The organism is Pseudomonas sp. Sample_24 (assembly GCF_004307605.1).
Classification (GTDB): Bacteria; Pseudomonadota; Gammaproteobacteria; order Pseudomonadales; family Pseudomonadaceae; genus Aquipseudomonas.
This window is the reverse complement of the sequence record NZ_RCNW01000159.1, coordinates 1-115343: the sequence shown is the minus strand read 5'-3', so window position 1 is coordinate 115343 and position 115343 is coordinate 1. Positions and strand designations below refer to the sequence as shown.

Here is a 115343-nt window from a genome sequence, read left to right as displayed (position 1 = left end):
AGTCGGCGTCCAGCTCTTCGGCGATCAACATGGTCAGGCCGGTCCAGACCCCCTGACCCATTTCCGAATGGCCGAGCAGTACAGTAACGCTGTTGTCATTGCCGATCCGCAGGAATGCATTGGGCGCGAACACATTGCCCTGATTCTCCGCCGCCCCGGCAAAACGGTGGGTACCGGGGATGACGAACGCCACCACCAGTCCCCCACCCAGCACGGCAGTGCCCTTGAGAAAACCGCGACGTGAAAGCGGATTGAGACTGTCCATAATCACCTCAACCCAATTCGGCAGCGCGTTTGACTGCGGCGCGGATCCGCGGGTAAGTGCCGCAGCGGCAGATATTGCCCGACAGCGCCTGATCAATGTCGCTATCGGTCGGCTTCGGGATCTTCGCCAACAACGCCGCGGCCGACATGATCTGCCCTGACTGGCAGTAACCGCACTGCACCACATCGAGTTCGGCCCAGGCTTGTTGCACCGGGTGCGAACCGTCGAGGGAGAGCCCTTCGATCGTGAGGATTTTTTGCCCGTGAGCCACTGCGGTGGCCGGCGTGATGCAGGAACGCAGCGGCGTGCCGTCGACGTGCACGGTGCAGGCACCGCACTGGGCCATGCCGCAGCCAAACTTGGTCCCGGTCAGGTGAGCAACATCACGCAAGACCCAGAGCAGCGGCATATCCGCGGGGACATCCAGTTCCTGGTCCTTGCCATTGATATTCAGGGTCAGCATTTGCGAAGGTCCTCAGACTCACGGTGTTCTGAAGGGGCGTCGCTGCGGTGATCTGATCCCTGTGCGCCGCCTCGGGTTATCCCTACAGCTAAGCGCAAAATGACTTGATGGCCGGGGTGTATCGACCACCGGTCACCGATGGTGAGTTTTGTGGTGCCTGTAGGCCGCCATCGCTGGCAAGCCAGCTCCCACAGTGATCCCGGTCATACACGGGATTGAGGCGCTAGAGGTCCCTGTGGGAGCGGGCTTGCCCGCGATGGACGTTAACGATGACGCGCACTGTCTGAATGATCGCGTTGGCCGGACGTTTTTCGCGAGCACGCGGTGGGTCAACCGACTCAATTTTCGCAAGCTCTAAACCCTTGGCCCCATCAAAACCCCGGTATAGCGCAACAAAAACACCGCAAACGCCAAACACCACAACAACGCCGAAAGCCCGAGTCCCAACCCGGAAAACGGCACCAGCACTACCCGCGACAAACCCGCCAGCAGAATCAGCACAAACCCCATCACCACAACCCTGGAAGGCTGCAACGCCCGCCCGGTATGCCCCAGACTGACCCGGGCAATCATTGCCAAAATCAACCCACCCGCACCACCGACCGCCAGCGAATGAGTGGCCAGACTCTGTTGCGCCATCAACCCGAGGTGCCACAGCGCCATGGCAAAAACCGCTACCACCAACCAGACGTAAGACAGATACAACGACCACAACAGCGGTACCCGCCACAGGCCTCGATCATGCCAGCGCCACAGACGAAACGAATGCAATAACGCCATCAGCGCAAACACCGCCGCCAGCCACAGCCTGGGCACGTCCTGCAAACCCACCAGGAATGTCAGCGCGACCAGCAAACCACTCACCAACAAGACCCGGGTCGGCCATGGATTGGCTGCCGGTAAAGCCGGCCGATTCAATCCACGCTGAATGAAGAACGGGATGACTCGACCGCCAATCACACTCATCAACGCACCGATCAGCCACAACGCCGCCAGCACTCCACGCCGCTGCAGATCGAGCTCTTCGATCCAGAGGCCCCAAAGTGTCATGGCCTGACACCCGGCCAGCAACGTCACCATCAACAAAACCGGATAATTGTCGCGCTTGCCGGCAGCCACCAGATCACGGCCCAGCACCCAGGCCAACAAGGGCAAAAACGGAAGCTGCGACAACAGCAAAACAGCAGGCGACACCGGCAGGACCCAGGCAAGACGCGCCAGCAGCCACACCAGCATCAGTGCGATCAATGGCCACCCGTTGAGCCCCGGCCGACCTGTCCAGTTCGGTACGGCTGTCAGCAAGAAGCCGGCGATGATCGCCACGGCGAACCCGAACGGCATTTCATGCCGATGCCAGGCAAGCATGCCGCCCACCGGTTGCGCGCCAGGCAATCGACCGTACAACCACAAGGCCCAGATCGCCACCGCCAACGCAGCGAACGCCGCGCCCGCCAGAAAGAATGGACGAAACCCGAGACTGAAAATCGGCGCAGCCGCCAGTTTGCGCATCAAACCATCACCTTCGAGAAAGGCCTGTACAACTGGTGCTGGGACAGCAGGCGCATGACATAGCCGATTTTCAGCAGCGTCGGCCCAACGATGGTCATCGCGTGCAGCGACACCAGCGCCAGGATCGACAGATGGCCTTCATAGAGGTAAGCGCCGTAGATGCCTGCCATTAGCATCGCCAGGCCAGTCACGAGCACGCGACTGGAAAGCTGCAGAACATTCTGAGGATTGCTGAAGAAATGGAACATTTTCCGTACTCCTGTAGCAGTTCAGTTGTACTGGAGAGGTATCAAGTCCCGTGCCAGAAATTCAGCCGTTAATAATCAATCAGTTAACAAATCCGAGTCAAAACGACTCAGCCCAATAATAGTCTTTACGACTCATTGAATAGTCATATTGACTTCAATCCAACAACATCTGCTTGCACACTTGTCGATCTACGGCACCACCCTAGAGGCCGCGGCTGGCTACGCTGAAAGTCCAGCATGCAAAAACCTGCCAAGGAGACCCGCCATGCTCCACGTACAAAAACTCACGCCGTGCCTGTGGTTCGACGGCCAGGCTGAAGAGGCTGCGAAGTTCTATTGCGCGATCTTCGATCACTCAAAAATCACCGCCATCACGCACTACGGCAAGGCCGGACAAGAAATCCATGGTCACCCCGAAGGCTCCGTGCTGACGGTCAGCTTCGAACTCGACGGACAGACGTTCACCGGACTCAACGGTGGCCCTGAGTTCAAGTTCAACGAGGCGATCTCTTTTCAAGTCAACTGCCAGACCCAGGAAGAGGTCGACCATTTCTGGGGACGGCTGTCTGCGGGTGGACCGGTCGAGGCCCAGCAATGCGGTTGGCTCAAAGACAAGTACGGTGTGTCGTGGCAGATCGTGCCCGTGGCGATGATGGAGATGCTCAAAGACCCGGACACGAACAAATCCCAACGGGCCATGGCCGCGATGATGCAGATGAAAAAGCTCGATATCGCCACGCTGAAACGAGCCTTTGACGGTGAGAGCTAATACACTCCGAGGCGAACCTGCCAAGGATTGACCATGAAGCTCTCAAAGCCCAAGGATACCGAGAAGGCCCCGCGCTTCTGGCGTGATGACGCCCTGCCCTTCATCGAAGCACGCGCCATCGCCGACGGGCGCGAGGTCTGCTACACCCGGCATTCCCACGAGCACTTTTCCATCGGTGCGATCACTGCCGGGCGCAGCACCTATGTCCACGAGCACTCGCAGCTCGAGGTCAACGCCGGTACCGTGGTGTTGATGAACCCAGGCGATGTGCATGCCTGCAATCCGATCGATGACGAGCCCTGGTCGTACTTGATGCTGTATGTCGAGACGGCATGGCTAACCGACTTGCAGCATCAGTTGGGGTTCAGCGATGACCTGGCGTTTCGCCGCTTTGCGATCACCCATACCGCTGACGCCGATCTGTTTGCGGGTCTGCTGGGCTTTTATGAGGTGCTGGTCGATCAGCAACAGGACGCGCTGCGCAAGCACAGTGCTGCGGTGGAGTTTTTCAGCGATGTGCAACAGCGACTGAACCCCGTCGAACAGCCATTGCGCGAACCGAATTTCAAACTGGAACGCGCCGCCGAATTCATCCGCGAACATTGCACGCAAATGCTCAAGCTCGAAGATATTTGCGCAGCGGCGCAGCTGTCACCGTCCTACCTGATCCGCGCGTTCAGGCAGCACTATGGCATGACGCCCCATGCTTTCCTGGTCAACCGGCGCATCCAGTTCGCCCGCGATCAGTTGCGTAACGGCAAGCTGATCGCCGAGGTAGCGCTGGAGGCCGGTTTTGCCGATCAGGCGCATTTTCAGCGGGCGTTCAAGCAGCATCTGGCAGCGACGCCAGGTCAGTATCGCGGTTGATCAAGGGAGCAGCAGGTACACCGCACTCACCGCCAGCAGCAACGCCATGCTCCGGTTGAACCAGCGCATGTTTGCCGGATTGTTCAGATAGCCGCGCAAGAATGTCCCGGCATAAGCCCAGCAGCCAACCGACAAATAGCAGATCACCAGATAGATTGCCGCGAATTGCCACACCAACCGCGCCTCGCCATCGGCAACGAACGCGCCCATGCCCGCCACGCAGGCCAGCCAGGCCTTCGGGTTGAGCCATTGCATGACCGCGCCGTAGAGCATCGACGGCGCGCGACCTGAATCATTCGCCTCCAGCTGCCCATCGTCGGCCGCCAGTTTGAAAGCCATGTACAACAGGAATGCCACGCCGGCCCACTGCACCACTTGGGTCATGGCGGGCCAAAGCTGCAGCAACTGGTGCAAGCCCAACCCCATCAACACCAACAGCAATACGAATCCCAGGGTCGCCCCGGCCACGTGCCGTTGGCTGGCCTTGAAACCGAAGCGCGCCCCGGAACTCAAGGCCACGATATTCACCGGCCCCGGGGTGATCGAAGCGGCCAACGCAAATGCCGCCATGGACATGATCAAACTCATCGCACACCTACTTTCAGTCAAATGAACCAGGCGCCACGGTAAAGCGCCCGGTGGTGCGCGTATTGAACAAAACTACCCTCAGATCAACCGTCAGGCGAAGTAGCCCACCACCCTCTTCACTTTGATCAATGCCTGACGCAGGGAATCCATGTCCACCGAACCGAGCGCCAGGCGAATGGCGTGAGGTACATGTGGGGTGATTGCGAAGGGCTCGGCAGGCGACACCGACACTTGTTCGCGCATCAGCGCCATGGCGATCCGGTCGGCCCGGGCGTCTTCGGACAACGGCAGCCAGACGAAATACGAAGACGGATGGCTGACCATGCTCAGGCCCGCCAGCACCTCGCGGGCAATGGCCTGCCGGGCCTGCGCATCCGCACGTTTTTGTGCTTCCAGTTGGTACACCGTGCCGTCATCCAGCCAGGCCGTGGCGATAGCCGTCACCACCCCCGGCGTGTTCCAGGTCGTCGCCATCACGGTGCGTTCAAATCCCGCGATCCAATGGATGGGGGCTGCGATAAAACCGACGCGTAAACCGGTGGCAATGTTCTTCGATAAACCGCAAACGTACGCGGTTCTTTCCGGCGCCATTTCAGCCAACGGTGGTGGCGGGTTCTCGGCGAGAAATGCGTAGGCCGCGTCCTCGATGATTATCAGGTCATGATGACGCACAATCGCTACAAGTCGCTCACGCTGCTCTGCGTCCATCACCCAACCCAGCGGGTTGTGCAAGGTTGGCATCGAGTACACCGCCCGCACCGGACGAGTGCGGCACAGTTTGTCCAGGGCTGACAGATCCGGTCCCTTGTCCGTGACAGGAATGGGCAAAACCTCCAGGTGCAGCGTTTCGGCCAAGGTCTTGAACCCGGGATAGGTCAACGCATCAGCGGCAATCACGTCGCCGGGTTTGAGCAACGTCATCATCACCACGGCCAATCCATGCTGGGCACCACTGACGATCAGTACCTGTTCGGCCGGTACGTTCACTCCGCGCTCACCCAGGTGGCGTGCAACCGAGGCCCGCTCGTGCAAGCGCCCGGCGTGGGGCTGATAACGCAACAACGACTCCAGGTCCCCGGACAATGCCAGTTGACGCAATGCCTGGCGCAACAGGTCGGCCTGGCCCGGCAGCGATGGATAGTTGAAGTTCAGGTCGATCATCCCCGCCGCTACCACGGATTGCGAAATGCCCTGGCCCGGCGGCAGCGATGTCTCCCGGACAAAGGTCCCGCGCCCGGTTTCACCACTGACCAGCCCCATGCCTTCAAGCTCGGCATACACCCGGCTGGCGGTGACCAGCGCCAGGCCATGCTCGGTGGCGAGTTGGCGGTGGGTCGGCAGCCGTGTACCCGGCGGCAAACGCCCCGCGCGAATGTCGGCGGCAAAGCTGTCAACCAGGCTTTTATAGCGGGATTTCGGCATGAGGCGATGTATCCATGACAATTTTTTGATTGTATCGATTGCCAACCCTACCATGACTTTCGTGCAATCAAACAATGAGTGAGAGCGAACATGGAAAGGACTTCGAACCTGCATAACCGCACGCTGGACAGCAATGCCAGCGGCTGGATCAATGGCCTGATCGGCGTGGTGATTTTCAGCGGCTCACTGCCGGCAACGCGGGTGGCGGTGCTGGAATTCGATCCGGTGTTCCTCACCGTGGCCCGCGCCACCCTCGCCGCACTTCTGGCGCTGTGCCTGCTGCTGTTGTTCAAGGAACAACGCCCCGCGCGCCATCAACTGGTGCCGCTGATCATCGTGGCTCTGGGCGTCGTGGTGGGTTTTCCGCTGTTGACCGCGCTGGCACTGCAATACGTGACATCGGCACATTCCATTGTGTTTGTCGGCCTGCTGCCTCTCGCCACCGCGGTGTTCGGCGTGTTGCGCGGTGGCGAACGGCCACGGCCAGTGTTCTGGTTGTTCTCGGTGCTCGGCAGTCTGCTGGTGGTTGGTTTTGCCGCGTCACAAGGCCTGAGCGCTTCACCTCAAGGCGACATCCTGATGTTGTTGGCGATCCTCGCCTGTGGCCTTGGGTATGCCGAAGGCGCCAAGCTGTCCCGCACGCTGGGTGGTTGGCAGGTGATTTCCTGGGCGCTGGTGCTCGCACTGCCGGTCATGGCGGCACTGGCCTGGTGGCGGATGCCGGCGTCGTTCAGCGGCATCAGCACACCGGCCTGGTTCAGCCTGGCTTACGTGTCGCTGTTCAGCATGCTGATTGGCTTCGTTTTCTGGTATCGCGGCCTCGCCCAGGGCGGGATTGCCGCTGTCGGTCAACTGCAATTGCTGCAGCCGTTCTTTGGCCTGGCGCTGGCGGCAACCCTGCTGCATGAACACGTCAGCATCGGCATGCTTGGGGTAACGGTCGCGGTGATCCTGTGTGTCGCCGGGGCCAAGAAATTCGCCCGATGATGTTCGGCCAATTTGCCGGTGACTGTACGGGTCCGAGGTTGCGGCAGCTGTGATAAAAATACCGCTCTCGCAACTGGAACCTGCCCCATGGACCTCGCCACCCTTAGCCTCTTTCTCCCGGCCTGCTTCGCCCTGAACATGGCGCCCGGCCCGAACAACTTGCTGTCGGTCAGCAATTCGACCCGTTATGGCTACCGCACCGCTTGCCTGGCCGGGATCGGGCGCTTGCTGGCATTCGCCGCAATGATTGCCCTCGCCTCGGCGGGCCTGGCGGTGGTGTTGCAAACCTCCGAGCTGTTGTTCTACGGGATCAAGATTCTCGGCGCAGCGTATCTTTTCTATCTCGCCTGGCAGCTGTGGCGAGCAGATCCTGGGGCAGAAAGCCTGGTAACCGGTGCGCCGGTCGGCATGCTGGCACTGGCACGGCAGGAATTCCTGGTGGCGGCGGGCAACCCCAAAGCGATCCTGATCTTCACGGCATTCCTGCCGCAGTTTGTCGATTCGACCCGCGCCATCACGCCGCAATTTGCCGTGCTGGGCGCGTTGTTCCTGATGCTCGAATGGGTTGCTATCGCGGCCTATGCCTACATGGGTCTACACATGCGCCGCTGGTTTGCCAAACCGTCGGGCAAAAGGATGTTCAATCGCTGCTGCGCCGGTCTGTTGTCGGCGGCGGCCTCAGTTTTACTGCTGGCACGCCGCACCTGAGGAACGGGTGTGCGCGCAATTCTCTGTCGATTTTGCGGTGGAGGCTGTCGATGTCGCGCACTATGCTGGGCTCATGAACGTACAAAGCACGCTACTTCCGCCCCATGCCGAGATGGTCCGCGCCATGCTCGAACGCGACACCGCCTACGAGGGGGTGTTCTTTACTGCGGTCAAGACAACCGGGATTTTCTGTCGCCCCAGTTGCACGGCGCGCAAGCCTAAACCGGAAAACGTCGAGTTTTTCGCCCACGCCGATGAATGCTTGTCGGCGGGCTACCGCGCCTGCCTGCGGTGCAAGCCGCTGGACGCTGCCGCCATAGCGCCGGACTGGGTGCAGAACCTGCTCAAGTCGGTGGACGCCGACCCCGAGCAGCGCTGGACCGACGCCCAACTGCTGGCCGAAGGGATCGAGCCGCTGAAGCTGCGTCGCTGGTTCAAACAGCACTTCGGCATGACCTTCCACTCCTGGTTGCGCACCCGGCGCCTGGGCATGGCATTGGGTGGAATCAAACAGGGCGATTCCATCGACAGCGCCGCGTTCGACTCCGGCTACGAATCACTGAGCGGCTTTCGCGATGCCTTTCAAAAGTCGTTTCACATCACCCCGGGACGCGCCGCCAACAGCGAGCCCTTGTTGTTCACGCGTCTGACGACCCCACTGGGGCCAATGATCGCCATGGCCGAACGTCGTGGCCTGGTATTGCTGGAGTTTCTCGACCGTCCGGCGCTGACCCGGGAAGTCGAACAATTGCAGCGCCGTTATGGCTACGCCGTGGCGCCTGGGCACAATGGGCATTTGCAGCAGATCGAACAGGAACTGGCGCAGTACTTCGCCGGCCAACTGACGCAATTCAACGTTGCGCTGCACCTGCCCGGGAGCGAGTTCAGTCGGCAGGTCTGGGCTGAGCTGGCACTCATTCCCTACGGCAAGACCACCACTTACGGCGCCATCGCGGCCAGGCTGGGCAAGCCCGGCGCCAGTCGTGCGGTCGGCCTGGCCAATGGACAAAACCGTCTTTCGATTGTGGTGCCTTGTCATCGGGTAATCGGGGCGGACGGCTCATTGACCGGCTATGGTGGCGGACAACCGCGCAAGGCGTTTTTGCTCAGACTCGAAAGCGCCGCCGACCAGATCACCCGCCAATTGGCATTCTGATCGCAAGCCGTGTTCGTCAGTACGCAAGGATGATTGATGCCCGACCCGTATTTGCCCGCCACGCAATTCCTTGCGTCCATCGACGACGACTGGCAGCGCCATGTCGCCGCCGTCGGCCCGTGCCGGCATCAACCCCACGCCGCCCGTGATCCCTACGAATCGCTGGTGCGGGCGATTGCCTACCAGCAACTGCACGCCAGGGCCGGTGATGCGATTGTCGGGCGATTGTTGGCGTTGTTTCCCGGGCAGGCATTTCCTCGCCCTGAGCAGTTGCTCCTCACAGATTTTGAGCAAATGCGCAGTTGCGGCTTTTCCGCCAGCAAGATCGCGACCATCCAGGGCATCGCCCAAGCGGCACTGGATGGCGTGGTGCCGGATTACACCACGGCGCTGGCCATGGATGATGAAGCGTTGATCGAACGCCTGATCACCCTGCGTGGTGTGGGTCGCTGGACCGTTGAAATGCTGCTGATTTACAGCCTGGATCGACCGGATATTCTGCCGGCTGACGATTTCGGGGTCCGCGAGGGTTATCGCCGACTCAAAGGTCTGGACGTACAGCCGACGCGCAAACAGATGATCGAGATCGGACTGGCGTGGAGCCCTTATCGCACGGTGGCGGCGTGGTATTTGTGGCGGGTGGCGGGCAAATAGAGAAACTGCTCGCGACAGGCGCTACGATTCTGGCACCGGTCTAGGCTCAAGGGATAAACCCATGGCCTGCCGGAGGTCGCCATGCAACTCGAAGGTTCCTGCCATTGCGGTGCGGTGTCGTTCAGCCTGACCAGCGCCCACCCTTACCCTTATCAACGTTGCTACTGTTCGATCTGCCGTAAGACCCAGGGCGGTGGCGGCTATTCGATCAATATCGCCGGTGACGCCAACAGCCTGAAAGTGCGCGGGCGCAAGAACATCGCGATTTACCATGCGCTGCTCAAGGGCGACGGCGAAAAACGGGCGCACCGCAGCACTGCCGAGCGCCATTTTTGTTCGGCTTGCGGCTCGGGATTGTGGCTGTTCAGCCCTGAGTGGCCGGAACTGATTCACCCGTTTGCGTCAGCCATCGACACACCGCTGCCGGTGCCGCCGGTGCATACGCATTTAATGCTCAGTTCAAAAGCGTCCTGGGTCGTGGCAGAGGTCGAACCGGGTGACAAACAGTTTGATGTTTATCCCGAAGAGTCGATTGCCCAATGGCATGAACGGTTGGGGTTGAGTGGCTGAGTGTCAGCGGTGCGATCTTTTGATTATGCGGCTACCGGCACGCCGCTGTGGAACCGGAATTCCACATCCGCCGACTCGATTAGCGCCTGCTCGGCGGCGCGAACCCTGTCGATCACCTGGGCAATGTCCTTGGCATCCCCGTACTGGTAAGCCAGTTTCAGATATCCCTGGAAGTGCCGGGCTTCGCTTTTGAGCAAGCCGAAATAGAACTTGCCCAGTTCTTCGTCCAGATGCGGTACCAATGCCTCGAAACGCTCGCAACTGCGGGCTTCGATGAACGCGCCGACCACCAGCGTATCGACCAGTTTCACCGGTTCGTGACTGCGCACTACTTTGCGCAGGCCCGACGCGTAGCGCCCGGCGGACAGCTGACGCAGTTCGATCTTGCGCTTTTTCATCAAACGCATGACTTGCTCGTGATGCACCAGCTCTTCACGGGCCAGACGCGACATCATATTGATCAGATCGACGTGGGAGTGATATTTGGCAATCAGGCTCAGCGCGGTGCTGGCAGCCTTGAACTCGCAATTCTTGTGGTCGATCAGCAAGGTTTCCTGATCGGCCAGTGCGGCCTGGACCCAGCCGTCAGGGGTGCGACAGCCAAGGAACTCGTGAATTTCGGGAAGGATCATGTGGCCCACGGGATAAAAGGTTCAAAACGAAGGGCGCCGATTATACCGGCCTGTCGGCAGACCACCAGACACCGACCGTTGATATGCATCAAGTCGCTGAATGCCGGGCAGCAACTATAGTTGAGCAACGCCATGCTTATTCATTTTCAGGAGATCCCGATCATGCAAGCCATTCGCAGCATTCTGGTGGTCATCGAGCCCGAACACTCGGAAAGCCTGGCGCTCAAACGAGCCAAGTTGATTGCCGGGGTAACGCAGGCGCATTTGCACTTGTTGGTGTGCGACCCCAAGCATGATCACAGCGGCATGCTGGGGGTGCTCAAGGCCGCATTGTTGGAGGACGGCTACAGCGTCACCACCGAACAGGCCTGGAATCAGAGCCTGCACGAAACCATCGTCGATGTGCAGCAGGCCGAAGGTTGTGGCCTGGTGATCAAGCAGCATTTCCCTGACAGCGCACTGAAAAAGGCGCTGCTGACCCCCGCAGACTGGAAATTGCTGCGCCACTGCCCTACTCCGGTGCTGCTGGTGAAGACTTCAGGTTCGTGGAAGGACAAGGTGATTCTGGCGGCCGTCGACGTCGGCAACACCGACCCCGAACACCGTCACCTGCACAACACCATCATCGATTACGGCTATGACATCGCCAGCCTGGCCAAAGCGCATCTGCACGTCATCAGCGCCCATCCCTCGCCGATGCTGTCGGCGTCCGATCCGACGTTGCAGCTCAGCGAAACCATCGAGGCGCGCTATCGCGAGCAATGCAGGGCGTTCCAGGCGGAGTTCGACATCGACAACGATCACCTGCACATCGCCGAAGGGCCGGCGGATGTGTTGATTCCGTTCATGGTGCACAAGCTGCAGGCGGCCGTGACGGTGATTGGCACGGTGGCGCGTACCGGGTTATCGGGGACGCTGATCGGCAATACCGCGGAAGTGGTGCTGGATGCGGTGGAAAGCGATGTGCTGGTGCTCAAGCCTCAAGAGGTCGAGGATCATCTCGAAGAGATCGCAGCAAAGCATTGAGATGTGTCGCGTCGGTTAGATCGTCTTCGCGGGCAAGCCTCCCGCCTACAAAACCTGTAGGAGCGAGGCTTGCCCGCGAAGCTTTCTCAACCGCCAAACGCGTCCTTGAGGAAACCCGGGGCGATATAGCGCTGATAATGCGCCTCGGACAGCAGGAAAAACTCCCGGTCGATTGCATCGCGCAATTCGGGCAGGTTCCAGTCGCGGAACTCCGGCAGCAACACCATGCCATAGGCTTCCAGGTTGTTGATGACCCGTGCGCCCCGCGCGATCAACTGGTAAGCCCAGCAATATTCCGACTGATGGGGCACAAAGCGGATCTTGCGTTGTTCCAGCTGGGTTCGTAGCAGCGCCGGGTCGAAAATCTCAACCTTGGCAGCCATTACCTGGGACAAAAGCTGCTCCAGACGCAACCACACCGCGCGCTTTTCTTCCTCGTTGTAACCGTTCCAGTGAATCACTTCATGGTGGAACCGCTTGCAGCCACGGCACACCAGGTCACCGTAGACAGTGGAGCAAAGGCCGACGCACGGCGTCTTGATAGTCTGATTGGGCATAGGTAGGTAAAACGCGAAAAAGCAAAACAGGCCGGCATGTTAGCCCTTTGTCCGATATTCATCACCCCTCAAAGTTAAAGGGTCAGGGTCAACGGACCTTTGCCGGGCGTCACCACCAAAGTCCAATAAACCCTGACTTACCTTTAATTTTTTTTTGCCGTAGAATCAGCCTGCCTTTTTAGGCGCCAATGTCCGTTAGAAGCTGTTTTCAAAGCGTCACGAGCACAGTCGTTCCTTCAGAGCGGTGTTGGCGAGGGGTTTTTCCAGCGGGGAAAAGCCCAACGCCAACCCTCATCAGCTCCCGTTCTGCAGGCGTAAAACTTTGAAAGCAGCTTCTGTAAGGAATTGTCGGTAATTCTGGCTAAGTGGCTCACAACGCCATGCAGCGCATGAGTACGGCAATTTCGGGATGAGCGTCCCGGACACCCATTTGGGACCACTGATGAGGGTAATAACTGTGCTTGAAGCCTACCGCAAACATATCGAAGAGCGCGCAGCACTGGGTATCGTTCCCCAGCCGCTTAACGCCGAACAAACTGCAGGCCTGGTCGAGCTGCTGAAAAATCCCCCGGCTGGCGAAGAAGCATTCCTCGTTGACCTGATCACCAATCGCGTTCCGCCTGGCGTGGACGAAGCCGCCTATGTCAAGGCCGGTTTCCTGTCTGCCATCGCCAAGGGCGAAGCCAAATCCCCCCTGATCGACAAGAAGCGCGCTGTAGAACTGCTCGGCACCATGCAGGGCGGCTACAACATCGTGACCCTGGTCAACCTGCTGGACGACGCCGAACTGGCGCCAGTAGCGGCCGAAGAACTCAAGCACACCCTGCTGATGTTCGATGCTTTCCACGACGTCGCGGAAAAAGCCAAGAACGGCAACGTTCACGCCAAAGGCGTACTGCAGTCCTGGGCTGATGGCGAGTGGTTCAAGAACCGCCCGACCCTGGCCGACAAGATCAGCCTGCGCGTGTTCAAGGTCACTGGCGAAACCAACACCGACGACCTCTCCCCTGCTCCCGATGCCTGGTCCCGCCCGGACATCCCGCTGCACGCCCTGGCCATGCTGAAAATGGCTCGCGACGGCATCGTGCCTGACGCACAAGGCGTCACCGGCCCAATGAAGCAGATCGAAGAAATGCGCAATGCCGGCTTCCCTATCGCCTACGTCGGTGACGTGGTCGGTACCGGTTCTTCGCGTAAATCGGCCACCAACTCGGTGCTGTGGTTCTTCGGCGACGACGTTCCGTACGTGCCGAACAAGCGCGCTGGCGGTTTCTGCTTCGGCAGCAAGATCGCTCCGATCTTCTACAACACCATGGAAGATGCCGGCGCACTGCCAATCGAATTCGACGTTTCCAACATGCACATGGGCGACGTGATCGACCTCTACCCGCATGCTGGCAAAGTCTGCAAGCACGGCACCGACGAAGTCCTGACCACCTTCGAAATGAAGACTCCGGTGCTGTTGGACGAAGTTCGCGCCGGCGGCCGTATTCCGCTGATCATCGGCCGTGGCCTGACCGAGAAGGCTCGCGCCGAGCTGGGTCTGCCAGCGTTCGACCTGTTCAAGAAGCCTGAAGCCCCGGCCGAAAGCACCAAGGGTTTCACCCTGGCGCAGAAAATGGTCGGCAAGGCGTGCGGCGTAGCCGGTGTGCGTCCTGGCACCTACTGCGAACCGAAGATGACCACCGTCGGTTCCCAGGACACCACCGGTCCAATGACCCGTGACGAACTGAAAGACCTGGCGTGCCTGGGCTTCTCCGCTGATCTGGTGATGCAGTCGTTCTGCCACACCGCGGCTTATCCAAAGCCGATCGACGTGACCACCCACCACACCCTGCCTGACTTCATCATGACCCGCGGCGGTGTTTCCCTGCGTCCGGGCGACGGCATCATCCACTCGTGGCTGAACCGCATGCTGCTGCCGGACACCGTAGGTACCGGTGGTGACTCCCACACCCGTTTCCCGATGGGCATTTCGTTCCCGGCCGGTTCCGGTCTGGTTGCGTTCGCCGCTGCCACTGGCGTCATGCCGCTGGACATGCCGGAATCGATCCTGGTGCGCTTCAAAGGCAAGATGCAACCGGGCGTCACCCTGCGTGACCTGGTTCACGCCATTCCTTACTTCGCGATCCAGAAAGGTCTGTTGACCGTCGAGAAGAAGGGCAAGAAAAACGCCTTCTCCGGCCGCATCCTGGAAATCGAAGGCCTGGACAACCTGAGCATCGAACAGGCTTTCGAACTGTCCGACGCCTCGGCCGAACGTTCGGCTGCCGGTTGCACCATCAAGCTGTCCAAAGATTCGATCACCGAGTACCTGCAGTCCAACATCACCCTGCTGCGCTGGATGATCGGCGAAGGCTACGGTGACGTGCGTACCCTGGAACGCCGCGCGCAAGCGATGGAAGCCTGGATCGCCAACCCTGAGCTGATGGAAGCCGATGCTGACGCCGAATACGCCGAAATCATCGAAATCGACCTGGCCGACATCAAGGAGCCTGTACTCTGCGCGCCGAACGACCCGGACGACGCCCGTCTGCTCTCCAGCGTTGCTGGCGAGAAGATCGACGAAGTGTTCATCGGTTCGTGCATGACCAACATCGGTCACTTCCGCGCCGCCGGCAAGCTGCTGGATCAGGTCAAGGGTCAGCTGCCAACTCGTCTGTGGCTGTCGCCGCCGACCAAGATGGACGCTCACCAGCTGACCGAAGAAGGCTACTACGGCATCTACGGCAAAGCCGGCGCTCGTATGGAAATGCCAGGCTGCTCGCTGTGCATGGGTAACCAGGCACGTGTAGAGCCGAACTCGACTGTCGTATCGACTTCGACCCGTAACTTCCCGAACCGTCTGGGTGACGGCGCGAACGTCTACCTGGCTTCGGCCGAACTGGCGTCCGTGGCTTCCATCCTGGGTCGCCTGCCGACCGTCGAGGAGTACATGGAATACGCTGGCAAGATCGACAGCATGGCGGCCGATGTCTACCGCTACCTGTCCTTCGACCAGATCGCCGAGTTCCGTGAAGCGGCTGCGAACGCCAACATCCCGGTCGTTCAAGCCTAACGGTGTAACGCAATGAAAAACGCCGCCCATCGTGAGATGAGCGGCGTTTTTTTATGCCTGAAGAAATGTGGGGTTTCACTGTGATCGTTCCCACGCTCCGCGTGGGAATGCAACCCAGGACGCTCCGCGTCCCTTTCGAGAGCTGGAACGCGGAGCGTCCCTTGAGGCTTTCCCACGCAGAGCGTGGGAAGGATCAAAAACTGTTCTTCGCGGGCAAGCCTCGCTCCTACGCAGGATGTGTCAGGCGGTCAGGGAGTAGATCAACGCCGTAATCGCCACCAGGCCCACCGCCGTCACGAAGACGTTGGACGCCTGCCCGCGATAACGCGCCATGGCCGGCACTTTGCGGATCGCGTACATCGGCATCAGGAACAGGATCGCCGCGATGACCGGGCCGCCCAAGGTTTCGATCATGCCGAGAATACTCGGGTTGAGCGTCGCTACGATCCAGCACACCACCAGCATGAACGCCGCGGTCATGCGGTCTAGGGACTTGGCAGACGGCCGCTTGCCACTCTTGACGATCAGGCCCTTGAGGCCTTCGCTGGCGCCGATGTAATGGCCCAGGAACGACTTGGAAATGGCCACGAAAGCAATCAACGGCGCCGCGAAGGCGATGGTCGGGTTGCTGAAGTGGTTGGCCAGGTACGACAGGATCGACAGGTTCTGCGCCTTGGCTTCAGCCAGTTGCGCTGGCGACAGCGTCAGCACGCAACTGAAGACGAAGAACAGCACCATCACCACCATCAACAGATGGGCGCGGGACAGGATCTGCGAACTGCGCTCCTCGGCGTGTTCGCCATAACGGCGCTTCTGGTCAACGGCGAACGCCGAGATGATCGGCGAGTGGTTGAACGAGAACACCATCACCGGAATCGCCAGCCACAAGGTGTGCAACAGCGCGGATGGCGCAGGCACTTGGCTGGCGGTGGCGAGAATACCGCCGTTCCAGTGCGGAACCAGGTACACCGCCAGAAACAGCAGCGCAACGATGAACGGATAGACCATCAGGCTCATGGCCTTGACGATCATCTGCTCGCCGCAGCGCACCACCGCCAGCAGGCCGAGGATCAGCACCAGCGACAATACCGCGCGCGGTGGCGGCGTGATGTGCAATTGATGCTCAAGGAAACTGCCCACGGTGTTGGTCAGCGCCACGCTGTAAATCAGCAGGATCGGGAAGATGGCGAAGAAGTACAACAGCGTGATCAACGCGCCGGCCTTGATACCGAAATGCTCCTCCACCACTTCGGTGATGTCGGCACCTTCGCGACCGGACAGCACGAAGCGGGTCAGGCCACGGTGTGCATAGAACGTCATCGGGAACGCCAGCAGCGCCAGGATCAGCAACGGCCAGAAGCCGCCCAGACCTGCGTTGATCGGCAAAAACAGGGTGCCTGCACCAATCGCTGTGCCAAACAGGCCCAGCATCCACGTGGTGTCTTGGCGATTCCAGCTCGACAGCGTCGCGGGGGTCGTTTCTACATAGCGTTTGTTGACGCTATTGGCCTGATCATTCATCCGGTGGGATCTCCACATTCCGGTCACTTGCCACCCGGCCAGAACGCGTCGGAATACCCGACAGGCAGCGCTCTGACCGAAACAGGGGCGCGATTGTCCGGGATTAGTGAACAGAAGCAAAGACTTAGGTGAGGAACGGTGGTACCAAGTCGAAGAGAGTGGTCGACGCACCCCTGTAGGAGCTGAGCTTGCTCGCGATGGCAATGTAACTACTGACATCAATGTTGAATGTGATTGCGCCATCGCGAGCAAGCTTGGCTCCTACAAGTTGATTCGCAGTATCACCACTGCATTTCACCCCCAGACGACGAACCGACCTTGATAAAGGTCTATCGTCATGTATTTTGAATACACCTGTATCCTTTCAGGAGTCTGCCCATGCCACTGGTTCGCGTCGACATCAAAAAACAGCAGGATCCCACTTACGCCAAACGTATCGGGCAGTTGATCTACGCCGCTTTGCGCAGCGCCATCGACGTGCCGGAAAACGATAACTTCCAGATCCTCAACGAACACGATGAGCAACATTTCATTTTCGACCCGCAGTACCTGGGCATCCAGCGCACCGATAACCTGGTGATCATCCAGATCACCCTGAGTGAAGGGCGAACGCTGGAGAAGAAGAAACTGCTCTATAAAACCATCGTCGATGGCCTCAATGCACAACTGGCGGTGCGCCCGGAAGATGTTTTCATTAATCTGGTGGAAGTGAAGAAAGAGAACTGGTCGTTCGGCAATGGCCTTGCCCAATACGCCCTCTGATTTTCAAACCTGCTAATGGTGAGTGCCTGATGCCCCGAGTTTCCCGCAAGCAAGCCGACCTCAACCGCGAAATCATTGTCGAGGCCGCCACACGGCTGTTTCGCGAGCGCGGCCTGCATGGCATCAGCGTGGTCGATGTAATGGCGGCCGCCGGCCTGACCCATGGTGGGTTCTACGGGCACTTCGAATCCAAGGAAGCACTGGCCAGGGAGGCCAGCGAGCGGGCATTCAAACAAGTAGGAGCGCGCTGGCGGGAACGGGCCGCCTCCGGCGAAGACAAAGCCTCGGCGCGCCGGGCTTTGATTGAACCCTACCTGTCCGTCCAAAGCCGCGATAACCCGGGCGACAGCTGCCCCGTGGTGGCCTTCGCCGCGGACATCTGCCATGAGAGCGCTGAAAGCGGCTTGCGCGAGCCGTTCATGGACGGCCTTAACAGGCTGCTCGACGCCTTCAGCCAGCTGATGGAATCGGCTGATCCCGGCGAAAACCGCAAGCAAGCGCTGGTGCAGTATTCGATGATGGTCGGCGCCCTGACACTCGCCCGCGCTACCCGTGGCGAAGCCCTTTCTGATGAAATCCTCGAAGCGACGTGCAGTTTTCTGACCGCAGCGAAGCCCGATACGCCTCCTGCCGCGTGAAATCCCACGACAATACCCTCGCAGGCTTCCCAAGCTCCTACACTCATCAACGCGGCTGCGCGGACGGGCAGTTTTGGTCATTGCCAAATCGCTCCGCAGCCAGCAATCTCAAGTGACGTTCGAGCCCGATTCTGCGATGCACACAGGAGCCAAGCATGCCTGCAACCATTCTGGTACTGGTTGAAACCATTAATGATTACCTGCCCATCCTCGAACATCAGGGCTTTCACCTGATCCTCGCCCCGACCCCGGCCGAACGCGCCGCCGCCATTGCCCGACACGGCGGCCAGATCGACGCAGTGCTGACCCGCGGCCCACTCGGTCTGTATGCCGACGAAATAGCCGCCCTGCCCTCGCTCAAGATCATCTGTGTGATCGGTGCCGGCTACGAACATGTCGACCTGCAGGCAGCGGCCAACCGTTGCATCACCGTGACCAACGGTGCCGGCGTCAATGCCTCATCAGTGGCTGATCACGCGATGGCCTTGCTGTTGTCGCTGGTGCGCGATGTTCCGCGCTGCGACGCTGCCGTGCGCCGGGGAGAATGGCCAAAGATCATGCGCCCTTCCCTGGCTGGCAAACGCCTGGGCATTCTCGGCCTGGGCGCCGTCGGCATGGCCATCGCCAAACGCGCCAATGCCGGCTTCGACATGAGCGTGTGCTACCACAACCGCCAGCATCGCAGCGACGTGCCCTACACATTCTGCTCGACGCCCAGCGAACTGGCACGGGCCTCGGACTTTCTGATCGTCGCCGCGCCCGGCGGGCTTGGCACCCAGCACCTGGTCAACAGGCAAGTGCTCGATGCACTCGGGCCTAATGGCTTCCTCGTCAACATCGCCCGGGCAAGCGTGATTGTCACCGCGGACCTGATTACCGCACTCGAACAGCGGCGGATCGCCGGTGCCGCGCTGGATGTCTTCGATAACGAACCTCAGGTTCCGGATGCGTTGAAAAATCTCAACAACGTGATCCTCACGCCCCACGTTGCCGGTCTTTCACCCGAGGCGACCCAGGGTACGGTGGAGCTGGTGGGCAAGAACCTGCAGGCGTTTTTCTCCGGGCAACCGGTGCTGACGCCCATCGAGCTACCCCTGCCGACTGCCATCCAGCACGTTCACTAAGGCTCCACTGGCGAAGGCAAATCCTCAACCCCCCGCAGCGTACGACGGGAGTTGCGCCAGGTAAGGCCATGGATAGATCCCCCGTTCGTGGCCGTCGCTGAACACCAGTTGCAAGCCATAGCCCTGAGCGTTCAACCCGAGCACCTGAACACGGGCGTCGACCAGCGGCGGTGTGCCCTGCCAGCGAAACGCACGACATTGCGAACACGGGCATTGGCGGCGCAACAACGCGTAATCCAGCCACTGCTCGCGGCCGTCGGGCCAGCTCAGATGCAGTTGCTGTTTGCTCCGGGAATTGGCAACGGCCAGCGGGCTCATTGCAATTGACTCAGGGCAATGCGCACCGCTTTGCGCACTTCCGGGTCGCCGTCGTCTTGCGCAGCCAGCAAGGGGGCGATTGCACCGCGTTCACTCAGCTCACCCAGCGCCAGTGCAGCCTCCTTGCGCAGATTGCTGATGCGATGGCCCAGGGTTTCGATCAACGCGTCCAGCGCCGGTGCATAGCGCAGTCGTCCGAGGCTGCGGGTGGCACGCAGCCGCACTTGCCAGTAATCGTCAGTCAAGGCCTCGACCAGTGCCGCTCCTGCATCGACGTGCCCGACCTTACCCAGCGTTGTTGCGGCTTCCTCGCGCACTTGCCAGGCCTGATCCTGCAGGGCGATGCGCAAGGCTGGCAACACTTGCGCATCGCAGGCCAGGCCGAGAGCGCCCGTGGCGGCGCGGCGGACTTCGGTGTCCGGGTCGTCGCTGGCCAATTTCGCCAGGGCCGGCAAGGCATCGAGCTGTTTGAGCCAGCCAAGCACGCCGACCGCTTCGCGACGAACGCCGGCGTCTTCATCGTTCAAGGCGACTGAAGCCGCCGCAGCGGCATCGGGAAAGCGCAATTCGCGCAAAGCCCTGAACGCGGCGATGCGCACGCTGATGTCCGCATGCGCGGTCCACGGCAGTATCACCCGGCCCGCCGCCTCGCTCTTGAGCAGGCTGAGGCTTTGCGCGGCGGCAGCCTGTACCGCCGAGGATGGATCGGTCAGGGCCTGGCACAACGCTTCGACCACAGGCTCGTCCTCCCAGGCTTCAAGCAATCGCGCGGCTTCGGCACGAACCTCTGCGGTCGGGTCTTGTGCCAGACGATTGACCAGCCACAGCAAACCGTCCGGTTCTTCGAGATCGGCCAGTTCGATCAAGGCAATTCTGCGCACGCCAGGATCTTCATCCGTCAGGCGCGGTTGCAGGGCGAGAATGTCGTCGTTATCGGTTACGGAAAATAATGAGGTCATAGGGCAAATCGCGGCAGTTTGTTTTGAGGAGGCAATCCGAGGGGGTTCAGGCGCGGTAGCTGCCGACCGTCTTCGTGACGCAGGAGTTCGAGGCAATGACGCTTCAAGCGGGAAAATTCGGGGCTGGTCACCAGCTCGGTGGTCCGTGGCCGTGGAAATTCCAGGCGCAGGTCTTCGATGATGCGACCGGGACGCGTGCTCATGACCAGCAAGCGATCAGCCAGGAACAACGCTTCGTCGATGTCGTGGGTGACAAACACAACCGTGGTGCGGATCCGTGTCCAGATGTCGAGCAGCAGTTCCTGCATGTTCAATCGGGTCAAGGCATCGAGGGCACCGAAGGGTTCGTCCATCAGCAGCAGGCGCGGACGATTGACCAACACCCGGGCGATCTCCACCCGCTGCTGCATACCGCCAGACAGTTGATCCGGCCAACGATCGGCGAAACCTGCAAGGCCGACCAAGGCGAGGATTTCATCGGCCGCCCGCTGCCGCTCGGCTTTGCCGACGCCGCGCATTTTCAGGCCGAAAGCAACGTTGTCTCGCACTGTTCGCCATGGAAACAGGGTGTGCTGCTGGAACACCATGCCGCGCTGGGGTGATGGTCCGCAGACTTTGGCACCATCGACGTTGAGCGTGCCGGTCCGCGGTTGCAGGTGACCTGCCAGCGCGCCGAGCAACGTCGATTTACCGCAACCGGACGGCCCGAGAATGCACACGAACTGACCCGGTTCGATCTGACACTCCAGACCCTGCACGGCTTCGAAGGCCGCCTTGCCCTCGCCGAGGCTGATCGACAAGTCACGTATATCGATCCGCCCTTCAGGATGTTGAAAAACGCTCATGAGGCTTTTCCTCGTGGTCGATGCCAAGGCGTGAACAACCCGCCCAGGCGCTTTATCAGCAGGCTGCTGCCCATGCCGAGCACGCCGATCAGCAACATGCCGACGACGATGTCGGGGTAGTTTTGAATGGTGTAGGACTCCCAGGTGTAATAACCGATGCCGTACTGGCCGGAGATCATTTCTGCGGTCACCAGGCAGAACCATGAAGTGCCCATGCCGATGGCCAGGCCGGTGATGATGCTGGGCGCGGCGCCCGGCAAAATCACCTCCAGCAAAATCGCCCGGCGCCCTGCCCCAAGGCTTTTCGCCGAGGCAATCAGCCGTGGGTCGACACCTTCCACGCCGTGCACGGTGTTGAGCAGGATCGGGAACAAGGCACCGGTGAACGTGATGAACACCATCGACAGTTCAGACGACGGAAACATCAGGATTGCCAGCGGAATCCACGCCACCGCCGGGATTGGCCGCAGCACTTCCAGCGGTGGCAAGAGCAAATCCTCAGCCCATTTCGAGCGGCCGATGGACAGCCCCAGAGCAACGCCGACGATCAACGCTGCGCAGTAACCGGCGAAGACCCGGCTGAGGCTGCTGCTCAAGTGACGAGCGAGCTTGCCGGAATCACCCAGCCCCAGCGCCGCCTCAACAACCGCCCCGGGGGTCGGCACGTTGGCGAAGGTTACCAGGCCGAGATTCCAGTGGTGGCTGGCGGCGAGTTGCCAGAAAAGCAGGCAAAACAACAGCGAGGCGACTCGGGGGAGCCAGCGTAAACAGGGTCCGTACACAATATTCCCTCTCACTTGAAAACCTGTGGGAGCTGGCTTGCCAGCGATTGCAGAGTGTCAGTCGACATCGGTATCGGCTGGTCTGGCCCCATCGCGGGCAAGCCCGCTCCCACAGGGGATTGCGGCGTTTTTGGGTTAGCGAACAGCCACAGCCTGCGCGGTGGCATCGGTGAAATCGAAAACCTTGCCGCCTTGGGCGCTGGCGAACTGCTGGGCCTGGCCTTTGAGCAGGAACGCGCTGAGGCGCCCGTTGGCATCGCTGGCAAACCACGCCTGATCCGCCAGCAACTTGATCCCGCTGTCACTGGCCTGGGCATACACCGCGCGGATGTTTTTGCCTTCCTGCTTGAGGCTGGCCAATGCGCTGAACGCCGCTTGCGCCGAGGCGTACTGGCGCACTTTCGGCTCACCGCGCACCCAGATTTCCGCCACGTGGCTGAAGTCGGTGATGGCTTTGCCGGTGGACGCATCCGTTGCAGTGAGCGGCGCCTGCGCGTAGTTCGCCAGTTGCGCGGTGTAGTCCAGGTTCGAAGCCTTGAACGCGGCGCGGATGTACTGATCGTCAATGAAGGTGTTCAGATCCAGACCGCGATCGGCTTTCTTCAACAATTTGAGCGTATCGATGGCCGTGCCCACCGCCTGGCGGTACTCCGGTTTCCAGCTCAGGTCGCGGGTTTGCACGCCCAGAGGGCCGTGGAACAGGTAGTTGACCTCGGCATCGACGCCAGTGACCTTGGCGATCAGCTCGCTGTATTTCTCGGGCTCCGCGGCGAGCAACTGATTGGCCTCGATGCTCGCCCGCAGATAGGCGACGACAATTTCCGGGTACTTTTTCGCATAGTTCTGGTCGACCAGTGCGCCATGGAACGTTGGCGCTCCAGCCTGGGAACCGTCGTAGATCTTGCGCGCGAAACCGCGGCTCGGGAACAGTTCGGCGAACGGTACGAAGTCGGCATGGGCGTCGATCTTGCCCGCCTGCAACGCAGAGCCGGCGACTTCCGGCGGCTGGGCGATGATGTTTACGTCCTTGAGCGGGTCCCAGCCCTGGGCGGCCACGGCGCGCAGCAACATGCCATGGGCGGTGGAGGCGAACGGCACCGAAATGGTCTTGCCCTTGAGCTCCGCCAACGACTGCACGCCTGATGCACTCGGCACCACGATGCCGTTGCCACTGCCTTTGGTGCTGCCCGACAACACGCTGATGAACAGGCTGTGCTTGCCCGCTGCTTCAAATGCCACGCCATTGAATGAGCCCGGGAAATCGGCCATCGCGCCGAAGTCGAGTTTGCCGGCGACCATCTCATTGGTCAGTGGCGCGCCGCTGGTGAAATTCTTCCACTGCACCTCGTATTTGGCATTCTTGTATGGGCCGTCGTGGGGCAAGTATTTGTCCAGCAGGCCGAGTTCGCGGATCAACAGACCACCGGCGGCGCAGTTGATGGTGGTGTCCTGAGTGCCAATGGCAATGCGGATGGTTTCGGCCGAGGCCGACAAGGTGAATGACGCCAGTACCAGACCGGCCAACGCTGCACGCAACATCATGAGTGTTTCCCCTCGAATCATTTATTGGATGTTCGTCTCCGCCACGATCTGGGCGTGGTGGGAAACGAGGGGTGTTGTGGATCAGGCGTCCGGTGGTTGCCGGATGGCTTTGGGTTGTCTGTGGCGGACGCATCGCTGGCAAGCCAGCTCCCACAAAGTTCTCTATTGCCAGCGAAATCTGTGTCCTACTGCAAAGCCCTGTGGAGCGGGCTTGTCGGGTCGACGCATCGCAGCGATGGCGTTCTTTCAGTCAGCGCAATAAGTAAGGGATTTCAACTTTCACCGCCCCGGTCGGGCAGTCCTTTTCACAGGGCATGCAGTACCAGCATTCATCGAACGCCATGTAGGCCTTTTGGGTGGCCGGGTTGATTGCCAGAAGGTCCATCGGGCAAACGTCAACGCACACGGTGCAACCTTTGTGGGCGATGCAAAGCTCTTCATCGACCGTGACCGGCGCGTTGGAGCGGAAGAAAATTTCCTGGGGTTGATAGGCCATTTTTCGAACTCTCTCATAGGGACGGCGTCACGCCGCATCGGCACCGACCCGCAACCGGTCGTAGGCCTGCATTTCTTCGGCACCCAGCGGGATGATGTAAGGCTCGACGGCTTTCTTGAAACTGGTCATCCGACCGTCATCGCCCTTTTTCAAGTGGCAATGGCAAAACCAGTCGCTGTCGTTGCGCTGCGGGTGATCGACCCGATAGTGGTAAAGCCCCCAGCGACTTTCGGCACGAAACAGCGAAGCCCTTGCAGCCATTTCCGCGCAGTCGCGGATCATGCTGACTTCCATGGCGCGCATCAGTTCGTGGGCGTTGTGGGCCTTGATCTGGTCGAGGTCGCGCTGGATATCGCTGAAGCGTTGCAAGCCGATCTGCATCTTCTTGGTCACTTTCGGCGGCTGCAGGTAATCGTTGACGAAGCGCCGCAGCTTGTACTCGACCTGAGCCGGTGGCAGTCCATGCTCACGATCCAACGGCGCGTAGACCCGTTGTTTTTCGCTTTCGATCTGCCGGGCATCCAGCACAGAGAACTCGCGATCAGCGACGAAATCCGCCGCGTTGTTGCCGGCAAACCAGCCGTAGGTGAACGCGCCGAGCATGTAATTGTGCGGCACGGCGGCCATGTCACCGGCCGAGTACAAGCCCTTGACCGACGTCTCGGCCTTTTCGTTGACCCACACCCCGGACGCCGAATGCCCACTGCAGAAGCCGATCTCGGAAATGTGCATTTCGACCATCTGCGTGCGGTAGTCGGTGCCGCGATTGGCGTGGAACTGTCCACGACTCGGGCGCTCGTTGCTGTGCAGGATCTCTTCGATGTTCTGGATGGTTTCCTCGGCCAGGTGATCGAGTTTGAGGAACACCGGCCCATTGCCGCTTTCGAGCTCCTGGTGGAACTCCCACATCATCTGCCCGCTCCAGTAGTCGCACTCGATAAAGCGTTCGCCCTTGTTGTTGGCGGTGTAGCCCCCCAGCGGACCGGTGACGTAGGCGCAGGCCGGGCCGTTGTAATCCTTGATCAGCGGGTTGATCTGGAAGCACTCCAGGTTCGCCAGTTCAGCCCCGGCGTGGTAGGCCATCGAGTAGCCGTCGCCGGCATTGGTCGGGTTTTCGTAGGTGCCCATCAGGTAGCCCGAGGACGGCAATCCCAGGCGCCCGGCGGCACCGCAGGCGAGGATCACCGCCTTGGCCTTGATCACATGAAAATCAGCGGTGCGGCAATCAAACCCCATCACGCCGTTGACCGCGCCCTCTTCGTCCTTGAGCAACCGGGTGCACACCAGGCGATTGGTGATGCTCACCCGCGCCCGTTTCAACTGGCGATACAGGACCTTTTTGATGTCATGACCTTCCGGCATCGGCAACACGTAGGCGCCCATGTGATGGACTTTTTTCACCGCATAGTCGCCGGTTTCGTCTTTCTCGAACTTCACCCCCCAGCGGTCCAGTTGCTCGATGGTTTCGAAGCTGTGGGTGGCGTAGGCGTACACCGCCGCCTGGTTGACGATGCCATCGTTGGCAATGGTGATTTCCTTGGTGTACTGCTCCGCTGTCGAGTGGCCGGGAATGATCGCGTTGTTCAGACCATCCATGCCCATGCTGATCGCGCCGCTACGCTTGACGTTGGCCTTGTCGACCAACAATACCCGCAGATCACGGTTGCGTTCCTTGGCCTTGATCGCCGCCATTGGGCCGGCGGTGCCGCCGCCGATGACGACGATGTCGTATTCCTGTTCGAGGGTCTTGCGACTCATGCCTGCTCCCCTTTTTGCCGGTCGATCCGCAGGCGGTACTGGAACGCATCGCCACGGTAATAAAGGTGTTCAAAGTCCACGGGGCGCCCCTGGGCATCGTGGGTCAGGCGCTCGATGCGCATGATCGGCGAGCCAGGTTCGACGTTCAGCGCCTGGGTCAAGTCGCTGTCGGCCAGCACCGCATCGATCGCCAGGTCGGCGTGCCCGAGGGCCACGCCGCAGTCGTTTTCGAGGATCAGGAAAATGTCGCGGGTCACCAGATCCGCCTTCTCCAGGCGCTCACCGATGGCTTTGGGCAAGTAGGTGATTTCCAGCGAAATCGGCTCACGGTTGATCAGCCGAACGCGCTTGATCTGCGCCACGGTCTCGCCTTCGGCGACCTGCAATCGCTCAGCCACCAATTTATCGGCGGCGATGAACTTGAAGCTGCGCAGGCGGTTGATCACCTCGTAGCCGCGACCGGTCATGGACTCGGCCAGGCCTTGCAGAGTGCTGACGTTCTGGAAGGTTTTCGGCTTGGCAACGAAGGTGCCCTTGCCGTGGATCTTGAAGATCAACCCTTCCTTCTGCAGATCACCGAGGGCCTGGCGCACGGTAATTCGGCTGACTTTGAACAGCGTGCCGAGTTCGCTTTCCGACGGCATCTGGCTGTCTTGCGGGTATTCACCGTCAAGAATGCGGGCGCGCAGTACGTCACGCAGTTGGGTGTGCAGCGGAATACTGCTGTTGGAAAGAGGGCTGAGAGATAGAACGTTATCGGTCATCAAGATCACTTGTTATAACGAGTTATGACATGATCTTAGAGAGTCGCCGTTCCTCTTGAGAAATACTGTTTACGCATAAGGTTAGAAGTGCACTGGCGCAGGGCATTGTGGCGCCCTGTCCCAGCGCACCACGTCGATCATGCCCTGCGAGGATCAGCCGATGTGCAGGGCACGCAAGTCCAGTCGGCCGTCTTGCATTGGCGGGCACCAGTAGTAGCCCCCGGTGATCGGTCGGCTGATGCGGTACAGACCATCAGTAATGCCGTCTTCCAGGCCGCTCATGCGACGCAATTGAACTTCGAAAGCGTCGAGGGAAAAACCGAAGGCAAGGAACATCAGGCCAGCACGTTCATCTTCAATCCATGGCATCGAGCGACGGACCACGAACGCTTCGGGGGCGAAGCTTTCCTGAGCGGTGCGTTTGACGTGGGCAGAGATCGGCGCGTCATCGAGCTCTTCGTTATCGCTCAAGCGGCGACCCATGATGTCGTCCGTTTCATGGGACGCCATTGCGTGAAAACGCTTGAGGTCATGCTGCCATTGCTGGATCGCGGCGAAACTGCCGCCCACCGTCCCTTCAGGGCCGTCGTTTACCAATGCGGCAGCCGCAGCGGCCTCGTCGCGAGGGTTTTCCGTGCCGTCTTCGTAGCCGGTCAGGTCATGGCCGTCACGGTGACGAAAGCCTTCAGTCACCTGCACCAGACGCAGAGCTGGTGCCAGCGCGGCTTCAAAGGCGTTGCTGCGATTGAGCAATTCGCCACGGTCAGTACCGTGCAGCCAGCACCACAGCGCCTGCTGCGTCGACGGGTTGTCGACACCGACACCGGTCAACGCAGGAAACGCTCGCAGGCCCTGGATGTGGCCATTCAGCGCCTTGACCAGCGACTCACCAAAACCCACCACTGCCGATTTGCCATCCACCAGTTGCAGCAGCTTATCCAGCGCCGCCGGCAATTGTGCGGCGGATTCCAGGGCGAAGAACATATGACGGGCGAGAGGTGGAACGGGGGTGGCGAGAATGCCCGGCTGGTAATGACTCATATGAACTCCTTGATAAAGATCGCGAAGTTTAACCGCAGCACCGGCCGTTGTGTGCTCCGAGGTCAAAAGTTGCATTTCTAGATCCGGCCAAAGCGGTCTACGCTTGAGGCACAAGAACCCGATCCCAGCCCCTCTATTCTGCCCATCAGCGCTCGATTGTCTTAAAAAACCAGCTCATTAAGGCGTATAACCTTTGCAGCGATTTCCGAACGGCAAGCCATCAGCATTGGCTGACATCTCACACGGGGTAGCGACATGAGCACAGCAGATCTCCTCGGCAACCTGTTTCCCGAGGCCGGCAGCATCCCGGAAAAATACCGTCTCGACGGTCCGACCGAGCAGCGCGAATACCTGGTCGACGGTGTCCTGAAAACCTGGCCCGGTGCCCTCGCCCAGGTCCGCAGCCCGGTGTACCTGAGCGCGGCCAATGGCGACGAACAAGTGATCCTCGGCAGCACGCCACTGTTGGACGCCGACACCGCTTTGACCGCTCTGGACGCCGCCGTCCGTGCCTATGATCGCGGCCAGGGCCTGTGGCCGACGATGCGGGTGGCCGAACGCATCCAGCACGTTGAAGGCTTTCTTGCGCGGATGCGGGAGCAACGCGACGCCGTGGTCAAATTGCTGATGTGGGAAATCGGCAAGAATCTCAAGGACTCGGAAAAAGAGTTCGACCGCACCTGCGACTACATCGTCGACACGATCAACGCACTCAAGGAACTCGACCGCCGCTCCAGCCGCTTCGAGCTGGAACAGGACACCCTCGGCCAGATCCGCCGCGTCCCGCTGGGCGTGGCATTGTGCATGGGGCCTTACAACTATCCGTTGAACGAAACCTTCACCACGTTGATTCCGGCGCTGATCATGGGTAATACCGTGGTGTTCAAACCGGCGAAACTCGGCGTGCTATTGATTCGCCCGTTGCTCGAAGCCTTTCGCGACAGCTTCCCCGCCGGGGTGATCAACGTGATCTATGGCAGCGGTCGGGAAACCGTCAGTGCGCTGATGGCCAGCGGCAAGATAGATATCTTCGCCTTCATCGGTACCAACAAAGCCGCCAGCGACCTGAAAAAACTCCATCCAAAACCCCACCGCTTGCGTGCGGCACTGGGGCTGGATGCAAAGAACCCCGGCATCGTCCTGCCGGAAGTGGACCTGGACAACGCGGTCAACGAAGCAGTTACCGGCTCCCTGTCGTTCAACGGCCAGCGCTGCACCGCGTTGAAAATCCTGTTTGTCCACGAGGATGTGGTCGATGCTTTTATCGAGAAATTCAACGCCAAACTCGCCACCCTCAAACCCGGCATGCCTTGGGAAAGCGGTGTAGCCCTGACGCCTTTACCGGAGTCAGGCAAGGTCGACTATCTGCATTCGCTGGTGGCCGACGCCGTCAACAAAGGCGCTAAGGTGGTCAACCCCAATGGTGGCGCAGCCCGGGCGTCTTTTTTCTACCCCGCCGTGCTGTACCCGGTGACACCGCAGATGCGCGTTTACCAGGAAGAACAGTTCGGCCCGGTCGTACCCATCGTGCCCTATCGACATCTGGATACCGTGATCGATTACGTCCTGGAATCGGACTTTGGCCAACAGTTGAGTATCTTCGGCACCAACCCGGTGGCCGTTGGCCGTTTGGTAGACACCTTTGCCAACCAGGTCGGGCGCATCAACCTCAATGCCCAGTGCCAGCGCGGCCCGGACACTTACCCGTTCAACGGGCGCAAGAACTCCGCCGAAGGCACCTTGTCGGTACATGACGCTTTGCGGGTGTTTTCGATCCGCACACTGGTGGCCACCAAATTCCAGGAGACCAACAAAGACCTGATCAGCGAGATCATCAGTGGTCGCAGTTCGAGCTTTTTGACCACCGACTACATCTTCTAAGTAGGCTGAGTCTTACTGCCAGCGCTGATGCAACACCAAGGCAACATCGGCATAAAGCCGCTGCGCCTTGACGCAGTGCACCAGCGACTGGCGAAGACCGCACCGCGCTGGACATCTGAGCTCTCGTTACGGCGTAACGGCCCGACGAATTTTCAGGCTCCAACCCTGCTGCATACCCGCAGCCGCCAGCAGAATCGCGGCAACCCCGACCCATTGCAGCAACTCCAGGCGATGACCGAAGGCAAACCAGTCGACGAAGATCGCCGCGATCGGATAGATGAATGACAACGCGCCAGTCAATGCGGTCGGCAGTTTCTGAATAGCGCCGTACAACAGCACGTACATCACACCCGTGTGCACAATACCCAACGTCACCAGGCTGGACCACGCGCTCGTTGTCTGCGGCATGGCCGAAAAGTGCGCAAACGGCGCAAGTAGCAGTACACCGGTACTCACTTGAATCAGGGCAATCAGATGCGGTGGCGTGCCCGTCAGGCGTTTGATGATCAATGCGGCAATCGCGTAAAGAAATGCCGCACCCAGTGCCAGCGCAATGCCCAGCAGGTATTCGTTGCCACTCTCGCCCTGCCCTCCATGGGCGCTGACAATCGCCAACATCCCGAGGAACGACACGCCCAGCCATGCAAGCTTTTGCAAGGTGATCTTCTCGTTGAGAAAAATCGCGGCAAGCCCCACCAACATGAACGGCTGAACGTTATAGACCGCTGTGCCGATGGCAATCGAAGCACGGGAATAGGAGGCAAACAACAACACCCAGTTGCCGACAATCGCCACACCACTGAGCACGGCCAACAGGAAAGTGGTACGAGTCAAAATGCCGGGGCGCAGGAAGCCGAATGCCGCGCAAATCAGCAGCAAGGTCCCGGCACCAAACAGGCAGCGCCAGAACACCACATCCAGTACCGGTTGCCCTGAAACCAGCACAAACCAGCCAATGGTGCCGGAGATGAGCATGGCAGCGGTCATTTCAAATGAGCCGCGACGTATTGAGTTGTCCATCATTAGACTCCTGTGTTGATGGGCAAATTATGCCGATCAGCCGAAGCGCTTCTCCAGCGCAAAAAGAAGGCTAAAATCCAAATCTGCCTTTAATGCGAAGGCGATCTTGTAAAACTGCCTAATAGAGGTTTCGCCATGACCGATGACATCGACCAGGTGCTGATCACGGCTTTGATGGAAGACTCACGACGTTCGCTCAAGGCGTTGGCGCAAATCAGCGGGCTGTCCTCGCCCAGCGTTGCCGAGCGCCTGCGTCGTCTGGAAGAACGAGGTGTGCTCAAGGGCTACACCGTGGAAATCGACCCGAAATGCTTCGGCTATCAACTCCAGGCCATCGTGCGCATTCGCCCGCTGCCGGGCCAGTTGCATGAAGTGGAACGGCAGATCATGGCCATCCCCGAGTTCACCGAATGCGATAAAGTCACCGGTGACGACTGCTTCATCGCCCGCCTGCACGTCCGTTCGATGGAGCAATTGGATACCCTGCTCGACCGACTCAATACCCACGCAGAAACCAACACCGCCATCGTCAAGAAAACCCCGGTAAAACGCCGTTTGCCGCCGATGGCGTAGGTCATTTCACCCAATCGCAGACAATAAAAAACCCGCCGAAGCGGGTTTTTCGTTAGTGCCGACTTTTAGTCATCGCGGCTCATGATGCCGAACAGCTGCAACAAGCTGACGAACAGGTTGTAGATCGATACATACAGGCTGATGGTCGCCATGATGTAGTTGCGCTCGCCGCCATGGATGATGGCGCTGGTCTGGAACAAAATGCAGACCGAGGAGAACAGCACAAAACCTGCGCTGATCGCCAGTTGCAGGCCGCTGATCTGGAAGAAGAAGCTCGCCAGCGTCGCACCCAGCAGCACGAAGAAGCCTGCAGTGATGAAACCGCCGAGGAAGCTCATGTCCTTGCGAGTGATCAGTACGTAGGCCGACAAGCCGCCGAACACCAGTGCCGTCATCGCGAAGGCCGAGCTGACGACTTCAGCACCGCCCTGCATGCCAAGGTAACGGTTGAGGATCGGGCCGAGCAGGAAACCCATGAAACCGGTCAAGGCAAATGCCGACACCAGGCCCCACGCGGAATCACGAAGTTTGTTGGTAAGGAAGAAAAGACCGTAGAAGCCGATCAGCACCACGAAGATGTTCGGGTAGCCAACACGCATCTGCTGGGCAACGAAAGCCATTACACCGCTGAAAGCGAGGGTCAGGGCGAGCAAGCCGTATGTGTTGCGCAGGACGCGGCTAACCTCTAGCTGCTCAGCCTGCACGCTGTTATTAACTGCGTAATCCTGTTCGCGCATGGCGACACTCCTGTTGGTTTGAAACGTTCAGTCGCAAAGATCATAACAGACGCCCTGTAACAAGCTATGCAGAGAGTTTGACAGTGTGTTTCATTCAGGTATTATGGCGCCCGCAACGCAAACGGAGGTGTGGCCGAGTGGTTTAAGGCAACGGTCTTGAAAACCGTCGACTGTAACAGGTCCATGAGTTCGAATCCCATCGCCTCCGCCATATTTGTAGTGACAAAGCCCTGATTATTCAGGGCTTTGTCGTTTCTGGGGTTTGGCAAAATCCATCGGCCCATACTTCAGCCCATCGACCAGTCCTTAAATTTCATCGCCCATCCAAACTTTTCGCATCACCAGGCGTCCTTTTCTTATAACTTCCCATCGGCTGGCTTCAGCCAAGGACTGGCAATGACATTTTTCATTTTTCTTCTGGCCTGCGCAGCAGCAGCAAGCACCGGCGTCATGTTCAAGCCGGGTGCATGGTACGAAGCGCTGAACAAACCTGGCTTCACCCCGCCCAACTGGGCGTTCCCGCTGGCCTGGACAACTATTTACCTGTTGCTGGCCTGGGCCGGTTACCGCTTGAGCCTGATCCCGGGCAGCCAGACAGTCCTGGCGTTGTGGGCGGCACAGATTGCATTGAACACACTGTGGACGCCGGTTTTCTTTGGCGCGCATCAGGTGTTGGCGGCGATGGTGATTCTGCTGGTGCTATGGTTGGTAGTGGCGGCGATGGTGGTGTTGGCGCTGCAGCTCGATGTAATTACGGGGTTGATCCTGTTTCCGTATCTGGCATGGCTGTGCGTCGCGGCCGCGTTGAATTTTTCGATTTTGATCAAGAATCGCTGATGCCCCATCAAACCGCCTCGACGAGGAGGCTCAATCTGGGTAGATAAAAAAAGGCGCTCCGAAGAGCGCCTTGTTCTTGGCTATCAATTGAGTTGTTTCATATCCGCGTTACCCGAACCATCTATGTTGATGCGCTTAGGCTTGGCCTCTTCCGGCACAACTCGCAACAGATCAATACTCAATAGCCCATTAGACAACGATGCACTTTTGACCTCTATGTGATCCGCCAAACGGAAGGACAGTCGAAATGCACGCTGCGCGATTCCCTGATGAAGGTAAATCGCTTCCTTATCGCTTTCTCGCTTGCCGCCAGCGATGGTCAAAACCTCCTTCTCGACTTGTATCTCAAAATCCTCCTCCGTCAGACCCGCCGCCGCTATGACGATTCGATAATGATCGTCACCATGCTTTTCGACGTTGTGTGGAGGATAGGTAGTCGATGCCGCCTCGCTGCGAAGCGCGGATTCAAAAAGGTCGTTGAAACGATCAAAGCCTACCGACTGACGAAACAGTGGGGCCAACGAAAAAGTAGTAGCCATAGCTAAATCTCCTGAGTTTTCTCCAAGTGATTTATGACGCGGCCCGGTTTCGGCACCGCGTAAAAAATATATAGCGATGCCGGAAATACGATTCAAGAGGTTCAAAAATAATTTTTTGTTCTCAAGAAACAATGCAAAAAAATGCGATCTTCTAACTGTTGCGCTTTGCTGAAAACGCATTTCACTGGACTACTTCGTACGCCTTGAATGCAAGTCAGCAAAGCAATCCCGCCGTAGAAACTGGCCACAGAGCATGAGGTACACGTAAAGCCTTTTTCATGAGAACCCATGTGCTACGACGGTTCACCGCTGTCGCGTCGAAGGCGGCTGGCGTTCACCCTCTCGTCACGCGCCTTTGCTGGTTGCGGCAGGCGCGGCGCTGTTGCTGGGTGGCGCCCTGTTTGCAATCAACCGACCCCATCGCCAACCTTTCAAAAAAATACGCTAGTCACCCTCCAGAGAGTGCAAAAAGGCCCTCGATGGAGGTAATGCGTTGGCATCCTGTGACGAGGGAGCTTGTCGGATCGCCGCACCGTCCCGCGGGGCTGCGCAGCACTTCCTTTTAGGGCCGCTTCGCGCCCCAGCGGGACGGTGCGGCGATCCGACAAGCTCCCTCGCCACGGGTGTTTGTCCTTGAGAAAACAGCATTGCGCTCAAACACAACTCGATTACAACGTATATGAAATACCGACCTGTACCGTTCTTGGGGCTCCCGGATAGGCGTAAACGTTGCCGAACGCCCCTTCCTCATAGTCTTCATCCGTCAGGTTCTTCACATCCAGGTTGAGCCTGACCTTTTCATTGATTTTGTAATAGCTGAGCAGGTCGACGACGGTATAGCTGCCCATCGTGAAAGCCGTGTTGGCTGTCTGCCCTGCGCGCTCATCGACGTACTTCAGACCAGTGCCCAGCCCCAGGCCCTTGAGTGCGCCATCCTGAAACTCGTAGACGTTGAGCAGGCTGAAGCTATTCTGCGGAATGTTCATCAGTCGGGTGCCGGACTTGATGACGTTGTCCTTGGTCACCTCGGCATCGACATAGGCATAACCGCCAATCATCCGCCATTGCGGAGTCAGGTTACCGGCCACGTTGAGGTCGAACCCACGGCTGCGCACCTCGCCTGCCGCCACGCTGAACGTCGAGTCCAGCGGATCGGTGGTGAGCACATTGCGCTTTTCAATCTGGTAGATCGCCGCCTCGACGCTCAATTGGCTGTCCAGCGCATCCCACTTGATCCCAAGTTCATAGGACTTGCCCTTTTCCGGATCAAACCCTCCGCCCTGGCGACTGGCTCCGGTGTTGGGCTTGAACGAACGCGCCGTGTTGGCGTACAGCGCCACGGTCTCGGTCAGATCATAGGTGAAACCCAGGCGCGGGGTGACTGCATTGTCGCTGGCCTCCCAGCTCCTGCCGCCCGGGACAAACGTTTGGTAGTCATGCTCGAAGCGCTCGAAACGCGCGCCGGCCAACAGTTTCAATCGCTCGGTCAAGGCCACCTGATCCTGAACGAAAGCGGCGTAGGTCTTGAGGTTTTCCTTGTCATCCGTCGGTGTTCGGGTCAGGGCTGGGCGAGGCTGACCATACACCGGATCGAAGATGTCGATCGGGTAGGCACTCACCGCCCCGCTGGAGCGCTGAATGATCGACGTGTAGTCGTAGTCCTCGTACTCGACCCCGGTCAGCAAGGTGTGATCGAAACCGCCGGCGGTGAAGTGGCCGGTGAGGTTGAGTTGGCTGTCCTTGTCGGTCCACTCCAGCTTGCGGTAATTGAAGTTGCGGCCCAGTGTGCGACCGTCTGCGGCGACGCCGTTGGCCTCGACGGCATTCCCCTGCAACGTGCCATCAAGCCATTGGAACCCGCCTCCCAACGTCCAGTTGTCACTCAACAGATGCTCGAACCGCAGTTGCGCCATGTTGTTGTCGTTGTGCAATTTGCCAACGTCTTTTTCGCCGAAAAAAGTGTCGCGAGACGCGGTGCCGACCTGGTTGGGATATCGCGTCAGGCCACGATCAAGCGGATGATTGTTGCGCATGAAATCGCCTTCGAAGATCACCTTGGTCTCATCGGTGACCTGCCAGCTCAGCACCGGCGTCACGCCGTAGCGCTCGGTTTCAACATGATCACGAAAGGTATCACCGCCCTCACCCACCACATTCAGGCGATAGGCCAGGCGGCCTTCTTCATCCAGCGGGCCGGAGGCATCCAGCGTGCCACGCTGCATTCCCTGGTCATCGAGTTGGCTACCCAGCGTGACCATGGGCACGGCCAGAGGTTGCTTGGAAATGACGTTGAAAGTGCCACCGGGATCGCCTCGACCATAGAGCATGGTCGCCGGCCCTCGCAGCACTTCGAGCCGCTCGATGGTGTTGGCATCGGGCATGTTCGGGTAACCACGGTTGATGGGAAATCCGTTGCGATAGAACTCGCCGGTGGTGAATCCACGCACCGTGAACGTGGTCAGGCCCTGGCCGCCGAAATTGTTGGCTCGCCCCACTCCGCCGGCGTAGTCGAGCGCGTCCTGCAAACGAGTGGCACTGATGTCCTCTACCACATCCTTGGACACCACGGTGATCGACTGCGGTGTCTCGTGGATCGACGTGTCGGTGCGCGTGGCACTGGCCGAGCGCGTCGCACGGTATCCATCCACCGGCCCCAACGCCGTTTCAAAGTCAGCGCTGCCAACGATGTCGGTCGCTTGCAACTCCAGACCGGGCTGATGGGTAGTCGCTTGTTCCGCCCAAGAGGAAGCGGAAAACGCCTGTAGCATGCAGATAGAAACCAGGGTACGACGCATTTAAGGAGCCTTGATAAACCAGCCAAATGGGGTGGCATACGTGCCAACAAATTGCGGCGCATGGTATATCAATTTTTTAGCGTTTGATACGTATTCGCATTTATATCTTTGTTTGGTGCTGTCTGACCAGGGTTTTCAGAGCTTGCGGATGACCTGCCGTCACACTACGTACTTGCAAAGTGGGTCGAGGTTTGTGGAACGGAACGGGAAAGCAAAGTGTCATTCCTTATAGACACATTGAGTTCGCCCATCCCGCTGAGATTGAGAGGTCATCTTCATGAACAACATCATCTACATCGTTGGCGCAGTTGTGATCGTCTTGGTGATCCTGTCGTTTGTCGGTCTTGTCTAGCTGCGCTTGGTAGACATTCCATCTCGTGAAGCGCCGGACATTCAGGCTTTGTGTCTTGCGCTTTTTTGCGATTCGATCCGCATCCCAATAATCTCGCAATGGCCGAAAAACAACGCCCCGGCAAATACCGTAATGTTGTTCACTCAGGGACAAACACTGAACTTGTGGCGAGGGAGCTAGCTCCCGCTCCGGCGCGAAGCGGCCCTAAAAGGGGCTGCTGCGCACTCCAGCGGGACGGTGCGGCGATCCGACAAATCCTCGCCACAGTTTGCTAACGGTGTACATGCATGCAGCCAGGTTTTATTTCGATACCACGACACCCGCCGGTTTCCAGCTGCCTTCACCCGCCGGCAGGACTGAAGGCGGTGTTTCTTTAGGCCAATAGAGGCGCATCACCAGATAAATCGGACCGTTGGGCGCTGGCAGCCAGTTGCTTTCGAGCGCCTTGCCGGGCGAGTTTTTCTGGATATAGAGCGTCAGCGACCCATCGGCATTCTTTTTCATGCCGGGCAGCATCGGCGAGTTCAACAGATAACGGTCGATCGGGTTTTTGATCAACAGCTGTGTTTTACCGTCATACATCGTCACCGACCAAAAGGCATTCACTGGCGGCAGTTGCCCCGCCGGGAACGTGAGCTTGTAGTCATGTTTGCTGCCGTCCAGTGGCTCGCCGGTCATGGTTGTGCGCGTAATGGGATAAGTGGCTTCCACTGAATCGTTCCCGTAGATGCCCCCCTTGGCGGCGCCTGCCCGCTTCAACCAGTCGCCGTTATAAAAATGGCGATCGCCAAAGTACGAGCCAATGCCCCAGCCGTTGACATTCTTGAGTCCGCCGGCCAACCACTTGTCGACCTTTTCGTTGCCCTCCTTCATGCCGAGCAGGACTGCGGCCTTGTGCTCGAGCGAAAGCTCCTTGAACTCAAAACTTTTGCCCGGACCGATGCCGATTCGCGCGATTCGAGTCCGGATGCCCTTGTCTTCCGGCGTTACCGGCACGTACTGCAACGCGGTATCAAGATACTCAAAGAAGTTCTCTTTGATCCCTGTCGTGCTGATTGAAGTGAAATTGATGACGGGTGATGCAGGCGGTGCCGGCTGTTTCAAAAATGCCGACAGCGGCTGGACTTTATAGCCCGACTGCACCTTGACCACATTCGGCATGTCCTTGGGGTTGAACAGCTGGGTCCGGTAGCCCGCCAACGTGAAGGGCGTAGTCGAATAGAAGACTTTGTTGATGCCTGGCGGGGTGGTGCCCTTCCAGTCAGGTCCGACAACCATGTAGTTACCCGCACCGTTACCCGTGGTTCGGCTACCGATGTAACCGTAGTTATAAGTATTGCCATCAATCAGTTGAACCGAGTAATAACGCTTCGTCTCCACCGCCGGTACCGTCAGCACCATGGGCTCGGCGCGCAAATCCATCCAGAGGAACGAATAAGGGGTATCACTGTTGGGGGTGACAATAGCCGTGTCCTGGTAAGTGAAGACCCGGGGTTCACTCTTGATCTGGTTGAAAGGAGCCTTGAACTGCGGACTGCTTTTGTCCACGGCGTACTCATACATCACCGCGTGGTTCATCACGATGGGCAGCCCATAGATGAAGGCTTCTTCGGCAATGGCTTTCGTTTCGGCCAGGCTGGGTGCCGCAATGCCCTTGGCTGCATCGGCGGTCTCGGCCTGGGTCACAGGATCATTCTTGCTGGAACAGCCCGCTAAAAAAGCCACCGAAGCGGCAGCGATGGCGATCCATTTCATGCGGGTTGAATATTCCGATTTCATCATTCGTCGCTCCCGACCAACATCAACTTTGCCCTGGATGTCTTGATCAGATACGCAAATGTAGAGACACCCGCCGGTTTACTGCCGCGTTTGAGCGTAGGTCATTTAGCAGCCTCCTGCTATCAGGCGTCGGGCAGTGAACCTGAGCATGGGATTGCCACACACAAAAACGCCGCTCAAAGAGCGGCGTTTTTTGTAGGGAACCAAAGACCAGACTCACCTGTGTTCAGGGAGTCTCTGGCGTTTCAGTTCCAGGGACGGTCACCCTTTTCGTCCTTGATGCGGGTCGGCAAGCCCATTACATCCAGCGCCTTGAGGAACGGCTCAGCCGGCAGCTCTTCGACGTTGGCCATGCGCTGCACGTCCCACTCGCCGCGGGCGACCAACAGGGCTGCAGCGACAGGCGGCACGCCAGCGGTGTAGGAAATGCCTTGGCTGTCGGTTTCTGCGAAGGCTTCCTCGTGGTCGGCGACGTTGTAGATGAACACTTCGCGCGGCTGGCCATCCTTGGTGCCCTTGACCAGGTCACCGATGCAGGTCTTGCCGGTGTAGCCCGGCGCCAGCGAACTCGGGTCAGGCAGCACGGCCTTGACCACTTTCAGCGGCACGACTTCCAGGCCTTCGGCGGTCTTGACCGGTTGCTCGGACAGCAGGCCGAGGTTCCTGAGGACGGTGAACACGTTGATGTAGTGCTCGCCGAAGCTCATCCAGAAACGCACGTTCGGCACGTCGAGGTTCTTCGACAGAGAGTGCACTTCATCGTGACCGGTCAGGTACAGGTTCTGCGACCCTACGACCGGCAGGTCGTCGGTGCGCTTGACTTCGAACATGGTGTTGCTGGTCCACTGGCTGTTCTGCCAGCTCCACACCTGCCCGGTAAATTCGCGGAAATTGATTTCCGGATCGAAATTGGTGGCGAAATATTTGCCATGGGAGCCGGCATTGACGTCGAGGATGTCGATCGAATCAATGCGGTCGAAATACTGTTGTTGCGCCAGCGCTGCATAGGCGTTGACCACACCCGGGTCGAACCCCACGCCGAGAATGGCGGTGATGTTCTTCTCTTGGCATTCTTCGAGGTGGTTCCACTCGTAGTTGCCATACCACGGCGGCGTCTCGCAGATTTTGCCCGGTTCTTCGTGAATGGCGGTGTCGAGGTAAGCCACGCCGGTATCGATGCAGGCACGCAGCACCGACATGTTGAGGAAGGAAGAACCGACGTTGATGACAATCTGTGATCCGGTTTCGCGGATCAGCGTCTTGGTCGCTTCCACATCCATGGCGTTCAGCGCGAAGGCCTGGATTTCGGCGGGCACTTTGAGACTGCCCTTGGCCTTGACGCTTTCGATGATGGCCTGGCATTTGGAGATGTTGCGCGACGCGATAGCAATACGACCGAGTTCATCGTTGTGCTGCGCGCACTTGTGGGCCACCACCTTGGCGACACCTCCTGCACCAATGATAAGAACGTTCTTTTTCAATTGCTTGAGCTCTCCTTCAAATTGTCCGCTTTACGAAAGGCTGGACAGGTAGTCTTCATAACCAAATTCGCGAACCACTTCGACTGTACCGTCGAGTTGTTTCACTACGATGGACGGCATTTTCAGGCCGTTGAACCAGTTTTTCTTGACCATGGTGTAACCCGCGGTATCGATGAACGACAGTCGATCGCCGATGGCCAGCGGACGCTCGAACTGGTACTCGCCAAAGATGTCGCCGGCCAGGCAGGACTTGCCGCACACCATGTAGGTGTGATCACCCTCGCTCGGTGCCAGTTTGGCGTTGAGGCGATAGATCAGCAGGTCGAGCAGGTGAGCTTCGATGGAACTGTCCACCACCGCCAGGTGCTTGCCGTTGTACAGGGTGTCGAGCACGGTCACTTCCAGCGAAGCACTGTTGGTGATCGCCGCTTCGCCCGGCTCCAGGTAGACCTGCACGCCGTACTTTTGCGAAAAGGCCTTGAGCCGCGCGCAGAATGCATCCAGCGCATAGCCTTCGCCGGTGAAATGAATGCCACCACCCAGGCTGACCCAGCTGACCTTGTGCAACAGCGGACCGAAGCGCTCTTCGATAGTGCCGAGCATCTGGTCGAACAGGCCGAAGTCGCCGTTCTCGCAGTTGTTGTGGAACATGAAGCCGGAGATCTGCTCGATCACGCCTTCGATCTTCACCGGGTCCCACTCGCCCAGACGGCTGAACGGACGCGCGGGATCGGCCAGCAGGTAATCGGAGCTGCTCACTTGCGGGTTGACCCGCAGGCCGCGGGTCTTGCCTTGCGAGCGTTCGGCAAAGCGCTGCAGCTGGCTGATCGAGTTGAAGATGATCTTGTCGCAGTTATCGAGCATCTCCTCGATCTCATCATCGGCCCAGGCCACGCTGTAGGCGTGGGTTTCACCGACGAACTTGTCGCGACCGAGCTTGAGCTCGTACAGCGACGAAGACGTGGTGCCGTCCATGTATTGCTGCATCAGGTCGAACACCGACCAGGTGGCAAAACACTTGAGTGCCAGCAAGGCCTTGGCCCCGGAATGCTCGCGCACGTAGGCAATCTTCTGCATGTTGAGCAGAAGCTTTTGTTTATCGATGAGGTAGTACGGTGTCTTGATCATTTCGAGGCCTCCGGCAAGGCCAGCCAAAAAAGGATGCGCATTGTGCCTTCACTGGCCGCATATCGAAAGAGCAGTGAGCAAACGGTCATTCGGTGAACGAGGTTCATGGCGCACTCTCGCCGCTGAAATTGACAGTCCCCTGGTGTTGACCGGCCTGGTCCCTGGCCCGCTGTAACTGTCGTTGGTTTCCGTCAGATGTAGGGGTGACACCCGCTGATATGCCAGTAAATACCGATAACTCCAGCATTTTGCAGGGTCCCGCCCGGCATTTCGCACACCCATAATTGGCTTACAACAATAAAGGGACTCACCCTGAGGTACGTAAGCCATGTACAAGGACCATATCGTCAAGGCCCGCATGACTGACAGCGCGCTATTCATGGGCGCAGTCGCAGCGGTCATCTTCATTATCACGCTGGTCTGCGGCGTCGGTGAAAGCCGGCTGTCCAATTTGATGGGGCCGATCGTCCTCGACTTGCAAGCACCTCTGGCGCGAGACATCGCGGTGGGCGGCACCTTCACCCTCACCGTTGTACTGAATCTGTTCATCCTTGGCCGGTTTCCGTTGCGGGCGCAGATCATTACGGTCTGGTGCGAACTGCTGGTGCTGTTCCTTTTATTCTTCGATACCTTCAATCTTTCCTACAGTTTCATCGCCACCAAAGTGGGTTTCATGATTACCCAAGGGGTATTCACCACGGTCTACGTGTCGGCGATTTCCATTGCCATTGCTTTTGTCCTGGCATTGTTGGGCGCTACAGCCCGCTTGTCTTCCAACGGCTTCGCCATCGCCATCGCGAGTTTCTACACCTCGTTTTTCCGCGGCGTTCCGCTGCTGATCCAGATCTACCTCATTTATCTGGGCATTCCACAGCTTGGTTATGTGGTGGGTGCCGTCCCGGCAGGGATTCTGGCGCTCTCGCTGTGCTATGGCGCCTATATGACGGAGATCTTCCGCGCGGGTATCAGCAGTATCTCGCGGGGACAGTGGGAAGCCTCCCGGGCGATTGGCCTGAACCCGTTTCAAACGATGACCCGGGTGATTCTCCCGCAGTCCATGCGCCTGATCATCCCGCCGACCGGCAACCAGTTCATCTCGATGCTCAAGGACAGTTCGCTGGTCTCGGTGATCGGCGTCTGGGAGCTGATGTTCCTGGCACGAACCCAGGGCCGCGCCGAGTTCCGTCACCTGGAAATGCTCATCACCGCAGCAGTGCTCTACTGGCTGCTTTCGATCGTGCTGGAAACCGTCCAGGCCCGCCTGGAAAAGCACTTCAATCGCGCCCACCGCTGAATCAGGAGCATCAGGATGAATCAGCCGTCAGCTTCAGCCGTCATTGCCCCGTATCCCGCTGTATCGATTCACGAGATGCATAAATGGTATGGCGATTTTCATGTGCTCAAGGGCATCGACCTGCACATTGCCAGCGGCGAGATCGTGGTCGTGTGCGGACCGTCTGGTTCCGGCAAGTCGACATTGATTCGCTGCCTGAACCTGCTCGAAGACTTCCAGAAAGGCCAGGTGTTCATCGACGGCGTCGAGTTGACCCGCAATGCCGCCTGTGTGGCGAACATCCGGCGCCAGGTCGGCATGGTCTTCCAGCAATTCAATCTGTTCCCGCACATGACGGTGCTGGAGAACCTCATGCTCGGACCGCGTCTGGTGAGCAAACTCAGTCAGTCCGAGGCGCGCGAACTGGCTTGCGAATACCTTGATCGGGTGCGGATCGGCAACCAGGCGGACAAATACCCCGGCCAACTCTCGGGCGGTCAGCAGCAACGCGTTGCCATCGCCCGCGCCCTTTGCATGCGACCACGCATCATGTTGTTCGACGAACCCACCTCCGCGCTGGACCCGGAAATGGTCAAGGAAGTGCTGGATGTGATGGGTGAACTGGCCCACGACGGCATCACGATGGTGTGCGTCACCCACGAAATGGGCTTTGCCCGACGGGTTGCCGACCGAGTCATCTTCATGGATCAGGGCTGCATCCTCGAGCAAGCCAAACCCACCGAGTTTTTTGAGAACCCGCAGCACGAACGCACCCGGGAATTTCTCTCACAGATTCTCAGCCACTGAGAAGCATCGTCGTACCGACAAAAACAACAAGAAACGCACTCAAGCTACCTGGAGGCTTACATGATCTCGATTACACGCTTGTTCACCGCCGCCGCTGTCACTACCGCCGTTACGCTCAGCGCAGGCGCCGCCTGGGCAGGCTCGACCCTCGATCGCATCCATGAAACCAAGGTGATCAAAGTGGCCACCGCGGCAAACTGGCCACCGCAGTCGTTCCTGGGACCGGACAATAAACTGCAAGGTTTCGATATCGATGTCGCCACTGAAATCGGTCGACGGCTGGGAAGCAAGATCGATTTCGTGACCCCCGAATACGGGATCATCACCGCAGGACGCTGGTCGAATCGCTGGGACTTGTCGGTCGGTTCGATGACGCCCACCACCGAGCGTTCCCGAGTCCTCGACTTCCCCGCAATCTATTACTACACGCCCTATGTATTCGCAGTGCACAAGGATGCGGCCGGAACGAAAGCGGCGGATTTGAACGATAAGGTTATCGGCGTCGAAGCCGGCACGACTTCGGAGGACTACATCAATCATCGGCTCAAGATCGACGCCGCCGATGTGCCGGCCTTCACCTACGATGTCACCGCTGGCGAGGTGAAAACCTATGGCGACAGCATGGGCCCACTCGATGACCTGCGCATGGGCAACGGGGTCAGAATCAACGCCACCCTGTCCGCGCTTCCTACCGTTGTCGCTGCCGTCAAAAATGGCTATCCCATCGTCAGAGTGGAAGGCAAACCCGCTTACTACGAACCGTTGGCCATCGCCGTGGATAAAGGCGATGAAGCATTCAACAGCGTACTGACCAAGACCGTTGCAGACATGAAAGCCGATGGCACGCTCAAGCAACTGTCTGAAAAATGGTACGGCGCCGATCTCACCAAAGTGCAATAAATTCCACAGGCAATAAGCCGAAGTACTGCAGGCGCCCGTCCTCGACGCGGCGCGCTGCATGTCTGCGCCGCGAAAAAGGACAACCGACCCCATGCACACCTATAACAACAACTACTACACCGCCACCATGAACGCTACGACTCAGCGCGCGGCGCTGTCGGCCAACGTCCAGGCCGATGTCTGCATCATCGGCGCAGGTCTGGCGGGGCTGAGTACTGCCTGGGAACTGATATCGCGGGGGCAGTCCGTCGTGCTGATCGAGGCCGGTCGTGTTGCCTGGGGGGCATCGGGGCGTAACGGCGGCTTCGTCCTTCAGGGCTGGTCCGAAGGCTTGTCATCCATCGAGCGACGCTGTGGAAAATCGACAGCCGCTGCGTTGTTCAAACTTTCCCTCGAAGGTGTCGACACGGTCCGCGAGATGATCGCCCGCCACCACCTGCCCGGCTGCGCACCAACACCAGGAAAACTGAGTGTGGTGCGTTACGAGGATGGCGATAACCTCAAGCGCCTGCGCGACAAAATGGACACGGATTTTGACTTCCACCTCGACTACCTCGACCGCCAGGCCGTACGTGAAAAGTTGAAGACCGAACGATATTTCCAAGCCCTGCGCGATAACCACGGGTTTCACTTTCATCCGTTGAACTACTGCCTGGGTCTTGCCCAACTCATCGAAGGCCACGGCGGCAAGATTCATGAACACTCGCCCATGGTCCGGGTCGAGAGCCGCAATGGACGGCATCGAGTCGTCACCGACAAGGGCACCGTCGATTGCGCCAACGTGGTGTATTGCTGTGGCGGTTACGGTGGTCCTGAGTTCGGCAAGCTGCGCCGCGCCTTTCTGCCGATCGCCACCTACGCGGTGCTGACCGAACATTTGGGCGAGCGCCTGGCCGATTCGGTAAGCACCACCGATGCCGTGGGCGATAATCGCCGGGCCTCGGACTATTATCGAATCGTCGAGGGTGACCGCCTGCTCTGGGGGGGGCGTATCACCACCCGGAACCTGCAGGATGAAAAGCGCCTGGGGCAGTTGCTGACCGACGACATTCTTGACGTGTACCCGCAATTGCGCGGCATCAAGATCGAAAAAGCGTGGTCCGGGCTGATGGGCTATGCAAGGCACAAAATGCCGCACATCGGCCCGCTCGGGAAAGGGCTATGGGCATGTACATCATTTGGTGGCCATGGTATGAACACCGCCCCTATCGGCGGCCGCGTCATTGCAGAAGCCATTTGCGGCGAGACCGATCGCTACCGCTTGTTCGATGCCTATGGGCTGGAGTGGAACGGCGGCCCGCTCGGCCCGGCAGCGGCGCAGACGGTATATGCAGGCCTGAAGATAATGGATATGTTCCAGGAGTCACGCTCTCAACGCAGGGCGACTCATAAACATTGAATCCGAGCGAGATCACGTTCATGGATGTGCAGCACGGCGGTCCACTGTTCAACCTGACTGAAAAGGACCGGCAATTGCTGGGCCTGCTGCAGGCCAATGCCCGCGAGCCCACCGCTTCGTTGGCACGCAAACTCGAGGTCTCTCGCTCTTCTGTCCAGGAGCGCATCAGCCGTCTGGAAAAGGCCGGCGTGATCACTGGCTACAGCGTGCGCATCGACCAGAACAGGCTCCAGCAGACCATCAACTGTTTCACCATGACCTCCTGCACCAACAAGAGCTATACCGATGTCATGACCTCACTGCGCAAGATGGATTCGGTGCAGGCCGTGTATGCAGTGTCGGGCGAGTCCGACTTCATCATTCATATCGCCACGCCGACCCTGAGCGAACTCAACGCCGAGCTCACCCGGATCAACATGATCAAAGGGGTTGCGCACACCGCCTCGCATATCGTGATGGAAACCAAGTTCAGCCGGAAATTGACGGTGTAGAGCGCTGTCGATAGCTGGCTTGCGGGCAGCTAATACAACACGCCTTCATACGTTCATTGCAACCAAACGTCATGCGCATCGGTCGACATCCAATAGCCAGATAATGAGCGCTGGCGTATGGAGGTCTTCAAATGATTGGAGTCATTGTCCCGGTGCACAATGAAGAGCGGCACTTGAACCAATGCATCGAGTCATTGCTGGAGGCGGCGTTGCATCGGGGCCTTGATGATGAAGAAGTAAAGATCCTGATCGTTCTGGATGACTGCACGGACACATCACTGCACATCGCCCGGTCGTATGACGTGATGACTTTGTCCTGCACCCACCGTAATGTCGGAAAAACGCGGGCACACGGCGCAGAACACTTGCTGGGAGTTGACGCACGCTGGCTGGCGTTCACCGATGCCGATACGGTAGTGCCCAAAGCCTGGCTGGCTGACCAGATCAGGTTCAACGCGGATGCCGTGTGTGGCCTGGTTGAGGTCAGCGACTGGTCCGAACACCCAAGCCGAGTGCGCGAACGCTACCACGCCAACTACCACACCATGGACGGCCACCGGCATATACACGGGGCGAACCTTGGTGTTTCCTCGGCGGCTTATCGCAGAGCTGGCGGATTCCAGGCCCTGGCCGCACACGAAGATGTGCAACTGGTCTCAGATCTTGAGCGCAGCGGTGCAAACATCATGTGGACAGCCAGCAACCGGGTAACCACCAGCGCACGGAAAAACTGTCGTTGTCGTGAAGGCTTTGGCGACTATCTGAAGTCGTTGGCCCTGTAATTATTCGCAGGTTTCGGCGAGATCAATCGAGGCGGGGTTGCGGCTCCAGTATTCCAGTAAAAAATCAGCTTCCTCATGACGCACCAGACGATGCAGCTGCAGATTTTGCGCAAGCGCTGCATGGACGTCTCGGCCGTCCTGTGAGCATCCCTCAAACGGATGCAGCCAATGACACGCCAGCACCCCGCCCTGCGCATCGAGACTGAGCAACGTGCGCTCGATCACCTGACGCCAGGCCCTGGTATCGAGAAAGTAGCCGACTTCACTCAAGACGATCAGGTCAAACGTACCGTCGGGCCAGTCTTCGGGAATGCGTGCCTGCTCGACCCGGACATGGGGCAAGTGACTGAGCCGACGACGGGCAAGCGTCACCGCCTTGTCGATGATGTCCTGGCACAGCAGCGATTCACTGCGCTCGGCCAGCAGCGCACTGAATTCCCCGTTGGCGCAGGCGGGCTCGTAAACGCGCTGATAACGCTGGCGCGGCAGACTCGCCAGCATCAGTTCGCGTTTGCGTTTTTCGTACCAGCGGGTGCGGAACGACCAGGGGTCATCACTGGCGTTGAACAGTTGCTGAAAGTAGTCAGGCGAAACGCTCATAGAAACACCAGTTCAAAGGGCTGCAAAAGTCGCTCAATGGTTTCTTGATCAAGGACTGCCGAGGACCGGCCTTCGGTACTGACTTGAGAAACGTGGGCGTTGATCGCCTGGCGTTTTTTCTCCACGAGCTGCGCATCAAGCATCAACTTGCGAGCACGCGCCCAGGGAATTCTCGGATCCTGTGGCCGTGCCCAGTGCCACGCCCAGACCGGCACCTCGATCAAACAGGCTTGGCGCTGTGATGTTGCGAACGCCACGGCCCTGCCGGTCGCTTCATGATCGCAGTGCCCGTCCGACTGCCAGGTAGTCACCACCTGATCGCCAGGTTCAATCAGCGTCAGCAGCCGTTCGACCAACGGCCCCTCCCGCCCCGCCACCGCGCTATCCGGCAGCCCCAATCGTTGCCAGTTCAATGCTTTGGTGTCGAGCCCCAATCGCTCGAGGGCGTGCTGACTTTCCAGCGGGCGCTGTTGACGCAATCGAGAGGCAGTCCATTGCCGCGAACCGGGGTGACTGGCTTCGCCATCGGTGACTGCAACCATCACCACATCGGCCTCTCTGCCTTTCATGCCGGCCAAAATGCCTGCGCAGCCAAGGATTTCGTCGTCAGGGTGTGGAGCCACTACAACCACACGCCGCCCCTCGGGGATCAGTTGTTGATAGGTGATGGTCTGCACCTGAGCCAGCAACGGGCAGGCCTGCCACTCAGCCAGCGTGGTCCCCCTGCCCCGAATGAGGTTTTCTGCCTGAGCGGCCGCTTCACCCCTCACAACAGCCACCCATCAGCCGGTTTCGCAGCGACCAGTTCACCAAGCGCCGCGAGGTCTTTCTGCGCATGGCTTTGTCGGACGAACACCGGCAGGTCGGCCGCGAGCCTGGCAAAGTGCGGGTTGCGACAAAACGGTGTGGCACCCAGTGCACGCCCTACATGTTCAAGCACCAGACTGACCGTCAGTTCCACCTGGGCACGTAATCGCCGGACAGGCAGCTGCGCCGATTGCCCGGGGTTGGCATCGATCCACATCGCCGTATCTTTCAAGCAGGCCGAAGCACTGCACAGCGCCGCATCGACAGCGCCCAGGTGTGCGGCGGCATGTGCGTCGTGCCAGGGCTGGCGACAGTGTTCACGAAGGTAACCGGCAAGCGCACACGCCGCGCCGTACCAACAGGCGGCGATCCCTCCCCCGCCCTGCCAGAAACCCGGTCGATCCACATACTGGCCGGGCATGCCGACACATCGGCCCAAGGCACCCTTGAACGCCACATCGACGCTGGCCGTATTGCTCATGCCAACCGCCTGCCAGGCATCGGCCTCAATGCTGATCGTCGATTGCCGCAAATCCACGGCGACCAGTTGTGGTCGATGCTGCTCATCCCAGGTCGTCAGTAATGCCCAATCAAGCATTTGCGCACCGGAACACCAGGCTTTACGCCCGTGCAAATACACTTGGTCTCGCTGGCGATCCATGATGTTGACCCGGGCAAAGTGCGGCTCGGCAGCCCAGGTGCCCCAGATGCCGCTGGCGATGGGTTCGTCGGGGTCAAGCTCTGTCATGATCGCCAGTGCATCGGTATGTCCTTCGTACAACTTGGCCAGCGCCAGATCGCTGGCGGACACGGCCGCCAGCGTCCGCCATCGTTCCAGCGTCCGGCCTTGGCCGGGCATAGGCAAGGAGGCGAATCCGCTACCGATGAATTCCTGCATCAACTTTTGCAGCGCACTTTGCGCATCAGCGTTCACGGGCCGGGCGGCGAATCTGGCCAACAGGTTTTCGAAGTGTGCGGCGTTGTTCATGACCGACGTTCCCAGGTAGTGACTCAATAGGCAGGTGCTTGTGCTACGAGCGAAATGCAGCAGCTGAATGCGCGTCGACGAGCTCTTGATGTTCAGAGGCAGGTGGCTGGCAGGAGTTCATTGAACCTTCAGGTGTTGCTTAACGGCATGCGTGAACGGATTCAATCAGCCGATGCGAGTAACGTTTTGAGTTCCAACGCATTGCCCAGCGCTGCACCGCTGGCGGTATTGTCGAACAGGCAGTAAACGCTCACGCCCTTGGCAGCGGCAGCCCGCAGTGTGTGTGCAAGGCTGTTCAGACAGGTTGGAGCGTAAGCGCTGAAGTAGATGCGCGGCGAGCCATGCAGACGCCAATACTGCACGTCCAGTGTGCCCATTGGAGACACGTCAGTGCTGATCCTCGAGGGGTCAACGGCTGCCTGACTCACCCCGTATGCCATCAGCAAGGCGCCAGCCTCCACCCAGGACGGGTGCCGTGGTTCCAGAACCACGGGGCCTGAGTACTGCGCTCTCAGTGCCGTCAAAAACACCTCTACGACTGCTTCGTCAAACGCCAGCGACGGCGGCAGCTGTACCAACAGGCAACCCAGCTTTTGGCCCAATCCGCAGCATTGACCCAGGAACTCTTCGAGCAACGGTTCACTATTCGCCAAGCGCAGTTCGTGGGTGATTTGCTTGGGAATCTTTACGCTGAAGCGAAACGCTGCCGGCACCGACTCAGCCCAGCGCACGTAAGTCTGATGCCGGTGCGGTCGGTAAAACGAGCTGTTGATTTCAACGCAATTGAACTGTGCACTGTAGCGTTGCAGATGGGTGCCTTGCACAGGAAATTGCGGTGCATGTTCGCGCCCGACATTCCAGCCTGCGCATCCTATGTAAATCGATTGAGGGTTCAAAGGATCTCCTTCGCTGCTTCCCGCATGACAACCTCGACGGTTCAACCATCAATCTCGGATGGGGTGAATCTTGCCGCTGAACACCTTGAAGCCATAAGTGTTGTAGATGAGCGTCACCGGTATCAGCACGGCGAAGCCAACCAGCATGAACTTTTGGCTGGCGGGACTGGAAGCGGCGGCTTGAAAGGTCAGGTTGGGTGGGACGATCAACGGGTACATGGCGATGATCATCAAGGCGAATGCCAGGACAAAAACGCCTAATGCGGCAAACAGCGGAATACAATCCCAGCGGCTTCGCCAGCCGAGGGCGAAGGCAATTGCCAGGACAATGAACAGAACCGAGGCCGGTCCCCAGACAAGAGGTTGTGACAACCGCTGCGCATATCGAGCGTCCAGTGTCGTTGTCCAGGCGACCAGCACTGCCAGCAGCAAAACTGTAACAATCGCCAGGACCTGGGCCTGCAAACGAGATCGTCGCTGCAATTGATCTTCAGTGCGCCAATACAACCAGCAGGCACCCAGCCATGTGTAGCCCGTCACCAGCACGACACCGCAATACACTGGAAACAAACCCAACCACTCCCGTCCGTCCCCGGCGTACTGTCCATCCTGATTGGGTATGCCCTGCATGAGTGCACCCAGCACAATGCCCTGGGCCACGCCTGTCAACAGCGAACCACACAACAGCAAGCCATCGACAAAGCGTTTGATCATGTCGTTAGGCGCATAGTCACGAAACTCCAAAGCCACCGCGCGCAGGATCAAGGCCAGGAACATCACGATAAAGGGCAGATAAAGCGCCGGTAGCAAAATGGCGTAAGCCATTGGAAACAGCGCCAGCAGACCACCGCCGCCGAGCACAAGCCAGGTCTCATTGGCATCCCAGATCGGCAGGATAGTCACTACCATGGCCCGCCGATGCCTGGCACAACGGGTCAATCCCAGCAGTACCCCGACACCAAGATCGGTCCCGTCGAGAATCACATAGTTCAAGACCGAGAACGCCAAGGCTCCCGCTGCCAGCAATGTTATCCAGTCGATGCCCGACATCGTTGCGCTTCCTCAGGAATCACCGGTCTCATCCGCCAACGTCGGTTGCGGCCCCGGTTGATCCTCGTGCGCAGGCTTGCGCAGGATTCGCAGGAGCACCCAGAGCCCAATACCGAAGATCAGCAGGTAAAACAATAATATCGACCACGTCGAGGCCACCACCTGTTGATGCGACACCGGCGACAAACTGTCAGCCGTGCGCAGCAGGCCGTAGACCGTGAATGGTTGGCGGCCCACCTCCGTCACCACCCAGCCACTGAGCATGGCCACAAACCCGGCCGGCGCCAACAACACACAACCGCGCATCATCCAGCGCGTATTGAACAGCCGTTGCCGTCGCGCCAGCATCCAAGCAGCCATGCCCTGCCCCAGCATCAAAAGACCGAGCCCGACCATGAACCGGAAAGCGAAAAAAACAATCGGGACTGGCGGAATGTCCTGGGCTGGAAACTCATCCAGCGCGGCGATAGTGCCCGTCAAGTTGTAGTGCACATACAGCGAGCCTAATCGGGGAATCGCCAGTTCCCAGTGATTACGCCTTGCGGCCATATCCGGCACTGCAAACAAGCGCATGGGCTCGCCCGCCCCTTCAGGTGGACGCGTCCAGGAACCTTCGATTGCCGCCACCTTCTGCGGCTGAACGGTAAGGCTGTGCTCAGCGTGGAAGTGACCGACGACGATTTGCGCGGGCGCGAGCACGATGATCGTCCACAGCGCCATGGAATATTGAAGGCGAGCTCGCGGGTTCGCGGGCTCCCTCAACAGCTGCCAGGCACTGGCGCCGGCCACCAGAGTCGCCGTGCCAAGCATCGCCGCCAACGTCATGTGCGCCAACCGATAGGGAAACGATGGATTGAAGATAATCGCCCACCAATCCTGCGCAATAAAACGGCCATCGTGAGAGATGGCGTACCCGGCAGGTGTTTGCATCCAGGAGTTGGCCGAGAGAATCCAGAAGGCACTGATCAGCGACCCGCACGCCACTGCACAGGTAGCGAAGAAATGCACGCGGGGGCCTACCTTCTTCAAACCGAAGAGCATGATTCCCAGAAAACCCGCCTCGAGAAAAAATGCCGCCAGCACCTCGTAAAACATCAATGGCCCGAGAATGTCGCCTGCCTGCGTAGCAAGACGCGACCAGTTCAGCCCGAACTGATATTCCAGGATCAGGCCTGATGCGGTACCCACCGCCACGGTGAGTGCGAATATTTTCAACCAGTAGCGGTAGACATCCAGATAGATCTTTTTTCCACGCCACAACCAAAGACCTTCGAGCACCATCAGAAAGTTGGCCAGACCGATGGTGAGTGCGGCCAGCACGATATGGAAGCTGATGGTGATCGAAAACTGCAGACGTGCTGCCAGTAGCGCCGACTCAGTCGCTTCCATGAGGGTCACTCAACGTAAGCAAATTGAACTGATCATCTACAGGCTCGGCACTCCACGGTCAGCGAAACCCACGCCCGGTTCAATCGACGCCGTCAATGGTTCCACCGGTGCTCCGGGAATTAGGATGACCTTGCGGCAATCCTCCTGTCGCTTGTCGAAAATCTCGTAACCCTGAGCTACCTGCTCCAGCGACATACGGTGAGTGATGATCTCTTCGGGACGCAAATGACCCAGTTCGATATGTTCAAGCAGTTCTGGCAGATAACGTTGCACGTGCGTCTGGCCCATCTTGAATGTCAGGCCTTTGTCAAACGCATCACCAAACAGAAAGCCATGGATGAAACCCGCGTAGACACCCGGCACACTCACCACCCCACCGCGCCTTACGGCGGCGATGCATTGGCGCAATGCTTTACCGCTGCTGCCTTCGAGCTTCAAGGTCGCCAGGACGGTTTCGGTGGTACTGCCCTTGGCTTCGAATCCCACGGCATCGATCACTGCATCCACGCCACGCATGCCACGAGTCTGGCGAATCAAGGTGTCGGCCGGGTCATCATCGTCATCGAAATTAATAGGGATTACACCGTAGGTTTTCTCGGCATACGCCAGTCGGTAGTCATGGTGATCGATCACGAAAATCTGTTCGGCACCGAGCATGCGCGCGCACGCTGCGCTCAATAACCCCACCGGTCCGGCGCCGTAAATCGCCAGGCTTGAGCCTTTGCCAATCTGTGCATTGACCACCGCCTGCCAAGCGGTTGGCAGTATGTCCGACAGAAACAGCACCTTGTCATCGGCCAGTGTGCCGGGCACCTTGAAGGGGCCGGTATTGGCTTTCGGCACCCGGACCAATTCAGCCTGGCCACCCGGAACCCCGCCATACAACCGGCTATAGCCAAACAACGCGGCGCCCGGTGGAATGGCTTTCTTGTTGAGATTGGCGCCGCGCCCGTCATTGGTGGTTTCGCAGGCTGCGTACAGTTGCTGCTGGCAAAAGAAACACTCGCCACACGCAATAACGAACGGGATGACGACGCGGTCCCCGCGTTGCACTTGGGTCACCGATCGCCCGGCGTCTTCAACGATGCCCATGAACTCATGGCCGAAAATGTCGCCGTGTTCAACCGTGGGGATCTTGCCTCGATACAGGTGCAGATCGGAGCCGCAGATGGCCGTGGCTGTGACGCGCAGAATAATGTCGTCAGGTTGCTCAATGATCGGGTCCGGAACGGTTTCGATCTTGACCTTGTGGGCGCCGTGATAAGTCATTGCTCGCATGTCGGGTTCTCCTCGGCTGATGCAGGGATTCCTTTTCATAAAGGGCAATACGCGGCAAGCAACGGTTCCGTTTTCCTTGCTTGCAGCTGATCAATGGTTGACGAGGGGTCCCAAGGCAAACGGCTACATGAGGTGGCGGATCAGTTTTCTCGCGCGATGATTGAAATCTTGCCGTTGCGCTCAATGATCGCGAACTTGATTTCTTCCAGTTTCTCAATGCCCTGGCTGGAACGCGCAGCCTCCATGACGTCAGCCTCCACCAACCGGGCATGACGCAGTCGCCGATGCAGCAGCTTGCCGTTCTCCACGATGATTGTCGGCTCGCCGTCAATCAACCGTGATATCCAGCTGGATCGCTGTTTGAGCAATGAGAGCCCGACGTCGATGCCGATCAGGGTCACGATCACCAGTATTGAGTTGGTCAGGGAAAAATCGTCTCCGAGCAGCGCTTGCTGGGTGGCTTCACCAATCATCATCAACAGCACGAAGTCGAAGGTCGTCAGTTCGGCCAATGACCTTCGGCCGGCGATCTTGAACAGCACCAACAATGCTAAATACATCGCGGCCGCACGCAGTACCGAATCCATAAGTCACCTAGGGGAAAATGAACTGGTTGAGTTTCATGTCACGGGTGCCGGGCAGAACGATGCGACTTCGGAACAATCCCAGCCCATCGCCTCGCAGTGTAATGAACAGATTCGCCTGACCCTGGGTATCGGTCTGCACTCCCAAGCGGATGCCTTGATCGGAACTGCGGGCGTGCACGGGTTCAGGTTGCAGCGTTTCGATGCTGAAGCCTTCCAGCATCTCACCCGCCAGTTGCAGCTCAATGGTGGATTCCGGGGCGCCACTGACGCTGATTTTCATTGAGTTGGTCGAGCCATTGCGATGGAACATCTCGTATTCGACACTGACCCTGCCATCCTCGCTGCGCACTTCTCTGGAACTGAGCAGCCCTCGGGAGAACAGACCCGCCAGGCCCAACAGCATCAATAAAACCAGCAAGTACCAACCCAGGCGCTCAAAGCGCCAGACCTTCAATTGGTAAGCCATATCCTCACGCACAGGATATTTACGACTGCTCAAATCCGGATGTTCTGAATCGTCGTTCATGTGCTTTCAACCTTGTTCGCCACTCATCAGGCGACGATGAAAGTGCGGCAGCCATTGCAAAGCGTATTCGGTTGCTTGCGTTTGCACCTCACAGCGAGAACCGATAAACCGATGCTCGTGGCTGAACAGGCAATGTTCACCACTGGACTGAAACGCCCAGGCAAAGCAGATGGTGCCGGCGGGTATGCCGTCAACATCCTCCGGCCCGAGAATGCCGGTGGTGGCCACAGCGACATTCGCGGTACTGTCACGCAGGGCGCCCAGCGCCATTTCCCTGGCGACTTCCACGCTGGTCAGATTGAACGTTTCGATGGTGCGCGGGCTGACATGCAACACGCGCTGCTTGGCCTGTGGTGAATACACCACATAACCGCACTCAATGAATTCGCCGCTGCCTTCAACTTCCGACAACAGCGTCACGATCTTGCCGGCAGTACAGGATTCGGCCGTTGTCAGCACCAATGCGTTATCGCGCAAGTATTCAACGGTATCGTCAGCAATGGACATGAGCAGCACTCACGAAATTATTGCTCGGTTGATATGTGAAGGCGCCGGTGACTCCAGAAAAACCCTCAGTGATAGTCTTCGCCGGCGACTGCACGCAGATACGCCTGGTCGGCCTCTCTGCGCAGGTCGCGCCATTCGGCCCAGTTGACTATACCCAGACGATCCATTTCATCGGACTGGCGCAGCAGTTCTTCATGGTAGGCATCAGGGCAATCCATGCGCAGCCGCTTGTTTTCCAGCGCGCGATGCCAGGCATCGAGTGCGCGCAATTTCAATTCCTGAGCCGGCGACAGCAAATCTTTGAAGGCATTCATTTCACTAGCCCATGGCAGATGTTTCCTGGTGGAGCCCGGACACTCGCGATTGGTTCACACCATCTGACGATGTCGGTTGCAAGGAAAATGGGAGGCCGTTACCGACCTCCCGCTGTTGAGACAATCAGGACGTCCCCAGTCCACTGGAAAGATCCGCCGGTGTGCCGGACGTGCGGGATGCCTGCATATCCGGCCTGGCTTCCACGTCCGTTTGCTCAGTGGTTTTAGTGACGGTGTCACGCACCGCTTCATAGCCTTCCTGCGCTTGCTTCTTCACTTTGTCGACCAGGCCTGCACTGGTACGTCCCAGGTAGCGCTGCTCGGTCGCGGTGGTCGGCAAGGCAGCACCGATCATTGCGCCCAGGGCGATGCCTGCCGCCGCCACCATCAGCGGTTGCTCTTTGAGCAGCTGACTGAACTGCTGACCTATCACCTGAGTGTTTCGCGTCACGCGGTCACTTACGTCGTGCACGGCGTGGCTTAAGTGGTCAGTGGCGGCGCCGACGTTGTCAGTCATGTGGACAGCCTTGTCTTTCAACGAACGATAACCTTCCTTCAAGGTATCGGTGGTCTGGTGCACATGCTCACGGGCGCTGTCGAAGCCTTCCGCTATATCATCGGCCCAATCACCCAGCTGATCCGGCCCGGTGCGATAGCTTGGGCGCGGTACTGGCGGACGGTTCTGGCTCATCATCAACCAGAGCAAGCCCACCGATGTCAGCACCGCGGGAACCGGATTGTTGCGCACACTGGTGCCGAGGTTGCTGAGGAATGTCGAGCCGTTGTTCTGCATCATGCCCCACGCCTGATCGATTATCTGTCCGGGGGTGAACTTGCTTTCCAGGCGGTCGACGATGTTGCCGATGCTCGCGCGCTGCGCATCAATCTCGCGCTCAATCTGTTCGGGGCTCTTTTCCGATTCCAGCTCCAATTCGCTTTTCATGAAACTTTCCTCCGCAGCGCTTCCTGATCTTTATTCAGAGCGTCCAGTGTCCGGTCAGGCTTGAAGTGGGACGGCTCGAATTGTTTTTTCCCCGACTGCAACATGGCGAAGCCGATGATCATCACCACCACGCCAACAATCAGCGCGGCCAACCACGGTGCCATGAACAGGCTAAGACCGTAGACGACTGCCATCAGCAAAATGATGAATCCCGCCAACAGCACGATCGCGCCCCCCGCTACGCCGGCGATGCCGGCCTTGAGCGTTGTCAGGCTGGCCTGGAGTTCGGCTTTGGCCAGTGCGAGTTCCTTGGTGAACAACGCGGGCACTTCGCGGGACAACTGCCTGAGCAAGCCGACAACCGATGCGTCATCAGCCTGGGTAACCGGTCTTACGCCCGGCAAATCTGATTCATCTCTGTTCATCACAGTTCTCCTTTGACGTTTGGCGAAGCGGTTGGCGATGCCGCAGCAAAGTCCGATGGATGGTCGTGCACATCCGCCGAAGCCGGCGTGATGCCCGTGGCAAGTCCCGGTGCCGGGTCGGTATGGGGGGGAGATGTTTCATAGGGGCGCTGGGCGCCAAAACCACCGGTTGGAGGCGTTGACGTGCCTGTTGCAGGATCGTGCCCGGCGTGCACGGTCATGGCCGCAGAACTGCCTGCCTTGAGAAACCGTGACAGGCCAAAACCCAACGCAATGCTGCCGGCAATGAACAGCGCGGGATTACTGCGAGCCAACTCAGCGCCGTCATGCAGAAGCTGCTCGGCACTTTTGCCGCGCAGGTTTCCCGCCAGTCCGCTCATGGACTCCGCCATGTCGGTGAGATAATCGGACATGCCGAGCGTGTCTTTATCCTCCAGCTCGGAGACGAAGCTTTTCGCTCCCTGAGCCAAGGCGTCGATCTGGTCAGCCGCCGTGTCACGGTATTGCCCGAACTGTGCATCGGCTTGTTGCCTTACATCGCCGAGCGCCTCGGTGACGTCCTCCTTTAAATGTTGAAACCCTTGCTGCGGATTACCGTTCCCTGGATTGCCCGTATCGGTGCCAGTCCTGCTGTCTGAAGTGTTCATGTCGTCCCTCGCCTTCTGAATCGAAAACGTGTCATGGGGACTACGCAGCTGTATTGCCCTGAGCCCCTCATAGCAGAGGACGGAAGAGCTCAGTTGGGAGTTCAACGCGGATGATGAGCGTGATGCAGAATTTATCGGACGAGGGCAATACCACTCACTGCCCGTCGATCTCCAAGCCCGTCAAATCCAGCGAATGACTTTGCAGATAGCGGCCGACCGCATCGTCTATTGTTGGAAAAAACGCCGCCTCCCCCAGCAAGGTGTAGAGGCCGAACCGCTTGAGCTTGTCCTTGACCGGGTCTTTCATCTCGGCCACGCACAATTTGATGCCCGCGGTGCGCAGGGTTTCGTCCAGTTCGGCGAGCATGTCGGCCGAGGTGACATCCACGCTGGTGATGGGTTCCGCGGCGATGACCAACCAGCGCACCGGCGTTGGCGAGGCCGCCAGGGCGTCGATGACCCGGTCGTGGAACAATTCGGCGTTGGCGAAAAACAAGGATGCATCCCAGCGAAACAGCACCAGGCCAGGAATAAGGGTCGCGTCGGGATAGCGCTGGGTATCGTGAAAACCCTTGACCCCTTGGGTGCGTCCGAGCACGGCGGAGTAAGGCCGCCAGCCGTCCCAGAGGAATTCTATGACCGCGATCACGATAGCCAGGCCTATGCCTTCGATCGCGCCAAAAACTGCCACTCCAATGGTGCAGACGATCGACAGCCAGAACTCCCAGCGCTGCATGCGATAGATGCGCAACAGGTCAGTGACTTCGATCAGGCCGATGGCCGATGCGATGACCACCGCTGCCAGTGCGCTGTTGGGCAAGTCACGCAGCAGGTCGGGGGCAAACACCAGCAACAACGCAACGGCCAGAGCCCCGACAACACCGGTCACTTGGGTTTTCGCCCCGGCGGCTTCGGCCACGGGTGTGCGCGACGAACTGCTGCTGATCGCAAACCCCTGGAAGAAACCGGCGGCCAGATTGGCGACACCCAGGCCGACCATTTCCTGGTTCGGATCCACGTAGGTGCGGGTCCGCGCCGCGTAAACGCGGGACAGTACGCTGGTGTCGGCGAATGAAACCAGGGCCACGGCGCAGCCGCCGATCAGCACCGGGACAATATCAGCGCGGGTGATCCAGGGAATGGCGAAACCCGGCAGGCCTTGCGGGAGAGAGCCGAGGACCGAGACCCCGGCGTTTGCCGCAAGGTCCAGAACCGCGACGACGACGGTCGCGGCCACCACGGCAATCAAGATGCCGGGCACGCGTTTGTATCCCTTGAGCAGCAGGATGACGACCAGCGTCGCAGCACCGACCGCAAAAGTGACCCAATTGGTTTTACCATCGATGATCGCGGTCACGATCGCCCAAAGACTTCTCAGCGGTCCCTCGGCCTCGATTTTGAAGCCGAAGAGTTTGGGCAGTTGGCTGATCAAGACCGTCAGGGCGATCCCGTTCATGTAACCGTAGCGAATCGGTTTGGACAGAAGCTCGGTCACGAACCCCAGACGGGCGATACCCGCCAGTACACACACAGCCCCCGAGACGATAGCCATGGCCGCCGCCAGCGCGATGGCCCGTTGCGGGTCGCCCCCCGACAACGGCAAGACAACCGCGAGAATGACAGCCGCCAGCGATGAATCGGGACCCAGCACCAGAATCCGGCTGGGGCCGAACAGCGCATACGCCAGCAGCGGAACGATGGTCGCATACAGGCCATAAATGCCCGGCACCCCCGATGCCACCGCGTAGGCGATACCTACAGGCACCAACATGGTGGTCAACACCAGGCCGGCGACGAGGTCGTGGCGCAACCAGGCCATATGGTAGCCGCGCAATGTGCGCAGCCCGGGAAACCAGCGGCTCCAGCCAGACTGATCGCTGCCTGCGTCCCGACGTGCAATCCGACCCGGTTCCGGGTCGGGCGACGAAGCATCCGAATGGCTCATAGGACATTGGCCCTTCTGTGTGAGTCGCAGGTTCGCTGCCGTTAACGGTCAATACTTTTCCGGGATGCGTTTGAGCGGATAATCAGGTTCCTGATACCCACCAGGCTTCTGGCGTTTAGGCAACACCACCTTGTCGCGGGGCACGTCTTTGTAAGGGATGCGACTGAGCAAATCGCTGATGATGTTGAGCCGCGCCCGACGCTTGTCATTGGAATCGGCCACCAGCCACGGCGCATGATCGGTGTCGGTCGCTTCGAACATGGCGTCACGGGCTCGCGAGTAGTCATACCAGCGGCTGTATGACTTGAGATCCATCGGTGTCAGTTTCCAGATTTTTCGCCCGTCCTTGATCCGCGCTTCGAGCCGACGCGTCTGTTCCTGCGGACTGACTTCCAGCCAATACTTGAGCAGGATGACCCCGGAGTCGACGATCGCACGCTCTACATGAGGGACAGACTTGAGAAACGTCTCCACTTGTTCTTCGGTACAGAAGTTCATTACGCGCTCGACGCCCGCACGGTTGTACCAACTGCGATCGAAGATCACCACCTCGCCCGCCGCCGGCAGATGGGGCAAGTAGCGCTGGATATACATCTGGCTTTTTTCCCGCTCGGTTGGCGCAGGCAGCGCCATCACCCGAAAGACCCGCGGGCTGACCCGTTCGGTGATGGCCTTGATCGTCCCGCCCTTGCCCGCACCGTCACGCCCTTCGAACACAATGCAGATCTTGACGCCTTTCTCTTTGACCCATTCCTGCAACTTGACCAACTCGACGTGCAAGTGGCGCAACTGCTCCAGATAGTCTTTGTTCGTCAACTTTGCGGGTTCAGCAGAAACTTTAAAGGCTTTTTTCTTATCTTTTGCCATGACCAAACCTCAAAAATGCCAATGACGGATGTATTGGCAGCGGTTGCTGAAGAGTCGACGCTTCATCTGACGGCGTGAGTCTAGTCCAAGGTCAAACGCCCGGCATGGCGAGGCAGGTGAAAATCGTTCCCCCTATCAATTTCCCGTGGTTTGCCGATATTGACGAGGGGTAAACCCGGTCAACGCCTTGAACTGGCGGGTGAAAGCACTGTGGTCGGTATAGCCGCACTGCAAGGCGACCTCGGTGATCGGCATATCGGTGTGAAGTAGACGATGCGCGTGTTCCAGGCGGACTTTCTGGATCATCTGTCGCGGCGTCAGGTGGAACACGCGCTTGCAGTAGCGCTCCAGTTGCGCCACCGAAATGCCGGCGATTCGCGTCAGCTCGCCAAGGCTGACTCGACGGTGGAAATGCAGGCGGATGTGTTCGTCCACTGCCGCCAGGCGCTGATACGCCGGATGGGTGTCGCTGGCCGATTGCAGGTCGACTGAAATGCCCACCAGGCCCATGATTTCGCCACTGCGGTTGTACAGCGGGCGTTTATGCGTAAGGCACCAACCGGGCTCGCGGCTGCCATACAGATGCAGCTCCAGTTGGTCTTCCAGGACAAACCCCTGCTCCAGTACCCGGCGATCCTGTTCGGTATAGCCAGGCCCCAATTGCGCGGGAAAGACCTCGGCGCTGGTTCTGCCCAGCAACGGTTGCAGGTGCTTGAGGCCGCAACGCTGCACCAGCGTCTGGTTGGCCATGACGTAGCGGGCCTGAACATCCTTGATGAAGATCGCGGCGTTGGGAATGACGTCCAGCATCGGTAGCACAAGCGCTACGCCTGCCAACAATTGCTCCATGGTTTCGGGACGTTGCTCCTCGTTCCCCTGGCACAGGATCGCAAAGGCGTTCTGCGTCATGAGTCTCACTCTCCCACGGTCCGGATCGACGAAAGCCAAACAGATTGCCCCAAGGCCGGGGCAGTGTCGAGACGGGATCCGGGCCTGGGATCAGCCACCGGCATTGTGCTGATTTCGTCATCGCGACCTGCACAAACCATCAATCGCAGCCGTTCCGGCACGTTCAATCTATCGCCATTGCTGCCCTCGGCGCCCCACGACAACAGCGTTATCAGTGACATCACAGCCGCTCTCCCGATTGGCGCATCGATCCAGACTTCTCTCTGAACCGGCACCTGGTGCCTCTCAAATTGGACGGTTTATGAAACAGGTTCACATCATCGATTCCCACACCGGCGGCGAACCGACTCGTCTGGTGATGAAAGGCTTTCCGCAGCTCCATGGCCGCACCATGGTCGAGAAACGCGATGCCCTGCGCGACCAGCATGACCAATGGCGCAGGGCCTGCCTGCTGGAGCCTCGAGGCAACGATGTACTGGTCGGCGCGCTGTACTGCGAACCGGTATCGGCGGATGCCACCTGCGGGGTGATTTTCTTCAACAACGCCGGCTATCTCGGCATGTGCGGTCACGGCACCATCGGCTTGGTCAACTCGTTGCAGCATCTGGGTCTGATCGGCCCTGGCGAGCACAAGATCGACACGCCGGTCGGCCCGGTCAGCGCCACGCTGCATGCAGACGGCAACGTCACGTTGCGCAATGTCCCCGCTTACCGCTATCGCCAGCAGGTGCCGGTCGAGGTACCGGGCCATGGACGTGTCTTTGGCGATATCGCTTGGGGCGGCAACTGGTTTTTCCTGGTGTCCGACCACGGCAAGACATTGCAAATGGACAACGTCGACGCCCTGACTGAATACACCTGGGCGATGCTCAAGGCACTCGAAGCCCAAGGCATTTATGGCGAAGACGGGGCGCTCATCGACCATGTCGAATTGTTTGCCGACGACGATCAGGCCGACAGCCGCAACTTCGTGATGTGCCCCGGCAAAGCCTACGACCGCTCGCCGTGCGGCACCGGCACCAGCGCCAAACTCGCTTGCCTGGCGGCTGACGGCAAACTGGCCGCCGGTGAGCGCTGGGTCCAGGCCAGCATCACCGCCAGCCAGTTTGTCGGCAGCTTCGAATGGGAAGGTGAACGCATCCGCCCTTTCATCACCGGCCGCGCCTACATGACCGCCGACGCCACGCTGCTGATCGACGAACAGGATCCCTTTGCGTGGGGCATTTAAGCCCCTCGGCGGCGCCTACACCCTCAACCGATCTGAATAAACGCTGCAAGGAGTTACCACAATGAGCGACAACATCTTCACCGGCTGCATTCCTGCACTGATGACCCCGTGCACCGCCGATCGCAAACCGGACTTTGACGCGCTGGTGGCCAAGGGTCGCGAACTGATCGACATCGGCATGAGCGCCGTCGTGTACTGCGGCTCCATGGGGGACTGGCCGTTGCTGACCGAAGCCGAGCGTCAGGAAGGCGTGGCACGTCTGGTTGCCGCCGGCATACCAACCATTGTCGGCACCGGTGCGGTCAACAGCCGTGAAGCGGTGTCCCACGCGGCACACGCTGCCAAAGTCGGCGCCCATGGCCTGATGGTCATTCCTCGCGTGCTGTCCCGTGGTGCTTCGGCAACCGCGCAAAAAGCTCACTTTGCCGCCATTCTCAAGGCTGCCCCGGGGTTGCCGGCAGTGATCTACAACAGCCCTTACTACGGCTTCGCCACCCGTGCGGACCTGTTCTTCGAACTGCGTCGCGAGTACCCGAACCTGATCGGCTTCAAGGAGTTCGGCGGTGCCGCCGACCTGCGCTACGCCGCTGAGCACATCACCTCCAGGGACGACGATGTCACCTTGATGGTCGGGATCGATACCCAAGTGGTGCATGGCTTCGTCAACTGCAACGCCACCGGCGCCATCACCGGCATCGGCAATGCACTGCCGCGCGAAGTGCTGCAACTGGTGGCCCTGAGCAAACAAGCTGCCAAAGGTGACGCCAAGGCTCGCCGGCAGGCTCGGGAACTGGAAGCGGCAATGACAGTGCTGTCGTCCTTCGACGAGGGCTGTGACCTGGTGCTGTATTACAAACACCTGATGGTGCTCAACGGCGACAAGGAATACGCCCTCCACTTCAACGAAACCGATGTGCTCAGCGATGCCCAGCGCCGTTACGCCGAGAAGCAGTACGCCTTGTTCCGCCAGTGGTACGAGCACTGGTCGGCCGAGCAGAACGTCGCCTGACGCTCCGCATTTGTTTCCGTCCTCTGCTATTTTCAGGAAATGCCATGACGCTCACAGGCAACATGCTGAACGGCCAGCACGCCACGACGGGTCGCCACGAAGCGATTCGGGCGATCAATCCAGCTACCGACCTGGCGCAGGATGCTATCCACTCCACTGCAAACGATCGGCACGACATAACCGTCATCGGTGCCGGGATCATCGGCGTCGCCTGCGCGCTGCAATTGGCGCGTCAAGGATTGCGGGTGGTGGTCCTCGATCAGCAGGAGCCCGGCCACGGCGCCTCGTTCGGCAATGCCGGGCATCTGGCGACCGAACAGGTGTTTCCCATCGCCGACCTGTCCATTGTCAAACGCTTGCCCGCCATGCTCTTGGACCCGATGGGGCCGCTGCGCCTGGACTGGAAGTACATGCCGCGAGCGCTGCCGTGGTTTGCCCGGCTGTTGATGAACCTGCGCCCGGCGCCTTTCCAGCGCACGGTGGCCGGCATCCGCGCGCTCAATGAGAGCAGCCTGTGCGCGTGGCAACGCCTGTTGCAGGCGATCGTGCGGCCTGACTTGCTCAAAGAAGATGGTTCGTTACTGGTATTTGAGCGCCCGGATTCGCAACCGGCGATCGAAGCGCTACAGGCACGCCTGCGCCAGCAGCAGGTGCCGGTCGAGCGCTGGCAGGCCACTGCCGTACGCGATGCCGCGCCGCAACTGAGCGAGCACATTCAGGGGGGATTGTTCTTTGAGCGCACCGGGCATTTCCTCGACCCTTATCGCGTCGTCTGTGAACTGGTACACGCCGCCAAGACCTGCGGTGTGCATTTCCTCAAGCGCCGGGTGCAGGGCGGACATCTGGACGCAGGCGGTGTATCGCTGGTCACCGATCAAGCCCAGGTCAGCAGTCGGCGAATCCTGATCGCCTGCGGTGCCCATTCAGCGAAACTCACCCACGCTTTGACCGGCAAAAAGGTACCGTTGGACACCGAGCGGGGCTATCACTTGATGCTGCCCCATGAGCACGAACGGTTGCCGTTCGCCGTCACCTCGCTGGAGCGCAAGTTCATCATGACGCCCATGACTGACGGACTGCGGCTGGCAGGCACCGTCGAGTTCGCCGGTCTCGAGAGCCCGCCGAGCATGCAGCGCGCATGGCAGTTGCACCGTCTCAGCAAGGGCCTGTTCCGTCGTGACCTGAACGCAGACGCCGCCACGCCCTGGATGGGATTTCGCCCTTCCCTGCCGGACTCTCTGCCGATCATCGACAGTGCGTGCGACGGCAAGGTATTGCTCGCCTTCGGCCACCAGCACCTGGGTTTGACGCAGGCGGCGGTCACGGCCGAAATGATCGCTCAATTGGTTTCGCCAACGAGTGCTTTGCACAGCCTTGGATTACCAACGGTGGAGGCATACAGGCTGGAGCGTTTTTGAGCATCAATCGTCGATCGGACAGCCGCCTCATTGCAAAGGCGAAAACTTCGCCGGCAGGTAAATCGTCGAGCACATGTCGCGCAGTTGAGGGCCGGAGTTTTCCGGTGGCCAGACGCCGTCGGCTACGGCTTGGGTGCGCACTTGCAAGCGTTGTTCCAGTGTCGTCCAGGGCCAGATGTGCAAGTAACGTGGCAGCGAGCCGTCGGTGGCGTAAAACGCCGCGTAAACCGGTGAATACTGTTCGGCGGTTCGAGCTTCGATGGCTTTGCGCCAACCGTCCAGCGTGGGTTGCAGGCCGCTGCTGATCAGGTCATACACGCGCAGTTCGTAGAAAGGGCCGTGTCGGCCTGCGACCAGGGGCTCAAGAAAGGGAAACAGCGTGTAGTTTTCAATGCGCAAATCGGTGATGAACGGGCTGATTCCAAAGACGTCGCCAGCCAGCAGGAACCGCTCGCGCTCCGCCTGCCTATGGCATTCGTCCGCAAACCCGCGCAACACGGCGATCTGGTTCAGCTTGCCCAGTTCCGAAGCCCAACACCCCATCAGCGTTCCACCGACTTCAGGCTGTGCCAACCCGAGTTCGATGCGCGCCAAGGCATCCGCCACCGTGCGCACGCGCACCGTAAAAGTGATCAATTCAAAAAAAACCATAACCCACTCCGACAATTTGCCCCAGCCTATGACAGCGCCTGCAACAAGGATATTGACGCGCCTCCCATTCGATGAGGGCTTTTGCCGCAGTGGCCTAGGTAATAGCCTTATCACCAGGATGGTGAACAGAGAGCCACACTCCTCTCGTCTCACGACCAAGTGATAATGAATCCCATGAAGGGTCTGCTACGCTTTTTTATCCGGAAATGGAGTCGCACAATGAACCCGAAAAACTGTTGCGCACGGCGCATGCGGGGTGAGCTTTGAAAGGCAAAATGCTGGGTGTCGCCCTGACGCTCATCGTTGTGGGCGCTGCGTCCTATGGGCTTAACCGATGGGAGCGGGTCGAGAACCAGCGCCAGGCAGCGGTGTGCAAGGCAAACCAGGAGCATCTGAAAAACCTCGAAACCCAAGTCCGGGCCATGACTGCCGGTTTATCCGTGGAAGCCTATGCCGAGGCTGAAAAAGCCGAGGCCGGCAAACTGGTTCGCGCCCTGGATACCGCCCGCAATGAAGCGGAGGTCAACGCGGTGATCGACGAGCATTCCGCCGCCATCGAGAAGCAGATCGTTGCCGAGGATGCCGAGGTTAAATCCCGCGGCGAGCAACCGTTCTTGGGCCAGGAGCTGAAAAAACAGCGCATTACCACGGACATCAAGCAAGAACTCATACGCGCCGAGAAAGCCGTCGCCGATGCCTGTGACGAGTAGGCCATTACCGCTGGTCAGCTAACCAGCACCTTCCCACTCCCCGCCCTTCCAAAACTGTACATCCCTTCAATGGAAGACTCGAATCATGAAGCGTAAAGCCGCTGTGTTTCTGCTTGCGAGCTTGATGTCGACTAGTTCGCTATTCGCCTTCGCTGCCTACGAGACTGCTACCGACCCCGCTGTTCCGCCTGCCGCCCTACCGGGCCTGAACCAGGGTAAAGCGGCTCAATCCAACGAGGACAAGGCCGACAAAAAAGGCGAAGAGGCGTCAGGCTCCAACTCCGGAGCGGATACGAGTGCCGCAGAAAAAGATGCCGCGACATCCAGCGGCTCGCCAGATGAAGTCAAAGAGCCGAAGCAGTAACAGGATTGGAAGATGCGCTCGGAATGGGTATTCCGAGCGTGGCTTTTGCTTCCCCGCCTTGCCGACGCCTCGGCTCCTGCCGCAAAAAAAGCAAATTCCCATGTGCTCCCTTCGTACATATCTACGTCGCAGTGTTCACTGCCCGTATCCATATGTCTGGAGTTCATTCGATGCCCTCGCCCAAAACCTTCCCCGCTGCGCTGTTGGGGCTGGCCCTCGTTTGTCCGGCCATGGCCCAAGGCCTGGAGCTGGGGCAAGTGTTGATCGGGGCTGAGGATCAAAGTGGCCAAGACCTGGAGATCGAACAGGCCAAGGCCCGTCTGGCAGAAGTCCCCGGTGGCAGCAATGTGGTCGACATGCGCCGCCCCCTGCAAGGCCGCGTGGCCAGTAACCAGGATGTGCTGGCCTACCAGCCGGGGATTTACGCCCAGTCTGCGGGCAACGAAGGGGTGAAGATTTCGATCCGCGGATCGGGGATCAACCGGGCTCCGGGTGCCCACGCTTCAGGCTTGTACGCCATGCTCGACGGTCTGCCGCTGACGGGCCCTGGCGGCACGCCCTATGAGTTGCTGGAGCCGCTGTGGCTCGATCATGTGGAAGTGCTGCGCGGCGCCAATGGGTTCGACAGGGGTGCACTGGCGCTGGGTGGCGCCATCGATTACGTCAGCCACACCGGTTACGACGCACCGAAGTTGCAAGTGCGCTACGCGACCGGCAGTCATGGCTATCAGCAACGCCAGGTCAGCTCCGGGCAGGTCTTGGGTGACTTCGATTACTACGTGTCGTTGACCGGCGCCAATGCCGATGGTTATCAGGATCACACCGCCAGCGACAGTCAGGGCGTGATTGCCAACTTCGGTTATCGCTTCAACCCGAACCTGGAAACCCGCTTTTACCTGCGCTATCGCCAGACCGACAACGACCTTGCCGGACGAGTGACCAAGCACTCCATCGAACACAACCCACGGGCCGCCAACCCCGCCTATGTGACGCGCGACGACCGCCGTGAGCAGCCGGGCAGCACCTTTATCGGCAACAAGACCACCTACTACATCGACGACGATTCGAGCATTCAGACCGGCCTTGTCTACCACGACTACCCCATGGACTTGCGTGAAGGACCCAATCGCCTGAAGGTTGCGTACACCGACGTCAGCGGCACGTTCGACTATAAGCGTCGCGATACGCTTTGGGGCCTGCAAAGCCAAAGCACGCTGGGCTTGCGCGTGACCAAGCACCTGCCCAATGCCGGCGCCAGCGAACAGGTGCGCATTCCCACCGGCAACACCGCTGGCTATGCGCCGGGCACGCACATTCGCGATTTCACCTATCAGGGTTCGGACACCGTGTTGCATCTGGGCAATGATCTGGAGATCGCCGACGACCTGTGGCTGACCACCGGCCTTGCTGCCATCTATACCCGCAGGGAAAGCGCTGTGACCTACCCGCAAGCCGGCGGCAAGACCAGCCTGAGCGATTGGGACTACGCTCCGCGCGTGGGTCTGCGCTATCAACTGACGCCCGATCTGCAGCTTTTCGGCAACCTCAGCCGCTCGGTTGAAGCGCCGCACCCCTGGTCGCTGATCTACAGTTCCAACGTGCGCTTCCCGGCAGGCAGCGGCCCGGCCACGGGTGCCCAGCGCGATCCGATCGAGCTGCAAAACCAGACCGCTACCACCCTGGAAATCGGCGGCCGCGGTGACAGCTCGCTGGGGCAATGGAGCCTGTCCTGGTATTACGCCCAGGTGCACAACGAATTGCTCTCGGTGTTGCCGGACGCCAATGCCACCACGCCCTATGAACTCAACGCCAGCCCTACCGTGCACCAGGGAGTGGAAGCCGGCCTGACGAGCAGCCTGTGGTCGCCGGACAGCGGTGGCCAACTGACCCTGCGCCAAAGCTATACCTTCAGTGATTTCCACTACCGCGACGACGAGCGTTTCGGCGACAACCGCCTGCCGGGCCTGCCGATGCATTACTACCAGGGCGAACTGCGCTTCGACTGGCCGCTAGGTTTCTTCGCAGCAGTCAACACTCAATGGGCGTCCAAGGTTGCGGTCGACTACGCCAACAGCTTCTACGCCGATCCCTACGCCATATTCGGTGCAACCCTGGGTTACAACGCGCCCAAGGGCGACTGGCAGACATGGCTGGACATGCGCAACCTGACCGACAAGCACTACGCCGCGACCGTCACCCCCGGCTACGACGACAAAGGGCTCGACGCGGCGCGATCCACCCCTGGTGAAGGCATGGCGATGTATGTCGGGGTGTCGTGGAGCCTGCTTTGAGGCTTTGGCAAAGAGCAATCGGCAGCCGGTGAATGGAGCGTGGAAAACGGCCGCTAAGCTACCTTCTAATCGGGTTTATTGGGCAGATTGCCTTTGACGTTGAATCGATGCTGTTCAACTCAAACCACCCTGATCCGGGTCAATCCAAGCCGTTCAGCCTGCGCCAGGATTTCTTTCGGAGTTGCGTCCGCTGAAGGCATCAGCAGGCTGTTCTCGCCATCTCCGAAATGCAGCTGCAAAAGATGCATTGTCGCCTCCTGTACGGAGAGTTGAGGTTGCTTGAGTTCGAGCTCGACCTCACGAGATTCGCCGTTGAACAGGTATTGCAGTGTGTAGAGGTGCATGGGCGGATTCCAAAATGAAAGAAGTACAACCGATGCCGCTGTCTTCAGGGCAGCAGCAGTGCTTCATGGACTTCGATTGAAGGAACAGCCCCCGCCACTCGCTGACTACTTAGCCAACGTCTGGTTTTGTTCACATCGAATATTTGCCCTTGCTCCATCAGCATCATGATGAGCTCATCCGACACGCGATAGCGACCACACTCTGGACAGTCCCGCTCTTCCCAGGGGCCAAGACATTGAATGCGCTGCGCAGTACCGACACATATAAGACAGTTCATCGCGATCACCATGGTCTGCTCAGACGGTCGCGAGATGATCGCGATCGTGCAGAAGAGACCGCTCGAGTGTTGAGAAACAGGTGATGGGTCGACAGGTAAACGCCTGGCAGAGTTCGATGACATGTCGCTTACAGTACAAACAGGTCGTATACACCGCTCAACGACTGCGCCTGGAAGCGGCGCCCCATGATCGGCTCCCGTTCGTTTAAAGGGCTCGCCCACATTCTCAAAAACGTGTCGTGAAAATCATTGGCATGCATCATTCAAATTCTCATCACACGATTGACATAGTTGCCTTGGTCAACTATATAATTGCCAAAAGCAAATATATGGAGCTTCCATGTCCGCCACCATTTTTGAGCGCGCCGAAACGGTACGCCGCTTTAACAGGTTCTACACCCGCCAGATCGGCGCCCTGCAAGAACACTTGCTCAAGGCCGAATTTTCCCTGACCGAGGCGCGTATCCTTTTCGAATTGGGCGCCAGTGCCGGCCTGAAGAGTTCAGACCTGTGTCAGATGCTCGGCCTGGACGCCGGTTACGTCAGCCGAGTCATCGGCGGATTCGAGAAAAAAGGCTTGATCGGCAAGACGCGTTCGACAAGCGATGCCCGTGCCTCTCAGATCCAGCTTACCGAGCCAGGTCGCACCGTGCTGGCCTCGCTGGAGCACGCCGCTCGTGAGGAAGTCGTGTTGATGCTGCAAGGCTTGCCTGAGCCACAGCAGGATCAATTGACCCAAGCCATGAAACAGATACAGACGCTATTGGGCGCCAGAGATCCCTCCTACCTCCTGCGCGATCCTGTAGCGGGTGACATGGGAATTGTCGTTCAGCAACAAGCTCAGCTATATGCTCGCGAATACGGTTGGAACTCGGAGTTCGAAGCGCTGGTGGCAGAAATCGTCGCCAAGTACCTTCGTGAATTCGATCAATCCTGCGAGCGATGCTGGATCGCGGAAAAAGATGGCAAGGTCATCGGTTCGGTGTTTGTCGTCAGGCATGACGAGACGACCGCCAAACTGCGAATGCTCTACGTGGATGCGAGTGCCAGAGGCATGGGAATCGGCAATCGATTGCTGGAAGAAAGTCTCAGATTTGCACGGGATGCGGGTTACACAAAGATGATGCTCTGGACCACCAGCGTGCTTTGCGATGCGCGAAAGCTCTATCAAAAGGCAGGTTTTCAGTTGGCCGAAGAGGAACCGGTACACAGTTTCGGAAAAGACCTGGTCAGCCAGACTTGGGCTCGGGATCTGTAGTGGTCTGAGCAGTCGGGAACTCAACCGCGCACCAAGTAAGCACCTGAAGGAACCCGATCACGCAACTTCTTGCATTTACCCGGTGGGGGCTGATGCCCCGGCGGGCGATCAGGGAACCAGATTCGGCATTTGCCCGGGGGTGGCATGTGGCCGCGGGGAATTTCAAATTCAGCAGGCGCGGGCTCTGGGACGACATTAGACTGTTGGAACGCCCCTGCGGTCCCGGCTCTGCCAACTGTCGGTGCAGCCGAAACCCGATTGTCCTCTGCGTGACTCAGGTTGCCAGCGTCACGCCCGATTTCCGAAGCGGACTGCTCAACAGCCGCCATGTCCGCTACGCGGCGCCTTTGGGCCTCCTCTTCCAACCCCTTCTGTACCGCAACCACGTCTGCGTTGGCCTTGGGTGGGGTACCCGACGATTGGGCCTGCTGCGCCGCCTGAATCAATTGGAAGTTGCGGTTGCGCAACTGGACGTTGTTACCCACCCGCATGTTCGAGCGCGCCGCCAAGGTTTCAGCCTGCTGGTACTGCCCTTGTTGAAGTCGCAAAACACCCAGGTAATGCAGCGTCGCGGGATTGTTTGGCTGGATGTGCAGGGCTCGCTCCAGCGTGGCGGCAGCCTGGTCCAGTTGGCCGTTTTCATACTGGCGCGAGGCTGTTTCGATCAGGGTGGTCGACGCGCTATTGCTTTGCGCGGTCGCTCGTCGCTCGGCAGCGACAGAACCGCACGACGCGAAGGCACAGAGCACCAGGATGAGACCTGACAAATAGTTATTGATTGGCATCAGGGGACTTACTCGACTGAACTCGGAAGGTACTGCCGTAAACAGCGCTGTTCGGCGCTTCCGATACAGGGCCGCTATTGACCAAGCCAAACACCGGAAGTTCCTGCTGTAACGACCGCGGCAACTGTTCTTGTTTTTTTCTCTAGCGAGTGAAAACCGCTGGCTATTTAAGTAACGGTTCCCTAGAACTTTTCTCTGTATATCGGTCTATGTGGATAGGCAGATGCGCTGATTAAGCACGCGGTCTTCAAGCGTCGCAGTCATAGGCCACACGTCCAATCTTCCCTCAGAGGTTGTCTTCACTCATGAAATTCCATGTCCCACGGTTGGTGCTCTTCGGCCTGTTGGCATTTGCGGCAGTGGGCTCGGCATCCGCCACACAGATGAAGGCCTCAGACCCCGTTTTCACAAAGCAAGCCACAGCCGTTGAGGCGCCTGTCCAGACCGCAGACAACCCTTGGCCGGCCTTGGCCAGTATGGCCGGCAAGCAACCGGCAACGTTGCTTGCCCATGACGACCGATACTGGCATGACGACCGTTGGCACGATCGTAGACACGATTGGCGCAGAGACGACTGGCGCCGGGATAACTGGCGCAGAGAGCAAGCCCGCCGAGAAGCTGAACGCCGTCGTGATTGGGAGCGCCACCAGGACCGCGCCATGCGGCACCGTTACGAGGACGGCCACCGTTACTATCGTCGCTGATGCGAAGCCTGTGATTCCACGTCTTCCGCGTGGAGTTTCAACGCGGGCATCCGTACATCCAATCGGCGCCAAAGTTGTTTGCAGGGCTTAGGCGCTGGATCAACCCCAGCCTGACGAATTGCGCACGGCTCTATCAAACATTTTCTGCCTGCCTTGATGTGAGCGTCCTCAGGCGCCAGCCCCTCTCATGCTGATTGCCTGCGCCAGATACCGGGGGATGTGCCGAACTGTCGTTTGAATGCACGACTGAACGCGGCCTCGGATTCGTAGCCCACTGAAAAGCCGATTTGCGCCACATTGCCGCGACCCTCGCGTAGTTGTTGAGCCGCCACGTGCATGCGCCAGAACGTCAGGTATTGCATGGGTGGCTGTCCGACCAACGCCGTGAATCTCTCCGCGAATACCGAGCGCGACATGCCCACTTCAATCGCCAGCGCTTCTGCCGTCCAGCCCTCGGTTGGACGAGCATGGAGCAGCGCCAGCGCGCGCCCGATATGTGGATCTCGCAAGCCCGCCAGCCACCCGCGCCGTTCAGCGGGGAGGTTGGCGACATACTGGCCGACGGCTTCGACGAACAGTAATTCGGAGAGTTTGGCGATGACCGTTGCCGAGCCGACGCGCCCCGCCGCAATTTCACTGACGGCGAAACGAAATGAACTTTCAATCCAGGCACCCGAAGGCGTCGCACGGACGTCCAGTTTCAATAAGGATGGCAACGACGAAAGCAACGGACTGAACGGTGTTTCAGAGCCGAGGAAACCGCACAACAACTGTGTGGCCTCGCCGCCCCCGCCGCATTTGATTCTTGATATGCCACCGACTTGCGGCGGCTGAATGACTTCGCGCGCCGACATCGGGGCAACGCTTAGATCACTGCCAAACGTATGAACGTCATTGCGCGGTAGCAGAATGAGTTCGCCTGCCTGCACGTCGAGGGTGGCACCATCGTCGACCCGCAATTGCATGTGCCCCGCTGCGACAAAATGCGATGCAATGATGTGTCGCGGGGCCGCCAGGAACGGTTTGCAATCGTCCGCAGAGATTCTTCCACTGAGACACCAGGGCGCAGTGAACTCTGCCTCGAGGAAGATCCCCCCGGACAGCCGAATCACACGCAGCACATCAGATAGCGCATCCAGCAATTGCCAGCCCTCCTTTCCGGAGTTTGGAGCAAGTAATCAGGCGCACTGGTCATTCGCCGCCTGAGCGGCGAGGCCTAGATTAGCACCAACGAGGACTCAGTGATCGAGACGATCCACAGACGCTACACCGATGGTCATTGACTCCCGCGTTAACCGTAATTGGCCCTATTGCAACTCGACCACGCCAGCCGGAGATCAGTATGAACGCTGCCACTACCCTGCCCCGCCCGGATCCAGGCAATGCCGCCCGTTATGCTCAACTTGTCCGCTCATCGAAGAAAGCGGAATGGCAGATCGATCGCGACTTGCTGCAGGACCGCGGCTTCGACTTCTCGCGAAAATTCTTGCCCGACGGCCTCTCGCATATCGACCGTGTGACCTTTCTCGCCGCAGACGACGCCCGCCTGCTTAGCCAGATTCAGGGCCGGACCTATGCGTATATCTTTGGCCTGGTCGAGCGTTTTATCAGTGCCAAGATGCTCGATCAGGGTCGGGCCCATGTATTTGACGATCAGCTTGCCCTCGAAGCGTTGGTTCGCTTTTCCAACGACGAGATCAAGCATCAGGAGCTGTTCCGGCGCATTGAGACGATGATGGGTACTCAATTGCCGGCAGGCTATCGCCAAGTTGCCGATCCGAACGATGTGGCGCGCGCGGTACTGGCGGCCAGCACTTGGGCGGTGCTGGCGCTGACCTGTCATATCGAGCTGTTTGTCCAGACGCACTATGTGCAAAGCATCGCCCCGCGTGAGGAGTTGTGCCCACTGTTCAAGGACGTCTTCAAATTTCACTGGAAGGATGAGAGCCGGCACGTCGTACTCGATGAACTGGAGTGGCAGGCAGAGCACGCAAAACTCTCGCTGGCCGAGCGCGACCATGCCGTGAACGACCTGATTGGGCTGGTGGCGGCGGTAGACGCCATCCTGCAGGCGCAATCGACAGCCGATGCCGACTACTTCATTGGAAATGCCTCACGATCGTTCAGTGTCGAGCAGACCGCGCAAATCAAAGCCTGCGTGCTGCGAGCCTACCGCTGGCAATACATTGTCTCGGGTGTGCAGCATCCACACTTTGCACGGCTGCTTGCACGCATGACAACGCCAACACAGATGTCCAGGATTCAGACCGCACTGGCACCGATCATGAGCCATTGATCAATACGTGGCGACCGACCGCGTGTCGGTCGCGCGACAGTGGAATGACGTGCTGAAACATGATTGATTGAGGATGGCAGCCATGACGATCGCGATGTGGATGCTGCTTGGATTTGCGACCTGGACCCTACTATTGTTGATGGCAACCGTTGGCGTCTATCGCTGGGTCAGAATCCTGTTGTCGAATGTCCCGATCGCTTCTTTCCGGAGCGATCAGCTCGAAGGCGAGGATTGGTATCGGCGCGGGACCAGAGCTCATGCGAACTGTGTGGAAAATCTGCCGGTCTTTGGCGTCATCGTGTTCGTGATTTCAGCCCTTGGGTTGGACGGTCCTGCGGTGAGCTACTTGTCCATAATCGTCCTGATCGCTCGTGTGTGTCAGTCTCTGGTTCACGTATCCCATGTGCAAACCGATACGTTCGTCGCGGTTCGGTTTACCTTCTTTTGCATACAGTTGATCTGTTTTCTCGCACTCATTGTCATTGCCGTTTGTTACGGCGCAGGAATGCTCAAATAGAGAGATGAATTCGTACGGGGTCTGCCTTACAACATCACGCCCGGTGGTGTGCTGATTGCACAGGTCCGTTCGAAGGCGCCGGGGCGGCTATCGCCGCCACCGTCTTTCTCAGTTGAAACTGCCTTACGCTGCCGGCATCAGCTTCGCATAAGCCTGCAAATGGTGATCGTCATCGCCAAACTGACGCGCCACCATCAGCAAATGCTTGGCGTGGTGCGACAGCATGTATTCCCAAGTCAGGCCGATCCCGCCGTGCAACTGGATGCCCTGGTCGGCGACATAACGGCTGGCGCGGCTGACGATGAATTTGGCCGCCGCCAAGACCCGGCGGCGCTCGTCACTGTCTGCCTGATCGGCCACACAGGCGGCGTACAGGGTCATCGAAGTGGCTTGGTCCAGCTCGATGCGCATATCGACCATGCGGTGCTGCAAGGCCTGGAACTTGCCGATCGGTTGGCCGAATTGCTGGCGCGTCTTCAAATAATCGAGGGTCAACGCACAGGCAGCCTCCATGCTGCCGATAGCTTCGGCACATTGCGCGGCGATGGCGCGGCCCTGCTGGTAGCGCAGCGCTGGCAACGCCTGGCCTGGTTCGCCGAGGAGCGCGGCGCTGGCGACGAACACGTCTTCGAGAAACAGATCGCAGGCCTTGCGCCCATCCACTGTATCGAAGACGCGCCGCTGCACGCCGCAGGCTTGCGGATCAAGCAGGAACAGGCTGATGCCATTTTCATCCCGCGCACCCTCGCTGGTGCGTGCCGAAACCAGTATCAGCCCGGCGCTCTGCCCGCCGATGATCACTGACTTGCGGCCATTGAGTTTCCAGCCACCGTCTACCGGCTCGGCCAAAGTCTGCACGTCATGCAATTGGTAATGACCCTGCGGCTCATCGACCGCCACCGCCAGTTGCAGGCTGGCATCGGCGACTTTTGGCAACAATCTGGCCTTCTGCGCTTCGCTGCCCAATTGCGCGACCAGGCCACCGGCAAAGATCACCGAGTGCAGGTAAGGCTCCAGGCACAGTCCGCGCCCCAGCTCGGTCATGATCAGCATGTTATCCACGCCGCTGCCGGCATAGCCGCCATAGGCTTCGGCAAAGGGCACTGCGCATAATCCCAGATCGCCCAACTGCTGCATGAATGGCACGCTGAAGCCGTGCGTGCTCTGGCGATACTGTTCTCGTTGCTCGAAGCCGTAAACATCACGCACCAGGCGCCCGGCGGTTTCCTGCAGCATCAGCTGCTCTTCTGTCAGTTTGAAATCCATGATCGGGGGCGCCTTAGAGTTCTAGGATCATTTTCGCGATGATGTTTTTCTGGATTTCGTTGGCACCGCCATAGATCGAAGCCTTGCGCGCATCCAGATACTGATAGGTGGCCGCGCTGCTGTAATCGGTGTACAGCAACGGTTCGGTGCCGTAACCCAGTTCATCCTCGATGAACGGCATGGCGTAGGGGCCTACGGCTTTACTGATTAACCAGGTAATCGCCTGACGAATTTCGGTGCCCCTGATCTTCAGGAACGAGCTCTCCGCGCCTGGAACTCCCCCATCGCGAACGGCCGCCAAGGTCCGCAGGCTACTGATTTCGGCGGCAATCAATTGCATCTCGACTTCGGCGATCTGTACGCGAAACAGCGGGTCATCGATCAATGGCCGGCCATCACGCCGCTCTTCACTGGCAATCTGTTTCAGACGATTGAGCAGCGCCTTGTTGTGGGCGATTCCGCCAATGCTGGTGCGTTCATGGGTCAGCAAATACTTGGCGCAGGTCCATCCCTGATTTTCCTCGCCAACCAGATTGGCCACCGGCACCCGCACATTATCGAAGAACACCTCGTTGACTTCATGCTCACCGTCGAGGGTGATGATCGGTCGTACAGTGATGCCCGGCGTCTGCATGTCGATCAACAGAAAGGAGATGCCCCGCTGCTGGCGAGCTTCGGGGTCGGTACGTACCAGGCAGAACATCCAGTCGGCAAAATGCGCCAGGGTGGTCCAGGTTTTCTGGCCGTTGACCACATAGTGATCGCCGTCGCGCACGGCGCGGGTTTTCAATGACGACAGATCAGAGCCCGCACCCGGCTCGGAATAACCCTGACACCACCAGTCGTCGCAGGTGAGAATGCGCGGCAGGAAGTGGGCTTTCTGTTCGTCCGTGCCGAACTTCATGATGACCGGAGCCACCATTTTCAGGCCGAACGATGAGACCTTCGGCGCGCCGGCGGCGAAACACTCTTCGTCGAAAATATGCTTTTGCACGTCAGTCCAGCCGGTACCACCGAACTCGACCGGCCAGCCAGGGGCCAGCCAGCCCTGGCGGTTGAGTGTGCGCATCCACTGCACTTGGTGCTCTTTGCTCAGGCGCTTGCCCTGGGCGATGCGCGCAGCGAATTCGCTGGGCAAATGGTCGCGCAACCAGGCACGAACCTCCTCGCGAAAGGCGCGTTCGTCCGCTGTGAAATCAATGTCCATCCATCCACTCCAAAAAAACCGAATGCTCAGGCACTTATTCGAATGCAGCAAAAAAACCTGTAGGAGCGAGCCTGCTCGCGATGGTCGCCGACGATGACGCTGGCGGCCTGACACCCCGTGGCGGTCTCTGGTTTTTCGCGAGCAGGCTCGCTCCTACCGGAATTACGGCATTTACTCGAAAATGATCACCGAACGCGCCAACTCGCCACGGCGCAGCTCGTCGAACGCATCGTTGATCTGCTCAAGCCGGATGCGCTGGGAAATCATTTCGTCGAGCTTGAGTTTGCCCGTCATGTAGAAGTCCACCAGCCGAGGCATGTCGACCGGGAAACGGTTCGAGCCCATCAGCGAGCCCTGGATGCGGCGTTCATGTAGCAGTTGCAGGGGGTCCAGCTCGATTTTCAGGCCGGGCTTGAGCATGCCGATCACAGTGGCAGTGCCGCCGCGAGCCAACATGGCGAACGCTTGCTCGGCGGTCTGCTTGAGGCCGATGCACTCGAAAGCGTGATGCACACCGCCACGGGTCAGCTCCATCACCTGTTTGGCCGCGTCGCCGTTTTTGCCATTGATCAAGTCGGTGGCACCAAACTGCTTGGCCAACTCCAGTTTCGAATCAAGCATGTCGATGGCAATGATGCGCCCTGCCCCGGCCAGTGCTGCGCCATTGATGGCCGCCAGACCGATCCCGCCACAACCGATCACGGCCACGGTTTCACCCGGACGCACTTTGGCGGTATTGAACACCGCGCCGGTGCCGGTGGTCACCGCGCAACCGAGCAGGGCGGCACGGTCGAGTGGCATGTCGCGGCGAATCGCAACGCAGGCGTTTTCGTGCACCAGCATCTGTTCGGCGAAGCCCGACAGGTTGACGAACTGCGGTATCGGCTTCTGCACATACGTGAGCCGCGACTCTTCATCCGCGCCGCGCTTGGTTTCTGGCGATACGCAACGTGCCAGGTGGCCAGTCACGCAATGTTCGCAATGGCCACAGAACACGGTCAGGCAGGTGACGACATGATCGCCCGGCTTGACCGAACGCACTTCGGAGCCGACCTGTTCGACCACACCGGCCGCTTCGTGGCCCAGCACCAATGGCCCCGGATACGGGAACGAACCGTCAATCACATGCAAATCCGAATGGCAGACACCAACCGCTTTGGTGCGGATCAGCACTTCACGCGGGCCCGGTTTGCTGATGCCCACTTCTTCAATGACCAGCGGAGCTCCAACCTGGTGGAATACAGCAGCTTTCATGGCAGTTCTCTCAAAAATTAATCAGGGGTTCAGGCCGGGTTTGGCGCGGTGCGCAACACGGCTTTGGCATGACTGAAGGTGCGGAAACCGTCGATACCGTGATAGGCACCCATGCCGCTCTGGCCGACGCCGCCGAACGGCAAGCCTTCGGTGCTGGCGTGACTCAATACACCATTGAGGGTCACGCCACCGGAACAGGTACGGGACAGCACTTGCGCTTCCTCGGCGGCATCGTTGCCGAAGTAATAGAGAGCCAGCGGACGTGGCCGCGCGTTGATCCAGGCAATCACTTCGGTGATGGTGTCGTAGGGTTTGATCGGCAATAACGGGCCGAAGATTTCGTCCTGCATCACCCGTAGATCGTCGCCGGGATCGCGCAACAGGGTCGGCACGATTTTGTTGCGCGTCGCGTTACTGAAGTCTTCAGCGCCGGCATTCAATTCGACTAGCTCGACACCGGCCTCGCGCGCTTCACTGAGGTAGCCCAGCAAGCGCTCGTAATGCCGACTGTTGATGATCGAGGTGTATTCGGGATTGTCCTTGAGCGTCGGCAGAAATCCGGCGACCACCGCTTTTGCGATGCCGATGAAGGTCTCCACCGATTCCCGTGGCACGAACACGTAATCTGGCGCGACGCACAACTGACCGGCGTTGAGCAACTTGCCGATGACAGTCTTGGCCACCGCGTCCTTGAAGTCCGCCGTGCGGGAAATAATGGTCGGCGATTTACCGCCCAGCTCCAGGGTCACCGGCACCAGATTTTCCGCCGCGGCACGCAGCACGTGCTTGCCGATGCTGGTGGCGCCGGTGAACAACAGATGGTCGAAAGGCTGGCCGCAAAACGCCTGGCCAACGTCGGCACCGCCCAGCACCACCGCCACTTCGTCTTCGGCGTAGACCGAACGAATCAGGCGCGCGATCAGGGCCGATGTCTTTGGGGTGAATTCCGAGGGTTTGATCATCACCCGATTGCCGGCGGCAAGGGCGCCGGCTAGACCACTGAACACCATGTAGCCAGGGACGTTCCATGCCGTCACGATGCCCACCACGCCGAGCGGCTGGTATTGAACCCAGGCTTCACCGGCTCGGGCCTGCCGTTGCTGCGGGCGCATCCACTCGGCCAGTTCGGCCTGGGTCTGTTTGAGGGTCGCCAGTGGCGAAAGCACTTCACTGCCTTTGGAGAAACCGGGGCTGCGATGGCCGAAATCCGCCGTCAGCGCGTCGATGATTTCCCGTTCGTGATTGACCAGCAGACCGATCGCCCGCTCAAGCAACTCACAGCGTTGCTCGACACTCCAGGGTTCGCAGGCCAGGAAGGCCGCCCTCTGTTTTTCCAGCACCGTGCGGATGTCCGTGCTCGTCCAACTCTCGATGGCGCTCATCACTACCTCTCTTGTTGTTGTCTGGACGCCACCGCGATTGCGCAGCATTGCGTCGGGTTCACTGCATGGTTGACCATCGGTCGCGCCACGCCGCCACCCGGATCAGGTGGGTGGCGTTTCAAGTGGTGTGGTTCAGGCCAGAATGCCCATGGCCTTGGCGCTGTTGATGGCCTGGGTGCGACGACAGGCGCCGAGCTTGACGTTGATGTTCTTGGCGTGGGTCTTGACGGTATTCACCGAAATGAACAGGCGATGGCCGACCTCGCGCACCGACATGCCCTCGGCAAGCAACTTGAGCACTGACACTTCGCGGGGTGTCAGACCGTCCTGATAATCCGGCATGCGTGCCACGGCGGGGACGTCAATGTCGGTCCCCTGATCGCGAAATCCATTGCGGTTTCTCTGCAACTCGATCGGGCCCTGGTAGCAGGCGCTGTCGATCCTGCCCCAATGCATGCGTCGCTCGGCTTCACACAACAGCTGCTGCGCCTGTTCCTGGTCATGCCTGCGCGAAGCGATCTCGGACAGCAACAGATAGGCATTGAGCACAAATGGCGCGCAACAATCGCGGACCTGCATCAGTCCCGCCTGCACCACTTGCTCGGCTTCATCGGCGCGGCCTTGCTGTAACAGCAACTCGCCTTGCAGGAACAGCAGCCGCCCGAGCAGTGGATAGGGCTGGGTTCTGCTGCCCGTCAGTTGCGCAAGTTCAGTGCGCAACAGCGAATGCGCCAGCGCCGATTTTCCCTGAAGCAACAGCAACCGGACTCGATCTGTGTTCACCAGCACCTCGGCTTCGCGACTGCCCTGGCGCCTTGCAAGCTCCAGCGAGTGTTCCAGCAACACCTGGGCTTCGTTGAGTTCTCCGGTCTGCATGTCGATCCGTGCGAGGGTGCAATGACACAACAACACTGACAGCCAGTCCTGCACGGTCAGGTATCGCAGCGCTGCGTGGCAATGCAGGCGCGCCTGTTCGACGTTGCCGCGCAGGGTGTGCAGGGTGCCGTACAACGCCTGCCAGTTAGCCAGCAGGCGTTGATTGCGTTTTCGATCGGGCAGCGGGCAAAAACGCCCCAGCCGTTGCAGGCACTCCTCGGCCTCGTCCAGTCGACCACTGAACAGCAGCGCCTTGGCGCACAAATAGATCAGCCGCGAGCTGCTTTGCAGCAATTGCGGTTCGATACGCTCGCGCCAATCAATAAAGCGGTCCAGATGCCGTTCGCTGAGGATCCAGCTCAGCCACAAGCGCTCCATGTAGCTTGCGGCCACTTCTGGCTGATCAGCACTGAGTGCTTGCTCGACCGCATCGTCGACCTGGCCCAGTACGCCCAGCAGCTGACAGGCGCGCAAGCGCAACCGATTCAACGGCACGCCGCTCAACCTGTCTTGCAGCGCCTGCGCCACGGCAGGCAACAACCGGAACCAACCGGGTTGGTGGTCGATCGGGACAAGAAAAACCTGGGCGTCGAGCAGACTTCTGAAGACCCTGGCGCCCTGCTGTTCTTCCCAGAGTTGCTGGCAGAGATCGGCGCTGGCCTTGGCCAAATGAGCCAGTCCGTAGAGGACTTCGCGCTGTTCGTCGTTCAGACGCGCCAGCAGTTCACGCTCGAGGTAGGCGCCGAGCAAAGCAGACGGCAGCAGACGAACACCGGCGCACCACCCCGCCGTTTGATGCCACAGTTTTTCCCTGGACCTGATGTCCGCGGTCGGCATGAGCATACTGACCAGCGACTCGAATTCATCAGGTCGCAACGCCAATTGCCGGGCATCCAGCTCCAGCAATTGCCCGCCGAGCATCAGCTGCGGCAAGTTCCATTCGGGGCGTTGGCGGCAGGTGACCAGCACCTGCAAGCCCGGATTTCGCAGGGACAGGAGTTGGTCGAACCAGTGATTGAGGTTTGCCGGCATTTGCGCTGGCAAGTCATCGAAGACCAGGCGAAGTGTTGGATTTTCGCTGCCTGGACTGGCCCTATCACTGGTAGGCAAGCTCCCACAGTTGATCGCATTTCCCTGTGGGAGCTGGCTTGCCAGCGAAGACGGTTGAGCAGTCAGCAGGTCCCTTGAGTCGAGCAACGCCAGCAAGGCATCAGGCACCGTTTCGGGCGCCAAGCCAAGCTGACCGGCCAGCATCTCGCTCAAACCTTCCAGTGTTTGCGGCAAGCCACCCAGGCTCATCCATACCGCCTCACCGCGCAAATACTCGCGCAGCAATGCTGTTTTGCCATAACCGGCAGGCGCGCAAAGCAGTTGCAAGCGACACTGCTCGCGCTTGAGTACGTCGCACAGATGCGGCCGTGGCACAAACATGGCGGACCTCGCTGATGGTGTGAGGATGCCATCATTGGGCGAGCCGACTGTTTGCGCGCCACCCGCATCAGGTGGGGCCTGCCTGAAAGCACAACGCCCTGCGAACAGGGCGTTGGATTCAAGCCAGGGCCCGACGTCAGCGAATGCCGGCGTTACGCAGCGCCGATGGGGTGAAGTCGGTCATTTTCGCGGTCATGCCATAGGTCGTTGCATGTTTGGCCTGATTGGTCATGGCCAATACGTTGTAGCGACCCGCGATCAGGTCATAGATCCCGAGCATGGCGAAGTTGGAAGCGCCGCGCTCGTAGTCATTGATCGCATAGCCTTCGGCAACTCGCCACAGCTGTCCGCGACCATCGTAGTGATCGACCTCGGCAAGCTGCCAGGTGTCTTCGTCGAAGTACATGTCACGCTTGGCATATACATGGCGCTGGCCCGGTTTCAACGTGGCCTCGACATGCCACACGCGGTGCAACTCATAACGGGTCAGGTCCTGATTGATGTGCCCCGGCTTGATGATGTCGTCGTACTTCACTTTCGGCGACTGCAAGCGATAGTTGTTGTACGGGATGTACAGCTCCTTTTTGCCCACCAGCTTCCAGTCATAACGATCCGGCGCGCCGTTCATCATGTCGGTGTTGTCGGCGGTACGCATGCCGTCGGAGCCATTGCCCGGCCCGTCGTAAGCCACTTGCGGTGCACGGCGTACGCGGCGCTGTCCGGCGTTGTAGACCCATGCCAGGCGCGGTTCCTTGACCTGATCGATGGTCTCGTGGATCAGGATCACACTGCCGGCCATGCGCGAAGGTGCGGTGATTTCCTGTTTGTAGTAGTACAGAACGTTGTCACCTGCCCCACCTTCGACCCCTTCCATCAGCTGCGGGAATGCCAGCTTGTCGTCGTACTCGACGATCGAGTACGACCCGTTGGCCTGCGGTGCAGCCTGAGCCGCCTGCCGCTCCATGTTGCCGCCGCGATAGCGGTTGGTGTGGTTCCAGTAAACCTCGACGCCATTCTTTGGAATCGGGAACGGGTAGTAACGGGTTTGCGTGAAGTTCTGCAGGCCATTACCGTCAGGTGTCAGCTCGGTGGTCACCGCGCTCTTTTTCGCAATGTCGTAAATGTTCTGCGGTGACGCCGCGGTGCGCTGAGTCTTGTACACCGGGATCCTGTAGCTGTCCGGATAGCGTTTGAACATCGCCAGTTGGCCCGGCGTCAGCTTGTCCTTGTACTGGTCGGCGTTGGCCGCGGTAATCACCATTAGTGGCTTGTCACCAGCGAAAGGATCGCCGAGAAAGCCATTCTCGAGTGCCGCCGCACCGGGCTTCAAACCACCGGCCCAGGCCGGAATGCTACCGTTGGCGTTACCTTCTTTCTGTGCGCCCAACGGTGTCAGCGTGGTGCCCAACTGGGCGGCTTCCTGGGGCGAAACGGCGGCCATTACAGCACTGGCCAGCAACGACAGACTCAGTGCGCCGGCGCGCAGAATAAAACGTGCGTTCATGTTCAGTTTCCTCTGGCAGGGTTGCATCAGAAATTCACGCCGAAGCTGAGCGCAACGTAGTCGCGATCGACGTTGGTATTGAAATCGCCACCGAAGTAATTGGTGTAACTGAGGCTGGCGTTGTAGGTGTTCAGGTAATCGGCATCTACCCCGACACTGACCGCTTTGGACCCTTCATCGAAGTTCGGACCGTAGCCGGACACGTCATGGGACCAGGCCAGGTTCGGCGACAGGTTGATGCCGGCGATCACGTTCTGGTAATCGAGCTTGCCGCGCAGGCGATAGCCCCAACTGTTGCTGGTATAGAAACCATCGTCGTTGCATTCCTGCGCCGGGTTACTGGCAGTCGGCGTGCCGACGGCAGTGCCCAGGCAAGTAGCCGGTCCCGCTGCACCTTGCAGCTCGCCACTGCCAAAGGCCGGGCTGCGACCGAAACGCAGGTCGGAACCGTCGGCCTTGCCCAGGCCGTTGATATGGTTGTAACCGACCTCACCCACCACAGTCAGGCGACTGGCACCGAGTACCTGGTCGAAGAACTGGGTCGCGGTGACCTGGGCCTGGGTCACTGGCATGCGCTTGTAGCCGTTGACCTCGGCGCCCAGATTGCGGCCGGCAAAACCGGTAGTGATCAGCGGCGAAGTTGCACCGAACGTCGCCGCAGACAGCAAATCAGCCGTGTTCAGTTGCAACGGCATGTTCGGCCGGTAGCTGACTTCGCCACCCAGCGATACGCCTGAAACGTTGGTCTGGAAGCTCAAGCCGTAAAGGCGAATGTCTTCCGGATAGTCGACGAAATAACGGACACTGCGCGCCGAAGTCACACCGCCAGCGGCACTGCTCATCTGATTGATACTCAGGTAAGGGTTGCGGCTGTGGTAGTTCATTGCGTAGGCACCGAACTCGGTGTCGTTCGCCTCCGGCACGTACCAGCGCAGGGCCAGGCCATACTGTCCGCTGTCGCGCGCATCGTTATCTTTCAGACGTGGAATAAAGGCGTCGTCGGTCCCCGCCGCGACGGCAGCCAGACCGCCGGTGTTGCGTGCCGCACCCGGTGGCAAATCCAGCCCGGCAACCACCAGGCGGTCGTTACAACCTTGCGGTACGCCGTCATTGCCGAAGAACGTGCCGCAGTTGTCGACCACCGACTTGTCCCACTCCAGCTGATAAAACGCTTCGGCGGTAATGTTATCGGCCAGCCCCTGGGACACGTAGAGCAAGTTGACCGGAATCAGGCCTTCCTTCACTTCCGCGCCCGGACGACGCAGGGCTGCGACGTCGATCGGGTTGATGCTGTTGATCGAGTTGCCGATAAATGTACTTTCGCCCCAGCTCACCACTTGTTTGCCCAAGCGAACGTTGCCGACCTGATCACCGATGTTGTAGTTGTGGTAGACGAAGCTGTCGAGGAACATCGCCCCGGACGATTTCGCCGCGCGATCACGTCCCGAGTCGTTGATGTCATAGAACGGACGGCTCTCGTCCATCAGTTCAAAGTCATACCAATATTTGCCACGCACGAATGCGCCGCTGTCTGCGTACTTGAGCTCCAGGTCGTGCACGCCTTTGAAGATCTTCGAGAAGGTCTCCCCTTTCTTGAAGTTCAGGCGGTTGTCATCGGTCGTCCGCGACGAGGACTCGCCGCCAGTGACACCTTGGGAGTTGAAGTTGGAAATGAACTGCTTGTCCGGGTCGGCCGTCGACCAACTGGCCCCTACCGACAGCGACGAGTCGAACGTCCCTTGAATCTCCCCGATGTTGAAATCCACAGCATGAGCCTGATTGCTCGCGCAGGTGGCAACCATCACAGCGACGGCCAGCAGACTTGGCTGAAAGACTCCGCGCATTGTTGTTTTTGTCATGCGGTTTCCCCGGTTAAGGATGACGTGGTGAGAGCCCATGCTAGCGAGGCTCCCGGGATGCCCTCACACCCGAATGGGTGATTTGAAGGACGTGTTTTTTGCACTTTTCATTGCCGCGTAACGACCCGTTTCGAGATGCGCTCGACGGGCGTTACGCCTGGTGACACTTACCCGGTGAAAGTCGGGGAGCGCTTTTCGATGAACGCCGTTACCGCCTCCCGGTGATCGGCCGTCTGGTGCGACAGCACCTGGAAGGTCGCCGACATTTCCAGCAGCGTGTCGAGTCGCGTATGCAAGGCTTCGCGCAACAACCGTTTGGCCAGACGCACGGCGTGGGGTGGGTTGGCAGCGATCGCCGCGGCAATTTCCCTGGCGCTGTCCAACAGTTGCCCGGCCGGGACGACGCGGGACACCAGGTTCCATTGCTCGGCCTGGCGGGCATCGATCGTTTGCCCGGTCAGGGTCAGTTCGGTGGCCCGCGACAAGCCGATGATGCGCGGCAACAACCACGCACCGCCGTCGCCGGGAATGATCCCGAGCTTGACGAAGCTTTCAGCAAACCTGGCCTGCTCGGATGCCACGCGGATGTCGCACATGCAGGCCAGATCGAGGCCTGCACCAATGGCGGCGCCGTTGACCGCGGCGATGACTGGCACTTCCAGATTGAACAGCGCCAGTGGCAGTCGTTGAATGCCGGTGCGGTACTCCTGACGCAACTGCATGCCCGACATCTGCGCGTATCGGTCCATGTCGCGAACGTTGCCGCCGGAGCAAAACGCGCTGCCTGCGCCCGTGATGATGACCGCGCGCACACTGCTGTCGCGCTCGATCCGTTCGATGGCTTCGAGGAACTCGGGAACAGCGCTATTGCCCGTCAAAGGGTTGCGGCGCTCGGGGTCGTTCATCGTCAGGGTGACGACATGCCCCTGTTGTTCGTACTTCAGAAACTCACTCATGGGGTGTCCTCAAGCAGTTTGTGACGGGGTAACAGTGCGCACGAATTCACTGGCGGTAACCTTCGGTTTCTCCAGCAATGCCTGGCCGACGATGTTGTTCCACCAGGTCTCCGAACCTTCGCTGACCCGCCATTGGTGCAGGCGCCGAGTGAACAGTTGCAGATCCAGCTCTTCGGTCACGCCGATAGCGCCGAACAATGCATGGGCAATGGCGGTCACCTGTGGAACGGCCATGCTGGTGCGGGCCTTGGCGATGGCCGCGGGAATCAAATCGGGCACCGGACGGTCACCTGCAAAGGCCAGTTCGGCAGCAATTCGGGAAGCGGCCACCTGCTCCGCCATGACGCTGAGCTGATGCTGGACCGCCTGGAATTTGCCGATGGCCTTGCCGAACTGGATCCGGTCATTGCAGTACTCAAGCGTCATGCCGAGCACCTTCTCCATCGCGCCGGCAATGGACGCTGCATGGATGGCAGCGTTAAACAGGCGAGCCTCTTGTCCCTTGCTTCCAAGAGACACGCCGCCGGCGTCCTGGGGCCAATACAGCGTGGCGCACTGGCTGCCATGCACACCGTCGGGCTCGCGCCGTGCCTGACTGCAGTCAAGCAACAACAACTCGCCCTGCAGGTTCACCAAGGCAAAATCGGCAAGGGTGCCGTAGGCCAGGCGCGGTACGCACAAGCCATCATCGGCCTGCCGGAAAGCCGCGCCCGCCAGGGTCAACATGCCGCTCGGCGGTGCATGCGGGCAGTCACGCATCAGTGCCCGTGCGGCAATGCTTTGGGCTACCGGAAGCGGCAGTGCATGACGGCCGAAAGCGAGGAAAATCGGGAACAACGACTCCAGTGTCAGCCCCGCGCCATCCGCCACTTCCGGGGTCAACAACTCTAGAAACCCGCCGTTCTCCAATGCGCTCCATAGCGCCGTGGCGCGGTCGCCGTTTTCAACCGCGCGAACCAGCGCCGGGGTGCACAAGTCAGTCAGTATTTTCTCAATGGCTTCAGTGAACATGACGATGTTTCCTATTCGATATCAGCGCAGGCCAAGGCCACGGGCAATCATGCCGCGCAGGATTTCCCGGGTGCCGCCGCGCAACGAAAAAGTCGGCGCGACCTGGTTCAGGTAGGCGACGGTGCGGTACAGCTCATCGTCAATCGGAGCATCCGGATTCGCGCTGATGGCTGCGGCAATAGCGGCCGGAATCGATTGTTCGAATTCGGTACCGATGTCCTTGACCAACGCCGCTTCCACCACCGGACTCTGCCCTTGGGCGAGCAATGACGTCAGCGCCACCGATAAATTGCGCAGGCTGGTCAGTTGCGTAAGGAAACCGCCGAGCAACGCTGTCTCGGCGACGCTGGCACCGTTGCGGCGCAGGGTCTCTGCCCACAGGTCGAGCAGCACCACGCTGGAATAGAAGCGCTCCGGCCCGCTGCGCTCGAACGCCAGTTCGGCATTGACCTGTTTCCAGCCACTGCCCTCCTCGCCCACCAGCGCGTCCTCACCCAGCAGCACATCGTCGAACGCCACTTCGGAAAAATGCGCATCCCCGGCGAGGTCAACAATGGGCCGTACGCTGATGCCCGGTTGCTTGAGATCGATGATGAATTGCGACAGCCCGTTATGGCGGTCTTCCGGCGAACCGCTGGTGCGCACCAAAGCGATCATGTAATCGGCATGGTGGGCATTGGTGGTCCAGATCTTGCGACCGCTCAGGCGCCACCCGCCTTCGCAACGGCTGGCCCGACTGCGCACACTGGCCAGGTCGGAGCCTGAGTTGGGTTCGCTCATGCCGATGCAGAAAAACGCTTGTCCGGCACAGATGCGCGGCAGGTAAAAATCTTTCTGTGCGTTGCTGCCGAACTTCAGGATCAACGGCCCGCTCTGGCGGTCAGCGATCCAGTGCGCCGCCACCGGGGCACCGGCCGACAGCAACTCTTCGACCAACACAAAGCGGCTGAAGGCATCGAGCCCGGCGCCACCGTAGGATTCGGGCAAGGTCAGACCGACCCAGCCACGCTGTGCCAGTTTGCGACTGAAGGCGGCGTCGAAACCGGTCCAGCTGCGTGCCCGCACATCGCCCGCAACCATTGGCAGGTGCTCGGCCAGAAAGCTTTTGACTTCGGCCCGAAAGACCTGCGCGTGGTCGGGCAACGCGGTCAAGCGGAAGGCGTCGAGCAGGCTGCTCACTGGGCACCCCCGTTGACTTTGCCGTACAGCGTCACCACGCACGCCCCACCCAGACCGAGGTTATGCGCCATGGCCAGGCGTGCGCCCTCGACCTGTCGCTGATCGGCGTTGCCGCGCAATTGCTGGGTCAACTCGTAGCACTGCGCCAGACCGGTGGCGCCCAGTGGGTGGCCCTTGGAAAGCAGGCCACCGGATGGGTTGACGACAATTTGTCCGCCGTAGGTGTTGTCGCCGTCCATGACGAATTTTTCCGCGCCGCCTTCGGGGCAAAACCCCAGCGACTCGTAGCAGATCACTTCGTTCTGGGCGAAGCAGTCGTGCAGCTCGCAGACATCGATGTCTTGTGGTCCGACGCCCGCCTTTTCGTACACCTGGCCGACGGCGGCATGGGTCATGTGCGTGCCGACCCAATCGAGCATTGACGGTTTTTCGAAGTTGAAGGATTGCGGCGTGTCCGTGGTCATCGCCTGGGCGACGATTTCCACGTCACGACGCAAGCCATGCTTTTTCGCGAAACGTTCGGAGACCAGAATCGCCGCCGCGCCACCGCAGGTCGGCGGACATGCCATCAGACGGGTCATGACGCCTGGCAGGATTACCGGGTCGTTCATCACGTCTTCGACACTCAGCACCTTGCGAAACAAAGCGAGCGGGTTGTTGGCGGCATGACGGCTGGCCTTGGCGCGTACCGCGGCGAAGGTTTCCATCTTGCAGCCGTATTTGTCCATGTACTCGCGCCCGGCACCGCCAAAGGTACGGATGGCCTGCGGCATGCCCTCCATATCGGCGGTCAGGCCACGCAGAATCGGCAGGAAACGCTCGCGGGTCGGCGGGCGGTCGTCCCAATGGGATTTCAAAGCGCCGGCTTGCATTTGTTCGAAGCCGACCGCCAGCACGCAATCGGCAGAACCGGATTCAATGGCCTTGCGCGCCAGGAACAGCGCAGTGGAGCCGGTCGAGCAATTGTTGTTGACGTTGACCACCGGAATCCCGGTCATGCCGATTTCGTACAGCACGGTCTGACCGCAGGTGGAGTCGCCATAGACGTAACCGGCGTAAGCCTCCTGGATCAGGCTGTAATCGATCGCCGCATCGGCCAGGGCGAGACGTATCGCTTCGGCCCCCATCTGCACGTAGGTCGGGCTGTCGCTGGGCTTGCGGAACGGGATCATGCCGACGCCGGCAACCAGTACTTTTTCGCTCATGGTGTCACCTGGAAGAATGAGGGGGAAAGGATCACAACTGGCGCGCGATGAGTTCGCGCAGCACTTCGCTGGTGCCACCGAAAACCCGGGTCACGCGCATGTCGACGAAGGCGCGGGCGATCGGGTACTCCATCATGTAGCCGTAACCTCCATGCAACTGGACCATGTCGTCGATGCACTTCCACAGGGTTTCAGTGGCCAGGAGCTTGGCGATGGCCGACTCCTGGACCGTGAGGCGACGACGCATGTGTTCGCCGATGTAGTGATCGATGGTCAGGCGCACGGCCGTGGCCTGGGCCTTGATGTCGGCGAGCTTGAATTTGGTGTTCTGGAAGTCCCAGACGGTCTGGTTGAACGCCTTGCGATCCTTCACGTACTCGACGGTCTGTTCCAGCAGGCGTTCGAGTTTGGCGGCGCTGTACAACGCGATCACCAGGCGCTCCTGCGGCAGCTCTTCCATCAGGTGCATGAAGCCTTTGTTTTCTTCACCGAGCAGGTTGCCCACCGGCACGCGCACGTTGTCGAAGAACAGCTCGGCGGTGTCGGCGGCATGCTGGCCGACCTTTTCCAGCTTGCGCCCACGACGGAAACCTTCGCGGTCGCACTCGACCATGATCAGGCTGCAGCCCTTGGCGCCGGCACTCGGATCGGTCTTGCAGACGACCACCACCATGTCGCAGGTCAGGCCGTTGCTGATGAAGGTCTTGCTGCCATTGATTACCCATTCGTCGCCGTCACGCACGGCGGTGGTGCGGATCGCCTTGAGGTCCGAACCGGTGCCCGGTTCAGTCATCGCCACGGCCAGAACGGTTTCGCCGGTGCAGATTTTCGGCAGCCATTTGTGTTTCTGCTCTTCGGTGCCCAGACGCACGATATAGGGCGCGACGATGTCCGAATGCACACCCAGGCTCCAGCCCGAAACCCCGGCGCGGTACAGCTCTTCGATCAACACCGCAGAGTGACCGAAGTCACCGCCGCCACCGCCGTATTCGGTCGGCACGGTGAGGCACAGCAGATTGTGGCGGCCAGCCTTGAGCCAGGTTTCCCGGTCAACCTGCCCGGCCTCGTCCCACTGAGCCTGTTTGGGCAGGCATTCACGTTCGAAAAAACGCCGCGCAGTTTCACGCAGCATTTCGTGGTCTTCACGGTAGACGGTACGGTTGATATGCATCGGGCTCTCCAGTGGGTTGCCAGGCAAGGCTTGCGCCTGGTTCGTGAGTCCACTGTATTGACGCGGGCGGGTGGTGCAGCCACCCGGATCGGGTAGCGATTGCGCGATGACTGGAGAAGCGAAATTCACGCAACAACGCAATACCCTGTGGGAGCCAGCTCGCTCCCACAGGGGTTCAGGGTGTGGTTATTTGCGCAGTTCTCGCTTGAGCACTTTGCCCGCAGCCGACAGCGGCAGTTCGGCGCGGAATTCGACGGTTTTCGGGCATTTGTAGGGCGCGATGAACTCGCGGCAGTATCGGCGCAATTGTTCTTCGTCGACCTGCGCATCAGGCTTGCGCACCACGACCGCGTGCACCGCCTCACCCCATTGTTCATGGGGAATGCCGATCACCGCGCACAGCGCCACGGCCGGGTGCCGGGCCAGGACGTTTTCGACTTCCGCCGAGTAAACATTTTCGCCGCCGCTGACGATCATGTCCTTGAGGCGGTCGACTATGAACAGGTAGCCCTGTTCGTCCATGTATGCGGCGTCACCGGTGTACAACCATCCGTCACGCAATGCCTTGGCGGTTTCTTCGGGTCTGTTCCAATAGCCCTGCATGATGTTCGGCCCACGCACGATGATCTCGCCGACCGTGCCACGCGCAACCTCCCGGCCTTGCGGATCGACGATCTTCACATAGACCCCCAACCCGCCACGCCCGACCGAGCGCGACAAACCACGCTTGCGCGCGTCCGGCGTGTGGTTCCAGGGCAGATTGCTCGACACCACCGGGCACGCTTCAGTCAGCCCGTAGGAATGGGAAAGTTCGATATCCGGAAGCCTGGCCAACACGTGCTCGACCATTTCACCGGCGCTGGGAGACGCGCCGTAGGTCAGTCGCCTCAAGCTGCTGAGGTCACGCCGAGCAAAGTCTGGATGGGCCAGCAGCGCGAGAATCATGGTCGGCACCAGTAGCGTTTCGGTGATCTGTTCACGCTCGATCACCTGCAGCACTTCACCCGCGTCGAAACTCGCCACCAGCACATGGCTTTCACCGGCCAGCAACTGAATCAGCGCCCGCGCCATGCCGGCGACATGGAACAGCGGCGCCACATGCAACAGTCGACCGTCACGGATTGGCGGCATGTCAACCATGCGCGGCATGCATGCCGACCACAGGTTCAGGTGCGATTGCATGACGCCCTTGGGAAACCCGGTGGTACCGCCGGTGTACATGATGCAGGCAAGGTCTTCACCCCCGCGTCCGGCATCTTCGACCGGTGCCGCCTGTGCCAGCAGTTGCTCGAAACCGAGCATGCCCACCGGCACCTGGCCCTCCCCGGCGTAGATGAAGCGCGGCGCGTGGCGGGCGCTCTTGCGGATGTTCTCGGCCAACGCGGCGAAGTGCTCATCGACGATCAGAATCCCGGTCGCACAATCGTCCAGCGAAAAGACGATCTCCGGCACACTCCAGCGCGTGTTGATCGGGTTGAGCACGCCACCGCCCCACCAGACGCCCATGATGTACTCCAGATAACGGTCGCTGTTGAGTGCCAGCATGCCAACCCGGTCACCCGCTTGCATTCCCAGCTGTTGCAAGGCGCCCGCCAGGCGAGCCACGCGCTCACCAAACTGGCGGTAGGTCTGACGCCGATCACCGAATACCGTCGCAAGCTGATGCGGATTTTGCTGCAGGGTGCGTTGCAGGCATTGGGTCATGTACATGGTGTCTGGCCTTTCCAGGTGGTGAAGACGCCATTGGCACGCAGGACCAGACGCTCGCCGACCTTCAACAGGCAGCAGGCGCTTAAAAACGTGCCGCTGCTCTTGAGCACTTGCACATGCGCCTCGAGCCAGTCGCCTTCGCGCACCGGGCCGAGGTAATCGACATTCAGATTGACCGTCACCGCCACCGACTGCGACACCGAATGGCGCCGCAAAATCACGCCGAACGCGCTGTCAGCGACGGTGGCGAGGAAGCCGCCGTGGGCGATGCGCACGTAATTGAGGTGCTGCGGTTCCAGGCGCACCGCCAGGATCGGCAGCACTTCATGCAAATAAAATTCGCCACAGCTGCGCAGGAACCCCGAGCGTTGTTCCAGCGCGGTGAAGCCCTCGGGGATCGTCGCCATCAGCTCACCCCTCGATCCTTGCCAGCCCAAAACGGCTCACGCAGATCGCGCTTGAGCACTTTGCCGGCACCGGACAGCGGCAACGCGGCGCGGAACTCAACCGATTTCGGCGTCTTGTAGCCGGCGATCTGCCGTCGGCAATGTTCGATAATCTCTGTGCCAGGCACTTCGTGATCGGGCTTGAGCACGATCACTGCGTGCACCGCTTCGCCCCATTGCGCGCAAGGAATGCCGATCACTGCACAGGCGGCGACGGCCGGATGACTGGAAATCGCGCTCTCGACTTCACCGGAGTAAACGTTCTCGCCACCGCTGACGATCATGTCCTTGAAGCGGTCGACGATGTAGATGTAACCGTCGTCGTCCATGTAGGCGCCGTCGCCGGTGTGCATCCAGCCGCCACGCAAAGCCTTGGCGGTTTCCTCGGGTTTGTTCCAGTAACCGAGCATGATGTTCGGGCCACGCACCAACACTTCGCCCACCGTACCGCGCGGCACTTCGTTGTCATGCTCGTCGACGATGCGCACGGTCACGCCCAGCCCGGGGCGCCCCGCCGAACGCAGTCGGCCATTGGCGATACCTTCGGGGCCGTGATTTTCCGGACCGTTCGCTGAAATCGGCGGTGCGGCTTCGGTCATGCCGTAACCCTGGGTGAACTCGACATTCGGCAAGGCCTTGAGGGCCAGTTCCAGCAACGGCACGGCTATCGGCGACGCACCGTAGGTCAGGCTGCGCAGGCAACTGAGGTCATGGCGAGAGAATTGCGGGTGCATGATCAAGGCCTGGATCATGGTCGGCACGATCAGAATGTCAGTGATGCGCTCGCGCTCGATGGTTTGCATCACGTTCAGCGGGTCGAAGGCGGGGACGAAAATGCTCGGCAACCCCAGCAACGAGATCAGGATCACCCGCGACAGCGCTGCAAGGTGGAACATCGGCGCGATGTGCAGGGTCAGTGCATCGGCCGGCACCGGAACATCGGCGGCACGCGCGACGGCGGCGGTCCACAGGTTCATGTGTGACTGCATCACGCCCTTTGGCAGGCCGGTGGTGCCGCCGGTGTACATGATGCTCGCCAGGTCGTCGCCGCCACGAAAGGCATCGTCCACCGGCTCGGCATCGGCAATCAGCTGCTCGTAGGACAACATGCCGTCAGGCGTTGAGCCTTCGCCGATATGGATCAGCAGTGGCCGCACTCTGGCGCTGCCGGCAATGCTTTGGGCCATCGCCAGGAATGTGTCGTCGATCATCAGGATCCGCGTGTCGCAGTCGTCCAGCGAATAGACGATTTCCGCCACGCTCCAGCGAATGTTGACCGGGTTGACCACGCCACCGCCCCACCAGGTGGCCAGGTAATACTCGAGAAAGCGGTCTGAGTTCAGACCGAGCAGGCCCACACGGTCGCCGGTGTGCATGCCCAGTTGCTGCAAGGCCCCAGCCAGGCGAGCGACGCGCTCGGCCAACTGTGCGTAGGTGTGGCGCCGGTCACGAAAGACCGTGGCGAGGGCATGAGGGCGTTGCTGCAAGACACGGTGCAGTCCTTGGGTCAGATACATGGTCGTTTCCTGTGAATTATTGTTGTCAGGCCGGGACGAATGCGAGGGTGAAGAACGCCGTCAGGCGCCGGTGTATTTGGGGGCGCGCTGTTCGTTGCTGGCCGCACGCCCTTCGGCGTGGTCCTTGCTATCGCGCAATAGCCCCCAATGAAGATGAGCCAGGGTGACGAAGTCGCGGGGGGATAAATGCGCGGTCTGCAGCGCCAGACGCTTGATCGACTGCACCGCCAGCGGACCGTTGGCAGCGATTGATTCGGCCAGGGTCAAGGCCGCCGACAGCAGTTGCTCCCGGGGCAGCAGGTCGACGATCAGGCCGATGCGCAAGGCTTCCTGCGCGCTGATCGGCTCGCCGGTCAGGGCCATTTTCATCGCGTGGGCGGCGGGTACCGCCCGCAGCAGGTACTGCACACCACCCGCGGCCGGAATGCTCGCATCGCGCACTTCGGGCAAACCGAAGGTGGCGCCGTGAGCAGCAAGACGCAGATCACATTGCAATGCCAGTTCAAGACCGCCCCCCAGGCAAGCACCATTGACCGCCGCAATCAGTGGCTTCCAGACCTCAAGATCAGTGAGATCGAACAAACGTGTGTAACCACCCTCTTCGGCTTCGGTCTCGCGGCTCTTCATGGCGCTGGCGATGTGACCGACTGTCGACAGCGACGATTCCTTCTGGCTCGCACCGCAGCAAAACGCGCGATCTCCGGCACCGGTGAGCACGATGACCCGCACCTGCTCATCATCCTGGCAAGCCACCAGTGTCTTGCGCAGGTGCATCAGCTCGCTGACGGTCAGTGCGTTGTTCGACGGTTGCGCATCGAGCGTGATCAGCGCCACGTGATCGATGATCTTGAACTGAATGGCCATGGACTAACCTCTTCGTTGTTTTTATGGGTGGGAGGTCAGGCCTTGAAGCCCAGGCCAAGCGCATGCAGACGCTCGATGGCGAGGTTGTCGAAACCCCAGTCACGCAGCGCATCGTGCCCGTGTTCGCCGCGTTGCGGCGCCGTTCGTGGCGGGGCCGAGGGCGTGCCGAGAAAACGCGGGGCCGGCACTGGCTGGACCACGCCGTCAACCTCAATGAAGCTGCCACGGGCCACGCTGTGCGGGTGTTCGGCGGCTTCGGCCAGGCCCAGCACCGGCACCACGCAGGCGTCGCTGCGGGCAAACGCTTCGGCCCAATCTGCCCGGGTACGGCTGAGGAAAGCTGCGGTAAACGCCTCACGCAAGCGCGGCCAACCGGCGCGATCGTGCTGCCCCGGCAGATCGGCGTTTGCCAGCCCGAGAATCTCCAGCATGTCGGCGTAGAAGCGCGCCTCGATCGGCCCGATCGACATGTGCTGGCCGTCGAGGGTTTGGTAGGTGTCGTACCAGGGCGCACCGCCATCGAGCAGGTTGCTGCCACGCTGCTCGGTCCAGTGACCGCCGGCCAACAGGCCCCAGATCACCGAGCCCAACTGCGCCGCGCCTTCGGTCATGGCGGCATCGACCACCTGTCCCGCCCCGCCACGCTGCACGTTAACCAGCGCCGCCAGCACGCCCATGGCCAGCAGCATGCCGCCACCGCCGTAATCGCCGACCAGGTTCAAGGGCGGCACTGGTCGACCACCGGCCGGACCAATGGTGGACAGCACGCCCGACAACGCGATGTAGTTCAGGTCGTGGCCGGCGCGGTCGGCCATCGGCCCGGTCTGGCCCCAACCGGTCATGCGTGCGTAAACCAACTGCGGGTTACGCGCCAACACCACCTCCGGGCCCAGGCCCAGGCGCTCCATGGTGCCGGGACGGAAACCTTCGATCAGCACGTCGGCGCGCTCGATCAGCTCCAGCGCGGCGGCGACACTTTCCGGGCGTTTCAGATCCAGAGTGACCGAGCGGCGGTTGCGGCCGGTGATGTCAGCGCGCTTGCCTTCAAATTTCGGCCCCAGGTCGCTGGCCTTGACCGGACGGTCGATACGCACCACGTCGGCGCCCATGTCCGCCAGTAGCATGGTGCCGAAAGGCGCCGGGCCGATGGCCTCAAATTCAACTACTCGAATGCCGCTCAGTACGCCCATTGCCGCCGCTCCTTGTTCTGACGGAGCGCCAGTCAGCACCCCTATTTTGTGCCATCCAGTAAATCAATCCGTTATCCGGGGACCACCACCCGCATCGGGTGGCGAATGCCAAACACAGGGTCATGACTGCCCGGTGGTGCGTTACACTCCTGTGGATTCAATGCAATCCCATAACAAAAAAAGATTCGGACAGCCCCATGGACAAACCCCGCAAGTCCAATGCCCTGGACACGCCCGCCCGCCTGGTCTTGAATCCGACTCAGTCGCCGATCGTCAGCACCAAACTGATTCCGCCGCGCAGTGCCGGACGCCTGATTTCCCGCGAGCGCCTGCAAGATCAGATGCTCAAGGCCCGCCGCCAGCGCTGCATCGTGCTCAAGGGGCCGGCAGGCTGCGGCAAGACCTCGACGTTGATTGCCTGGCGTCAGGCGCTGCTGCCGCTGGGCTTCGATGTGGCCTGGTTGACCCTGTCGGCCGACGACAACGAATTGACCCGTTTCCTCGACTATTTGCTGGCCAGCCTCGGACAGGTTGACCCTGTGCTTGTTCACGAGGCCACCCAGCTGGAAGGTCGCGGGATCGACAGCGAAGCGGTGGAACGTACGGTCATCACCGTGGTGCGCAGCATTGCCAGCCGTTCGCGGGAATTGGTGCTGGTGCTCGATGACCTGCACCATTTGACCGATGTCGGCATTCACCAGGCCTTGCAATGGCTGATCGACTACGCCCCGGCCAATCTGCATCTGGCCCTGGTATCGCGCAGTGCCGTGCCTTTGTCGCTGGCGCGGTTGCGCAGCCAGGAACTGGTGCTGGACCTGAACCTGCGGGATTTGCGCTTCACGGCCACCGAATCGGAACAGTTTCTCAAGGCACAACTGGGCGATATCAGCGCCCAGGAGGCCAAGCGCATGCATGAGCTGACCGACGGTTGGGTGGCCGGGCTGCAACTGCTCGCGGTCAGTCGCAAGAAAAACCGCTCGCTCGTCACGTCCATCGACCAGACACAAATGCGCGACGACCAGGCGTTCGCGAAGTTCTTTGAAGTCGAGGTGTTGTCCCACCTGTCGCCGACCGATCTCGACTTGATGTTGCTGATGGCGGTCTGCAACCGCTTTTGCGCCTCATTGTGCGCCGCCCTCAGCGGCAACCCGGAAGCGGTGCGCGAGGCCAACGCCTTGCTGGCGCGACTGGAACGGGACAACCTGTTCCTGATTCCGGTAGACAGTGCCGCGCCGGAAACCTGGTATCGCCTGCACCCGCTGCTGCGCGAAACCCTGCTCAAGTATTTCGATTCGCGCAGCCCGGCCGAACAACAGGCGGTGCACGCCCGCGCATGGGCCTGGTTTCGTGATCACCAGCATCTGGATGAGGCGGTGCACCATGCGGTGATGGCCGGCGCCCCGGATGCCGCCGCCGACCTGGTGCAGCAACATGCTGAAGCGCTGTATGCCCATGGCGACCTGCGGATGTTGATCGAACTGGTTCGCCTGCTGCCTGTCGAGCAAGTGCAGGCGCGGGTGAAACTGCGCATTCTCAAGGCGCGGATGCAACTCTATGCCAGGGATTTCGTGGCCTGCGCCAATAGCCTTGATCAGTTGTTCCTCGACGTACCCGAAGCTGACGTCCACGATCGATTCATGATCGCGATCCTGCGGGCCTCACTGGCGCTGCAACGGGATGACACCGATGCGGCGATGACCGTCCTGCCGCAATTGCTCGATCCGCCACCAGGCAGCAACAGTGTCGCCCTTGGCTCATGCGCCAACATCCTTTCCTGGCTCTACATGCACCGGGGTGAATACGAGAAGGCGCGTCAGGTGCAACTCGAGCGCCCCCTGCTGCTGATCAATGGCGAACCGCTGCTGGGCACCACCGCCGGCAGCCTTCAGGGCCGCTGCATGATTGGCTTGAGCCATGCCCTCGAAGGCCAGATGAAGCAGGCCGAGCGGGTGTATCGGGATGTGATGCATGAGGCCGCACACTGTGGCAAGGCCGGCGCCGATGCGACTTACCTCTCCGCCGCGTTGCTGGGTGAGGTGCTGTACGAAACCAATGACGTCGATGCTGCCTTCAAGCTCTTGTCGGGATGGGTCGATATTCTCGAGCGGATTTCCATTCCGGATTCGGTGTTGCGTGTGTTGCAGGTGCTGTGGAACGTGCAATGGCTGGCGGGCAATCATCAGGAAGCCCTGGCCTATGTCGAACGGCTCGATGAGTACGCCATCAAACTCGGTCTGGAACGCCTGCAAGCCTACTGCCTGACCTGGCAGGTGCGATGGCTGATGATTCTCGGAGAGCACTCGCAGGCCCGGACCAAACTGGCGCGCCTTGAAGCCATCGATGCGCGCCACCCGGATGCCGGGCACAGTGCACTCAAGGAAATCCACATCCTGGCCGAGAATGCGCGGGCGCGCTGGCAAATTCAGCAGGGCGACCTGGACGGTGCGTTGAAACGCATCGAGCAACTGATCGAAACCTGTGAACGGCACCGCCGTCAGTTGGGCACCGTTCGCCTGTTGGTGTTGAGCGCAGTGATCGAGTCTCAGCGCGGCAATACCGATGCCGCCCGTGATCACGTCATGGAAGCACTGCGCCGCGGTCAACGCTTCGGCCTGTTGCGCAGCTTGCTCGACGCCCACCCCGATGCGTTGATGCTGATCTCGGACATCGCCAGCAAAGAAACCCTGGACCCACTGCTTGCCTTTTACGTCGAGCGCCTGCAGGCGGCGCAGGTCACTGCGCCCGCCGTGCCAGGCGACAAACCCTCCCCGCCCCCGACAAACAAGCCTCTCACCAGCGGCATGGAGCCCCTGAGCGAACGGGAAATCGAAGTGGTGCGCTTGCTCGCCCAGGCCCTGCCCAACAAAAAAATCGCCCGTGCTCTGGGGCTGTCTCCGGAAACCGTGAAATGGCACCTGAGCCATATCTACAGCAAACTCGGGGTCAACAGCCGCGACGAAGCGGTGGCGCGGGTGCGGGATCTCGAATCCCAGGAAAATGCCGCAAGCCGACACTGAATCCTGCAGGAGCGAGCCGGCTCCGGGCGGCGTTCCGACGATGGGCGTGAACGATGACCCGCCATGCCTGAATGATCGCGATGTCCGGGCGTTATTCGCGAGCTGGCTCGCTCCTACAGGGGCTTGGGCTGCTTTCTGATTTTCCTCCCGCCACCCACCTCGGGTGGCGTTCCGGCCAGCCCCCGACCCTATCGTAACCCTCAGTTCAAAGGCGCAGCTCGCGCCTTGCATCAGCGCCCGGCCCAGGCCGGGCCCGTGATCATTGAGGAGTCTTGCGTGCATATCGCCCGAACCGTTTTCCGCGACGACCATGAGATGTTTCGCACCACCGTGCGGCGTTTTTTCGAGCGCGAATGCCTGCCGCGCCAGGCAGCCTGGGACAAGGCCGGTCAGGTCGACCGGGAAACCTGGCTCAAGGCCGGGCGCGAAGGCTTGCTGGGCATCACCCTGCCCCCCGAGTACGGTGGAGGCGGCGGGGATTTCGGCCACTGTGCAGTGTTCAACGAAGAGTTCGCCCGGGCTGGCGTGAGCGGTGCTTACTTCAGCATGCACTCCGACGTCATTGCTCCTTATATCAATCGTTGCGGCAACGAAGAACAGAAACAGAAATGGCTGCCTGGCATTTGCTCCGGCGAGACCATCCTGGCGATCGCCATGACCGAGCCCGGCACCGGCAGCGACCTCAAGGCTGTGCGTACCACCGCCGTGCGCGACGGTGACGAATACGTAATCAATGGCAGCAAGACCTTTATCAGCAATGGCCTGACCGCCGATCTGGTGATTGTCGTGTGCAAGACCGATCCGGCCGCAGGCGCCAAGGGCATCAGCCTGATCGCCGTGGAAGCCAGCCGTACCGGCTTCAAGCGCGGGCGCAAGCTGGAGAAGGTCGGCCAGGCTGCAGCCGATACCGCCGAGCTGTTCTTCGACAATGTCCGCGTGCCAGTGGGCAATCGCCTTGGTGAAGAAGGCCTGGGCTTCACCTATCTGATGGGTGAACTGCCGCAGGAGCGGTTCTCCATCGCCGTGTCCGCTGCCGCCAAGCTCGAGCGCCTGCTGGAGCAAACGCTCGAGTACGTGAAGGACCGCAAAGCGTTCAACCAGACCGTATGGGACTTCCAGAACAGCAAATTCAAACTCGCCGACATCAAAGCCCAGGCCACCGCCATGCGCGTGATGGTCGACTACTACCTGGGCGAGCACATGCGCCGGCGCCTGACCCTCGAAGAAGCGGCGATCGCCAAGCTCTACACCACCGAAACCCTGTGGAAATGCATCGACGACATGGTCCAGCTGCATGGCGGCTACGGCTACATGATGGAGTACCCGATCGCCCGAGCGTTCGTCGACTGCCGCGTCAATCGCATCTACGGCGGAACCAGCGAAGTCATGCGCGAACTGATTGCGCGCAAGCTCTGATCCTCAAAAACAAAAAAAGGAAATACACGATGAGCCATAAGGTATTCGTTGCTGGCGTCGGCATGATCCAGTTCAAGAAACCGGGGACCAACGAGCCCTACGACGTCATGGGTGAACAGGCGATCCGCCAGGCCCTGGCTGACTCGGGCGTGGACTTCGCTGACATCCAGCAGGCCTACGCCGGCTACGTCTACGGCGACTCAACCTGCGGTCAGAAAGCCTTGTACCGCGTGGGCATGACCGGCATCCCGCTGATTAACGTCAACAACAACTGCGCCACCGGTTCCAGCGCCCTGTTCCTCGCCCGTCAGGCCGTGGCCAGCGGCGCCGTGGACTGCGCCCTGGCGTTTGGTTTCGAACACATGAACCCGGGCGCGTTGAAATCTGCCTGGCCCGATCGCGCACCGGCCACTGAGCGTGCCTTGGTGTTGGCCAACGAACTGATCGGCATGCCTGACCTGCCCAATGCCATCCGCCAGTTCGGCGGCGCCGGCTACGCGCACATGCAAAAGTACGGCACCCGACTGGAAACCTTCGCCAAGATCCGCGCCAAGGCCAGCCGTCATGCGGCCAATAACCCGCTGGCGGTGTTCCGCAACGTGGTGAGCGCCGAAGAAGTCATGGCCGCGCCGATGCTGTGGGAAGGCGTGATGACCCGCCTGATGGCCTGCCCGCCGACCTGTGGCGCTGCTGCCGCCATCGTGGTGTCCGAGGCCTTCGCGAAAAAACACGGCCTGCGCACCGACGTGTTGATGGCCGGCCAGGCCCTGACCACTGACCTGCCGAGCACCTACGACACCAAGGACATGATCCGCGTGGTCGGTTTCGACATGACGCGCATGGCTGCCGACATCGCCTACAACCAGGCCGGTATTGGCCCGCAAGACATCGACGTGATCGAGTTGCACGACTGCTTCGCGCAGAACGAATTGCTGACCTACGAAGGCCTGGGCCTGTGTGCCGAAGGCGCAGGCGAGCAATTGGTCAACGACGGCGACAACACCTACGGCGGCAAATAGGTCACCAACCCGTCCGGTGGCTTGCTCTCCAAAGGACATCCGCTGGGCGCCACCGGCCTGGCCCAGTGCTACGAACTGACCCATCAACTGCGCGGTACCGCCGAGCAACGTCAGGTGCAGAACGCGCGAATTGCGGTGCAGCACAACCTCGGCCTGGGCGGCGCCTGCGTGGTGACCGTGTACCAGAAGAACTGACACGGCCGGCAATCCAGGGAGACATTTCGATGATCGACAAGAAACACATCGGCAGACAACTGCCCACCTTCCTCGTCAACGCCGAAGCAGGTCAATTGCGCTTCTTCGCCAAGGCCACCGGGGAAACCAACCCGATCTACTTCGACGAGCAAGCTGCACGTGATGCCGGCCACCCCAACCTGCCACTGCCGCCGACCTTTCTGTTCTCGCTGGAGTTCCAGATTCCGTCGAACGCCTGGCGTGACGAACTGGGCATCGTCACCGCGCGCATCCTGCACGGTGAAGAATCCTTCCGCTACCACCGTATGGCCTACGCCGGCGACACGTTGCGCTTCGATGTGCGCATCGCCGACATCTACGACAAGAAAGGCGGTGCCCTGGAATTCGTGGTGCGCGAAACCCGAGTCACCAATCAGCACGGTGAGCACGTCGCGGATCTGCGCAGCGTGCTCGTGCAGCGCAACAGCTGAAGCGGAGAACACTGATGAACGCCATAAGCCTGGAAAAAATCAACATCGGCGACACCCTGCCGCCACTGGCCCTGCCACCGATCAACCGCACCACCCTGGCTCTGTTTGCCGGTGCGTCGGGTGATCACAACGCCATTCACATCGACACCGATTACGCGCGCCGGGCGGGCATGCCCGATGTGTTCGCCCACGGCATGTTGTCGATGGCCTACCTCGGTCGCCTGCTGACCCAATGGGTCGACCAGCGCCAGTTGCGCGAGTTCGGCGTGCGCTTCCTCGGCATCACCCACCTGAGTCACCAGATCACCTGCAGCGGCACTGTCGTCGACCGCTTCGAGGTCGAGGGCGAGCAACGGATCAAGGTCGAAGTGCGCACCACCAATCAATACGGCGAGACCAAGATCGTTGGCGACGCCGTGATCGCTCTCTAAACAAAACCGATAACTGAGGAGCAACACCCCATGGCAAAACTCGAAGGCAAAGTTGCACTGGTCACCGGCTCCGGTCGTGGCATCGGCCAGCAAATCGCCCTGAAACTGGCGAGCGAAGGCGCGCGCATCGTGATCAACGACCTGGACGCCGATCCGGCCCACGAGACCGCTGAAATAATCCGCAAACTGGGTGGCGAAGCTGCCGTGTGCCACGGCAACGTCAGCGCCCCGGACTTCGGCGACCGCTACGTCAAGACCGCAATGGACAACTTCGGCGCCATCGACATCATCGTCAACAACGCCGGCTACACCTGGGACGACGTGATCCAGAAGATGACGGACGAGCAGTGGTACGCGATCCTCGATTGCCACATGACCGCGCCGTTCCGCATCCTGCGTGCCGCCTACCCGATCATCAAGGCGCAAGCCCAGGCCGATGCGGCAGCCGAGCGTGAAGTGTTCCGCAAAGTGGTGAACATCTCCTCGGTTTCGGCCCTCAAAGGCAACGCCGGGCAGATGAACTACTCCTCGGCCAAGGCCGGTGTCCTCGGCATGACCCGAGCGCTGGCGCGTGAATGGGGCCGTTTCAAAGTCAACGTCAATGCCGTGGCATTCGGTTTCATCGAAACCCGCATGACCAGCGCCGATGCCCATGCCGGTGCGACTGTGAGCATCGAAGGTCGTGACATTCGTGTCGGCATCAGCCCGGAGGCGGCCAAGTCGTTCAGTCAGCGCAACCCATTGGGTCGCCCGGGCACCGTGAAAGAGGCAGCCGACGCCGTGTACCTGTTCTGCTCGCCGGAGTCGAACTACATCACCGCGCAAACCATCGCTGTGGCCGGCGATCTGCAATAACCGTAACTGCACTTGTAGGAGCGAGCCTGCTCGCGATGGTCGTCAACGATAACGCTGGCTGCCTGGCACCCCGCGGTGTCGCGGACATTTTCGCGAGCGGGCGCGCTCCTACAGGGACGCAGAAACGCAGGATCACACCATGAACATGACTGAAAGCAATATCCGCCTGGCCGCCATCAAACTGATCTCGCGCAATGGCTACGGTTCGATGAGTCTGCGTCAGCTTGCCAGCGAAGCAGGCATCAATGCCTCCACGCTGTACCTCTACTACAAAGGCAAAAACGAACTGCTGCTGGAGCTGATCCTCGAGTATTTCCAGGGAGTGTCCCGGGAGTGGGCGCGGCGTCGGCCGAAAAAGGCAGCGAGCGCCGATGTGAAATTGCTCGCCTTCATCGCCTGCCACGTACGCTATCATCTGGAACATCAGGACGAGGCGATGCTCGGCAATCTGGAGTTGCGCAGTCTCCCCGAAGAGGATCTGGAGCAGGTCCGCCAAGCCCGGCGCCAGTATTTGAAAGCCTTGCAGGAACTACTCGAACAAGGGGTCAAGGAAGGTTCACTGAGCTGCGCCGAACCCAAGTTGATGGCGCGCACCCTGTTCAACATGCTGACCCATGCTTGCGTCTGGTACCGCACCGATGGCCGCTGGGACATCGATGCCGTCATCCGCCATTACTCGGTACTGGTAATGAAAATGCTCGGCGCCGCAACCATCCCGTCGCCTCGGGCGCCTGTGCCGCAAGCCATGATCACCCGCCGTGCCATGCCTGTGGAGGTGCGTCCATGAGCGATCTGATGCAGCCCTTTTCCATGACCGGCAAGACGGTGCTGGTGGCCGACGCCACCACTCGACTGGGCGCGCATTTCGCCCGGCTGATCAGCCGTGCCGGAGCGCGTGTGGCCCTCGGTGGGCAACACCCGGCGCAGTTGGAGCAACTGGCAGCGGATTTGCGCTGGGAAGGGGGCGAAGTCTTGATCATCAGCCTCGACAATGCCCGCCGGCCGAGTATCGAAGCCGCCCTGGACACCGTCCAGCAACGCTTTGGCAGCGTCGATGTGCTGATCAACAACAGCGCCGAGCGCGAACATGTAGCCTTGAACAATCACATCGTCCATTGCACCAGCCTGCACATGATCAGGGCCGAACGCGGAGGCAGCATCGTCAATATCGATCCGCCACCGCAGCCCATCAGCGAGCCTAACCCGTGCCTGCGCCCCAACAGCAGCCTGATCCGCATGAGCCGCGCCATGGCCCAGTCACTCACACCACACCGCATACGCATCAACGTCATAGCCCCTGGCCGAGACAAGGACGCCGGACTTCAGGAGCTCAATGGCCCCATGCTGTTGCTGGCCAGCGGCGCCGGGGCGAGCGTGACCGGTGCCGTGCTGCACATCGATAACCCAAGGCTCTGAGCGCGGTTTTCTTGTGGGAGCAACTGTCTTCCCCATGCCACTCGTCACCGCCTTCGCGAGCAAGCCCGCTCCCACAGTGGTTTGTGATGCACACAGATTTCGTGAGCGACTCACACCCTGTGGGAGCTGGCTTGCCAGCGATGGCGGCCTTGAAGACACCCATGATTTTGCGCCTGAACCCATTCCTCTGTGGGCGGGCTTGCTCGCGAAAGCGCCGGCACATCCAGCATTAGTGGCGACTGATACTCCGCCTTCGCGGGCAAGCCCGCCCCCACAGGGTAATGGGTCTGGCCGGACGTTCAGAGCTGGCTGTCAGGCCGTCATCGCTGGCAAGCCAGCTCCCACAGGAATCGCATTCCGACAGGAGGAATGCGAAATTGCCGCAGCCAGGTCGGCTACCAGGCCCCCTCGGTTGCTGTGGCGGGCCCACGGAGCAGGACCGGAGCGAGGGCATGCCGAGCCTAGGCGAGGCACCGAACGAAAGGGGCAAGGGCGTTTGGTTACTTTGCGCCGGGCGGCGTTCCGCTTTTCAAAGTAACCCGCTGTAAAAGCGGAATCATAAGTCGCCGTTACCGCAGCAACGGATATGTCCACCAGCAAAACATCGCAACCCTGTAGCCGGCCACCTGATACGGGTGGCGCGATCCTTTTGACGACGCTTGAAGATCGGGCCCGGTCGCTGTTTGCGACGCCCGTCAACAAGGAGCCAGTCAGATGACTCGCATAAAAAAGTGGCTGCCGAAACTCGCCCTGCTGGCGACAACGGTCATGGCATTGTCGGCAACCGCCGGGGCTGCCGACAAACCCAACATTCTGGTGATTTTCGGTGATGACATCGGCCAGACCAACATCAGTGCCTATTCCATGGGCGTGGTCGGGTACAAGACGCCGAACATCGACCGCATTGCCCATGAAGGCATGATGTTCACCGACTACTACGCGGAGAACAGCTGCACCGCCGGACGCTCGTCGTTCATTACCGGCCAGTCACCACTGCGCACCGGCCTGACCAAGGTTGGCGTGCCGGGCGCCCCGATCGGTATCCAGAAGCGTGACCTCACCATCGCCCAGGCGCTCAAGTCCCAAGGCTACGCCACCGGGCAGTTCGGCAAGAACCACTTGGGCGACAAAGACGAATTCCTGCCGACCAATCACGGTTTCGACGAGTTCTTCGGCAACCTTTACCACCTCAACGCCGAAGAGGAACCCGAGCGTCCTTATTGGCCCAAGGATGACCCGGACTTCGTCAAATCCAGGACACCCCGTGGTGTGATCCATAGTTTTGCCGACGGCAAGATCGAGGACACCGGTGCCCTCACCTCAAAACCTATGGAAACCATCGACGACGAAACCACCGCCGCAGCACAGGCGTTCATCGAGAAACAAGCGAAGGCCGACAAGCCGTTCTTCGTCTGGATGAACACCACGCGCATGCACCTGTTCACCCACGTGCGCGAGTCGATGAAGGGTCAGAGCGGCATGCCCGGCAACGAATATGCCGACGGCATGCTCGAGCATGACGGGGACGTCGGCAAACTGCTGAAAACCCTCGACGACCTGAAAATCACCGACAACACCATCGTCGTCTACACCACCGACAACGGTCCGAACCAGTTCTCCTGGCCGGACGCGGCAACCACGCCGTTCCGCAACGAGAAGAACTCCAACTGGGAAGGCGCTTACCGTGTGCCGGCGATCATTCGCTGGCCGGGCAAGATCAAGGCCGGCGAAGTGTCCAACGAAATGTTCTCGGGCATGGACTGGTTCCCGACGCTGCTGGCTGCGGCTGGCGAAGCCGATGTAAAAAACAAGCTGCTCAAAGGTTGGGCACCGACTTCCGGCGGTACCAACTTCAAAGTGCACCTCGATGGCTTCAACCAACTGCCCTACCTGACCGGCCAGCAGCCAAAAGGCGAGCGCCGGGAGTTCTACTATTTCAACGACGATGGCGTGCTGGTCTCGATGCGTTACGACAACTGGAAAGTGGTCTTCGCCGAGCAACGCGATCCCGGTGGATTCACGGTCTGGAGCAGCCCGTTCGTGCCGTTGCGCGTGCCGAAACTGTTCAACCTGCGGATGGACCCCTATGAGCGGGCGGACATCGTGTCTGACCAGTATTACGACTGGACCGTGAAGAACTCCTACCTGCTGGCAGCGGGAGTGGCCAAGGCCGCAAGGTTCCTGCAGACCTTCATCGAATACCCGCCCAGCCAGAAACCGGCCAGCTTCAGCATCGACCAGATTCGTGCGGTGGTCGACGCGAAAATCGAAGAGAAAGCCAAAGCACAAGCCAAGCCATGAGCAAAGGCCGCCGTCGACCCGGCGGTCGGCGGCGGCCTTTTGCTGCGGCTATACGTGGGGGACCCACCTCTGCTGGGTGCCCCATGCCTCTGCCTATGAGTAAACGCAGTGCCTTGCCCTGCAACCAGCAAGTTATCTGTCACTAGCCACCACCTCCAGTCGATGATGTGTAGGCAAATCTCCGCTGAATGGCCCTTGTATAGGTATAGGGGTATACCTATGATTCGATCAATACGGATCGAGGGTTATCCAATGGGTCATATCGCAGCCAACAAAGACGATCTTCTCAAGCGCGTCAAACGCATCGCCGGACAAATTCAGGCCGTTGAGCGGGCTCTGGAATCTGATCTCGATTGCGCCAGGACGCTGCACCTTGTCGCCGCCACCCGCGGAGCGATCAACGGGCTGATGGAAGAAATCATTGAAGACCACGCCCGGGAGCACGTCGCTAACCCGGCACTCAGTGAAGAGGCGCGTAACAAGGGCGTCGAAGAGCTTCTTGAAGCGATTCGCCGTTACTCCAAGTGAAGAACGCAGGTACAGGCTCATGAGCAGCACCCACATTAATCACGCGCACGACCACGTGTTCCTTGGCTCAGCGCACGACGAAAATGCCAAGCGCACGCTTTGGGTCGTGGCGCTGACGGTGGTGATGATGGTTGGCGAGATCATCGCTGGCTACATCACAGGTTCGATGGCGTTACTCGCCGATGGCTTTCACATGGCCACCCATGCCGGCGCCTTGGGCATCGCGGCGCTCGCTTACGGATACGCCAGACGTCACGCTACCAGCCAGCGTTACAGCTTCGGCACGGGAAAAGTCGGAGACCTGGGCGGGTTCGCCTCGGCACTGATTCTCGGCATGGTAGCCCTGACCATAGGCGTTGAATCTGTGTTGCGCCTGTTGCAGCCAACGCAAGTTCAGTTCGGCACCGCTACGCTCATTGCAATAGTCGGTTTGATCGTCAACGTCATCAGTGCCCTGCTCCTGGGCCACGGACACAGCCATGACCATGACCATGACCATGACCATGACCATGACCACCACGATGATCATGCCCCTCACGGAAACGACAACAACCTGAAATCGGCCTACCTCCACGTCATCGCCGACGCGCTGACGTCGGTTCTGGCCATTGCTGCGCTGCTCGCGGGCCGGTATCTCGGCTGGGTGTGGCTGGACCCGGTCATGGGCATCGTCGGCGCCATCGTTATTGCGCGTTGGGCATGGACCTTGATGGGTGATACCGCAGGCGTATTGCTGGATCAGACAGATGCGCACGTTGCCGAGGAAATCCGCGAACGGGTTCAAAGCCCGGGGGATGCCACCATCACGGACCTGCACGTGTGGCGAATTGGGCCACAAGCCCACGCGGCCATCGTCAGCGTTCTGGGTAATGCCACTGCGAACGCCGACAGCATTCGTGAAAGACTCAAGCCGGTTCACGAAGTCAGGCATCTGACGGTCGAGTTTCGTCCGGTCTGATTGCACAGCGCCCTTCCATTGTCTCCCAAGGAAACTCCAATGCCCCCAGGCAAACGTGAATTGGCGCGGGTCGAACGCCAATTGATAACCACGCTCACCGACGCGTGCGAAACAGCCAAGGGTGAAATCAAAGGTTTTACCTGGCTCACCCACACCGCCGATTTGAACAAGCTGATTGAAACACTGAGGATCACCTGGGTGTTCGAAACCCAGGCCGATAAAAAACTCGCTGAGGTCAACGCAAAGGCGCGCATCTTCGAGCTGACGGCCATGGCGTTGAACGAGGCAAACATCGACCTGACGCCATCAGACCTCACTGTCCGCTTCGATTCTGAGGAGGAATGTCAACGCACTCATCATGGCGACTGGCAGAAGCGTCTGGCTAAAGGTAATTGACGATGGCAAAAGAAGTCGAAAACCCTTGCATCTCGGTGTGCCAGTTGAGCGGCGAACTGTGTGTGAGTTGTGGAAGAAGCAAGGAGGACATCAGGAAGTGGAAACGCATGAAGCGGCCGGAAAAAATGGCCGCAGTGCAAAGGGCGAAAGTGCGCTTGAAGGGGCTGAAGAAGGCGCACGGATAAGCTCAACCGGAACCCCGCCAATGCGCAGAGGTCACTACCAATGATGGCCTCGCAACCGATCCCGAAACCTCGGGCCGACTTCAATGAAGAGCGAAGCTGCATTTCACACACTTTAGGGTGCGCCGGATAACATTCAGCGCATTCGGTTCCTGCCGGCGGCAGGGGTCGAACGCTGAGTCCATCCAATGCTCCCTTTTCGGAGTACGGAAATGACTCAATCATCGCGATTCATCCTGTCGTTGTTCTTCGCCCTTGCATCTCTGGCATCCGTCAGTCTCTTGAACAATGCAGGAGCAGCCACTGCCGAAGACTTGAACACCGACTCCCGCCAAGCCTTGGAAACGCTCTACAAGGCCAATCCGGTTTCCAAAACCATCTCGCAGCAGGCCAAGGCCGTGCTGGTCTTTCCGAAAATCATCAAGGCCGGGCTGGTGTTCGGCGGCAGCTACGGCGAAGGCGTGCTGATGAAAGGCAACCAGGTCCAGGACTATTACAACTCGGTCAGCGGCTCGTGGGGACTACAGGCAGGCGCCCAATCGTACGGATATGTGGTTTTCCTGATGACCGACAAAGCGGTGAAATACATCGCAGACACAAAGGGTTGGGAGATCGGCGTAGGGCCTACGGTCGTGGTAGTCGATGAAGGGGTTTCAAAGAACCTCTCCAGCTCGACACTCAAGGACGATGCCTACGCGTTCATCTTCGACCAGCAAGGTCTGATGGCCGGGATCAGCATTGAAGGTACGAAGATTTCTCTCATCAAGCGTTGAACTGGCTGTTCTCACGAAGCCGTGCAGATGTGCGGCTTCGTTAGTTCTAAGCCAATAATTCGGCAATCCACCGGGCCTGTCGGGCGACGTCCTCGAACTTATCCTCGGGTACAGCCTGACGCGCGCAGGCGAAACTGGTCAGTGTCTTGTGTTTCAGACGCAGCATTCGTTGCCACTTGCCAAGAAACGCCGGGCTGCGCTGCTGCATTTGCAACGGACCGAAGTACAGCTCCTCGGGGGTATACAGCACCCGCTCGGCGCGTTCGGCGACGATGATTTCGTAGTAGAAGCGGTTTTCTCGCAACACCTCTTCACTGAGGATGCAATAGCCATTGTCCATCAGCCATTGACGCAACGGCTGCTCGCCACCGTTGGGTTGCAGGATCAGCCGTTCCTGACCGCTCAGGCGAGCCTTGCCGGCGTCGAGGATGTCACGGATCGTCTCGCCGCCCATGCCGCAGATGCTCACCGCCGTAATCCCGTCATGCGGCTCGATCGCCGCCAGGCCATCGGCCAGACGCACAGTGATCTGCAGATCCTGACCATTCTCACGTACGGTGCGTTCAGCCGCACGGAACGGCGTCAAGGCCACTTCGCCGGCCACCGCCATCGCGATGACGCCACGACGCAGCAGCGCGACCGGCAGGTAACCGTGATCCGAGCCGATATCGGCCAGGCGCGCACCTACCGGCACCTGCGCTGCCACGCGCTCCAGGCGCGTGGACAATGTCTGTTCGTTCAAAAGCAGCCCTATTCACTTCCAGCGATGCTTCAGGCCGCAACCGGCCGGTTTCCAATACGTCGTTACTCAGCTCTCAGCAGAAACCGATGAGTCCTGGCTGGACTCGGCCGCCAATTTCAACCGGTCGGCCTTACTGATGTACTTAGGCTTTTTCGGTGCCAATTTGGCACTGGCCTTTTTCGCCTTTTCCTTGAACAACTGCTGTAGTTTCTTTTGACGATTCATGTTTTTTACTCGGCGATTCTTGGGCAACTGAGCGTCACTTTAACAAACGTACCGGACGGCAGGGAAACCCAGTGAGCCATTTGCAGGCTCACGTGCGTGTGCCCTCGCCCAAACGGTCGTTAATCGTAGAATGGCTCGACCAGGGTCCGGCTGCCGACAAAAAAGCTGTCCGCCACCAGTCGCAATGGCTGGAGGTCCAGATCACTGCCTTTGTCGCCTATCAACTGTTGGAAGTGTCGATACACCGCCGCGTACTCGCCCTCCTCCGATACCGCCCGGGGCACGCCGTCGATGCTCAACAGCGCGCCACCGTTATCCAGTCGCAGGACGCCTTCGGCGCAGCGAATCTCGATGCTCCAGAGCTCATCATGACCGTGATCGAAATCGAATTCCGCGCGGACGTCGAGGTGACGTGCATCGGACATCTTGATCGAAGCGGCAATCGGTGACTGGCAGTTGTCGGGGACGCGCAGCTCGGCGGACTCGACAAACAGCGGCAGCGCCAGCAGATGGGTGACAATCGACAAGGCGTTGATGCCCGGATCAAAGACGCCCAGACCGCCGGGTTGCCAGATCCACGCTTGGCCGGGGTGCCACTTGCGCACGTCTTCCTTCCAGTCGATCTGCACGCTTTGCAGGGTGCGTGTGGCCAGCCAGTCACGGGCGGCTTCAATGCCGGGCGCGTAGCGGGAATGCCAGGCGAACAAACCGCTGACGCCTTGCTCGGCGACCTGGCCAACCAACGCCATTGCTTCACCCAACGTGGCGCACGGAGGCTTTTCCACCAGCACGTGTTTACCCGCCGCCAGCGCTTGTTGAACCAGGGCGAATCGCCCTTGCGGTGGAGTACAGAACGCAATCGCATCGACATGCGGGCCGTTTTCCAGCAGCTCGCCCAGGGAGCGGAAATTCTCTACTCCCGCGCAGGGTTGCCCTTGCGTGGCGACAGACACCAACTGGAACGCGGGGTTGGCGGTGATGGCTGGAACGTGTTGATCCTGAGCAATCTTGCCGTAGCCCACCAGACCGAGACGGATTGGATGCATCAATGACTCCTGATTTTTTCGTGTTGTTTTGATCAGCGAACTGGCGAGATTACGTTTGAATCACGAGGAAGTCATTGATGACGTGTCGGCGAATCAAAGCGACCTATCCTCAAGGATCTGTTGCATGGCGCATCGAACCCGTCGCTCTGTATCACTGTGTATCTGAATCCCGTCACGATACACAGGCTTTCACCTGATCAGCGATTCGACACAGGCCAGATACGTCACCGCATTCAAATGCAAGCAAGGTTTGAAGGGGCTCAGCCAGAACCCTTGGCCAATGGCTTGCAACGGAGACATCACGATGAAGATGGCACTGCAGAACAACACCCATGGCAAAATCCGCCGTCGACTGGTGGGTTCGTCGATCCTCGCATTCACCTTGCTTGGCGCTTTCGGTGTGGCCTACGGGCAAACAACCACCAGCGGACAACCCGCTGCAGCCAGTGCCGGCACCCGCTATTCGGCACCTTCTCCATTCGGCCCGCTCAAGCATGTCAACGCCGGCTTGCTGAGCGTGGCGTATGCCGAAACGGGTCCGGCCGATGGCCCGGTGGTGATTCTTCTGCACGGCTGGCCGTACGACATTCACAGCTATGACGACGTCGCTCCGCTGCTCGCAGCCAAGGGTTATCGGGTGCTGATGCCGTATGCGCGGGGTTACGGCGATACGCATTTCCTGTCGGATAAAACGCTACGCAACGGCCAGCCCGCTGCCCTCGCCAGTGATGTCATCGACTTCATGGATGCGCTGAACATCAAGCAAGCGGTGCTCGGTGGCTACGATTGGGGTGCACGCTCGGCTGACATCGTCTCGGCGCTGTGGCCGGAACGGGTCAAGGCACTGGTTTCGGTCAGCGGCTATCTGATCGGTAACCAGGCGGCCGGCAAGAACCCCTTGCCGCCCAAGGCCGAGCTGCAATGGTGGTATCAGTTTTATTTCGCCACCGACCGTGGCCGCGCGGGTTACGAGAAAAACACCCATGACTTCGCCAAGTTGATCTGGCAGTTGGCTTCGCCGAAATGGGCGTTCGACGACGCCACCTTCGATCGCAGCGCCAAGGCGCTGGAAAACCCGGACCATGTCGATATCACCGTGTTCAACTACCGCTGGCGCCTGGGTCTGGTGCAAGGTGAAAGCCGATACGAAGCGTTGGAGCAGAAACTCGCCACGGCGCCTTCCATCAGCGTACCGACCATCACGCTCGAGGGCGACGCCAACGGCGCACCGCACCCAAATCCAGAGGACTACGCCAAACGCTTTACCGGCAAATACGAATTCCGCCTGATCAACGGCGGTATCGGCCACAACCTGCCGCAGGAAGATCCAAAAGCGTTCGCCAAGGCTGTGATTGACGCAGATCACCTCTGACGGCAATCCGAAACGCGCAGAGGCCGTGGCTTCTGCGCGGTTTCACGGCTCTTCACGGCCAGGATTCTCTCGATCTCGCTCGTACTGCCGCGCAAGGGCAAACGCAGGCAGCCAGGACTCGCGACGAATGGTCCAGAGTTCGTAGGTGGGCTTCAGTTGGTTCGGAGCATCGAATGCCCCAAGGCTCACTTCGACTTCATCGCCGCTGCGACCGAAAACGGACGAGCCACAGCGTGGGCAGAAATGCCGCCCGGCGTAGTCGCGGGTTTCACCCTCGACACTCACCGCATCCGCAGGAAAAATCGCCGACGCCTGAAACAACGCGCCGCTGTGCTTGCGGCAGTCAAGGCAATGACAAATACCCACCCGGTACGGCAGCCCCGACGCCACAATCCTTACGTTGTCGCAAAGGCAACCACCAGTGAAACGCTGCATGCCGTGCCTCCTGTGAAATAAAGCCTTGCAAGCCGCTGAGTCCAGGCCAACGCCCTACTTTGAGGAGACACTACAGAGATGAATATGTTGCAGAGACAATCATCCAGGACTCGCACCTCATTGGCCGAGTGATTGAAGCTGGATGTGGAAAAATGGCAGGGGCGGCTGGATTCGAACCAACGCATGGCAGGATCAAAACCTGCT

Annotated in this window: 111 protein-coding genes, 1 tRNA gene and 2 pseudogenes (1 of these 114 running past the window's edge); 46 read left to right on the top strand and 68 right to left on the bottom strand. The window is 59.7% G+C overall.

Annotation, left to right across the window (positions count from 1 at the left end; translation table 11 throughout):
• The 4 genes from D8V06_RS08255 to D8V06_RS08240 all read right to left on the bottom strand — a co-directional run.
• On the bottom strand, positions 1-265 hold the start of the coding sequence (locus tag D8V06_RS08255; protein WP_130906773.1) for a xanthine dehydrogenase family protein molybdopterin-binding subunit. The gene continues 1904 nt to the left of window position 1, outside the view; 265 of the gene's 2169 nt are visible here — the first part of the coding sequence; its start codon is at positions 263-265; its stop codon lies off the left edge, out of view.
• Between the two features lie 7 nt (positions 266-272).
• The gene (locus D8V06_RS08250) at positions 273-728 is read right to left on the bottom strand and encodes a (2Fe-2S)-binding protein (RefSeq protein ID WP_056855569.1); all 456 of its coding nucleotides are present in this window, start codon (positions 726-728) and stop codon (positions 273-275) included.
• A gap of 354 nt (positions 729-1082) precedes the next feature.
• Positions 1083-2237 (bottom strand): NnrS family protein, encoded by a 1155-nt coding sequence (locus D8V06_RS08245; protein WP_130906772.1) that lies wholly within the window; start codon positions 2235-2237, stop codon positions 1083-1085.
• Positions 2237-2485 (bottom strand): hypothetical protein, encoded by a 249-nt coding sequence (locus tag D8V06_RS08240; RefSeq protein ID WP_056855571.1) that lies wholly within the window; start codon positions 2483-2485, stop codon positions 2237-2239. Before D8V06_RS08240 ends, D8V06_RS08245 begins: the two co-directional genes overlap by 1 nt.
• Positions 2486-2750: 265 nt before the next feature.
• On the opposite strand from D8V06_RS08240, the gene D8V06_RS08235 reads away from it, so the two are divergent.
• The gene (locus D8V06_RS08235; RefSeq protein ID WP_056855572.1) at positions 2751-3254 is read left to right on the top strand and encodes a VOC family protein; all 504 of its coding nucleotides are present in this window, start codon (positions 2751-2753) and stop codon (positions 3252-3254) included.
• A 33-nt stretch (positions 3255-3287) separates the two neighbouring features.
• Positions 3288-4121, top strand: coding sequence for an AraC family transcriptional regulator (locus tag D8V06_RS08230; RefSeq protein WP_130930777.1), 834 nt, complete (start codon positions 3288-3290; stop codon positions 4119-4121).
• Here the strand turns inward: D8V06_RS08230 and D8V06_RS08225 are convergent, their stop codons facing one another.
• Both D8V06_RS08225 and D8V06_RS08220 read right to left on the bottom strand, forming a co-directional pair.
• Positions 4122-4709: a LysE family translocator gene (locus tag D8V06_RS08225; protein WP_130930776.1), complete on the bottom strand. Its 588-nt coding sequence runs from the start codon at positions 4707-4709 to the stop codon at positions 4122-4124. It abuts the gene before it with no gap.
• Positions 4710-4799: 90 nt separating this feature from the next.
• A complete protein-coding gene (locus D8V06_RS08220) occupies positions 4800-6131 on the bottom strand; it encodes a PLP-dependent aminotransferase family protein (RefSeq protein ID WP_130930775.1) in 1332 nt (443 codons plus the stop codon).
• Between the two features lie 90 nt (positions 6132-6221).
• Here D8V06_RS08220 and D8V06_RS08215 point away from each other — a divergent pair, with 90 nt between their 5' ends.
• From D8V06_RS08215 to D8V06_RS08195, 5 genes are all read left to right on the top strand, one after another.
• On the top strand, positions 6222-7118 hold the full coding sequence (locus D8V06_RS08215; RefSeq protein WP_130930774.1) for a DMT family transporter: 897 nt from the start codon (positions 6222-6224) through the stop codon (positions 7116-7118).
• Between the two features lie 87 nt (positions 7119-7205).
• On the top strand, positions 7206-7826 hold the full coding sequence (locus tag D8V06_RS08210) for a LysE family translocator (RefSeq protein ID WP_056855577.1): 621 nt from the start codon (positions 7206-7208) through the stop codon (positions 7824-7826).
• A 73-nt stretch (positions 7827-7899) separates the two neighbouring features.
• The gene (locus D8V06_RS08205) at positions 7900-8982 is read left to right on the top strand and encodes a bifunctional transcriptional activator/DNA repair protein Ada (RefSeq protein WP_130930773.1); all 1083 of its coding nucleotides are present in this window, start codon (positions 7900-7902) and stop codon (positions 8980-8982) included.
• A gap of 36 nt (positions 8983-9018) precedes the next feature.
• Positions 9019-9636: a DNA-3-methyladenine glycosylase gene (locus D8V06_RS08200; RefSeq protein WP_130930772.1), complete on the top strand. Its 618-nt coding sequence runs from the start codon at positions 9019-9021 to the stop codon at positions 9634-9636.
• A gap of 81 nt (positions 9637-9717) precedes the next feature.
• Positions 9718-10206, top strand: a complete 489-nt coding sequence (locus tag D8V06_RS08195) for a GFA family protein (RefSeq protein WP_130930771.1) — start codon at positions 9718-9720, stop codon at positions 10204-10206.
• 23 nt (positions 10207-10229) lie between these two features.
• On the opposite strand, the gene miaE is transcribed toward D8V06_RS08195, so the two are convergent.
• Positions 10230-10838, bottom strand: coding sequence for a tRNA isopentenyl-2-thiomethyl-A-37 hydroxylase MiaE (gene miaE, locus D8V06_RS08190; RefSeq protein ID WP_056855580.1), 609 nt, complete (start codon positions 10836-10838; stop codon positions 10230-10232).
• Positions 10839-11000: 162 nt separating this feature from the next.
• Between miaE and D8V06_RS08185 the strand changes: the two genes are divergently transcribed.
• Positions 11001-11864: a universal stress protein gene (locus D8V06_RS08185; RefSeq protein ID WP_056855581.1), complete on the top strand. Its 864-nt coding sequence runs from the start codon at positions 11001-11003 to the stop codon at positions 11862-11864.
• A gap of 86 nt (positions 11865-11950) precedes the next feature.
• Here D8V06_RS08185 and D8V06_RS08180 read toward each other — a convergent pair whose 3' ends face one another.
• Positions 11951-12421: a DUF1289 domain-containing protein gene (locus tag D8V06_RS08180; protein ID WP_056854460.1), complete on the bottom strand. Its 471-nt coding sequence runs from the start codon at positions 12419-12421 to the stop codon at positions 11951-11953.
• 457 nt (positions 12422-12878) lie between these two features.
• On the opposite strand from D8V06_RS08180, the gene acnB reads away from it, so the two are divergent.
• The gene (acnB, locus tag D8V06_RS08175) at positions 12879-15479 is read left to right on the top strand and encodes a bifunctional aconitate hydratase 2/2-methylisocitrate dehydratase (protein ID WP_056854459.1); all 2601 of its coding nucleotides are present in this window, start codon (positions 12879-12881) and stop codon (positions 15477-15479) included.
• A 240-nt stretch (positions 15480-15719) separates the two neighbouring features.
• Here acnB and D8V06_RS08165 read toward each other — a convergent pair whose 3' ends face one another.
• Positions 15720-17000: a serine/threonine transporter gene (locus D8V06_RS08165; RefSeq protein ID WP_056854458.1), complete on the bottom strand. Its 1281-nt coding sequence runs from the start codon at positions 16998-17000 to the stop codon at positions 15720-15722.
• Positions 17001-17378: 378 nt separating this feature from the next.
• Here D8V06_RS08165 and D8V06_RS08160 point away from each other — a divergent pair, with 378 nt between their 5' ends.
• From D8V06_RS08160 to D8V06_RS08150, 3 genes are all read left to right on the top strand, one after another.
• Entirely contained in the window at positions 17379-17762 is a 384-nt protein-coding gene (locus tag D8V06_RS08160; protein WP_130905695.1) for a tautomerase family protein, read from the top strand.
• A gap of 29 nt (positions 17763-17791) precedes the next feature.
• Positions 17792-18400: a TetR/AcrR family transcriptional regulator gene (locus D8V06_RS08155; protein ID WP_056854456.1), complete on the top strand. Its 609-nt coding sequence runs from the start codon at positions 17792-17794 to the stop codon at positions 18398-18400.
• A 155-nt stretch (positions 18401-18555) separates the two neighbouring features.
• Positions 18556-19524, top strand: coding sequence for a 2-hydroxyacid dehydrogenase (locus D8V06_RS08150; RefSeq protein ID WP_130930769.1), 969 nt, complete (start codon positions 18556-18558; stop codon positions 19522-19524).
• A gap of 24 nt (positions 19525-19548) precedes the next feature.
• Here D8V06_RS08150 and D8V06_RS08145 read toward each other — a convergent pair whose 3' ends face one another.
• The 9 genes from D8V06_RS08145 to D8V06_RS08100 form a co-directional block, all read right to left on the bottom strand.
• Complete coding sequence (locus D8V06_RS08145) at positions 19549-19842, bottom strand: DUF971 domain-containing protein (RefSeq protein ID WP_130930768.1); 294 nt, start codon at positions 19840-19842, stop codon at positions 19549-19551.
• Positions 19839-20801: a HEAT repeat domain-containing protein gene (locus tag D8V06_RS08140; RefSeq protein WP_130930767.1), complete on the bottom strand. Its 963-nt coding sequence runs from the start codon at positions 20799-20801 to the stop codon at positions 19839-19841. Before D8V06_RS08140 ends, D8V06_RS08145 begins: the two co-directional genes overlap by 4 nt.
• Complete coding sequence (locus D8V06_RS08135) at positions 20798-21646, bottom strand: ABC transporter ATP-binding protein (protein WP_130930766.1); 849 nt, start codon at positions 21644-21646, stop codon at positions 20798-20800. Before D8V06_RS08135 ends, D8V06_RS08140 begins: the two co-directional genes overlap by 4 nt.
• A complete protein-coding gene (locus D8V06_RS08130; protein ID WP_056854451.1) occupies positions 21643-22428 on the bottom strand; it encodes an ABC transporter permease in 786 nt (261 codons plus the stop codon). The genes D8V06_RS08135 and D8V06_RS08130 overlap by 4 nt, the downstream gene beginning before the upstream one ends.
• Positions 22429-22563: 135 nt before the next feature.
• On the bottom strand, positions 22564-23970 hold the full coding sequence (locus tag D8V06_RS08120; RefSeq protein WP_177434395.1) for an ABC transporter substrate-binding protein: 1407 nt from the start codon (positions 23968-23970) through the stop codon (positions 22564-22566).
• A gap of 250 nt (positions 23971-24220) precedes the next feature.
• Entirely contained in the window at positions 24221-24466 is a 246-nt protein-coding gene (locus D8V06_RS08115; RefSeq protein ID WP_130905700.1) for a ferredoxin family protein, read from the bottom strand.
• 27 nt (positions 24467-24493) lie between these two features.
• Positions 24494-26224, bottom strand: a complete 1731-nt coding sequence (locus D8V06_RS08110) for a fumarate reductase/succinate dehydrogenase flavoprotein subunit (RefSeq protein WP_130905701.1) — start codon at positions 26222-26224, stop codon at positions 24494-24496.
• A complete protein-coding gene (locus D8V06_RS08105; RefSeq protein WP_130905702.1) occupies positions 26221-26988 on the bottom strand; it encodes a GntR family transcriptional regulator in 768 nt (255 codons plus the stop codon). The genes D8V06_RS08110 and D8V06_RS08105 overlap by 4 nt, the downstream gene beginning before the upstream one ends.
• 153 nt (positions 26989-27141) lie before the next feature.
• Complete coding sequence (locus D8V06_RS08100) at positions 27142-28029, bottom strand: Dyp-type peroxidase (RefSeq protein WP_130906760.1); 888 nt, start codon at positions 28027-28029, stop codon at positions 27142-27144.
• 255 nt (positions 28030-28284) lie between these two features.
• Between D8V06_RS08100 and D8V06_RS08095 the strand changes: the two genes are divergently transcribed.
• Complete coding sequence (locus tag D8V06_RS08095; protein WP_130930765.1) at positions 28285-29910, top strand: NADP-dependent glyceraldehyde-3-phosphate dehydrogenase; 1626 nt, start codon at positions 28285-28287, stop codon at positions 29908-29910.
• 126 nt (positions 29911-30036) lie between these two features.
• Here the strand turns inward: D8V06_RS08095 and D8V06_RS08090 are convergent, their stop codons facing one another.
• The gene (locus D8V06_RS08090; RefSeq protein WP_130905704.1) at positions 30037-30930 is read right to left on the bottom strand and encodes a DMT family transporter; all 894 of its coding nucleotides are present in this window, start codon (positions 30928-30930) and stop codon (positions 30037-30039) included.
• A 135-nt stretch (positions 30931-31065) separates the two neighbouring features.
• On the opposite strand from D8V06_RS08090, the gene D8V06_RS08085 reads away from it, so the two are divergent.
• Complete coding sequence (locus D8V06_RS08085; protein WP_056854444.1) at positions 31066-31503, top strand: Lrp/AsnC family transcriptional regulator; 438 nt, start codon at positions 31066-31068, stop codon at positions 31501-31503.
• Between the two features lie 65 nt (positions 31504-31568).
• Here the strand turns inward: D8V06_RS08085 and D8V06_RS08080 are convergent, their stop codons facing one another.
• Positions 31569-32240, bottom strand: coding sequence for a Bax inhibitor-1/YccA family protein (locus D8V06_RS08080; protein WP_008006561.1), 672 nt, complete (start codon positions 32238-32240; stop codon positions 31569-31571).
• 123 nt (positions 32241-32363) lie between these two features.
• On the opposite strand from D8V06_RS08080, the gene D8V06_RS08075 reads away from it, so the two are divergent.
• Positions 32364-32451, top strand: a tRNA-Ser gene (locus tag D8V06_RS08075).
• A 185-nt stretch (positions 32452-32636) separates the two neighbouring features.
• Entirely contained in the window at positions 32637-33077 is a 441-nt protein-coding gene (locus D8V06_RS08070; protein WP_056856521.1) for a TspO/MBR family protein, read from the top strand.
• 83 nt (positions 33078-33160) lie between these two features.
• Here the strand turns inward: D8V06_RS08070 and D8V06_RS08065 are convergent, their stop codons facing one another.
• The 5 genes from D8V06_RS08065 to D8V06_RS08040 form a co-directional block, all read right to left on the bottom strand.
• Positions 33161-33616 (bottom strand): Hsp20 family protein, encoded by a 456-nt coding sequence (locus D8V06_RS08065; protein ID WP_056856522.1) that lies wholly within the window; start codon positions 33614-33616, stop codon positions 33161-33163.
• A 668-nt stretch (positions 33617-34284) separates the two neighbouring features.
• Entirely contained in the window at positions 34285-36411 is a 2127-nt protein-coding gene (locus D8V06_RS08055; protein WP_130930764.1) for a TonB-dependent receptor, read from the bottom strand.
• 652 nt (positions 36412-37063) lie between these two features.
• Positions 37064-38542, bottom strand: a complete 1479-nt coding sequence (locus D8V06_RS08050; RefSeq protein WP_130930792.1) for a DUF1254 domain-containing protein — start codon at positions 38540-38542, stop codon at positions 37064-37066.
• A 245-nt stretch (positions 38543-38787) separates the two neighbouring features.
• Positions 38788-40023, bottom strand: a complete 1236-nt coding sequence (locus tag D8V06_RS08045; protein WP_056856524.1) for a saccharopine dehydrogenase family protein — start codon at positions 40021-40023, stop codon at positions 38788-38790.
• Positions 40024-40053: 30 nt separating this feature from the next.
• On the bottom strand, positions 40054-41151 hold the full coding sequence (locus D8V06_RS08040) for a carboxynorspermidine decarboxylase (RefSeq protein ID WP_056856525.1): 1098 nt from the start codon (positions 41149-41151) through the stop codon (positions 40054-40056).
• A gap of 328 nt (positions 41152-41479) precedes the next feature.
• Between D8V06_RS08040 and D8V06_RS08035 the strand changes: the two genes are divergently transcribed.
• From D8V06_RS08035 to D8V06_RS08010, 6 genes are all read left to right on the top strand, one after another.
• Positions 41480-42445 carry an amino acid ABC transporter permease gene (locus D8V06_RS08035; RefSeq protein ID WP_056856526.1) on the top strand — a complete coding sequence of 322 codons (966 nt, stop codon included), beginning with the start codon at positions 41480-41482 and terminating at the stop codon, positions 42443-42445.
• Positions 42446-42460: 15 nt separating this feature from the next.
• Positions 42461-43231, top strand: coding sequence for an amino acid ABC transporter ATP-binding protein (locus tag D8V06_RS08030; RefSeq protein WP_130905707.1), 771 nt, complete (start codon positions 42461-42463; stop codon positions 43229-43231).
• Between the two features lie 60 nt (positions 43232-43291).
• Positions 43292-44131, top strand: a complete 840-nt coding sequence (locus tag D8V06_RS08025; protein ID WP_130906756.1) for a transporter substrate-binding domain-containing protein — start codon at positions 43292-43294, stop codon at positions 44129-44131.
• 91 nt (positions 44132-44222) lie between these two features.
• Positions 44223-45530 (top strand): FAD-binding oxidoreductase, encoded by a 1308-nt coding sequence (locus D8V06_RS08020; protein WP_130930763.1) that lies wholly within the window; start codon positions 44223-44225, stop codon positions 45528-45530.
• Between the two features lie 20 nt (positions 45531-45550).
• Positions 45551-46021 carry an Lrp/AsnC family transcriptional regulator gene (locus tag D8V06_RS08015; RefSeq protein WP_056856897.1) on the top strand — a complete coding sequence of 157 codons (471 nt, stop codon included), beginning with the start codon at positions 45551-45553 and terminating at the stop codon, positions 46019-46021.
• Between the two features lie 131 nt (positions 46022-46152).
• A complete protein-coding gene (locus D8V06_RS08010; RefSeq protein WP_130906754.1) occupies positions 46153-46803 on the top strand; it encodes a glycosyltransferase family A protein in 651 nt (216 codons plus the stop codon).
• On the opposite strand, the gene D8V06_RS08005 is transcribed toward D8V06_RS08010, so the two are convergent.
• From D8V06_RS08005 to D8V06_RS07925, 17 genes are all read right to left on the bottom strand, one after another.
• Positions 46804-47403: an SAM-dependent methyltransferase gene (locus tag D8V06_RS08005; RefSeq protein WP_130930762.1), complete on the bottom strand. Its 600-nt coding sequence runs from the start codon at positions 47401-47403 to the stop codon at positions 46804-46806.
• Entirely contained in the window at positions 47400-48173 is a 774-nt protein-coding gene (locus tag D8V06_RS08000; protein WP_241667791.1) for a PIG-L family deacetylase, read from the bottom strand. Before D8V06_RS08000 ends, D8V06_RS08005 begins: the two co-directional genes overlap by 4 nt.
• On the bottom strand, positions 48170-49198 hold the full coding sequence (locus D8V06_RS07995; RefSeq protein WP_130930760.1) for an acyl-CoA dehydrogenase: 1029 nt from the start codon (positions 49196-49198) through the stop codon (positions 48170-48172). The genes D8V06_RS08000 and D8V06_RS07995 overlap by 4 nt, the downstream gene beginning before the upstream one ends.
• A 161-nt stretch (positions 49199-49359) precedes the next feature.
• Positions 49360-50094 (bottom strand): DUF72 domain-containing protein, encoded by a 735-nt coding sequence (locus tag D8V06_RS07990; protein WP_130930759.1) that lies wholly within the window; start codon positions 50092-50094, stop codon positions 49360-49362.
• Between the two features lie 48 nt (positions 50095-50142).
• Positions 50143-51144: a cytochrome d ubiquinol oxidase subunit II gene (gene cydB / locus D8V06_RS07985; protein WP_130905712.1), complete on the bottom strand. Its 1002-nt coding sequence runs from the start codon at positions 51142-51144 to the stop codon at positions 50143-50145.
• 12 nt (positions 51145-51156) lie between these two features.
• Positions 51157-52533 carry a cytochrome ubiquinol oxidase subunit I gene (locus D8V06_RS07980; RefSeq protein WP_130930791.1) on the bottom strand — a complete coding sequence of 459 codons (1377 nt, stop codon included), beginning with the start codon at positions 52531-52533 and terminating at the stop codon, positions 51157-51159.
• Between the two features lie 36 nt (positions 52534-52569).
• Positions 52570-53811, bottom strand: coding sequence for a zinc-dependent alcohol dehydrogenase (locus tag D8V06_RS07975; protein ID WP_130906749.1), 1242 nt, complete (start codon positions 53809-53811; stop codon positions 52570-52572).
• A gap of 140 nt (positions 53812-53951) precedes the next feature.
• On the bottom strand, positions 53952-54398 hold the full coding sequence (locus D8V06_RS07970) for a YetF domain-containing protein (protein WP_130906748.1): 447 nt from the start codon (positions 54396-54398) through the stop codon (positions 53952-53954).
• Between the two features lie 7 nt (positions 54399-54405).
• Positions 54406-54924 carry a hypothetical protein gene (locus tag D8V06_RS07965; RefSeq protein WP_130930758.1) on the bottom strand — a complete coding sequence of 173 codons (519 nt, stop codon included), beginning with the start codon at positions 54922-54924 and terminating at the stop codon, positions 54406-54408.
• Between the two features lie 6 nt (positions 54925-54930).
• The gene (locus D8V06_RS07960) at positions 54931-55431 is read right to left on the bottom strand and encodes a CinA family protein (RefSeq protein ID WP_130930757.1); all 501 of its coding nucleotides are present in this window, start codon (positions 55429-55431) and stop codon (positions 54931-54933) included.
• Positions 55432-55496: 65 nt separating this feature from the next.
• On the bottom strand, positions 55497-55745 hold the full coding sequence (locus D8V06_RS07955; RefSeq protein WP_130930756.1) for a hypothetical protein: 249 nt from the start codon (positions 55743-55745) through the stop codon (positions 55497-55499).
• 124 nt (positions 55746-55869) lie between these two features.
• Positions 55870-56688, bottom strand: a complete 819-nt coding sequence (locus D8V06_RS07950; protein ID WP_130930755.1) for a DUF3618 domain-containing protein — start codon at positions 56686-56688, stop codon at positions 55870-55872.
• A complete protein-coding gene (locus D8V06_RS07945; protein ID WP_130905719.1) occupies positions 56685-57113 on the bottom strand; it encodes a phage holin family protein in 429 nt (142 codons plus the stop codon). Before D8V06_RS07945 ends, D8V06_RS07950 begins: the two co-directional genes overlap by 4 nt.
• Positions 57113-57760 carry a hypothetical protein gene (locus tag D8V06_RS07940; RefSeq protein WP_056856540.1) on the bottom strand — a complete coding sequence of 216 codons (648 nt, stop codon included), beginning with the start codon at positions 57758-57760 and terminating at the stop codon, positions 57113-57115. The genes D8V06_RS07945 and D8V06_RS07940 overlap by 1 nt, the downstream gene beginning before the upstream one ends.
• Before the next feature lie 154 nt (positions 57761-57914).
• Positions 57915-59705 (bottom strand): SulP family inorganic anion transporter, encoded by a 1791-nt coding sequence (locus D8V06_RS07935; RefSeq protein ID WP_130930754.1) that lies wholly within the window; start codon positions 59703-59705, stop codon positions 57915-57917.
• Positions 59706-59753: 48 nt separating this feature from the next.
• Complete coding sequence (gene ppk2 / locus D8V06_RS07930; RefSeq protein ID WP_130930753.1) at positions 59754-60572, bottom strand: polyphosphate kinase 2; 819 nt, start codon at positions 60570-60572, stop codon at positions 59754-59756.
• 135 nt (positions 60573-60707) lie between these two features.
• The gene (locus tag D8V06_RS07925; protein ID WP_130906744.1) at positions 60708-61481 is read right to left on the bottom strand and encodes an AraC family transcriptional regulator; all 774 of its coding nucleotides are present in this window, start codon (positions 61479-61481) and stop codon (positions 60708-60710) included.
• Between the two features lie 301 nt (positions 61482-61782).
• Between D8V06_RS07925 and D8V06_RS07920 the strand changes: the two genes are divergently transcribed.
• From D8V06_RS07920 to D8V06_RS07910, 3 genes are all read left to right on the top strand, one after another.
• Entirely contained in the window at positions 61783-62709 is a 927-nt protein-coding gene (locus tag D8V06_RS07920; protein WP_130930752.1) for a 4-hydroxyproline epimerase, read from the top strand.
• Between the two features lie 61 nt (positions 62710-62770).
• A complete protein-coding gene (locus D8V06_RS07915) occupies positions 62771-63718 on the top strand; it encodes a dihydrodipicolinate synthase family protein (protein ID WP_130930751.1) in 948 nt (315 codons plus the stop codon).
• 44 nt (positions 63719-63762) lie between these two features.
• Positions 63763-65136 (top strand): FAD-dependent oxidoreductase, encoded by a 1374-nt coding sequence (locus D8V06_RS07910; protein ID WP_241667789.1) that lies wholly within the window; start codon positions 63763-63765, stop codon positions 65134-65136.
• 27 nt (positions 65137-65163) lie between these two features.
• Here D8V06_RS07910 and D8V06_RS07905 read toward each other — a convergent pair whose 3' ends face one another.
• Positions 65164-65787: an NIPSNAP family protein gene (locus D8V06_RS07905; protein ID WP_130930750.1), complete on the bottom strand. Its 624-nt coding sequence runs from the start codon at positions 65785-65787 to the stop codon at positions 65164-65166.
• Between the two features lie 278 nt (positions 65788-66065).
• On the opposite strand from D8V06_RS07905, the gene D8V06_RS07900 reads away from it, so the two are divergent.
• From D8V06_RS07900 to D8V06_RS07890, 3 genes are all read left to right on the top strand, one after another.
• Complete coding sequence (locus D8V06_RS07900) at positions 66066-66497, top strand: hypothetical protein (protein ID WP_056856899.1); 432 nt, start codon at positions 66066-66068, stop codon at positions 66495-66497.
• Between the two features lie 85 nt (positions 66498-66582).
• Entirely contained in the window at positions 66583-66861 is a 279-nt protein-coding gene (locus D8V06_RS07895) for a hypothetical protein (RefSeq protein WP_056856547.1), read from the top strand.
• Positions 66862-67031: 170 nt separating this feature from the next.
• Complete coding sequence (locus D8V06_RS07890) at positions 67032-69152, top strand: TonB-dependent receptor (protein WP_130906740.1); 2121 nt, start codon at positions 67032-67034, stop codon at positions 69150-69152.
• A gap of 119 nt (positions 69153-69271) precedes the next feature.
• On the opposite strand, the gene D8V06_RS07885 is transcribed toward D8V06_RS07890, so the two are convergent.
• Positions 69272-69496, bottom strand: a complete 225-nt coding sequence (locus tag D8V06_RS07885) for a hypothetical protein (RefSeq protein WP_056856549.1) — start codon at positions 69494-69496, stop codon at positions 69272-69274.
• 618 nt (positions 69497-70114) lie between these two features.
• Between D8V06_RS07885 and D8V06_RS07875 the strand changes: the two genes are divergently transcribed.
• A complete protein-coding gene (locus D8V06_RS07875; protein WP_130906739.1) occupies positions 70115-71032 on the top strand; it encodes a bifunctional helix-turn-helix transcriptional regulator/GNAT family N-acetyltransferase in 918 nt (305 codons plus the stop codon).
• Positions 71033-71052: 20 nt separating this feature from the next.
• Here D8V06_RS07875 and D8V06_RS07870 read toward each other — a convergent pair whose 3' ends face one another.
• Both D8V06_RS07870 and D8V06_RS07860 read right to left on the bottom strand, forming a co-directional pair.
• The gene (locus D8V06_RS07870; RefSeq protein ID WP_130906738.1) at positions 71053-71817 is read right to left on the bottom strand and encodes a tetratricopeptide repeat protein; all 765 of its coding nucleotides are present in this window, start codon (positions 71815-71817) and stop codon (positions 71053-71055) included.
• A gap of 889 nt (positions 71818-72706) precedes the next feature.
• Positions 72707-73663 carry an AraC family transcriptional regulator gene (locus D8V06_RS07860; RefSeq protein WP_130906736.1) on the bottom strand — a complete coding sequence of 319 codons (957 nt, stop codon included), beginning with the start codon at positions 73661-73663 and terminating at the stop codon, positions 72707-72709.
• A gap of 200 nt (positions 73664-73863) precedes the next feature.
• On the opposite strand from D8V06_RS07860, the gene D8V06_RS07855 reads away from it, so the two are divergent.
• Both D8V06_RS07855 and D8V06_RS07850 read left to right on the top strand, forming a co-directional pair.
• Positions 73864-74817: a diiron oxygenase gene (locus D8V06_RS07855; protein WP_130930749.1), complete on the top strand. Its 954-nt coding sequence runs from the start codon at positions 73864-73866 to the stop codon at positions 74815-74817.
• An 82-nt stretch (positions 74818-74899) separates the two neighbouring features.
• Positions 74900-75334: an MAPEG family protein gene (locus D8V06_RS07850; RefSeq protein ID WP_056856901.1), complete on the top strand. Its 435-nt coding sequence runs from the start codon at positions 74900-74902 to the stop codon at positions 75332-75334.
• A gap of 123 nt (positions 75335-75457) precedes the next feature.
• On the opposite strand, the gene D8V06_RS07845 is transcribed toward D8V06_RS07850, so the two are convergent.
• The 17 genes and pseudogenes from D8V06_RS07845 to D8V06_RS07765 all read right to left on the bottom strand — a co-directional run bounded on the left by D8V06_RS07845 (position 75458) and on the right by D8V06_RS07765 (position 97362).
• A complete protein-coding gene (locus D8V06_RS07845) occupies positions 75458-76600 on the bottom strand; it encodes an acyl-CoA dehydrogenase family protein (RefSeq protein ID WP_130930748.1) in 1143 nt (380 codons plus the stop codon).
• 13 nt (positions 76601-76613) lie between these two features.
• Positions 76614-77807, bottom strand: a complete 1194-nt coding sequence (locus D8V06_RS07840; RefSeq protein ID WP_056856556.1) for an acyl-CoA dehydrogenase family protein — start codon at positions 77805-77807, stop codon at positions 76614-76616.
• Between the two features lie 171 nt (positions 77808-77978).
• Positions 77979-79061, bottom strand: a complete 1083-nt coding sequence (locus tag D8V06_RS07835) for a Zn-dependent alcohol dehydrogenase (RefSeq protein WP_130930747.1) — start codon at positions 79059-79061, stop codon at positions 77979-77981.
• Positions 79062-79090: 29 nt separating this feature from the next.
• Positions 79091-80443 carry a coniferyl aldehyde dehydrogenase gene (locus D8V06_RS07830; protein WP_056856558.1) on the bottom strand — a complete coding sequence of 451 codons (1353 nt, stop codon included), beginning with the start codon at positions 80441-80443 and terminating at the stop codon, positions 79091-79093.
• Between the two features lie 132 nt (positions 80444-80575).
• The gene (locus D8V06_RS31005; protein WP_130930746.1) at positions 80576-82750 is read right to left on the bottom strand and encodes a LuxR C-terminal-related transcriptional regulator; all 2175 of its coding nucleotides are present in this window, start codon (positions 82748-82750) and stop codon (positions 80576-80578) included.
• Positions 82751-82886: 136 nt separating this feature from the next.
• Entirely contained in the window at positions 82887-84254 is a 1368-nt protein-coding gene (locus D8V06_RS07820) for a DUF1329 domain-containing protein (RefSeq protein WP_130905736.1), read from the bottom strand.
• Positions 84255-84280: 26 nt separating this feature from the next.
• Positions 84281-86113: a DUF1302 domain-containing protein gene (locus tag D8V06_RS07815; RefSeq protein WP_130930745.1), complete on the bottom strand. Its 1833-nt coding sequence runs from the start codon at positions 86111-86113 to the stop codon at positions 84281-84283.
• Positions 86114-86280: 167 nt separating this feature from the next.
• Positions 86281-87069, bottom strand: a complete 789-nt coding sequence (locus D8V06_RS07810; RefSeq protein ID WP_130905737.1) for a crotonase/enoyl-CoA hydratase family protein — start codon at positions 87067-87069, stop codon at positions 86281-86283.
• 9 nt (positions 87070-87078) lie between these two features.
• Entirely contained in the window at positions 87079-88080 is a 1002-nt protein-coding gene (locus tag D8V06_RS07805; protein WP_056856563.1) for an acyl-CoA dehydrogenase family protein, read from the bottom strand.
• A 21-nt stretch (positions 88081-88101) separates the two neighbouring features.
• Complete coding sequence (locus D8V06_RS07800) at positions 88102-89259, bottom strand: acyl-CoA dehydrogenase family protein (protein ID WP_130930744.1); 1158 nt, start codon at positions 89257-89259, stop codon at positions 88102-88104.
• Positions 89256-90464: a lipid-transfer protein gene (locus tag D8V06_RS07795; protein WP_130930743.1), complete on the bottom strand. Its 1209-nt coding sequence runs from the start codon at positions 90462-90464 to the stop codon at positions 89256-89258. Before D8V06_RS07795 ends, D8V06_RS07800 begins: the two co-directional genes overlap by 4 nt.
• Before the next feature lie 31 nt (positions 90465-90495).
• The gene (locus D8V06_RS07790; protein WP_130905740.1) at positions 90496-91635 is read right to left on the bottom strand and encodes an acyl-CoA dehydrogenase family protein; all 1140 of its coding nucleotides are present in this window, start codon (positions 91633-91635) and stop codon (positions 90496-90498) included.
• 186 nt (positions 91636-91821) lie between these two features.
• A complete protein-coding gene (locus D8V06_RS07785; protein WP_056856567.1) occupies positions 91822-93345 on the bottom strand; it encodes a long-chain-fatty-acid--CoA ligase in 1524 nt (507 codons plus the stop codon).
• On the bottom strand, positions 93336-93752 hold the full coding sequence (locus D8V06_RS07780) for a PaaI family thioesterase (RefSeq protein WP_056856568.1): 417 nt from the start codon (positions 93750-93752) through the stop codon (positions 93336-93338). The genes D8V06_RS07785 and D8V06_RS07780 overlap by 10 nt, the downstream gene beginning before the upstream one ends.
• Positions 93752-95311: pseudogene (locus tag D8V06_RS07775) on the bottom strand (long-chain fatty acid--CoA ligase); the annotation flags it as partial. The gene D8V06_RS07780 and the pseudogene D8V06_RS07775, both read right to left, overlap by 1 nt.
• 57 nt (positions 95312-95368) lie before the next feature.
• Positions 95369-96172, bottom strand: coding sequence for an enoyl-CoA hydratase-related protein (locus tag D8V06_RS07770; RefSeq protein WP_056856570.1), 804 nt, complete (start codon positions 96170-96172; stop codon positions 95369-95371).
• 35 nt (positions 96173-96207) lie between these two features.
• Positions 96208-97362, bottom strand: coding sequence for a CaiB/BaiF CoA-transferase family protein (locus D8V06_RS07765; protein ID WP_130905743.1), 1155 nt, complete (start codon positions 97360-97362; stop codon positions 96208-96210).
• 197 nt (positions 97363-97559) lie between these two features.
• Here D8V06_RS07765 and D8V06_RS07760 point away from each other — a divergent pair, with 197 nt between their 5' ends.
• From D8V06_RS07760 to D8V06_RS07690, 14 genes and pseudogenes are all read left to right on the top strand, one after another.
• A complete protein-coding gene (locus D8V06_RS07760) occupies positions 97560-100379 on the top strand; it encodes a LuxR C-terminal-related transcriptional regulator (RefSeq protein ID WP_130930741.1) in 2820 nt (939 codons plus the stop codon).
• 315 nt (positions 100380-100694) lie between these two features.
• The gene (locus D8V06_RS07755; protein ID WP_241667792.1) at positions 100695-101795 is read left to right on the top strand and encodes an acyl-CoA dehydrogenase family protein; all 1101 of its coding nucleotides are present in this window, start codon (positions 100695-100697) and stop codon (positions 101793-101795) included.
• A gap of 29 nt (positions 101796-101824) precedes the next feature.
• A pseudogene (locus D8V06_RS07750) lies at positions 101825-103009 on the top strand (lipid-transfer protein).
• A 29-nt stretch (positions 103010-103038) separates the two neighbouring features.
• A complete protein-coding gene (locus D8V06_RS07745) occupies positions 103039-103479 on the top strand; it encodes a MaoC family dehydratase N-terminal domain-containing protein (RefSeq protein ID WP_130930739.1) in 441 nt (146 codons plus the stop codon).
• 14 nt (positions 103480-103493) lie between these two features.
• Positions 103494-103910 carry a MaoC family dehydratase gene (locus tag D8V06_RS07740; RefSeq protein ID WP_130930738.1) on the top strand — a complete coding sequence of 139 codons (417 nt, stop codon included), beginning with the start codon at positions 103494-103496 and terminating at the stop codon, positions 103908-103910.
• 30 nt (positions 103911-103940) lie between these two features.
• A complete protein-coding gene (locus D8V06_RS07735) occupies positions 103941-104765 on the top strand; it encodes an SDR family oxidoreductase (RefSeq protein WP_056856577.1) in 825 nt (274 codons plus the stop codon).
• A gap of 139 nt (positions 104766-104904) precedes the next feature.
• Positions 104905-105552 carry a TetR/AcrR family transcriptional regulator gene (locus tag D8V06_RS07730; RefSeq protein ID WP_130905747.1) on the top strand — a complete coding sequence of 216 codons (648 nt, stop codon included), beginning with the start codon at positions 104905-104907 and terminating at the stop codon, positions 105550-105552.
• Positions 105549-106181 carry an SDR family NAD(P)-dependent oxidoreductase gene (locus D8V06_RS07725; protein ID WP_130930737.1) on the top strand — a complete coding sequence of 211 codons (633 nt, stop codon included), beginning with the start codon at positions 105549-105551 and terminating at the stop codon, positions 106179-106181. Before D8V06_RS07730 ends, D8V06_RS07725 begins: the two co-directional genes overlap by 4 nt.
• A gap of 714 nt (positions 106182-106895) precedes the next feature.
• Entirely contained in the window at positions 106896-108482 is a 1587-nt protein-coding gene (locus D8V06_RS07715; protein WP_130930735.1) for an arylsulfatase, read from the top strand.
• Positions 108483-108734: 252 nt separating this feature from the next.
• On the top strand, positions 108735-109010 hold the full coding sequence (locus D8V06_RS07710) for a metal/formaldehyde-sensitive transcriptional repressor (RefSeq protein ID WP_056856581.1): 276 nt from the start codon (positions 108735-108737) through the stop codon (positions 109008-109010).
• A 19-nt stretch (positions 109011-109029) separates the two neighbouring features.
• Entirely contained in the window at positions 109030-109968 is a 939-nt protein-coding gene (gene dmeF, locus D8V06_RS07705) for a CDF family Co(II)/Ni(II) efflux transporter DmeF (protein ID WP_130930734.1), read from the top strand.
• Between the two features lie 39 nt (positions 109969-110007).
• The gene (locus tag D8V06_RS07700) at positions 110008-110364 is read left to right on the top strand and encodes a hypothetical protein (RefSeq protein ID WP_056856583.1); all 357 of its coding nucleotides are present in this window, start codon (positions 110008-110010) and stop codon (positions 110362-110364) included.
• A 2-nt stretch (positions 110365-110366) separates the two neighbouring features.
• The gene (locus D8V06_RS07695; RefSeq protein WP_130930733.1) at positions 110367-110549 is read left to right on the top strand and encodes a DUF1289 domain-containing protein; all 183 of its coding nucleotides are present in this window, start codon (positions 110367-110369) and stop codon (positions 110547-110549) included.
• 209 nt (positions 110550-110758) lie between these two features.
• A complete protein-coding gene (locus D8V06_RS07690) occupies positions 110759-111319 on the top strand; it encodes a lipid-binding SYLF domain-containing protein (protein WP_130930732.1) in 561 nt (186 codons plus the stop codon).
• 46 nt (positions 111320-111365) lie between these two features.
• Here D8V06_RS07690 and D8V06_RS07685 read toward each other — a convergent pair whose 3' ends face one another.
• From D8V06_RS07685 to D8V06_RS07675, 3 genes are all read right to left on the bottom strand, one after another.
• Complete coding sequence (locus tag D8V06_RS07685; protein WP_130930731.1) at positions 111366-112061, bottom strand: tRNA (adenine(22)-N(1))-methyltransferase TrmK; 696 nt, start codon at positions 112059-112061, stop codon at positions 111366-111368.
• Between the two features lie 66 nt (positions 112062-112127).
• On the bottom strand, positions 112128-112286 hold the full coding sequence (locus D8V06_RS07680) for a DUF2986 domain-containing protein (protein ID WP_082557668.1): 159 nt from the start codon (positions 112284-112286) through the stop codon (positions 112128-112130).
• A gap of 119 nt (positions 112287-112405) precedes the next feature.
• Positions 112406-113332, bottom strand: coding sequence for a Gfo/Idh/MocA family oxidoreductase (locus D8V06_RS07675; RefSeq protein WP_056856587.1), 927 nt, complete (start codon positions 113330-113332; stop codon positions 112406-112408).
• A 304-nt stretch (positions 113333-113636) separates the two neighbouring features.
• Between D8V06_RS07675 and D8V06_RS07670 the strand changes: the two genes are divergently transcribed.
• The gene (locus D8V06_RS07670) at positions 113637-114704 is read left to right on the top strand and encodes an alpha/beta hydrolase (RefSeq protein WP_056856588.1); all 1068 of its coding nucleotides are present in this window, start codon (positions 113637-113639) and stop codon (positions 114702-114704) included.
• A gap of 42 nt (positions 114705-114746) precedes the next feature.
• Here D8V06_RS07670 and D8V06_RS07665 read toward each other — a convergent pair whose 3' ends face one another.
• Positions 114747-115139, bottom strand: coding sequence for a GFA family protein (locus D8V06_RS07665; protein WP_130930730.1), 393 nt, complete (start codon positions 115137-115139; stop codon positions 114747-114749).
• Positions 115100-115343 (bottom strand): hypothetical protein (locus tag D8V06_RS30575; protein ID WP_206663179.1); only part of this gene is annotated, 244 nt, incomplete at its 5' end. The genes D8V06_RS30575 and D8V06_RS07665, both read right to left, overlap by 40 nt.

Coding starts and splice junctions, on each gene's coding strand:
- D8V06_RS08115 (WP_130905700.1), bottom strand. CDS start 24,466: ATGGCCTATCAACCCCAGGAAATTTTCTTCCGCTCCAACGCGCCGGTC.
- D8V06_RS07890 (WP_130906740.1), top strand. CDS start 67,032: ATGCCCTCGCCCAAAACCTTCCCCGCTGCGCTGTTGGGGCTGGCCCTC.
- D8V06_RS07730 (WP_130905747.1), top strand. CDS start 104,905: ATGAACATGACTGAAAGCAATATCCGCCTGGCCGCCATCAAACTGATC.
- D8V06_RS07950 (WP_130930755.1), bottom strand. CDS start 56,688: ATGAAAAGCGAATTGGAGCTGGAATCGGAAAAGAGCCCCGAACAGATT.
- D8V06_RS07840 (WP_056856556.1), bottom strand. CDS start 77,807: ATGGACATTGATTTCACAGCGGACGAACGCGCCTTTCGCGAGGAGGTT.
- D8V06_RS08185 (WP_056855581.1), top strand. CDS start 11,001: ATGCAAGCCATTCGCAGCATTCTGGTGGTCATCGAGCCCGAACACTCG.
- D8V06_RS08215 (WP_130930774.1), top strand. CDS start 6,222: ATGGAAAGGACTTCGAACCTGCATAACCGCACGCTGGACAGCAATGCC.
- D8V06_RS07850 (WP_056856901.1), top strand. CDS start 74,900: ATGACGATCGCGATGTGGATGCTGCTTGGATTTGCGACCTGGACCCTA.
- D8V06_RS07765 (WP_130905743.1), bottom strand. CDS start 97,362: ATGGGCGTACTGAGCGGCATTCGAGTAGTTGAATTTGAGGCCATCGGC.
- D8V06_RS08165 (WP_056854458.1), bottom strand. CDS start 17,000: ATGAATGATCAGGCCAATAGCGTCAACAAACGCTATGTAGAAACGACC.
- D8V06_RS07885 (WP_056856549.1), bottom strand. CDS start 69,496: ATGCACCTCTACACACTGCAATACCTGTTCAACGGCGAATCTCGTGAG.
- D8V06_RS08205 (WP_130930773.1), top strand. CDS start 7,900: ATGAACGTACAAAGCACGCTACTTCCGCCCCATGCCGAGATGGTCCGC.
- D8V06_RS07745 (WP_130930739.1), top strand. CDS start 103,039: ATGATCGACAAGAAACACATCGGCAGACAACTGCCCACCTTCCTCGTC.
- D8V06_RS07965 (WP_130930758.1), bottom strand. CDS start 54,924: ATGAACGACGATTCAGAACATCCGGATTTGAGCAGTCGTAAATATCCT.
- D8V06_RS07760 (WP_130930741.1), top strand. CDS start 97,560: ATGGACAAACCCCGCAAGTCCAATGCCCTGGACACGCCCGCCCGCCTG.
- D8V06_RS07910 (WP_241667789.1), top strand. CDS start 63,763: ATGACGCTCACAGGCAACATGCTGAACGGCCAGCACGCCACGACGGGT.
- D8V06_RS07945 (WP_130905719.1), bottom strand. CDS start 57,113: ATGAACAGAGATGAATCAGATTTGCCGGGCGTAAGACCGGTTACCCAG.
- D8V06_RS07895 (WP_056856547.1), top strand. CDS start 66,583: ATGAAGCGTAAAGCCGCTGTGTTTCTGCTTGCGAGCTTGATGTCGACT.
- D8V06_RS08235 (WP_056855572.1), top strand. CDS start 2,751: ATGCTCCACGTACAAAAACTCACGCCGTGCCTGTGGTTCGACGGCCAG.
- D8V06_RS08240 (WP_056855571.1), bottom strand. CDS start 2,485: ATGTTCCATTTCTTCAGCAATCCTCAGAATGTTCTGCAGCTTTCCAGT.
- D8V06_RS07955 (WP_130930756.1), bottom strand. CDS start 55,745: ATGAATGCCTTCAAAGATTTGCTGTCGCCGGCTCAGGAATTGAAATTG.
- D8V06_RS07970 (WP_130906748.1), bottom strand. CDS start 54,398: ATGGATTCGGTACTGCGTGCGGCCGCGATGTATTTAGCATTGTTGGTG.
- D8V06_RS07940 (WP_056856540.1), bottom strand. CDS start 57,760: ATGAACACTTCAGACAGCAGGACTGGCACCGATACGGGCAATCCAGGG.
- D8V06_RS07830 (WP_056856558.1), bottom strand. CDS start 80,443: ATGAGCGCCATCGAGAGTTGGACGAGCACGGACATCCGCACGGTGCTG.
- ppk2 (WP_130930753.1), bottom strand. CDS start 60,572: ATGGCAAAAGATAAGAAAAAAGCCTTTAAAGTTTCTGCTGAACCCGCA.
- D8V06_RS07755 (WP_241667792.1), top strand. CDS start 100,695: ATGTTTCGCACCACCGTGCGGCGTTTTTTCGAGCGCGAATGCCTGCCG.
- D8V06_RS07675 (WP_056856587.1), bottom strand. CDS start 113,332: ATGCATCCAATCCGTCTCGGTCTGGTGGGCTACGGCAAGATTGCTCAG.
- D8V06_RS07690 (WP_130930732.1), top strand. CDS start 110,759: ATGACTCAATCATCGCGATTCATCCTGTCGTTGTTCTTCGCCCTTGCA.
- D8V06_RS07700 (WP_056856583.1), top strand. CDS start 110,008: ATGCCCCCAGGCAAACGTGAATTGGCGCGGGTCGAACGCCAATTGATA.
- D8V06_RS07725 (WP_130930737.1), top strand. CDS start 105,549: ATGAGCGATCTGATGCAGCCCTTTTCCATGACCGGCAAGACGGTGCTG.
- D8V06_RS07815 (WP_130930745.1), bottom strand. CDS start 86,113: ATGACAAAAACAACAATGCGCGGAGTCTTTCAGCCAAGTCTGCTGGCC.
- D8V06_RS07905 (WP_130930750.1), bottom strand. CDS start 65,787: ATGGTTTTTTTTGAATTGATCACTTTTACGGTGCGCGTGCGCACGGTG.
- D8V06_RS08030 (WP_130905707.1), top strand. CDS start 42,461: ATGAATCAGCCGTCAGCTTCAGCCGTCATTGCCCCGTATCCCGCTGTA.
- D8V06_RS08195 (WP_130930771.1), top strand. CDS start 9,718: ATGCAACTCGAAGGTTCCTGCCATTGCGGTGCGGTGTCGTTCAGCCTG.
- D8V06_RS07920 (WP_130930752.1), top strand. CDS start 61,783: ATGAAACAGGTTCACATCATCGATTCCCACACCGGCGGCGAACCGACT.
- D8V06_RS08220 (WP_130930775.1), bottom strand. CDS start 6,131: ATGCCGAAATCCCGCTATAAAAGCCTGGTTGACAGCTTTGCCGCCGAC.
- D8V06_RS08120 (WP_177434395.1), bottom strand. CDS start 23,970: ATGATGTTGCGTGCAGCGTTGGCCGGTCTGGTACTGGCGTCATTCACC.
- D8V06_RS07770 (WP_056856570.1), bottom strand. CDS start 96,172: ATGGCCATTCAGTTCAAGATCATCGATCACGTGGCGCTGATCACGCTC.
- D8V06_RS07915 (WP_130930751.1), top strand. CDS start 62,771: ATGAGCGACAACATCTTCACCGGCTGCATTCCTGCACTGATGACCCCG.
- D8V06_RS07995 (WP_130930760.1), bottom strand. CDS start 49,198: ATGAACAACGCCGCACACTTCGAAAACCTGTTGGCCAGATTCGCCGCC.
- D8V06_RS08080 (WP_008006561.1), bottom strand. CDS start 32,240: ATGCGCGAACAGGATTACGCAGTTAATAACAGCGTGCAGGCTGAGCAG.
- D8V06_RS08245 (WP_130906772.1), bottom strand. CDS start 2,237: ATGCGCAAACTGGCGGCTGCGCCGATTTTCAGTCTCGGGTTTCGTCCA.
- D8V06_RS07925 (WP_130906744.1), bottom strand. CDS start 61,481: ATGACGCAGAACGCCTTTGCGATCCTGTGCCAGGGGAACGAGGAGCAA.
- D8V06_RS08055 (WP_130930764.1), bottom strand. CDS start 36,411: ATGCGTCGTACCCTGGTTTCTATCTGCATGCTACAGGCGTTTTCCGCT.
- D8V06_RS07835 (WP_130930747.1), bottom strand. CDS start 79,061: ATGAAAGCTGCTGTATTCCACCAGGTTGGAGCTCCGCTGGTCATTGAA.
- D8V06_RS07810 (WP_130905737.1), bottom strand. CDS start 87,069: ATGAGTGAGTTTCTGAAGTACGAACAACAGGGGCATGTCGTCACCCTG.
- D8V06_RS08145 (WP_130930768.1), bottom strand. CDS start 19,842: ATGAGCCCGCTGGCCGTTGCCAATTCCCGGAGCAAACAGCAACTGCAT.
- D8V06_RS08225 (WP_130930776.1), bottom strand. CDS start 4,709: ATGAGTTTGATCATGTCCATGGCGGCATTTGCGTTGGCCGCTTCGATC.
- D8V06_RS08140 (WP_130930767.1), bottom strand. CDS start 20,801: ATGACCTCATTATTTTCCGTAACCGATAACGACGACATTCTCGCCCTG.
- D8V06_RS07935 (WP_130930754.1), bottom strand. CDS start 59,705: ATGAGCCATTCGGATGCTTCGTCGCCCGACCCGGAACCGGGTCGGATT.
- D8V06_RS07870 (WP_130906738.1), bottom strand. CDS start 71,817: ATGCCAATCAATAACTATTTGTCAGGTCTCATCCTGGTGCTCTGTGCC.
- D8V06_RS08095 (WP_130930765.1), top strand. CDS start 28,285: ATGAGCACAGCAGATCTCCTCGGCAACCTGTTTCCCGAGGCCGGCAGC.
- D8V06_RS07735 (WP_056856577.1), top strand. CDS start 103,941: ATGGCAAAACTCGAAGGCAAAGTTGCACTGGTCACCGGCTCCGGTCGT.
- D8V06_RS07780 (WP_056856568.1), bottom strand. CDS start 93,752: ATGGCGACGATCCCCGAGGGCTTCACCGCGCTGGAACAACGCTCGGGG.
- D8V06_RS08155 (WP_056854456.1), top strand. CDS start 17,792: ATGCCCCGAGTTTCCCGCAAGCAAGCCGACCTCAACCGCGAAATCATT.
- D8V06_RS08160 (WP_130905695.1), top strand. CDS start 17,379: ATGCCACTGGTTCGCGTCGACATCAAAAAACAGCAGGATCCCACTTAC.
- D8V06_RS08050 (WP_130930792.1), bottom strand. CDS start 38,542: ATGAAATCGGAATATTCAACCCGCATGAAATGGATCGCCATCGCTGCC.
- D8V06_RS08200 (WP_130930772.1), top strand. CDS start 9,019: ATGCCCGACCCGTATTTGCCCGCCACGCAATTCCTTGCGTCCATCGAC.
- D8V06_RS07710 (WP_056856581.1), top strand. CDS start 108,735: ATGGGTCATATCGCAGCCAACAAAGACGATCTTCTCAAGCGCGTCAAA.
- D8V06_RS07820 (WP_130905736.1), bottom strand. CDS start 84,254: ATGAACGCACGTTTTATTCTGCGCGCCGGCGCACTGAGTCTGTCGTTG.
- D8V06_RS08210 (WP_056855577.1), top strand. CDS start 7,206: ATGGACCTCGCCACCCTTAGCCTCTTTCTCCCGGCCTGCTTCGCCCTG.
- D8V06_RS08035 (WP_056856526.1), top strand. CDS start 41,480: ATGTACAAGGACCATATCGTCAAGGCCCGCATGACTGACAGCGCGCTA.
- D8V06_RS07680 (WP_082557668.1), bottom strand. CDS start 112,286: ATGAATCGTCAAAAGAAACTACAGCAGTTGTTCAAGGAAAAGGCGAAA.
- D8V06_RS08005 (WP_130930762.1), bottom strand. CDS start 47,403: ATGAGCGTTTCGCCTGACTACTTTCAGCAACTGTTCAACGCCAGTGAT.
- D8V06_RS08230 (WP_130930777.1), top strand. CDS start 3,288: ATGAAGCTCTCAAAGCCCAAGGATACCGAGAAGGCCCCGCGCTTCTGG.
- D8V06_RS07785 (WP_056856567.1), bottom strand. CDS start 93,345: ATGTACATGACCCAATGCCTGCAACGCACCCTGCAGCAAAATCCGCAT.
- D8V06_RS08070 (WP_056856521.1), top strand. CDS start 32,637: ATGACATTTTTCATTTTTCTTCTGGCCTGCGCAGCAGCAGCAAGCACC.
- D8V06_RS07875 (WP_130906739.1), top strand. CDS start 70,115: ATGTCCGCCACCATTTTTGAGCGCGCCGAAACGGTACGCCGCTTTAAC.
- D8V06_RS07670 (WP_056856588.1), top strand. CDS start 113,637: ATGAAGATGGCACTGCAGAACAACACCCATGGCAAAATCCGCCGTCGA.
- miaE (WP_056855580.1), bottom strand. CDS start 10,838: ATGATCCTTCCCGAAATTCACGAGTTCCTTGGCTGTCGCACCCCTGAC.
- D8V06_RS08135 (WP_130930766.1), bottom strand. CDS start 21,646: ATGAGCGTTTTTCAACATCCTGAAGGGCGGATCGATATACGTGACTTG.
- D8V06_RS31005 (WP_130930746.1), bottom strand. CDS start 82,750: ATGTTTGTGCCACGGCCGCATCTGTGCGACGTACTCAAGCGCGAGCAG.
- D8V06_RS07740 (WP_130930738.1), top strand. CDS start 103,494: ATGAACGCCATAAGCCTGGAAAAAATCAACATCGGCGACACCCTGCCG.
- dmeF (WP_130930734.1), top strand. CDS start 109,030: ATGAGCAGCACCCACATTAATCACGCGCACGACCACGTGTTCCTTGGC.
- D8V06_RS08180 (WP_056854460.1), bottom strand. CDS start 12,421: ATGCCCAATCAGACTATCAAGACGCCGTGCGTCGGCCTTTGCTCCACT.
- D8V06_RS08100 (WP_130906760.1), bottom strand. CDS start 28,029: ATGAGTCATTACCAGCCGGGCATTCTCGCCACCCCCGTTCCACCTCTC.
- D8V06_RS07715 (WP_130930735.1), top strand. CDS start 106,896: ATGACTCGCATAAAAAAGTGGCTGCCGAAACTCGCCCTGCTGGCGACA.
- D8V06_RS07855 (WP_130930749.1), top strand. CDS start 73,864: ATGAACGCTGCCACTACCCTGCCCCGCCCGGATCCAGGCAATGCCGCC.
- D8V06_RS08110 (WP_130905701.1), bottom strand. CDS start 26,224: ATGAGTCGCAAGACCCTCGAACAGGAATACGACATCGTCGTCATCGGC.
- D8V06_RS07695 (WP_130930733.1), top strand. CDS start 110,367: ATGGCAAAAGAAGTCGAAAACCCTTGCATCTCGGTGTGCCAGTTGAGC.
- D8V06_RS08010 (WP_130906754.1), top strand. CDS start 46,153: ATGATTGGAGTCATTGTCCCGGTGCACAATGAAGAGCGGCACTTGAAC.
- cydB (WP_130905712.1), bottom strand. CDS start 51,144: ATGTCGGGCATCGACTGGATAACATTGCTGGCAGCGGGAGCCTTGGCG.
- D8V06_RS07795 (WP_130930743.1), bottom strand. CDS start 90,464: ATGAGCGAAAAAGTACTGGTTGCCGGCGTCGGCATGATCCCGTTCCGC.
- D8V06_RS08065 (WP_056856522.1), bottom strand. CDS start 33,616: ATGGCTACTACTTTTTCGTTGGCCCCACTGTTTCGTCAGTCGGTAGGC.
- D8V06_RS08250 (WP_056855569.1), bottom strand. CDS start 728: ATGCTGACCCTGAATATCAATGGCAAGGACCAGGAACTGGATGTCCCC.
- D8V06_RS07845 (WP_130930748.1), bottom strand. CDS start 76,600: ATGGATTTCAAACTGACAGAAGAGCAGCTGATGCTGCAGGAAACCGCC.
- D8V06_RS07790 (WP_130905740.1), bottom strand. CDS start 91,635: ATGCATATCAACCGTACCGTCTACCGTGAAGACCACGAAATGCTGCGT.
- D8V06_RS07665 (WP_130930730.1), bottom strand. CDS start 115,139: ATGCAGCGTTTCACTGGTGGTTGCCTTTGCGACAACGTAAGGATTGTG.
- D8V06_RS07980 (WP_130930791.1), bottom strand. CDS start 52,533: ATGGAAGCGACTGAGTCGGCGCTACTGGCAGCACGTCTGCAGTTTTCG.
- D8V06_RS08105 (WP_130905702.1), bottom strand. CDS start 26,988: ATGACCGATAACGTTCTATCTCTCAGCCCTCTTTCCAACAGCAGTATT.
- D8V06_RS08090 (WP_130905704.1), bottom strand. CDS start 30,930: ATGGACAACTCAATACGTCGCGGCTCATTTGAAATGACCGCTGCCATG.
- D8V06_RS08150 (WP_130930769.1), top strand. CDS start 18,556: ATGCCTGCAACCATTCTGGTACTGGTTGAAACCATTAATGATTACCTG.
- D8V06_RS07975 (WP_130906749.1), bottom strand. CDS start 53,811: ATGCGAGCAATGACTTATCACGGCGCCCACAAGGTCAAGATCGAAACC.
- D8V06_RS08015 (WP_056856897.1), top strand. CDS start 45,551: ATGGATGTGCAGCACGGCGGTCCACTGTTCAACCTGACTGAAAAGGAC.
- D8V06_RS08020 (WP_130930763.1), top strand. CDS start 44,223: ATGCACACCTATAACAACAACTACTACACCGCCACCATGAACGCTACG.
- D8V06_RS08025 (WP_130906756.1), top strand. CDS start 43,292: ATGATCTCGATTACACGCTTGTTCACCGCCGCCGCTGTCACTACCGCC.
- D8V06_RS07805 (WP_056856563.1), bottom strand. CDS start 88,080: ATGTTCACTGAAGCCATTGAGAAAATACTGACTGACTTGTGCACCCCG.
- D8V06_RS08040 (WP_056856525.1), bottom strand. CDS start 41,151: ATGATCAAGACACCGTACTACCTCATCGATAAACAAAAGCTTCTGCTC.
- D8V06_RS07960 (WP_130930757.1), bottom strand. CDS start 55,431: ATGTCCATTGCTGACGATACCGTTGAATACTTGCGCGATAACGCATTG.
- D8V06_RS08085 (WP_056854444.1), top strand. CDS start 31,066: ATGACCGATGACATCGACCAGGTGCTGATCACGGCTTTGATGGAAGAC.